The sequence below is a fragment of the Pseudoalteromonas piscicida genome (assembly GCF_000238315.3).
Taxonomy (GTDB): domain Bacteria; phylum Pseudomonadota; class Gammaproteobacteria; order Enterobacterales; family Alteromonadaceae; genus Pseudoalteromonas; species Pseudoalteromonas piscicida.
In genome coordinates this window covers 2,662,843-2,778,185 of sequence record NZ_CP011924.1, presented here as the reverse complement: position 1 = coordinate 2,778,185, position 115,343 = coordinate 2,662,843, and the positions used below count along the sequence as shown (strand labels likewise).

Below are 115,343 nucleotides of genomic sequence, written 5' to 3'. Positions count from 1 at the left end.
TATGAGCTTTTTTATAACGAAATTATACGGATGAAAGTTGAAACAAAACATTTCTAGATAAAAGTAAAACAAAGGAATGAGTAATTTGTTGCCAAAAAAAGGACACCGCGATGGTGTCCTTGATGATGAATACCTGTGGAGTTGATTACTCTTCAGTGATAAATGCTTCACCGGATTGAATCCACTCTGCTGGTGGCAATCCTTTCAGATGATAATCAAAGTATTCTTTCATACGAATTGAATAATCTAGCTGATTTGGCAGCTTTTTCAGATGGTGCGGTTCACCTTCGTATTGCAAGAAAATAGCATCTTTATCATGTCTTCTTAAGGCTAAGTAATATTGAATACCTTCTTGCCAAGGTACAGCTCCGTCGTTATCGCCAAACATGATCAAAATCGGCGTTTTTACTTTATCTGCGTAAAACACTGGAGAGTTTTCTATATATAATTCAGGCGCTTCTGTTAGCGGTTTACCGATACGGCTTTGGCCTGTTTCGTACTGGAACTGTCTTGCAAGACCTGATTCTAAACGGATCCCACTGAACGCTGAGGTCATATTAGATACTGGCGCGCCAGACACAACCGCTTTAAACATATCTGTCTGTGTGATCATAAATGCACTTTGGTAACCAGCCCAAGAGTGGCCTTGTAAGCCAATTTTATCCGGATCCGCAACACCTGTATCAATCAGCGCCTGTGCTGCATTGATCATGGTTTGTGTTGAAGAGCGCCCAGGGTGACCGATTTCAAAACGAATATCAGGCAAGAATATCGCATAACCGTTTGAGGTATACATTGGCAGGTTTGGTCTGTGATTTAGCTCCATTTTCGGGAAGTCATACATGCGCTGGCTCATATAGCGGTAGAAGTAAATCACCACTGGCACTTTATCACCAGCGTTATAATCAGCAGGTTTGATTAACACGCCTTGAAGATCTTCGCCATCGTAGCCTTTGTACTTCACAAGTTCAGGTTTTTGGCCCCAAGCAAATGTCTGCTGCTGTGGGTTTAAATCTGTGAGTTTTGTCGGGTTATTAAAGCTGCCATCTGAGACCCAATAATCAGGAAACTCTTGATAAGACTGTCTTGTGAAAATATAAGTGTCCACCTCTTTGGCTTTTTTCACTACGCCATATTTAGCTTCGCCAGACAAAACAGTTTGCAACTTGTTATCTTGTAGAGAAAGCGTAGCAATATGCGTTTGTTTATTTTCGAGGTTGTGCGCACTTAACAGTAAGGTATCGTCCGGGTTAAAACCTAGTTTGTCCTTATCTTTATACTCAATACGATATTGCGTTTGGGTCTTATAGCCATCAGTTAGGCGAGTTGCTTTTGCCGTTTTGGTATCAAATGCCCAAATATCATATTTACTGTAGGCGTAGAGCGTCGAACCATCGAGCTGCCAACCAGCAAATCCAAACCCTTCGTTTGGTTCTGGTTTATCATGTTTATCATCAGCAAATAGTGCGTTTTTAACCGCTTTGCTTACTGGGGTAAGCTGTTGAGTGGATAACGATTTCAACCAGACTTGTTCACCGTCGAAATAGGCCGCATGTTTACCATCAGGCGCGACAGTAGGGCGATTTGAGCTTTCTTTAACAATGAGTTGTTTATCACCGCTGCTGATATCAACGCTGTAGTAGTCGCGATAAAAGCCCTTGTACATAATCTGCTTTAGGTAGGGTGTATCGTCGCTGCCCAGCACAAAATTTGCGTTTGTGTGCAGTGAAATAGAAGGCACTTGAAGGTTTTCAAGCTGTACTACATGCTCGCCATTAATATGATAAACCGCTTGATAATGTTGATCTCGACGGCTTTCATTCCATGTTTTTATTTCTCGAGTTTTGATTTCAGGATCGGCATTGTGCCAAACTTTTAAGCCTTTTTGCTGGCGAATGGTATCGTAATCATAAAGTGAGCTTTCATCTGTGTATTTAAGCACTTTGGCTTTTGCTTCAAGCTGTGGACGATTTTCAAAAAACAGTCGTGAGCCATCTTCAGACCATTTGATTGATGCTGTCTTGCCTGAAAACCAACCGCTTGGGTTGTGGATGTCGGTTATTTTATTGCTTGTTGGAGACCATAATTTGAGTTGGTAGTCGCGGCGGCGCTTGTCATCGTTGACATAATTACCTAAATAAAAAGCGACATGTTGAGAATTGGGTTGCCAAGCAATGTCTCCTAAAGTCACACCGGGCTCATCAATAAGACTTGTGATTTGATTGCTTGCTAAGTCAATAACGGCAACACGGTTTTTACTGCCGTCTTCGCTTTGCTGATTGACCAAGATAGCGTTACTACTTGGCGCCACTTTGTATGCTGCGATGTCGTCATAGCGAGTGCTTTCATTGTTGGAAAGATTCAGCACCACAAGTGTTAAGGTGTCATCGCCTTTATCTGCACTGATTTTGAGTTCATCAGTTTGCTTGTCAGTATTCGCTTTTGCGTCTGATTTGTTGTCGCCTTTTTTTGCATCCTCACGGTACACCAGCCATTGGCCATCGTCTGAAAGTTGATAATCTTTAACCGAGTTAAAGGTTTGCTGGGCCTTGGTTGTGGTGTTCACCAACACTAAGTTGTTTTTTAGTGTTTTCTTCTTCTTTTTATCTGCCGTTTCTTTTTCAAGTAGGGTAGGGCGTTGGGTAAAGCCAACCCATTGACCACTTTTATTGATAACTGGGTTCGTGCCACGGGGAACCGATGCAATCAGTGCTTTATTATTGAGAGAATACACTTGGCCTTCGCTGTCACCACGATAAGGCTTTGCACTTAGGCCGAGGAATGTGCCTTGTTCGGAGATCACCGTACCCTGAGGGTAACGAAAATCAAAAACATCTTTAAATTCAAGGCTGGGTTTAGCTGCTAAGCTGCTTACACTAAAAAGTGCTGCGCTTAAGAGAGTGAGTTTTAGAGTCATGTTTAGAGCATTTTAGTATGTATTTATGACGTTTTTATCACTTTTAACAGTGAAACTAAAATGCTCTGCGGTGTGCGGATGTATTTAAGCGGCTAGCCGCAGGTGCTTAAAGCCAGATTTTCTCAAGCTCAACCCACTGTTTATCGAATTGCGCGGTTGGTTTTGCTTTAAAGTCACTTCTGACAAACTGGTTCATCTTACCCTCAACAAAAGCTAAGAATAGGTTAGCCAGAACACTTTCTTCACTCGTGAACGCCTTACCTTCTCTCAATTTACGCTCTCTTAATACTTGTTTGAATTGTGTCTCAAGCTTTTCAAATAAGCTTTGCACTCGTTCACGTAAACGTTCTTGCTCACCTTGTAGTGCATCACCCGTTAAAATACGCGTGATCCCAGGATTTTTCTCTGCAAACGCTAGGAGTAGAGTAAGAATGTTGTAGATCCGGTTACGAGTTTCTTTTTCGTTTTCTAGGATTAAATTAATGCGTGACAGCAACGTATCTTCGATGAACTCAATAAGCCCCTCAAACATTCTCGCTTTACTTGGAAAGTGGCGGTAAAGCGCAGCTTCTGAAACCCCGACTTCAGCAGCGAGTTTAGCTGTGGTGATACGCTGTCCCGGGCTGGTTTCCAGCATTTGTGCGAGTGATTGAAGAATTTGCTCTTTGCGATTACTACGTTTTGTCGCTGGCATGAAATTTCCCTTATTTTTCTAATTGTTATATTGTTTTTGCCGGGTTTATTAAGCACAGAGAGTGATGCGCAGAAGTGCAAACCCCGACTCGTTTACACGTTATCGGGGTATCATGTTAATGTTTTATTCAGTTTCTTTCCAGTCTTTTACATGAAGGTTATTTTATCTTTTCGGCAATAGCTTGCATGACAGTGAGTGCTAACTCTTTTTTGCTAGAGTGAGGGAGTTCAAGTCGGTCTTTTTTCCAATATAGGGTCAATGTATTGTTATCAGAGTTAAAACCACCTGTACTATCCGACACATCATTCGCACAGATCATATCCAGCCCTTTATTTACTAATTTTCCTTGCGCATATTCGGCGACATTCTGCGTCTCAGCGGCAAAGCCAACGGTATAAGGACGAGACTGTTTTAGTGCAGCGACAGTGGCGATAATATCGGGGTTTTTGACCAGTGTAAGTGTGATTTCATCGCCTTGCTTTTTAATCTTTTGCTCGGCAACGGTGGCTGCACGGTAATCAGCGACCGCAGCACAGCCGATAAAAATATCCGATTGTACGGCATATTCGAGTGCAGCTTGTTGCATCTGCTCAGCACTTTCTACATCAACTCGAGTAATTCCAGTGGGGGTATTTAGTGAAACCGGACCTGCGATCAGATTTACGGTTGCACCTAAGGCTTTTGCCGCTTCAGCAAGGCTAAAGCCCATTTTTCCTGAACTGTGATTAGTAATAAAACGCACTGGATCTAATGCTTCGCGTGTCGGTCCTGCGGTGATAGTTACCGTTTTTCCTGCTAATACTTGCTCAGTAGGGCGAAGTGCAGCTAAACACAGTTGTACCAACTCGTGAGGTTCAAGCATGCGTCCTGCGCCTACATCTCCGCAGGCTTGCTCACCTTTACCAGGTCCCCAGATTTGGACATGGCGTGAAGCTAGGGTGTTAAGGTTTGCTTGAGTCGATAGATGTGCATACATCTGTTGATTCATTGCCGGCGCTACGGCAACAGGCGCGGGTGTTGCGAGTAGTAATGTGGTCAGTAAATCATCCGCAATACCCGCCGCCATTTTGGCGAGGATATTCGAGGTCGCAGGAGCAACCAGCACTAGATCTGCCCATTTTGCAAATTCGATATGGCCCATTGATGCTTCTGCTTGTGGGTCAAGCAAAGAGTCAGAAACGATTTCACCAGAGACCGCCTGCATTGTCAGTGGCGTGATAAAGTGCTTGGCAGACTCAGTCATCACCACTTTGACATCTATTTGCTGTTCTTTTAGGCGGCGAACAAGTTCTGCGCATTTGTAAGCAGCGATACCACCGCTGATCCCAAGTAAGAGGCGTTTATTTCTTTGCATGTTTGTTTTATACGATCACAGTATCAATAAACTAAAGATATCACAGTCTGTGTTTGCTTTTGAATAATCGTGATCACCCGCTAAGCTTAATTTAGTCAAGGAGACATACAAATATAAGGAATAGTAGGATGCAAATATCAGCCTTACCCAAATCCGCACGGCCAAGAGAAAGGTTAATAGAGCACGGCCCTGAGGCGTTATCTAATGCCGAGTTATTGGCTATCTTTTTACGCACAGGGATCAAAGGATTAAATGCCATAGAGCTTGCCGAATCCTTGTTGCAAGAACAGCAAACGTTACAGCGTTTATTCAATGCCTCGTTAGAAGAGTTTTCAGCGTTAAAAGGCTTAGGCGTTGCCAAATACACTCAGTTACAGGCCGTTTTGGAGCTAAGCCGGCGTTATCTAAAAGAAGAGTGCTTAAGAGAAACGGTATTTCAAAACCCGACAGCGGTACGTGACTATTTGAGTGCTCAACTACGGGGGCTTGGGCATGAAGTGTTTATGGTGCTGTATCTAGACAACCAAAATCGCTTGATAAAAGATGAAGTGTTGTTTCACGGCACAATTAACGCAGCTTCGGTTTATCCAAGAGAAGTAGTAAAGGCGGCACTCAAATACCATAGTGCAGCTGTGATTTTTGCCCATAACCATCCATCGGGCGTGGCAGAGCCCAGCGAAGCGGATAAACTCATTACGAAAAAATTGCAGCAAGGCTTGGCACTAGTTGATATTAATGTACTTGACCATTTAATCGTTGCCGGAAGTCATTGTATTTCGTTTGCCGAACGAGGACTGATTTAAGCTGAGTTGCTGTTTTATCAGGTGGGTTTTGCTTTCTCAAGCTGTCCTTTCGAACTGAGCAAAATGGAATGGAGCTTGATCACTCAACTTTTACTCGAAGTGTGAGGTAGCTGGTGGAGTATTGCTGCCCAAATATACGCATAAGCACGAAAATTAAACAGTGAAAATTACGATGTAGAAAGGGCCAAAAAAGAAATTTGCTCGTTAAATCAGCATATTTGTATAAATTTTATAAATTAGTTCAATTTAAATGCAGTTTTTACTTTCCTAGTGGGCTTCGGATCATTATAATTGGCCGCTATCAAATTTACCCATGAGCTGATTTCAGTAGGATCAGATCCTTGATCTCTGCCTGTAGATACTGTATAAAGAGCGCCCTTTGATTTTACCTAGGGCACGCAGTTAAAAGGCCTTTAAGGGAAAATTAAGCTCGAGCGAAGTTATTGGAGATACATAGACATGTCTAAAGTCTGTCAAGTTACAGGTAAGCGCCCAGTGGTTGGTAACCACCGTTCGCACGCGCGCAACGCTACTAAGCGTCGCTTCCTACCTAACCTACAAACACACCGTTTTTGGGTTGAAAGCGAAAAGCGTTTCGTTTCTCTACGCACTACTACTAAAGGTATGCGTATTATCGATAAAAAAGGCATCGACGCGGTATTAGTAGATATCCGTGCTCGCGGCGAAAAAGTTTAAGGAGCTGAATCATGCGTGATAAGATCCGTTTAGTTTCAACTGCTGGTACTGGTTATTTCTACACTACCGACAAGAACAAGCGTAACATGCCTGAAAAAATGGAGATCAAAAAGTTCGACCCTAAGGTTCGTAAACACGTGATCTTCAAAGAAGCGAAAATCAAGTAATTCGTTTCAAGAATCAATAAAAACCCAGCCTCGGCTGGGTTTTTTGTTTTTGTACTTTAATTTTTTACGGTTAATTGCCAAAGCTCACCACTTGGTTGCTTCAGCTCACTGAAAATCACATCGCCATTTTGCAATATATCAAACTGTCCAATAAATCGTTGTGGCGGGGTGAAATACAACTTTTCTTGTTTAGTCTTCAGGTCAAATCGCCAAATACTTTTGTCTTTTTCATAGTAAAGCGCATTATCTCTGAGTCGCCAATTCAACCAATTTCTCACTGGTACATCCGTCACAACTACAGACTCTAGCCCGTCTTCCAGTTGCCAAATTCCGGGTTGTGTAAACTTGGTAAAATACAACACATTATTAAGCTTGTAGCCGCTGTAGCCACCTTGTGTTGTAAGTTGCTGATGTTGGTTTGTTATTAGATTTAGAGACCATAACTGCCAACTACCAGAGCGTTCACTGCTGTAAATGATTTCGTTGTTATCTTGGCTGTAATTGGCAACGTAAGGCTTAAGCTCAGGACTTATAAGTTGTGTTGTTTTTTGGCTGTTGATAGCAAACTGGTAAATAGCGTCTTGATATTCATACAGTATTGTTGAGGCATCGTGGTTAAGTTGAAAGCGCTGAAAATTAAATATGTGAGGCAAGTCAACTTGAGTGTGTTGTTGTGTTTCAGTGTCGATAGACCATAAAGCGGAATGCGCGCCGTGATCCGAAATATACCAAACTCGCGGCATTTGATTTGCGCGAGGTAAGCGATTCAATGCCTGATTATCAACAAGTGGTGAAAAGGTTTGATCCGATGCGTCGAAAAGGTGAATTAGGCTAGTTAACTTATATTGGTTAAAGAGCAGGGTCTCATTGCTATCTTGTAATACTAGGCTTTCGATTGGTGCTGTGAGCTTGTGAAGCAGTTCTGCTTTACTCGATTTTATATCAGCGCGATAAACGCTACTGCCTGCGCTAAAGTAAATAGATTGTCCGCTGGCAGACCAAGTTAGTGCCGTGAGATTATAAGGTAACTTAACGGTGCTCTTTACTGACATGCTTGGGTAATCGTACACCGTCAGTTCGTGCTTATCTTCTCCAAGATAGCGTGCGGCGGCGAGTTGGTCTTTAGTTGTGGATAAACTAAATAGATGATCGCCTCTAAGGTTTCCTGAGATTGGAGGAAGCGTTAGCTGAATATGTTGCTTTGTATTCGAATCGAAACGGTAAAGGCCGTATCCACTATGTATATTTGTGCGTTTTCGATAAATGATTTCGTGCGGATTTGCGCCCCATATTAGTTTAATGTTTTCGATAGGCTGGCAATAAAATAGCGTAGTGTGCTGTGCCTGCGTGATATCAAACTGTTTCACGGTACAGCCATTATCATCGTCAATATAGGCGATGTGTTTGGCGTCTGAGCTTAAGGCTTGTGCGCTGATGTTGCCTGAAAACAGCTTTCTATGTTGCTCGTTGTGATTGAGCCACAGCTCCGACTGCTGAGTGTCGGTAGGATGCAGGTAACTAAAGCTTTTATATTTTGGCACGCTACTTAACTGCAGCTCAATACCGCTCTGGCCCGTTAATTTTTGTGGTAGGAGTGGTTCGTTATTGTGCGCTGGCTGCATGAGCTGATAGGCAATAAATGCACATACGCTGGTAATAAGTAGAGAAACACCTAAAAGTGGCGCGATCTGGGAGCTGGTCTTATTTATTGTTGCCGGAGTATGACTTGTGACCGCGGGAATCAGTCGGTATCCAAGGGTAGGGATAGTCTCTATATACTCAGTTTTACCATCTAATTTATTCATATACTGGCGCAACGTCGACACGGCTTTATTGATTGCGCTTTCTGTGACTACGCGACCTCGCCACACTTCTGCAATGAGTTTATCGCGCGAAACAACATTACCATTTGCAGCAATTAAGGTTTGTAGCAATAAGTATGGCTTAGGCTCAAGTCTGATGGAGTCTGTGCTACTTGTCAGCGTTCGATTAACCGTATCAAACCGAATGGCTGCAATCTCATAGCGCATTTATTATCCCTTTGATTATATTGTTTATATTTATTGGTAAGGAATTCCTCACAACGATTTCATGTGAATTCGTCGCGGCCTTTTTCAAAGTATTTAGAGTACATGAAAACAATAAAATAGGAATGGCCAACATGACAAGTCGAATGTATTTAAAACAGGCGTTAGGTTTAACACTCGCAGCTTTAGTCGCGGGCTGTGGCAGCAGTAGCGACAGCAAAAAGGCGTCAAGCAATGACGATGGAGTGTTAAAGCCCGTAAATGGTTTTGAGGTTCATCAACTCAATGAGCGTTACTATTATATGAAGCCGATTGAAAAGCCACATAAAGCGTACAAGCTGATGTTGGCCTTTCATGGTTCTGGAGGCACTGCTTACGGTATGGCTGGTTTAACCAAGTTACATGAGCAAAGCGATGATTATATCGTCGTTTATCCTAAATCAAAAAATGAAGAGTGGAATGAAGGTTGTGGTTGTAACAAGGCACATCGTTTAGGTGTAGATGACTTAGGCTTTGTTGATCAGATGATTGCGGAAATAAAAGCCAAATATGATGTCATTGACGGTGAAATTTATGCGACTGGCTTTTCTCAAGGCGGGTTATTTGTACAAAACCTATTATGTAACCGCTCGGGGACGTTTAATGCGATAGTAACGGTTGCAGCACCTATGTCCTACCAATTAGGTGATAGCTGTAATTTTTCGACACCTACAAACTACCGAATTATGCACGGTAAAGCAGACTCAGTATTGCCTTATAATGGCAAAAGTCACGCAAATTTTGGGCTACTCTCGTCACCTCAAGCGATTAAAATTATTGCTAACTTAAATTATGAGGCTGCTTTATCTGTTGATGAAGAAATAGCGGAAGGCGTGACGTTAACTCACTATCCTAATCGCAATATTCAAACGCAGCTAATTAGTGTAGACGGGGCTCATCATAGTTGGAATTTACCACCTGTCCATACCACCGAATCGATAATGACATTTTTTGAATCGACAAGTCGTTATGCGCTGCCCCAAGGTTCTGATCTTATCGCAGTAAACAACGATTATTACCATGTTCGACAATTAAAACAGCACACTGATAAACCAATTGTGGTCATGCTCTCGGGTGCGAATATGCATTTTCATAGTGACAGTGCTTGGTTCGCGTTACTACAGCCTTACTTAGCAGACAGTTTTAATGTTTACGTCATTGATAGGCTAGGGCTGGGGTTAAGTAGTGTCGATGACACGCCTTCCATGAATAAATTTGCACACGACCTTCCAGTACTATTTGAAAAGCTCAATCTCAGTGATGTGCATTTGTTGAGTTACGCAAATAGTAACTCGGTGCCGTTAATTGCGATGCAAAAATCACAGGAATTTAAGCAAAAGATAGCAAGCATGTTGTGGTTAGATCCAGATATTTTGCTGCCACATTCTATTGCTCAGTATCAAGGTTACCCAGTTGACGTTTATCGTCAATACGGACAAGACTTGATTGATCATGTTGCTGCCGGTAATTGGCAAGAAAAAATGGATGGAAAAATAGCTGAAGAACAGGCGCACATTGAAGCTCTGCTTGAAGGGAGTGAGTTTGCAGACTACATGGATTGGCAATATTTCAATCACATCATGCAAACCCGCCATAGTGTTGCAGCTCAACTTACTCGAGTACACGAAATGATGAACTACCATGATGACTTGGAGTTAGTAAGAAACTGGCAGCCAGACAGCAGCATTCCGATTTCAGTGATAGACAGTGAGTTTGAAAAACTAGATATTGCCAATGCAGACTCTGAAGAAGCGAAAGCCAATCTAATAAAATGGGAGGCTGAGGGGAGAAAATGGTCGCAAGAAGTTGCTGAAACCAGCGGTGGGCAATACTTACCAATATCATCAACTGAGCACCTGATCCCATTTACCCATCCTGCGCTTATCAAGCAGGCATTGACTGAGCTTGCGAACCAATGACACCAATCCAGTTTGCTAGATGAGCGCTTGAAGCGTTGAGTTAACATATAAAAAACGCGAGCTTGTCTGCGGCTCGCGTTTTATTTTTAAAAGATAATTTGATAATTAAATCAGTCTGTTACCTCATGGTCTGATCTTACTATGTACATCCAAATCTGAAAATACTCTGGAAATCTACGCACCATCTAGTCTAGAAGACTTTTCCAGAAAAAGTGAAAAAACGCAAAGAAATTTGGACTTTTTTGAGGTCTGGAAAATAGTTTTCCAGATCTCAAAACAGAATAACATGATTTATAAATTACTAATTATTAAACTGAAGCTTCATTAACCTAGCAAAATAGGCCTACCGATTGATAGGAAGTCTACCAAGTGTCTATTCAAGGCTAACGGTGAGCTTTTTACTATGTGCTTTAGTGAAGTTAGTTGTTCGCTAGTAACGCTCCTTTGTTCGCCTAGTCGATTAACTAAAAACTCGATACTGTTGCTTTGGGCGTAAAGACTAAGAGCTCCCCTCCAAAAATTACTCGATAATTTTTCCACCCAGTCAAATTCAGGTTTAGATTTTATAGCTACTGCTGCTAGGTGTTCTTGAAATCTAATGTGGCCGAAGTGATACTTCTGTTCACTAGTATCAAAGAATAAGATGTTGCAGTCATATTGCAGAGAGTGGAGTAGATTTTCTATAAGTTTCTTTTCGTACCCTGTATTTTTAAGTAAATATTTTACAGCTGAAACTTTATCGTAACCCCGGAATTCATTTACATGCATATAATAGGCAAGCTCAATTGCGCAGTTTTGTAGATGTTCAGTATGAAGGTTTGTTCTTGGTTTTATTTTTTTATAAGAGTCATATTCACCAGTTAATAGTCTTAGCCTTGCATTGTAAATTTCATTCTCATTTGAAAATGACTTTATTCCCTGGTTATAAAGCTCACAAGCAACAGTTGCTAGTAACGGGGTGTTTATGATCTCATAAAGCTTGTTTTTTTGAATCTCTCTTTTTATCTCTTTAAAGTTATTTTCTCCATTGTAAGTTTTTATAAACTTAAAAAGTTGCTCTTTGGTGAATGGCTCTAAAGTTACGCCTAAAAATTCAATTTCTTTTAAGTAGGATACGCAATCTCGAGTTGAAATTATAATTTGTAAATTATTGTGTTTTCTTACTAAATCTTCGATTTCTTGCAGTATGCTTGGGGTTGAATTATATATTTCATCTAAACCGTCAAGTATTAATGTTACCTTTTTGTCTAAAAATTCAACAATGAAATCTATAGATTTCTTACTTTCTTCCATTTTTGAATTGATACAAATAAAGCTGTAAATTATATTTTTGCTGTAATCATCAAAGTGGTTCTTTCTTTCAATATAGTCTTGTTGAATTTTGTTGAGCCTTAAGTGAATTACGCTGCTAGGATCTTTCTCTATTTTGTACTTTGCATACTGGCTAAGAGTTGTTGTTTTTCCTGCACCAGCTTTACCATAAACAGCAAGGTTTTTATGAGTGTCAAAAATAAAAAATGGTGATACGGTCAAAGGCTTCATTGGTATTGATTCTTTAAAGTCTATAGTTTTACCAATATATCTAGATTTTTCTTCCAACATATCTAAAAGTTTTAAAGACTTGCCTGTGCTATTTAGAAGTTTTATTATTTCATTTGGTTTTGGTTCTTTATTTATTGATTGTATGTAACTTCTCTGTTGGTTGAGTAATTCATTGAGGTGGTTTGCTAAACTTTTTTTATTTAATTTTATAAAAGTGTTTTTTTCTATCTCTATATTTCCTTTGTTTTTAGATGAGAACTCGATTTTTTGCCTTTCTATACTCTTTTCAGCTTTTACTAATTCACTTTCTTCAATTAGCTTTACTTCAAATGTGTCTTCTATTTCCATTAAGGACTCTTTTACCGTATTCCATGTTAAATAATTAACACTTGGCTCTCTATTATCTGGGATGGCTACTGAACTAAGAGCCTCTTTACTTTCTATATTTCCAAGAAAAAATGAAAGGTCGTTATATATCGTTTTTATGTCAATATAAGATTCAGCTTTTATAGCATTTAATAGCTCATGATTTGTTTTTTCTATCTCTTTATTTTCAAAAATCTTAAAGTTGTCAGGTTTTAGTTTTTCATAAAGTTTAGGGGCCTTTTCCTTAATGATTTTTACTAGTGTGGCTCCGTCTAAGATTTCAGGTTCTTCACCTTTTTTAAACCCGTTGAAAATTTTATCTTTCATTCTATCATCGACAACTTCTGGGCATGCTAAATAGACTTTATTAGCAGGGACTCTCACCCCCTTTTCATTAAATGAACCATGATTAATGCATTCATTAAGCTGTCTGAAAAGTGCATTTATATCAGCTTTTCTTGTACAATTATTAAGCTTTTTACTTTATATATGGATTCTGTATTCATCTATACCTAGATCTTTTGTAAAAATTAGATCCTTACCATATTCAAAAGGGCCACCATTAAAAATTGTTCTTTCAAACCCAAGCTCCTTGTATAATTCAGCGACCACTTTTTGAGAGAAGTCGTCTTCTCCCATGTTATTTATCACATTGAAAATTTCACAGTTCATTATCGCTCCTGTTTTTCTAATTCAGTCAACCAATATGAGCAATAGTCTTCGCCATCGTAGATGGATGAACTGAGCTTTCCTTTATCAGTTGCACCAACTTTAGCAATACAGCATAAGCCTACTTTTTTGATGCAAGGTAATAGAAAATGCTTTTCATCCGCGCTCAACTCCCCACTTTTATTTAACTTTTCTAATTCCTTTGCACGGTTAGTCACTTGTTGTTTTAAAGCCGAATATTGGGCTGATATAAATGCTTTGTTCGATTCGAACTCTTCAAACATATGCATTAGCTCAGCAAACTTTGTTTTTAGCTCAGTGAGCTCTTTCTCAATTTCAATTTTTGACATCAGTTGCTCCTTCAATAGTTAGTCATTTAGGTTCGATTTGTACGTGAACGGCTCTTCATAAAGAGAGTGATACTCAATCTGCAACTGATACCGTTTCGTAAGTCGTTCGAGAATATGGGAGAGTTCTAATTCCGGCAAAAAATGAAGCTCAAGTACGCGTATTCTTTCATCTTTGGCTATATAACTATCTGAAGATAAGCCAGAAGTGTGTTGATGAGTATCATTTAGCTCTTTTTCAAAGTAATTGCGGATGTCTTTATCGAACTCTGACCAACACATTTCTTGTCCATCGACTATAAATATGAACTTGCCCACTTTTGCAGTACCTAGTCCTTTGTTTATGATATCGTAGTGCACGGAATTATCTTCAGTATGAAGCCAGTCACATAAACGTGGCGCAACCGAAATTCGGTTGTGCTGGCGTTGAATTTTAAGAGTCCAGCATGTTAGAACAATTGCCCCCAGAGCTGTGAGTATAGTAATTGTTTGGGCTATAGCTTCCATTTTAGTCCGTTTCTTGTCTGTCTTGCTCGTTAGGTTCTTCTGCAATTTCTTCAAGAACGTTAAGAACCATTGTTAAGTCATCGCTGTAAATAGCTATGTAATTAGGTGTGTATACTTTTCTATTTTGGTTGGTACTTTGCTTAGCAACCTCGATGATTTTACCTTTGTGTTTTTTCCAAAAAGGTTTGAACTGTTCGGGGTTTAATGGACCCAACAGCTCTTCCTTTTTAGCTACAGGGCCATTTGAACTGTCATTGTGGAAAAAACTGTCAGTCAGGTGCGCTAAGCAATAGTCTATAAAGTGTAGTGCATTACTCTCTTTTGATTCTGGGTTAAAGCAAACTTCGAACAGATACTCATTCATCTTGATAGCAATACCATGCTTATCTTCAGTACCAGTTTCATCATAAAAACCACATCCAACACCACTTCCGGTTGGAGGGAAACTATTTGCCAGTTGATGCAACACCGCTCTAAGGATGTAAGTGCGTGTTATAGCTATTCTTTGTGAAAACTCAAGAGAGCCAGTATAATTATCTTCTTCCTTTAGAACGCCTTTACCGCTAAATTCAATCTCTGGCACTTTGGCTATTTCGTCGAAGAAATTGACACTTTCGTCTATATAATTTCTCTTAAATAAAGAAAATACTTCTTGGGATATTTTTCTCATTTCGACGGTTGCGATTAAGTTGACTGAGCCAGTAGTCTCTCCATCGTTATTTTGATCCTTAATCAAAGCTGCACTTAAGTTAAAATACTGGCCACCTCGATCCGCCGAGCAGTATAGTCTAAAAAGCATTAGGTCCTTCCACCCTAAGATGCTTTGCGAATTGGTAATGAACTTCTGTAGTATTCCTTTATTTTTGTATTGGTTGCTACCAAATATCCGCCATGCTATTTCCTTGCAATCTAACGCGCTATATCTGACTCTGCTTTTTTCATCCTCTCCCCACCCACATTGATTTAAAACGTGGATCAGAGACAGAACTAGTCGCTGTCTTAATTTATTTGGAGTATCGAAAAGTATTGAGGAATTTTGTATGTGAGAGATTAATGTCGGTATAAGGTCATCGACTACTGTTCTATCAAGTTTTCCAGAATGAGAAACTAGCAAAGTCCAAAACTTATCGTATGCGTCAATGCTATTAATCCGATCTTCACTTTCTAATACTTCAGAAACCATAAGACCTGAAATTACCTCATCTACGGCTGCTTTATAGAGGATAAAAGTTTCTTTTGGTTCTGGTTTAACACAACGAATAATCAGCTTTAGAAATTTCTCTAAGTTTCTAAATTGACCTGAGTTAAAACAAGCTCTCGAGTATCTAAATTCATCATTTAAACGGTAATCATTGCTATCTTTAATCTTTAGAGTGTCGACAGCAAACAGGTGTCGAAGAAGAAACTGTGCATTGTGTTCTTGCTCCTCAATAATTTTGTTGAATTGCCCTGAGTTTTGCCAGCTTTTTCCATTATCACCTTTTCTTACTGAAAAATTACCTTGCGTGTCACATGTTTCTTCAAGATAAATGCGCCTAAACAAACCAGGGTAGTTTAAATGTAGTAAAATTAGGTTTATCAAATCTCGTTTATTAAAATCAGTCTCGGCTAAACTACTCGATTCCAGTTGCATCAATATCATGGTGTTTACAAGCCGTTTAAGCTTTCTAAAGCTCCCAACAAGAGGAAGGTATTCAGCTGCATGTTCGCTTTCAAGTATATCAGCGAGTTCAGTTAGCACAGAGCTGAGCTTCTCTTTTGTATCAGGTGGGACAAGCTCTAGGCTCTCACCACTTTGCCAGCTATATCGTAGATACTTGATGAGGTCTTTAGTGTCTACAAGCAAGTTTAGTTTTACAGTTATAAACTTTTCTAAAAACTCTCGAGCTTTGGACTTATCATCTTGGTCACCGATAAGAACCTCAGTGTCATAGCAAAGTACATAAGTCGCTTGTGAAAGTTTAAATGATTGTTTAGTCGCGAAGAGTACATTATTTACTGACTTAGGATCTAATATATCTAAATCATCGATAACTATAATTATGTGTAAGCCCAGTCGCTTTAATGCACTATCGATATCCTCTAGTAAATCATCAATACTTTCAGGTGTGTGCGATAAAGAAAGTTTTACACCGAATAGAGAGATGTTTGCTGTGCCTTTTACTAAGCGGGAATACCTGGATGCCGCGCTTGTTAATTCTGGAGCAAAAACTTTTTTTTGTATTGATGTGGTTATTTCGGTTATGAGTCTTTGTGTTATGTTATTTTCCGATGCATGTCGCAGAGGTTCAAATCGGCATATGACGAGCTTGCCTTCGTTGTTGCTCTCTTTCCAGTGACGCTCAGCCATATTGATTAAACTGCTTTTACCAACTCCCCATGGACCATCGACACCAAACACTAGACTGGTTGAAGAGCTACAAGATATTACTTGGTCAGCAAAATTTTTGACCTGCTCATTCATATCTAGAAAATCATAGTCTTCATCTTCAATCGGTTCATCATTTACAAAAGTATTTGCTGTTTGCTGCTCTGCATCATTCTGCGTATTAACATTTCGAGTTGAAGAATAAAAAATGATTAAGAAGAAAAGTAAAACAGTAATAGCAACGAAGTAAGGAAGGCTGTTGATATGTACGTGCACTATTTCGAGTTGTGGAAGTAATTTGTATTGGATGAGACCACCTAAGAGTAGCGTGAATAGCAGGTCCAACCGCTTACTCTTTACTAATAACATTAAGTCCTTTTTTGTCCCCCTTGTTTTTAAATATGGGATCAGGACAAATAAAGTGATCAAGACCGGAATTAAGATAAGGAGCGCAAGCGAAACATATGTCGAATACGCGATGAGGTTAAAGCTTTCAATATGTGAACTTAACCAACGAAAGCCAGTTTCAACACCATTTTTTAATAACCTTCTGAACTCTGCCGAGGCAGGCTCTCCCAAAAAGTAGCCAAAGTAAAAAGCTTCACCTATCAAAAAACCTATAATGAGAGTTTTTATATAAATAAAGAAATTCGGCATCTGAATAGAGCCATTTGAAGTCATGATAAGCGTTCCTTTTTATTGACTTTATAGGGTTGGGTGATTACTTTTTTATCAAATGTAGCTCACATTCTAAATCATTTATTTTTTTAAGAAACTGATGGTTCGATAATGCAAGAGCGTTGTGAGTAGCTGCCATTAGCGACATCTGTTCTTTAAGGCTAGTTACTTCATCGCGGTACTTTTCTTTTAATCGCTTTTCATTGGCAAGCTTTTCTCGTAGCTTAGTGACATCAGAGTTTTGCTGTACTTGTTTTTTTGTGATCGCTTTTGACTTGAGTTGCTTTATTTTTTCGATTACGTCTTTGTAGTAATAAGCTGAGCCATTACCGAGATTAGCTTCCTCTTCGACCGCAATCGCGCTTAACCCACGTTTTGCATCAATACGTATGGTATTGCCAGAAAGTATCCTGTCAATGGCGTTTAGAAGCTCTAATCTTGTATTTTCTGACTTACTCAAATCTGTCTGATCTCAATTTCGAGTTTGTAGGGAGTGTAACTGATCTCAAAGTAATCCATAACTTTTTCAGCTGGACGCAGCTGAGTGATAAAGTGGCTTAGCTGTGATTGCGATAGTTTAGTAGCTCCTCCATTTCTGTTATGGTTTCAACAATCCATAGATGCTTTTTTGCCAAATAGTTTGTCATCTGAGTTATACCACTGAAATAGCAATTGTGTAGTGACTTCTCTATCCACCTCTCTTTGTAAATTATTGAGTTCTTAGTCCACCCTTACATGCTTTATTTTTGCGGCCACGCCGCCTTCTGAATACCACTGCGCCATTGGTAAATACAGGTGCTAATATTGCGCGAAGCTTTTACCTGTTTTGGGTGACGCTGCTTCACACTTTTTCAAACTTACGGATAAGTGCTTGCGTTGAGGTGTTGGGTATAAATAAAAAACGCGAGCTTGGGTGCGACTCGCGTTTTATTTTTAAAAGATTATTTAATAATTAAATCAGTCTGTTACCTCATAGTAACAAATTCCTCGGAGCCGGTTGGGTGTATCGCGACTACAGAGTCAAAGTCTGCTTTGGTTGCGCCCATCTTCATAGCGACGGCGAAACCTTGGATCATCTCATCTACTGCAAAGCCGATGCCGTGTAGGCCCACTACGGTTTCTTCTGGGCCTGCGCATACAAGTTTCATGCGACACGGTTGGCGGTGCTGAGTGACTGCGGTGTACATTGCAGCAAAGGTAGAGGTATAGACCTTGATGTTGTCTTTACCGTACTTTTCTTCTGCTTCCGGCTCTGTTAGACCAATGGTGCCAATCGGTGGGTGGCTAAAGACGACAGTAGGGACTAAGTCGTAATCCATTTTTGCGTTTGGCAATTCCGGATTGAATAAGCGTTCGGCTAGCATTCGACCTGCTTTCACGGCAACAGGAGTCAGCTCTATGCCACCATCCATAATATCACCGAGCGCGTAGATACCTTTGGCTGTGGTGTTTTGCCATTCGTCGACTTTAATATGGCCGCTAGGTGTGGTTTCTACATCTGTCGCAGCGAGGTTGATAAGATCTGTCATTGGTTCACGGCCAATTGCCCAGATCAGTTTGTCTACGGTGTAAGACTCACCATTCTCAAGATGTAAGGTGACTGAGCCATCCTCTTCTTTGGTCACCGACTGTGGTACTGCGTGAGTGTGCAGCGTTGGACCTTCTTTTTCCATTACCTCAGTTAAGGTTTCAACCAAGATAGGATCAAAATTACGAAGTGGAGCATGCTTACGAACAAATAGATGGGTTTCTGTGCCCAAGCTGTGCAATACACCCGCAAGCTCTACCGCGATATAACCCGCGCCTACAACCGCTACGCGGCGAGGTTGCTCTTTAAGCTCAAAGAAACCGTTTGAATCGATACCATGCTCAGCGCCTGGAATATTAGGGATCGTTGGGCGGCCACCGACGGTAATATTGATATGATCGGCAGTGTAGTGCTCACCATTGACTTCAATGGTGTTGTTATCAACAAACTTAGCAAAGCCATTGATCACGGTGACGCCATTTTTGGCTAGGTAGCCGTTGTAACCTTGGTGAATACGGCCAATGTAGGCTTCGCGGCTTTCTACCAGCTTACCCCAATCGAAGTTCTTTAGTTCAACATCAAAACCATAATCTGGTGCGTATAGTTTAATGGCTTCAGCAACTTGAGCGCCGTGCCACATGGCTTTTTTTGGCACGCAGCCCACGTTTACACAAGTACCGCCTAAGTGCTTTGCTTCTATTAATGCCACTTTGGCACCTCGCATCGCCGCTCGGTTTGCAGATGCGATCCCGCCACTACCGCCACCGATTGCGATATAGTCAAAATGTTGAGCCATAAAAATTCCTCGCCAATTATTTGTTTTGCTTAAACCCTACTGCTTTAAACTCTACTACTTTATATTAAGTAAATAGCAAAAGTGCACAACCGAAGACCGATATTAAGCAAAAATCTGTTCAGATACTTGTAAATGCGGTCATTCACCCTTATTTCAACCTCAATATTAGATTAGAAAATAAAGAGCGTGCCCATGAGTAACCCATTAATCGGGCTAGAAGGATTGCCTCCTTTTTCGAAAATTAAGCCTGAACATATTGTTGAAGCATTAAAATCTGCCATTGCGCACTGTCGTGAAACTATCGACACTGTTTTAGCGCAGTCGAATTATACTTGGGACAACTTTGTACTGCCGCTAGAAGAAGCGGACGATAAACTTAGCCGCATGTGGTCGCCAGTGTCGCATATGCACTCAGTGGTCAATTCAGACGCGCTGCGCAAAGCGTATGATGAGTGTTTGCCATTAATCTCCGAATATTCGACTTATTGTGGCCAACATCAAGGGCTATATGAAGCCTATAAAGCAGTAAAAGAGTCAGCTGCGTTTGGTAACTTAACGATTGCTCAGCAAACGTCGGTGGATAATGCACTGCGTGATTTTCAACTTTCTGGCATTGCGCTTGAAGCTGCGAAGCAAAAGCGCTATGGCGAAATTGTGGCACGACTGTCGGAGCTGGCATCAAAGTTTGGCAACAACGTAATGGATGCCACTCAGGCATGGCAAAAGCATATTACTGATGAGTCTGATTTAACTGGGCTACCTGAATCAGCCTTAGCACTCGCCGCCCATACTGCCGAATCCAAAGGATTAGAGGGCTGGGTATTTACGCTAGATATTCCTTCTTACCTTCCTGTGATGACTTACGCAGATAGCCAAACGCTCCGTGAAGAAGCTTATCGTGCGTTTGTAACACGCGCCTCGGATCAAGGGCCTAATGCTGGCGAGTTTGATAACTCAGCGATTATGCATGAAGCGCTTACGCTTAGACACGAACTGGCTCAGTTGCTTGGCTTTTCTAGTTTTGCAGAAAAATCACTGGCAACCAAAATGGCTGAGACACCAGAGCAAGTATTTAAGTTTTTGAATGACCTTGCCGCTAAGTCAAAGCCACAAGCCGAGCAAGAAGTGGCTGAACTACGTGACTTTGCGAATAAAGAACACGGTGTAAGTGAGCTAAAACCTTGGGATTATGCATATTATGGCGAAAAGTTAAAACAAGCTAAGTATGCGATTTCTGACGAGGCACTGCGCCCTTACTTCCCTGAGCATAAGGTACTTGCCGGTTTATTTGAAACCGTAAATCGCCTGTTCGGGATCCGTGTGAGTGAAGTCAAAGACGTTGATACTTATCATCCAGACGTACGCTTTTTTGCTATTCACGATGATAAAGGTGAGTTGCGTGGTCATTTCTATCTCGACCTATATGCCCGTGAACATAAGCGTGGTGGTGCTTGGATGGATGACTGCATGGGCCGAAAAGTACGCGCAAATGGTGAGTTGCAGACTCCTGTCGCTTATTTAGTGTGTAACTTCAATAAAGCCGTTGGCAATAAACCTGCGCTATTTACCCATAATGAAGTAACCACCTTATTCCATGAGTTTGGTCACGGTATTCATCACATGCTAACGCAAGTGGATGCAGCGCCAGTTGCTGGTATTAATGGTGTGGCATGGGATGCGGTTGAGCTGCCAAGTCAGTTTTTAGAGAACTGGTGCTATGAAGAAGAAGCGTTGAACTTCATTTCAGGGCACTATGAAACGGGTGAGCCGCTACCAAAAGAAATGTTAGACAAATTACTCGCGGCAAAGAACTTCCAATCAGCCATGCAAATGCTACGTCAGTTGGAGTTTTCGTTGTTTGATTTTCATATTCACGCAGACTTTGAGCCAAATACGGATTGCCAAATTCAAGCAACGCTCAATGCGGTGCGTGAGCGTACTGCGGTTGTTAAAGCGCCTGAGTTTAATCGCTTCCAGCATAGCTTTAGCCATATTTTTGCTGGTGGCTATAGCGCGGGCTACTACTCTTATAAGTGGGCAGAAGTGCTGTCTGCGGATGCGTTTTCTAAGTTTGAAGAAGAAGGGATATTTAACCCGCAAACTGGGCGTGAATTTATGCATCACATTCTTGAAAAGGGGGGATCAGAAGCGCCGATGGTACTGTTTACTCGCTTCCGTGGTCGAGAGCCAAAAGTAGATGCGTTGCTGCGCCACAGCGGGATCGCCGCCTAGTTATATTTCCACTCCAAGCGCCTTCTTCTGAAGGCGTTTTTTTGTCTTAGAAAGTGTGACTTTTTGTTAGCAAATTCAATATCTCTGACTATTCTATAAAGATATGAATTAATAGGGAAAGCCACATGACGAAACTGGTTCTTGCCATTGATGATGACAAACTCGTCCATCACATTGTTGATGAGGCGCTATCGCGTACGTGCAAAATATTACATGCGAAAAATGGCGAGGAAGGCTTACGGTTGGCTAAAAAATACCGTCCGGATATTATTTTGCTTGATGTCGAGATGCCTGGACTGTCGGGCTTTGAGGTATGTGAGCAACTCAAAAAACTAGAGGACACCACTGAGATCCCAGTTATGTTTTTGTCTTCTCGTGCCGATATTTCAGAGCGAATGCGGGGCTACAACGCCGGCGCTGCCGACTACATAGTCAAACCCTTTAACGCCGAAGAATTGCTAGCGCGTATTAATGTCCTTGATGACTATAGAAAAACCTCGTCGCAGCTCAAACAAGACGTACAGCGCGCCCAAACCACAGCCGAAATAGCCATGACCGACTCTGGTGATATGGGCCGTATAATGCGCTACGTTGGGCAATCGTATCACGCGCATGACCTCAATACTTTGAGCACTCATTTTTTAGAATTTTTTATGCCGATGGAGCTCGATGTTGCGGTGGCTTTTTGGTACCACCAAGACGCGATGTTTTATTCCAGTGAAGGTGCTATTCAACCGATAGAACAAGAGCTATTTGAGAAACACAAAGATGGCAGTCGCTTTGTTGATTTTGGTCGCAGAACTATCATTAACTATCCTAAAGTCTCTTTACTGATTAAAAACATGCCAGTGGACGATGTTGCGGTTTATGGTCGCTATAAAGATTTGTTTCCGCACATACTGGAAGCCACTGATGCCAAAATCAGAGACATGGAAGTCAGTGAAGATGCGCTCAATAAAGTGGAACATATCGGGCAGGTATTTGCTGAGCTGAGCGATCATTTAAGCGGCGTTGGCGATCATTACAGTGGCAAAGTTGCTGAGTTTCAGACAGTGCTGGAAAGCGACAAGCTTGCAGTCTTAGAGCCAAGTGAAAGAGAACGGTTGCAAGAACTCTATGAGCACTTCACTTATTTAAGCGATGAGCTAACCATAATTAAATATAAGTTAGGAGAAGTGACTGAGGTACGCCAGCAGCTTATAGAGAGTTTAAACAAAATAGCGAAACCTTGGGGTGAGGATGAAGTGGCGTCGCAGGCTGATATTGAACTGTTTTAAGCCACTGGATAATCAAAGACACTAGAAAGGGAAAGGGGTATACTGCCACGGTTGGTAACCCTTGGGAGCTTAGCTTGTACATTCACACCCCTTTTGAAGAAAACAGATCCTACCTAGATACGCTAACTAAGCTGTTTAATTTATCCGCCCTCACTATTAACGAGGCGGAGTTTCAATTGGTCTATGATGAACTAGGCTTACAATTATTCAAAAAAGATGAACCAAAGCTCGGCGCTATTCGTGTTGATTTTGTGACTGGCGCAGTTGCTCATCGACGCAAATTTGGTGGTGGCAAAGGACAAGCAATTGCAAAAGCGGTGGGCTTAAATAAAGGTGCTGTGCCTACAGTATTGGATGCAACTGCGGGACTTGGACGCGATGCCTTTGTGCTTGCGTCTATGGGTTGCAAAGTCGTGTTACACGAGCGTAATCCGGTAGTCGCAGCGCTGCTATATGACGGCTTGCAACGCGCCTATCAAGATGCTGAAATTGGCGAATGGGTGCAGTCAACTATGCGACTGGAGTTTGGCTCCAGCCATGACTTGCTAGAGCAAGCGGGTTGGCGTCCAGATGTAGTATATCTTGATCCTATGTTTCCGCATCGTGAAAAATCGGCGCAAGTGAAAAAAGAAATGCGTGTATTCCAAGACTTAGTTGGCAATGATTTGGATGCGGACGCACTGTTACCTTTTGCTTTGCAGTTAGCCACTAAAAGGGTGGTGGTAAAACGTCCAGACTACGCCGGCTTCTTAAATGATAAAACGCCAAGTATGCAAATAAAAACCAAGAAAAACCGCTTTGACGTTTATGTTAATGCCGCGATGAAATAGTACACCACTACCTGATTTAATTTTGTGCAGTAGATATCTAGATGGATATACGTAAAAAGTATGATTTTGTACTATTGCACAGAAAAGGTAACCAGATTTAATTAAGTTGTCATAAATCCTTAATACTCTTGCGGAGCATTTTGATAAAGGGGTTGTGATTCTATGCGCGTGTCTACATTTACTCGGCTATTGGCAATATTATTGACCACTGCGAGTATTCTACTTGGGGCGAGTCTGTTTTGGGCGAGCCAAGTATTAACCGAGCTTGATGTGCAAGACGCCGCTTACAATCAAGTTAAAAATGCGGTGATCATCGAGCTTGAGGGTACAGTAGAAGATTACTTGAGTGCGGGCGATAGCCAGTATTTAAGTAAGGCTGATGAACAAATTAAAGCATTACAGCAAAGTGTGGAGCGGTTACCACCAGCGCTTGCTGAGCAACTTAAAACTAAACTCACACAACTACAACAGGATATTGCAGGTAAATATCGAGCACTCGGCAAGCTCTCAGGTAATGAACTTGCGCTGTTGGATAATGCGCTTAGGCAAATGTCAGGTTCAGCATCGAGTCTCGTTAAGTACGCAATTAAAGCACAAGATAGTGCTGCCAAAGAATCCTACTTTAATCTCGCTTCAGACTACTTTAGCGAAGTCTCGAATTTGAGCTTATATACCTACCAATTAGTTATGGCTTACGAACAGCAGACCGAGCAGAGTTTGATGTCGAGCTTAAGCCGTTTGCAGGATATTGCCGCGCGAATAGACCGACTCGAAAACTTAGGGGTAATGAGTGAGGTAGACGAAGACGAGCTATTTTTAGGTGCCGAAGCCGAAGACTTAGCGCTAGAAATAAAAGCAGAGCTTGTGAGCTGGCCTAAACGTTATGCCCGCGACTTAGAAAATACCTTGCAGCAGTCCAAACAACGCCAAGCTGGCATGCTGGCACTGCGAGGTGACATTAAAGCAATCTCAGAGAATATCCTACAAGCAGAGACCAACTTAAAAACAGAGCAGGCTGACGTAAAAACCAATGTGTTTATGCTGTTTGGTGTGGCCATTGGGTTACTCGTACTGCTCGCAGGTGGTGTCTATTTTGTGCAGTTCAATCAAGTATTAACTCCGCTAAGACAACTACGCGATGGCTTCGCTCAGCTTATCGAAAGCAATGAATTACGTAATATTGAAAGTAAAAACCAAGACACTGAAATTGGCGAAATTGCGAGTTACTTTAATCAGTTAATTGATAGGCAGCGAGCAGAAGCGGACGAACGCTCAGAAATGCTGAGTGTGATAAATACCTTTATGGAAGAGATGAACACTAACTTGGCGCAGATCTCTGCACAAGCTGGAAACACGTTTGAGCAGGTGGAGCAAAACCAAGCACAGCTTGACTCGCTTAAAGCGCTTGGGGCAGATGCCAATCAAATCAACGCACAAGTTGCCGACAATGCCAATAACACCTTTGAAGCAATGACACAAAGTGTGTCCTATGCGGATGCTATGTTGAGCGCTTCATCTACCACGCAAAAGCGGGTAGAGCAGGGATTAGAGAGCTTAAATGAATTACTTAATGGTGTTTCAGATGTGAGTAAAGTGATTGACATGATCAGCTCCATCGCAGAACAAACAAATCTACTCGCGCTCAACGCAGCGATTGAGTCGGCGCGCGCAGGAGAGCATGGCCGCGGGTTTGCGGTCGTTGCGGATGAAGTACGAAAGCTTGCACAGCAAACACAAGCCTCACTGACTGATATTCACCAGCAATTAAATGTTTTGAGTGATAACTCAAACAAAGTATCGACACAAATCTCGGCTTTGGCAGATGAGGCACAGCAGCAAACAGGTCATGCACAAGAGTTGAAACGCAACTCAGAAGGTGTGGCAGAGAGCGCACAGAGCGCCAACCAAGTTGCCGCCCATGCAATGGATCTTGCCAATCAGCAATCAGATCTCTTAGATACCTTTGGCCACGCCATGGATAGCATGAAAGGTCAGGTTAATAGCTCACATGAGCAAGTGCAACAAATCCAGCAAAGCCTTAAAGAAAAAATGCGGGAGATCAGGGGGACTTTAGGTTTGCAGTAATCAGGATTATGCCGTAGGTCGAGATTTATCTCGACAGCATAAGCTGAAACGTCGGAGCCACTTCACGCGGCGAGCAGTTAAAAGCTCGCGAGGTGAACTCGCTCCCACAAACTAAACTCGAAATAATTAAAAAAGGCCGCAAATGCAGCCTCTCGTTGGGGAAAGAAGACTCAATCTGAGCCTACTAAATTTTGCTTATGGCTTGTACTGCGCGTCTAACGTTAGGCCAGAGAACGTACGGTAAGCATTAACGCTTAGGTGCCATGTACCCGCTTGCGGATTAGTGATTACACAAGTCTCGGTATTACCATTTTCATATGGACGACAGTCATAGCTGCTTGTTGTAGGTTGTGAGCCAAACTTAACGAATAAGTCAGCGTCACCTGAGCCACCAAATGTTTTCACGGTGAAGTCGCTCATACCCTCTGGTACTTCGATAGTGTAATGAACCCACTGGCCGCTTGAAGCTGAAATATCTTCAATTGTACCGCCACCTGCTTGTGGACCACCTGTGCTAGAGCCCGAAGTTGCCGCAACTAAACTTACGCCTGAATAAGCTTTATAGCCGTTAATCATTACATGGTATGTACCAGCTTGAGGTGCGTCAAAGCTACAAACTTCGGCATTACCGCCTTCATATGGGCGACAGTCATAGCTGCCTGAAGTTGGTTGACTGCCAAGTTTTACATAAAGATCAGCATCACCTGTTCCACCGCTCATGGTGAAGGTCACATTGGTTTTACCAGCGGGTACGTCAAAAGTGAAAAATTGATTGCTGCCAGCCGCGCCGCTTAGACCCGTTTTTGCAACGCCATCTTCAAGCGTATTACCTGTAGGTGGTGTGACAACATCGCCTAAAGCTTCATTTACCGCAGCGGCTGCATCAACAACACCAGTACCACAGTTTGAACAGCTACCAGCGAAGCTACGTGTAGTGTTTTTCAAGATAGTTTCTACTTCGTCAGGCGTAGCAGATGGTTTAGCTTGCTTGATTAGCGCAGCAACACCCGCAACGTGAGGTGCCGCCATAGACGTACCTTGTGAGTAATGGTAGCTATCATTTGAAGGTGCACCAGAGCCTGAGTTATGCGTAGACAAGATACCTTCTGGATCATCAGCAAAACTTTGCGCGCCACCCGGAGCGGCAACGTCGATGTTTGCACCATAGTTTGAGTAGTAAGCACGGCTACCATCACGACCTACAGATGCTACGTTTACTACGCCATTACAGTTACCTGGGTTGTAGTTTGCTGAGTTATCGTTATCGTTACCTGCCGCAATAACAACGACTGTACCCTTGTTACGTGCTTGGTTGATTGCATTTTGTGTGGTTGCGCTACATGCACCGCCACCACCTAAACTCATGTTGATAACATCAGCAGGGTTAGCATTTGCAGGCACACCAGATACAGAGCCGCCAGATGCCCAAATGATGCCGTCAGCGATATCAGACGTTAAACCACCACATTTACCAAGAACACGTACAGGCACTACTTTAGCGTCGTATGCAACACCAGCTACACCTTCACCATTATTTGTAACCGCAGCAACTGTACCCGCTACGTGTGTACCATGCCAGCTTGAGTCTTGATCCGCGCGTGGAACAGGTTGACCTGAAGAGTCTGTTCCACATTCACCACGAGTGACTGCATCACCAGGGTCACGAGCATCGTTGTCACGTGCGCCACCATCGTTAGCAACAAAGGTATTAGAGATCATGTCATAGCCAGGCAGAATGTTGGCATCTAAGTCTAAATGTGGGCGATAACCTGTATCTAGTACCGCAACTACCACACCTTGACCTGTTGCTTTATCCCACGCTGCAGGGGCATTAATACCAGCAGCAGCTTCGTAGTAATGCCATTGATCGTTATAACGAGGATCGTTAGGCGTTGCGAATGGCTTTAGCATTTGGTCAATTTCGATGTATTCAACATTACCAGAAGCCATCACTTCGTTCATGAATGCTTGTGCTTCTTTTGCTGATAGCTTTTTGTCAGCACGCATAACGTGGTGATTGCTAAGAGCCATTGGGCGTACGTACTGAGCGCGAGCACTCGCTTTACTGCTCTTAAAGCCTTGTACAAAGCTTTCTGCACGTTGTTGCATTTTAGCAGGAGCAAGATCCGTAGCTGAAAGGCCCATCATTTGCGAACTAGCATCTTTGTACTTGATGATGAACTGTGTACCAAGCGTGCTTTGTGATGATAGTTTTTGTGCTGTTGCTGCAAGCGCTGCATCTTGGCCGATTGATTGTGCTGGTGCGGCTGTAACTGCTGTTGCAGTGAATAATGCGCTCACTGCGACGCTTAGTGCAGCGCGCTTAAAGTTTTTATTGATTGTCATAATGTTTCCCTAGTTTCTAACTTGTTGTTCAGCTGTTAATAAAAAGCTGATGGTCAGTGAAAGTAAACTCCTAGTTAAAAAAAAGAAAGCGCTGTTTTGTTATTTGCACTAATTTTTTAGTTATATGTGGATGGATAAATGGCTATAAAAAATTCTTACTGTATTGTTTTTAATCGATATTTTTCATTTTTGTGAGAGGTCGAATAAATTTCAGTTACATTGTAAATGACTGTAAACAAAATAGTGTTTTTAACTTTGTGAAGCATTTGTAGCCAATAGAGTGGAGACTTGCTTAGTATTAAAGTTTTGTTTTTTTGGTTGTTCTAGTTGTATTTTCTTATTTTTGAAGGTTTAAGAAATGATAGCGCTGACATAATGTTTACAAGTGTTTAAAAGGTATGCGAGTGGCTATTGATATTCGCAGCTGTGATTAGATAAAGAATCTAGGTATAATTTTCGCTTGGTCGCGATTTTGCCGCTTAAAGCTAAACTGTTGGCAAAACGGTAAGTGTAGAAATCTTAGATAAAAAGTTGAGTGAGTTTATGCAACAAATAGAGGTAGTCGTTATCGGCGCAGGTGCTGCAGGTTTGATGTGTGCTGCACAGGCTGGATACCGAGGGCGACAAGTTGCAGTGGTTGATATGGGAAAAAAGCCAGGTCGTAAAATTTTGATCAGTGGCGGTGGCCGCTGTAATTTTACCAACGAAAATGCTTCACCTGCTAACTATCTATGCAAAAACCCACACTTTGTAAAGTCGTGCTTGAGCCGCTATACCCAACATGATTTTATTGAACTGGTAGACCGCCATGGTCTTGCATACCACCACAAAACACTTGGGCAGTTGTTTTGTGACAATAGCGCACAAGACATTGTAGATATTCTTCTTACCGAATGTGACTGGGCGGGCGTGTCACTCCATTTACGTCAAGAAGTCCTTGCGGTTGAACATCAAGCTGATGGTCGCTACTTAGTCAAAACCACAACTCAAACGTTTAACTGCGAGTCAGTGGTGATCGCCGCAGGTGGCTTAACCATGCCAAAACTTGGCGCAACACCAATCGGCTACAAAATAGCGGAGCAATTTGGCTTAACTGTATTACCAACCACGGCAGCGCTTGTACCATTTACACTCCATGATCACGACAAAGCACGCTTTGATGGTTTGTCTGGTATTAGCGTAGATAGCCTAGTGACCAGCGCAAGCGGTATCCAATTTAGAGAAAATATTCTCTTTACTCACAGAGGCTTATCTGGCCCTGCAATTTTGCAGATCAGCTCATTTTGGAAAGCGGGCGAGTTTGTTAGCATCAATTTACTACCTGACCTAGATGTGCAAGCACAGCTGCATGACTGGCGCAGTGAGCAAGGGCAAAAGAGCTTGAGGAACTTGCTTTCGACCATTTTACCAAAGCGCTTTGTTGAAGCCTTAATCAGCGACGGTAGTATTCCAGATAAAAACGCCAACCAACTCAGCCACACTGAGATTGAAAAGCTCACCGAAACTCTCACTAGCTGGAAAATAAAACCAAATGGCACAGAGGGTTATCGCACCGCAGAGGTTACGTTAGGTGGTGTAGATACCGATGAATTAAGCTCAAAAACCTTCGAAGCTAAAAAACAAAAAGGCCTGTACTTTATCGGCGAAGTCACCGATGTCACCGGATGGCTCGGAGGCTATAATTTTCAATATGCTTGGAGCTCCGGCTGGGCATGCGGACAGGCTTGTTAGCTTGTTTTCGCATAATAAAGTTTGTACATTAATCTATACTGGTTAAACAACGGTACAGTGGAACCAGCAACTTGCCCCGCTTCAGAGAAATAAAAACGTTCAACGATTTTCAAAGAGCACTAAAGAACAAATATGGTGTTGGCGAAGGTGAAAACTATAAGCCTTGGCTAAGAGTTCAGGATGTTCCCTCGCATGGTAGCAGCGCGAAAATTCAAGGTATAAAGATTGACAGAGAGCACCACACCTTGTCGGAAGGTGAGAGTTCGTTTTTATATCTGGCTGAATTTGGGATAGTGTTATTGATATACGAGAGCAATTTCCTCTTCTTCCCATTGATCTCTCAATCAAGATTGCAAACACATTAGAATTGCATCATCCGACCATTCCTGATTCTAAAGTTCTAAATGTTCTGACTTGTAGTGGCATAGTTAATTTGGCCACCCATTAAGAAAGAAATGTTATGCTATTTGCATACAAATTTGGGTGAAAAAATGACGAAATTAAAACGCGCAACGTATTCTGCTGCAATCAAATTAGAAACAGCTCAGCTTGTAGTTGATCAAGGCTACACGCAAGAAGATGCAGCCAAAGCTATGGGGGTTGGTAAATCAACTGTAAGTAAATGGGTAACTCAATTAAAGCAAGAACGGAATGGCCAGTCCCCATTAGCTTCACCAATGACACCCGAACAAATTGAAATCCGCGAACTTAAAAAGCAAATCCAACGTATTGAATTAGAAAAGGATATATTAAAAAAGGCTACCGCTCTCTTGATGTCCGACTCCCTGAACAATTCTCGTTAATTGAGAAATTAAATCAACGAGAGCGTTACCCAATTAGCGTGTTGTGTAGCGTATTCAATGTGCATCGCAGCAGCTATAAATATTGGGCCATACGGGATACAACGCCTACACCAGAGCAAATAAGGCTAGAAGCTGAAGTTAAAGCCATACATGCAATGAGCGGCGGTTCAGCTGGGGCACGGACAATCGCAGCAATCGCAACGAATAACGATTTTGAATTAAGCCGTTATCGCGCCGCTAAGCTAATGGTTAAACTAAAACTAGAGAGCTGCCAAGTACCACAACATCAATATAAAAGGGGTGGTAATGAGCATCTTGAAATCCCAAATTTGCTAGACAGGCAGTTTGATGTTGTTGAGCCGAATACGGTGTGGTGCGGTGATGTGACGTATATTTGGACAGGCAATCGCTGGGCCTATTTAGCGGTCGTTGTTGATTTATTTGCACGTAAAGTCGTTGGTTGGGCAATGTCGTTGTCGCCAGATACTAGCTTAACGCTAAAAGCGCTTGAACTCGCGTATGAAAGCAGAGGTAAACCAAGTGGATTGATGTTTCACTCAGACCAAGGAAGCCATTATACAAGCTTGAAGTACCGCCAACGTTTATGGCGCTATAAAATTACACAAAGTATGAGCAGGCGCGGAAATTGTTGGGATAATGCGCCAATGGAGCGATTTTTTAGAAGCTTTAAAACGGAGTGGATGCCAAAGGTTGGATACGAAAACTTTAAAGATGCTAAATATGGTGTGAGTGATTATATCAACGGATATTATAACAACGTTAGGCCTCATCATTATAATGCTGGTTTAGCGCCAAATGAATCTGAGGTTAGATACCAAGATTCTAAAACTGTGGCCAAAATTAGTTGACCACTACACTTGTGAGCAGTGCGGGGTTGAGCTTAGTCAATATAAACGACTTTTACATACCCATCACATCAATGGTGTAAAAACAGATAACTCTATAAGTAACTTACGCGCACTTTGCTTGGACTGCCATAAAAAGCAACCTAAGCATGAGCATATGCATGTCACTCACAACGACCAACTGATTATCAATCAACTAAGACGTGAACAACATAAATTTGACTGCAGCGAATACTCTGACGTACTTCAATACGCAGATTCTGCGCTTGAAGGGTTACTGTTAAAATGTAAAAAGTACAATTTGCCAACCCCCGAGCTGGGGATCGGTGTCAGAAACGGTGATGATTTCGTTTCTATCGATTTAGCTTGGCCAAGAAGAAAGTTTGCAATAGTCATCGAAAAGGAACAACTCTCCCCTTTAAGAGCTCAAGGTTGGAATGTTTTCTTAGCGAGCGAATGCCTTGACAACTTCACGAAAATGCAACGTATGGTACGTTAAAACAGATAACAACTACTATAGTTTTAGTCGTTGCAAGTCAAAGTTTTTATTAGAAGTTAGCTCAACTCGTTAGAAAATATAGAATGAATCAGATCTAATTGAGGCTAGTGCCTTCGGAGTAATCGTGAAAGATATAATTATTAGGGCACTGAAGTATGCAATGGTAAGAATTGACAACTCCTACCCTATTGAACGTGAGGTTGACCTCCAATCAGTGTTGTTTGGTGAGCTTTATAAAGCAATGCCAAAAGCTATCGTTCGCTTTGAACACACATTAAAAAGCGACTTTCAATCGTATCGCATGCGGGGTCGTTCAGCTAAAAATAGAAAAAGTAGAGTAGATTTACACATTCAGACAAGGTTAAAAAAGGCAGTAATTGAGCTGAAATACTTTAAGGGTGCGGGCCGGGAAAGTTGTATAGATATGCTTGCTGACTTGGCAAAAGTTGAACGTATTGTTGAGTCTCGCGAGGCTGATGAAGGGTTTTGTATTCAATTAGTCAAACAAGGTGTAATTAGTCGTTTACCTTCAGTAATTAGTACTGGGGTTTATAACGAAATAGTTGGTCGCTGGCACTACAACTTTGAAATTAAGGGACAATATGAAATAAAACCGATGCGCCAAAACAACGGCTTTACTTTAATTGTTCACCATGTGCAGTTTCCAATAAAATGAATCTGAGGTTAGATACCAAGATTCTAAAACTGTGGCCAAAATTAGTTGACCACTACACTATATGCCATGTGTAATTAAGCCTATGTTGTACTGGATAACTGATCATCTTGAAAAATTTCAAAAAAATAGCCGCCTTAAAAAAAGATATTGGATGAATAACTTAAGTTATTCAAAATTTATAATGCCTCATGATCTAGAAAAAATTTGTGTGGAGTTGGCCGACGAGGAGCCTGAGCTATTCAAAGATTTCGTGAGGGAAGAATTATCGAAGAAAGCTATTGGTTTTGGAGTATGGGATGAGACCAAATTTTCTGCTGATATTTACAAACTAAAGACAAAAGCATGTTCAAACTGTGTAGAGTGGGTAGGACTAGGAATATGTCCTATAGGTCCAGAGGCAGTTAATTCAGCTGGTAAGAGGCAGCGTACTCAGTTCGTTAATGAAATAATATCTGCAGCTGATTTGATTTATACACATTTTGTTGAAGTGGGAAAATGTAGAACTTATATCGCCGATAAAGAATTTTCGTGACTGACAGTCACGTTTGTATCTGGTATGCTCCAATCGTGCCTATTGGGCAACTCCATGCTTTGCTTTCATTACATTAAAAGTATAAATGCTATTATGATCAGGTTTCGACTTAAAGAACTTATTGCTGATAAAGAGTTTCGGGAAGAACGTCGAGTTACTTTGGAAGAGATTTCCAAGATAACCGATATACATCGAACAACGCTTTCCAAGTTATCAAACCAGAAAGGCTACAACACGACCACCGAAGTCCTTGACAAGCTTTGTGATTACTTTCAAGTAGATGTTGGACAGTTGGCAGAACATATTAAAGATAATCCTGGGAGAGGCGCCTAATGTACAGTCAGCACCAAGCTCAATACTTTGCCTGGCAGCTCACTCGTAGACTTGATAGTGCGGATGAAGATAAATTAACCGGCGCTATCATGGACGCCCAGATTGATTTGAATCCGCACCAGGTGGATGCAGCCCTATTTGCATTCCGAAATCCTCTATCTAATGGTGTGATATTAGCTGATGAAGTTGGTCTTGGTAAAACCATTGAGGCTGGTCTCGTTATTGCACAAAAATGGGCTGAACGAAAACGCCGTATTCTTATCGTTGTCCCTGCTAACCTTCGTAAACAATGGCATCAAGAATTACAAGAGAAGTTCGGCGTAGAAGGGCTAATTTTAGAAGGTGATAGCTATAAAAGAGCAAAAAAAGAAGGCCTTTCAAATCCATTTGATGTAGGCGAAAGAATCGTCATTTGCTCTTATCAGTTTGCGAAGGCAAAGGCTTCTGACATTCAGATGATTCCTTGGGATCTAGCGGTCTTAGATGAAGCGCATCGGCTAAGAAATGTATATAAGAAAGGCAATAAAATAGCTGCTGCAATCCGAGATGCGTTAGGAAATACGTTTAAAGTCCTGCTAACTGCAACTCCTCTCCAAAATTCACTTTTGGAGCTTTTCGGTATGGTCAGCATTATCGATAAGAGAGTGTTTGGCGACCTAGACAGTTTCCGTATTAAATATGGCCGTCTTAATGACAAACTTTCATTTGAAGAGCTTAGACAGAGAATCCAACCTGTATGCAAGCGCACATTAAGAAAAGATGTTGAAGCTTATGTGCCTTACACCAAGCGGATAGCAATGGTGGAGAAATTTACTCCATCCAGTGATGAGCAAGAGCTTTATAAAAAGGTGTCAGCTTATCTTCAACGGCCCAATCTCAATGCTCTGCCGAGTGGACAACGTCAATTAATTTCAATGGTGATGTGGAAACTATTAGCGTCTTCATCATTCGCGATTGCAGGTGCTTTAAATTCAATAATTACTCGCTTGGAAGATGACCTGAAATTAAGTGAAGCTGAAGAAGGTGTATTCGGTGATCTAAATAGTGATTACGAGTCTCTAAATGAAACTGTTGAAGAGTGGTCTAGCGATGAAGATAGTCCAGACGCAACAGAGTCAACTAATCGGCAGTCAATTGTAGACGAGATTAATGAACTGAAATCTTTCAAACTGCTCGCTGAAAACATCAGAGACAATTCAAAAGGTGACGCTCTACTGAAAGCTTTAGAAATTGCTTTCAGAAAGCTCAACGAGCTTGGTGCTGATGAAAAAGCAATAATTTTCACTGAGTCCAGAAGGACACAGAATTACTTGCAAGAGCTTCTGAACAATAGCGATTACAAAGACGGTATAGTGCTGTTTAATGGCACCAATAGCGATCACCAAGCAAGAGATATTTATAAAGATTGGCTGGTTAAACATAATGGCAGTGACAAGATAACAGGCTCTAAAACAGCAGATACACGCGCTGCACTTGTGGAATATTTTAAAGAAAAAGGGAAAATCATGATTGCAACTGAAGCTGCGGCTGAAGGCGCCAATCTTCAGTTTTGCTCTTTAGTAATTAATTATGATTTGCCTTGGAACCCACAACGAATTGAACAGCGTATTGGTCGTTGCCATCGGTATGGTCAGAAGCATGATGTCGTCGTACTAAATTTCATTGACTCTACCAACCCCGCAGATCAGCGCGTTCACGAATTATTGAGAATGAAATTCAAGATATTCGATGGTGTATTTGGTGCTTCTGATGAGGTCCTTGGTGCTATAGAAAACGGTGTGGATTTCGAGAGACGAATCAAAAAAATATATGATACCTGCAGAGAAGCTGACGACATTAAAATTGCTTTTGACGCACTTCAGCAAGACCTGGCTCATGAAATTAATGCACAAATGGTTAATACAAGAGAACAGTTGTTTGAAAACTTCGATGAAGACGTGTTGCAACGCCTCAAAATAGATACCGAAGCATCTCTTGATAAATATGAGCAGATGCTACTAGCTTTGACTCAAACGGAGTTGTCTCAGCATTTAGAGATTATTGATGGTGGCTTTGTCATTAGCTCTTTACCAGATAGTGCACCGTCAAATATTCCTAAAGGCGAATACGAGTTACCTCGGCGTGATGGAGATTGTCATCTGTATCGCCTGAAGCACCCTTTAGCGCAATGGGCTATAGATAATGCCAAAAATAAGAGCCTAGAGCAGGCACATATTGTATTTGATACTAAGACAAGAGAGACCAAGGTATCTGTTGTTGAAGAGTTAAAAGGCCAAACTGGTCAACTTCAGGTATGTAAAATTACCGTCGAGTCGATGGAAAGAGCAGAGGACCACATAGCTGTCGTTGGAGTTGACTCAAACCTTAATGTCATTCACTCGGAAGTGTTAGAGAAACTACTTACATACCAAATTGTAAGTGAAACCCAAGCGTCGTTCCTCGTTGAGCCAATAATCGATAAGGAGTTGTCCAAAACCAAACATGAGTTACTTGGTGAGATTAGTCAACGAAACCTTAAGTATTTCGAAGATGAAGTTGAAAAGTTGGACGCGTGGGCAGACGACCTAAAGGTAGTCTTAGAGCAGAGTATAAAAGAGACTGATAGGGAGATTCGAGAGGTTCGCAGAACTGCGAAGCTTGCTCCAGATCTCCATGAAAAGCTGCATTGGCAGAAAAAACAAAAAGAGCTCGAGAAATTGCGAAATAAAAAGCGGCGAGAGCTATTTGATCGCCAGGATGAGGTTGATGATCGTCGAGAGCAATTGATCACCGAATTAGAAAATAAAATGAATCAAACTGTCGAAGAACAGGTGCTATTCAGCATTACGTGGGAGGTTGTTTAATGGCTGAAGGAGTTAAGCCGCACGAGTTGATCCAATTGTGTAAATTATTGGACTCTAGGTTTAAGGGAAAGATTGTAGGTACGGGTCATAAGGAAATTGATAAAGAACGAAATTTCTATACAAAAGCGCTTGCTGCTTACTATTTGACGCAAGAAGCGGGTGCATCTGATGAAGAAGCGATAAAGGCGTCAATAGACGGTGGTTTGGATCATGGTATTGACTCAGTTTATGTTGATACCACTCAAACAGTGTGGCTTATTCAATCAAAATACAAAGATTCTGGTACAGGCGAAATCGAACTCGCAGAGGTTGGTAAGTTTGTTGACGGTGTCAAAGACTTAACGAAGCAAAAGTATGAACGCTTTAACAAACATCTCCATGCGAAAATCCCGTTATTAAATGCTGCATTTGATTCAGGAGTGGCCAACGTTAAAGCCGTACTCACTTATACAGGCAGCGCCCTTGGTGATGACAAAAGAAGAGTAATGTCCGATTTGGAGACGGCACTTAATCAACCAGCTGATCCGATGTTTTTAAGGTTTCTGATTCGCGGCCTTGCGTCTTTTCATCGTATGCAGCTCGATGAGCAATTGCCAGCCCCTATAACAGCTGAAATTACTTTGGAAAACTATGGCCATATAGATGCTCCCTATATGTGCTACTTCGGCAGTATCTCCGGTGCTCAATTGAAGGCACTGAAAATTAGCCATGGTGAAAAGCTCTTTGATGCAAACATCCGTCACTTCCAAGGCGATACCGTTGCAAATCAAGATATTTCCAGCACTATTAGAGAAAACCCTGAACATTTTTTCTACTTCAACAATGGTGTGACATTTATTTGCGATGCCATTCGCCCTATTGGTCCACGGGACGATACTCGTTCTTCAGGCAAATTTAGGGTTGAGAATCTCTCTGTTATTAATGGTGCTCAAACAGTTAGTAGTTTGGCTGTTGATTTAACCGGTGGGGATGAAGACTGTGAAGTTAAGGTTTTGGCTACTTTTATCGCACTAGAAGCGGATCTTGATGAGTTTGGTGGCAAGGTAACTCGTTACCGAAATAATCAGAACGCCGTTTCAGACATTGATTTTGCAGCATTAGACGAAAACCAAGTTCAGTGGTCGCAAACATTACAACAGTCTGGTGTAGCTTATCGTTATAAATCTGGGGAATTGGATCAAGAAGATTTTGATGTTGAAACGGCTGCCAAAGCATTAGCTTGCTGGGTGACAGATAGTGAATGTAACTTGATCGCTCAGGCGAAAAAAGACTCAAAGAAATTGTTTTCTCGAGTATCTGGTAAGGGGGTACACGGCTCTGCCTATCATTATTTGTTCAAAGATAGCCTGCAGGCTCGCCAATTATGGCGAATCGTTCAAATTCACCAATTAATTCGTGATTCACTTAAATCAGACGCAAGGCAAGCTACCGGCATAGAGAAAGAAATCACTTCTAATGCCCTTATGTTGTTATGTCATATCGTTTATATCAAGGCTAAACAGCATATTGACCATAACGACTTGCAGCTATCGTTGGCTCACAGCAACGTTATTCGCTCAACTGCACAGTCAGTCACGCAAATTATTATTGCTGAGTATCAAAAGATTAATTGGGGGAAAAACCCTGCGTCAGTGTTTAAAAATGCAACAGACTTGAAAACACTGAAAGGTGCTGTGATGGCCGCTCAAGCTAAAGCATAGGAATTCAGGAAGTATGAGTAAAAAATCTAAAACCAAACTTGAGTTGACGTGGATTGGAAAAAATAAGCGCCCTAAGATTGAGCCACGTATTTTATTGGAAGACACCAGCAAGTCTTATCATGCAAGTCACAAAGTTAGCGAAAATGACATTTTCGTTAATAAGCTTATACGGGGAGATAACCTTCTTGCTCTAAAAGCGTTACAGCAAGAATACGGAGGCTGCATAAAATGTGTTTATATCGATCCTCCGTTTAATACTGGCGAGGCATTTGAACATTACGATGATGGACTGGAACATTCTATTTGGCTTAGTTTAATGTATGGGAGACTTCTAGAAATCCATAAGCTAATCTCCAATGACGGTTCGATATTTGTTCATATAGATGATAACGAAATTGCATATTTAACGGTTATGCTAGACGAGATCTTTGGGCGCTCTAACCGTGTTTCGATAGTTACCTTTAAGCAAGGAGCAGTCACAGGACACAAGTCAATAAACCCTGGTTTGGTTACGACTACCAACTATTTATTAATATATGCCAAAGATAAATCGCTTTGGAAGCCGAATAGAATATTTACCTCTCGAGAACGAGACTCAAGATACTCGCAGTTTATTGTGAACTATGAGGATAGCTACGATAAATGGGAATATATTCCGTTAAGCCAGGCCTTTGGAGAAAAATTGGGCATTCCCGCGCGCCAATTAAAGAAAACGCTAGGCAAAGAGTATGAAGAAAAAATTACTGATTTTGTAATAGAAAATGCTGAACGAGTTATTCGTACGGCAAGACCGGACTATAACTCTGTCGGTCAAGCGGTGAGAGACACAATTGATTTATCAAAGGAAAGTCCCGACAAAGTATTCTTACTCGAGCGAGAAAAGCATTCTGATATGTACTTTAAAAATGGTGAAAGGCTACTTTTTTACAAGGACAAATTGAAGGTAGTTGATGGGCAAGTTGTATCTGGAGAGCCGTTAAGTAATTTATGGGACGATTTACTTTCTAACAATCTGCATAAAGAAGGTGGAATTAAATTTCCGAAAGGTAAAAAGCCTGAAGCATTAATTAAGAGAGTCTTAGACTTAGCAACTAACCCAGGCGAAATAGTACTAGATTCTTTTGCTGGTTCTGGGACTACGGCAGCGGTAGCACACAAGATGCATCGTCGATGGATCACAATAGAACTTGGTGATCATTGTGATACGCATGTTGTTCCGCGACTGGAGAGAGTGATTGACGGTGACGATCAAGACGGTATATCCAAAGCTGTTAATTGGTTAGGAGGGGGCGGGTTCCGCTACTACAAACTAGCTTCTTCTTTGCTCGAGCAAGATCGTTGGGGACGATGGGTGATTAGCAAAGAATACGATGCCGCTATGTTGGCTGAAGCAATATGCAAACTCGAAGGATTTTCATATTTACCTTCGGATACTGAATGGTGGAATCACGGTTTTTCATCCGAGCAGGATCGAATTTATGTGACCACTCAAACCTTATCTATTGAGCAATTGCAAGGGCTCAGTGAGGAAGTCGGTGAAGACCGAAGCTTATTGGTGTGCTGCAGTGCATTTCGCTGCGCAGAAGATCGTTTTCCTAACTTAACTCTCAAGAAGATCCCCAAAATGGTTTTATCTCGCTGTGAATGGGGCCATGATGACTATAGCTTAAATGTAGAAAACTTGCCGATAAAGGAAGTGCACACTGATGAAGCTGTGCCAGCGTATCGGCAGGTCAGCCTATTTGAAAATGATGGCACTCAGCAGTAAAGGAAGTACAAGATGAATGCAAAAAATATAAATAATACTAATAAGTCTCGCATCCTGAATGCTATCACTGGGCGACTGAGCTTACGCAAGCCCCAAGAGCAATCGCTTCGAGCTCTAGCTGACGCTATTGAAGCTGCCCCTGACGTCTTGTCTCCGACTCAAGATGTTCCAGCACTTCTTAATACCTTGAGTGCTGAGTTCCCAAGCCTTGCGGATTTCGAGCGAGAGTTTCCTTCTTTGTGCTTTGCTTTAGCAACAGGTGTAGGTAAAACGCGATTAATGGGGGCATTTATTACTTACCTTCATCTTGCTTTTGGTATTAAAAACTTCTTTGTTCTTGCACCAAATTTGACTATCTACAATAAGCTGATTAATGATTTCACGCCAAATACGCCTAAGTATGTATTTACGGGAATTGCTGAGTTTTCTGCATATCCACCAGAAATTATTACTGGCGATAACTATGAGGAAAGGGGAAGAAACTTAGGGCTTCTGAGTCCAGTGACAATAAATATTTTTAATATCTCGAAAATTGTTTCTGAAGTCCGAGGCGGAAAAGCGCCTCGTATCAAGCGTTTGTCTGAGTATTTAGGCGATAGCTATTTTAGTTATCTTGCAGAATTAGATGATTTAATACTATTGATGGACGAATCTCACCGCTACAGAGCGAGCGCAGGAATGAGGGCGATCAATGAATTGAAACCTCGCCTAGGAATTGAACTAACTGCAACCCCATTCACTGAGTCTAATAAAGGTCCAATTTCATTTAAAAATGTTATCGTTGATTACCCACTGGCATGTGCAATGGATGACGGTTTTGTAAAAGAACCAGCTGTTGTGACGCAGCGTAATTTTGATCCTAAGCAGTATAGTCAGGAACAACTAGAACGAGTAAAGCTGGAAGATGGAGTGAGGCTTCATGAGGCTACCAAGTTAGAACTTTTCACATATGCCAAACAACAAAGTTTGAAGCAAGTTAAGCCGTTTATACTAGTTATTGCACGAGATACTTCCCATGCTGCTCAGTTACTAGAGTTCATTGAGTCTGACGCTTTTTACAATGGGCGTTATCGTGGTAAAGCCATACAGGTCGACAGCTCTAAAAGTGGCGCAGCCGAAGAGGAAATGATTTTGCGCTTATTGGCCGTTGAGAGTGTTGATGAGCCTACCGAGATAGTTATTCACGTAAATATGCTAAAAGAAGGCTGGGATGTCACCAACCTATACACTATTGTCCCTCTTCGAGCGGCTAATGCGCGCACCCTCATCGAGCAGTCAATTGGTCGAGGTCTTCGGTTACCCTACGGAAAGCGCACAGGTGTAGATGCGGTCGATCGGCTAAATATTGTGGCTCATGACCGCTTTCAGGAGATTGTTGATGAAGCTAATAACCCCGAAAATCCATTACGAATGCGTCAAGTTATTCTGGAAAAGGATAATAGCGAACAACCAAAAGATAGTGTTGCCGTAATTTCTAAATTAGAAGCATTGGTTTCTGGTGTGTCGGTACAAAGTGCCACGGGCCATCATTATGACATCAAGAGGAGTAATAATGTCCCGCAAGGTTCTGATGGCGAAAAAGAACAAGCTAACACAGTTTTTAAAGGTGTAGCAGAAAAGGAAGCTGCTATGGCAGCGCTTCGCGTGCTTCAAAGTTATCAGAACAAGCCAAATGTAGCACCTACAAGCAAATCATTACTAAGTGAGGAAATTCAACAGCAAGCTTTTAATGCTGTGTCAGAACATCTAAGCGGCAAACAACAGTCACTTTTGATTGAAGATGAAAAGATTGATCTGCATGATTTGATCAATAAGACCACACAGCTTGTGATAGAGCAAACTATTGATATCCCGAGAATTATGGTGGTACCGTCAGGAGACGTTACTTACGGCTACACACCTTTTATGTTAGATATGGGAGGGTTAAATCTTCAACCATCTAACAGGGACTTGATTATCCGTAGTTTACAGACGGATGAACAAATCAGTCTTTCTAGCCAGATGACTCATAAATATCAGCGGTTGGAAGACTACGTCGTAGAACATCTGATTGATTACGATGACGTGTCTTACGACGAGCATGCCGAGTTAGTATACGATTTGGCAACTCAAGCAGTAAGTTACTTCCGTGATGTTCGTGAGTATTCAGAAGATGAACTTCATAATATTTTCTTTGGGTTTGGAAAGCGAATCGCTGACACTATTCACGTACAAATGGCTGAACACTATTGGGAAAAGGCCAGTACCTACGAAGTTACCGTGACAGCTGGATTTGTCCCCCTCAAGGATGCCGCTTATACAACGAGCGATACAGAAATCCACAACGTGCGTGCCACCGTTCAAGACAAAGGACGAATTAAGAAAATGCTCTTCGGTGGCTTCAAGCGGTGTTTATACGATGTGCAAAAGTTTGATTCTGATACTGAGCGCACCTTCGCTTTGATTCTGGACCGTGAATCAGATAAATGGTTTAAGCCAGTCAGCGGCCAATTTCAGATTTTTTATAAAGATGGGGTCAATCAACGCGAGTATCAGCCTGATTTTGTAGCAGAGTTACAAGATAAAGTAATTATGGTTGAAACCAAAGCACGTAAAGATATTTCAGACCACATTGTGAATGCCAAGGCAGAAGCAGCTAAGAATTGGTGTAGCAATGCATCTAAATACTTTGCTAAGCACGGTGGCAAGACATGGGAATATTGGTTGATTCCACACGATGAGGTTTTGGAAAATAGAGATTTGCCAGGATTTATTTCAACAATATAAAAGGACTTGATTGAATGAGTAATTCTGAAGTTTTATTAGGGCTAATTATGAAAGCCGTCGAGACTGAGGAGTTACTCAGTACTGCTGAGGTAAAATCTGTAAAGAAGCTAGTCTTATCTGGAAAGGTTAAAGAGGAAGACTGGCTTACAGCCTTGGAAAATACACATTTCAAGGAGGGAGAAGATCATGACCTCGAAGCTTAATCTCAAAAAGTTAACTATTTCGGGTTTGCGGGGTGTTTCCAATCCTCTAACGCTCAATTTCGAAAAAACTTTTACTCTGATTTTTGGACATAATGGTACCGGTAAAACGTCCATATGCGACGCTATTGATTTTTTAGCTAATGGTGATTGCAGCTCCTTAGGTGATAACAGCTTAGGTAGTGCCCGACACAAGTTCTGGCCGTTTGTCGGTAAAAAGAGCTCTGATGTCGCTGTAGATCTATCTCTTTCAGATGGGTCTAGTTGGCGAGCGACTATTTTAGGGACCAAAACTTCAGTTAGTGTGTCGTCGAAAAGAGAACTACCCGTAGTTAAAGTTTGGCGCAGAAAGCAGATGATGGATCTCATCCTTGCGAAGCCACTTTGTAACTCCACCCAATTTAGTACAGCTATTTCGTAGAATTTTATGCAGCCTCAAGATAGCCAATTGGTGTCATATCGCCAAGTGAATCATGTGGTCGCTCATAATTATAAATATCTAACCACTCATCAGTGATTTCACGTACTTCTTGCAGTGACTCAAACAAGTATAAATCGAGCACTTCTTCACGATAACTTCGGTTAAACCTTTCCACAAAACCATTCTGGTAAGGACTGCCTGGCTCTATAAATTCCAACTTGATGTCATTTTTTATTGCCCAATCTTCGAGTGCCGTTGAAGTAAATTCTGGACCATTATCCACTCTAATCTGCTTTGGTTTTCCTCGCCAAGCAATAATTTGTTGTAGTGTTCTAATAACTCGTTCAGAAGTTAAGCTTGTATCGACCTCAATCGCCAGTGCTTGTCGGTTGAAATCATCCAGCACATTCAGTGTTCTAAAACGATGTCCATAGATTAATGCGTCACTCATAAAGTCCATTGACCACGATTCATTATGTTGTGTCGGTGCACTTAATGGTTCAGGTGTTCTTGTTGGAACACGGCGCTTTCCCTTACGTCTCAAGTTTAGTTTTAGCATGTTGTAAACGCGTTCAACACGCTTTTTATTCCACGGCTTACCTTTATTGCGAAGCCTTTTGAATAGCTTAGGCAGCCCCCACCTAGGATGGCGCTCTACCAGCGCAAGTAATGCGTCGATAACTTCATCATCTAACGGCCGTTTATGTTTGTAATAAAAAACTGAGCGGCTTAGCCCTGCCACTTCACAAGCAAATGCGACGCTGACGTTAAATTGAGCTCTTAAATGCTCTACCCAAGCTCTGCGCCTACTTGTTTTTACAGCTTTTTTGCGATGATATCCTCAAGCATCGAGTGCTTTAGGCTAAGCGTTGCAAACATATCTTTTAGCTTACGGTTTTCTTCTTCAAGCTCTTTGAGGCGTTTAATATCAGACGCTTCCATACCGCCATATTTTGAACGCCATTTGTAAAATGTACTTTGGCCGATGCCATGTTTGCGGCAGATTTCTGGTACAGGAATACCTGACTCAGCTTCTTTGATCATGCTGACAATTTGGGTTTCGGTGAACTTGCTTTTTCTCATCGTAAATTTTCCTATTTTAGTTAATGGAAAATTCTACTTATAAACTGTTTCATTTTTTGGGGGAGTTACAGGTGGCCAAATTAACTATGCCACTACAGGTTTACAAAGGAACAAAGAGACGGATAGACATATCCGATCTGACATACTCTGTTGGCAGTTTAGACTCGACCTGACAGGCAGATATGAGCGAAAAAGTGACAATCATGAAGTAGAAATTTGGACTGCCGACCAAAATATCTCACATACGATGAGATCTCTCCAAGCCTTATCACAATGATCTGCTAAAATAAACGAATAGACGCGACCAAGTTAAAGGAATGAGTATGAAACTGGTAAATATTGTGGCTTTGTCATGCATTGTTGCACTGAGCGGATGCGAATCAACTCCCCAAGAAAATAACAGTTTACCCACTGGAAGTAAGTATGCCTCAACAAAGTTTTCACCCAAAGCAGTAACAGCTAGGGTAGAATTTTCAGCCCAATGCAAATTCAAAACCGATAAGCAAGGCATTAGCGAATTCCTCGGCTTGTTTGTTCCTGCCGCTATCGAGCAGGCTGTAGATAGTTTAGTCGGTGCAGTACAAAAAGCCGGGGAAGACAAGACCAAGTCTTTATCAGCTTACACCGACAAACACTTTTACCGGGTTAAAACTGGTTTAGACGGCTATGATTCCAACCCAGCCACCTCATGTATGGCATTATTCATTCCCAACAACGATCCCAACGCAACGACTTTTTCCAACCAATATGCTTTATATAGTGCAGAGTTTGGTGCCTATAGTCTGACCGCAGAACCTGCATTTTTCATGGAAATGTTTGTGGAAAAATCAGCAGACGGCAAGATGTTTAGATTGCGCCCTATATTTTTACTCAAGACCAAACATCTGCACGGTTCAAACAGCGGGAATGTTAAGGATATGGTCATCGCCCTAGATTTTAGAAAACCGAGTGGCACCGGGGATAGTGATACCTTTGCGACGTCGTTAATTGAACTTAGTGATCTGCAACTGGGCACCATTTACGACAGTGATACATTAAAAGGTACTGTGACGCCCTGGATGAAACTACCAGGTGTCGAAACCGAAAGAAGTCAATTGATTGAAGACTTAAAATCCTCCATCTCGGAAGTCAATGCTTTGCAGCGTGAACTGTGTCTCGACGCTTATCACTATAATCTGTATCCGGATGTCCGAAAAAACCATCAGGTTACCGATCCGTATTTGAAGAATCTTGCCACCAATATCAAGTGTCAGGATATCCCCTGGAAGGATGAATCTCATGTCGCGATAGTAACCTATGACACCGCCTATAAAAAGGCTAAATTTTCAACCGAAGAAACCCTTAAACACTCGCTGGTAGTCAATCAGGCTGGCAAAGAAAGCGAAGCGGAGAAAAAACTACTCAAGCTTACTGATACTTCGACACGCAATGCCGAATCTTTTGCAGCCTTAAAGGCAATTGGTCCCAAAATGGATTCTCTTGAAAAGCATGAAAACAAAGTAACTCGTGTCAAAAAGAAAGTAAGCGAAGTCGCTAAATACGGCGGCCATTTTGAGCTTTTTGCTGAAATCGTAGAAGTCAAAGAAGGCAATAAGTTTTTCAAAGCACTTGGCACTATTTTAGGCGCATCAAAAGACCCACTGAAAGATTATCTCAAAGGTAAATATGACCCTGCCACCAAGGCTGCGGCTGCTGCGACCGCAGCGACAGAGAAAGAGACTAATACACAAGCCAAGTTCGATCTGAAGGTAAAATTGTTTGAAGCGGAAAAGCAAGTTGAGCTGGCAACCATTGCAATTGGCAATGCCAAAGATGCCACTGAACTGGCCACGGCAAACGCAAACTTGCGTAAAGCCCAACTTGAAGTTGAGGAGTATCAGCGACGCCTGGCGCTATTGCCTTAGGATAAAGCTGCTTGGATATTAATATTTACAACCTTTATCAAAGCTCTCAATACAGCGATGCGGTATTGAGGCGCAAAAAAGGCTGGCCGAAGGCACAAGCAGCCGAAGTCAACTTTGCTTACGAGAGCCTTGAATACGGTGAGGCATTTTTCGAATCCGAATTGAATGTCGATACAACGGACGTTGATGTCAAATGTTTAGTTAACTATGACATTTTCAGCAATGTTGCCATGTGGGATAAGCCTTACCTGGTGCTTGGCTCAGGTGACACCAGCTTAAATAACATGGCATTTGCTATTGATGTCATTGTGCATGAACTTACCCATATAGTGCTTGAGAAAGACAGTATGCTCAGACAAGGTCTGGAGCATCAGGGTATTAATGAACACATTTGTGATGTTATTGGGCTGACTTGCCGGTACTACGCCTATCAGACACCGCCAGAAGATTTTACTTGGTTGATAGGTGACCTGATTGCCAAGGATAATCAACGAAGAGCAATACGGGATCTTGCCAATCCCGGTAGTGCCCACCCAAATGATCGGCAGACATCAGATCTTGCGAGCCTCATGAGGCGGCCCAACTGGCAACTCGATACTTCGTCGTATGATCTTCTTGGGCCGCTTAACTACCTTTTCTTTGTTGTCGCCAGTAGTGGTATCCGCCCCTTGGAAGGCTACGGAAAAATTTGGTGGGAAAGTGTCAAAAACGTTCCGGCTCACAATGCCTTGTTTCATTTCCTGAGTAACCTAAAAAGTACACTCGAAGAGGAAAGAGCGCAATTTTTCAGTGCCTGTGAACAAATAGGATTGGCACATATTCCTATTCTTGAACAACTACTTAGAGCGTAAATTGAGACAATGCTATGACTTCGATAACTATTAACTGGGACCTCATTTTCAGTTGTTTAATGATAGTGATCATTCTATCTATGTTGGTGGAGAGAGTGCTCGCATTACTATTTGAGTCCCCGCTTTTTATCGGCATGGTGGAAGATAAACCAGACAACCTGCTTACCATCAAACCACTCATTGCCTCAGTGCTGTCAATCGTCACCACTTACTATTGTGATATCGACCTGTTACAGGCCATCCGAAATGCCCCTAGTACTCATCCATTTGGTTTTGTTATGACCGGGCTATTGATTGCTGGAGGTAGTAAAGGCTCAACAAAACTGTTTCGCGACTTAATGGGATTACAAAGCAATACGTTCAGAGACTATCAGCAACGCAAGCGAGACAAAAGAATGGCCTCTGATATACCGCAGGCCGTTCTGCAAGCATCCCGTCAGTCTAAAAGTTGTGTGAAATAGTACACCGAAGGGTAGTGTTCAACTATTTGTGTAAATGGCTTTCTTTACTCGTTGAAAGGGAATGTTGAATGCTAATATGAGACAAATTCATCGTTCAGCTCCTTGGCGGTTTACCCGAAAACCCCAGTACAACTGTGTATAGTGCACCAAATTGGCCATTCATTGTGTTACGTGAACTGGAAAAAACAATGTGTAATTTGCAACTATGATTCTATGGTTTGCTCACACAGAATAATAGTTGCTATACGGGGATGTATAAAAACGTAAGGACAAACTCTATTGTTTTAAAAGCCGCTAACGGGCAAACTTTATTGTCTGTTCACAGCCCAAATCACGCTCAAAAGCGGCTATAGATTGGAATAAATTCCGGCTTATCAAAAGAAAGGTTTTACCAATCAAAAAGGACACTAAGTATGGCACTTAGTGTCCTTTTGGTTGTTGGTCAGTTATCACATCATACTTACTTTGCCTACCAACTGCGCTTCAGGGTAGGTTTCAATGGTTTCGGCTTCGCCACGGTGATCGCTGGCTAGCTTTTCATAAAGCAGCGGTAAGACAACCAAAGTGAAGAAAGTACCAATGAGCATGCCTGCGACTAAGATAATACCTATGCTATTGCGCGCTTCTGCGCCTGCGCCGGTTACCAATACCAACGGGAAGTGACCAAGCACGGTTGCGCCTGTAGTCATCAGTATAGGTCTTAGACGTGTGGCCGCTGCCCCTTTTACCGCCTCAAATTTCGATTTACCTTCAAGCTGTAAATGGTTCGCAAATTCAACAATCAAGATGCCATTTTTGGCTATTAAACCAATAAGCGTGATTAGGCCGATTTGGCTGTAAATGTTGACTGTCGTGAGTGATAAAAATGGCAGCATCAATGCGCCTGCGAGTGCCAGTGGTGCGCAGCCGAGTAGTACCACGAGCGGATCTCTAAAGCTGTTGAACTGGATCGTCAGTAAGAAAAACACCACTATCATGGCAAATAAAAGTACGCCAACCATGGTGTTGCCTTCTTTTCTTAACTGTCTTGATTCACCTGCGTAGTCAATGGAGTAATGACTAGGTAAGATATCTGCCGCAATTTCTTCAACCTGTGTGAGCGCTTGTTCTTTGGTAATGTGCGGTAGTGTGCCTGCCAATATTCTAAACGAGTTTTGCTGATTGAATGAGCCAAGCACTCTAGGGCTTGTAAAGGTGCGCAAAGTAGCAAATGCTGAAATCGGAATAAGATCGCCAGCATCCGTTCTTACTTGCATATTAAGAATGTTCTCAGGATTGTACCTTTCGCCATCGCCTACAATGGGAATGACGCGGTAGGCTTTGCCTTCTTTGTTGAAGTAGTTGGCAAAATTATTCGACATATAAATACTAAGTTGCTCGTTTACCGACGATAAGCTGAGACCTAAGTCAGCAACCAGCTCTCGGTCGATTTCAAGCTCGGCTTGCGGCAAGTCGATTTTTAGGTCGGTATTGACGAACATAAAGCTGCCACTGGCGGTTGCCCGTTGAATAATCTCATCAGCGTACTGCTTCATCGCGGTTGGGTCGTCACTGGCACGGAATACTACCTCAACGTCAAACTGTCCTGCGGTAGGAAGCGATGCTGGCAGAATAGGGAATAAACTTAGCCCGGTCACGCTGCCTAACCGACCGTATAGGTCGTATAGTAAGTCGTGTACTGAGTTTTCTCGCTCATCAAATGGTGCAAGCTCTACACCACCAAAACCCGCTGCCGCCGTAATAATCTGCCAAGTAAACTCAGCGCCTTCAGTGGCGTTCATGACCTCGGCAGTGTCATTCATTTTCGCTGAAGTATAAGCTTGAGAAGATTCAGGTGGTGCTTCCACTACGACTTGAATACTGCTTTGATCTTCGATGGGGGCTAACTCTTTTTGTGATAACAGGTAAAACGGCACCGACAATAAAGAGAACACGATAGCGACAAAAAAGACCTGTGGACGCCACTTAAACAAGGTATCGAGCGCACGAAAGTAGAACGCTTGTAATCGATCAAAATAGCCATTGACCTTTTGCGTTAATTTACCTTCTTTACCGCCTTCAGGGTTAACGTAAGCACTCATGATGGGCGACAAGGTAATAGCAACCAGTCCAGAGATTAATACCGCAATGGCTAAGGTGAACGCGAACTCTCTGAATAAGAATCCCGTTAAACCTGTTAAAAATCCGATTGGCGCGTAGACCGCAGCAAGGGTCAGCGTCATGGCAATTATTGGTACGAGTAATTGACGTGAACTGATAAGCGCTGCTTGTAATCTGGGTTTGCCTTCGCGCATATGACGCGCAACGTTTTCAACCACCACGATTGCATCGTCTACTACCAAACCAACAGAAAGCACAATAGCCAAAATAGTCAGTAAGTTGAGTGAAAAGCCCATTGCTGAGATCACCGCGATTGCGCCTAAAATCGAGATAGGAATGGTCACCAGCGGCACCATAGCGGTTCTAAACGAGCCCATCATGGCGAGTACAACAATTCCCACGAGTAGGACGGTTTCCCCAAGTGTGGTGAAGATTTCTTTTATGGAATCACGCATATAAAGCGTGCCATCGTAGCCAATTCTTAAATGCATGCCGTCGGGTAAGATGGTATTAATCTCATCAATCTTTTTATACAGGGCATCACCAATATCGATTTCATTGGCACCCGGTAATGCCCACACCGCTAAGAATACCGTATCGTGGTCATCAAGGCGTGCGGTTACCATGCCTTCGGCCTCACCGAGTTCTACCGTGGCGATGTTACCAAGCTTGAGTTGCGTGCCATCGATTTCTTTTACCACTAGGTTGTTAAAATCAGCTACCGTTTTTAACGAGGTATTGGCCATCAAGTCGATGCGTTGTCTGTTATTTTCACTGTAACCTAAGGTGGCAATGGTGTTGTTTGCTTGTAGCGCGGCAAATACATCGCTAGCACTTACGCCATAGATAGCGAGTTTTTCGGTATCAAGCCAAATTCGCATTGCTGGATCGCGGCCACCTTCCAGTGTCACTTTTTGTACACCGGGAATATCAGACATAGAAGGGACAACATTACGGATCAAATAATCGCTCACGTTATTACGTGGCAGACCTTGAGATTCTACATCGAGATAGAATACTGCATACGGGCTATCGGCACGTACGATTTGAATGGCTGGATCTTCTGCTCCGCTGGGTAACTCAAACTTAATCTGGTTTAAACGGGTAGTCAGCTCAGCCAAGGCGTCGGTGGTACTGTGATTAAGTTCAAGCCAAGCGGTGACTTTGCTAAGTCCCGAGGTAGTTATTGAGTCTACATAGTCGACACCCGGAACAGTAGAAGCGACTCGCTCGATAGGTTCGGTAACATAGCCTTTAACGACGTCTGCGGCTGCGCCCGTATAGACGGTGTTGATCACCAGTGAGGCACTTTCTATCTTTGGATATTGCTGCACCGATATATCTCGGGCGGCATTAAAGCCCGCTAGCACAATAAGCAATGACACCACGATCGCCAGTACCGGCCGGTTAACAAAAATATCCATGATAGACGGCTTATTTTCGTGTAATGCGCTCATTACTGGCCTCCGTTATTGCCATCAACAGCAGCAACCTGATCGGTATAAACCAGTAAGTTTTCTTGTAGCTTGAATGCCCCTTCAGCAGCAATAAATTCACCACCACGCAGGCCAGATAGTACAAGTTGCTGATCGTTGACCTTATCGCCTAATGTGATTTTTACCGGTTTTGCCCGCCAATTTTGGCTGTCGTCCTTTTCAAGTACATAAACAAACTCGCCAAAGTGATTGCGCGTAATTGCATTGGTTGGCACTACTGCGGCGCTCACGACCTCGGTTGGTACATTGACTAGCACCATTTGATTATGGCTGAGTGTGCCATTGCTGTTTTGTAGCTCAGCACGATAACTTTGTTGACGCGATGCGACATCGACCATTGGCATTTTGGCTGATACGCGAGCAGGCACTTGGCCGCTGGCATTAGAAATTGCTACGCTAACGTCTTCGCCTATGTTAGGTTGTGGTAAGGTTTGTGGCATTTTGAAATCCACCCAAATGCTCTCATCTAACCCAACTAAAAACGTGATTTCGCTATTGGCATCAAGTAATTGACCAACCTGATATTGATCTAACCCCGCTTGACCCGGGTAAGGGGCACGAATGGTTTTTTTCTCGATTAATGTGGTTAGTCGTTTTACGTCTGCCTGATTTATTGCCACCTCGGCTTCGGCTTTGTCCACCTCATCTGGGCTGATCCGCTTTTGTTCTAGTAATTTGGCAACCCGTTGATAGGTTGATTTAGCAAGCTTTACTCGCGCTTTAGCCGCTAATAGATTTGCCTCATCAATGCTGCTATCTAAGCGCAACAATATTTGGTTCGCTTCCACTTGTTCACCGGGTTTAAAACCGACGTAAGTGATAAGACCTGGATACTCGTTACTAATGGTGACGGTGCGCTTGGCATGGAGCTGACCTACAACCTTAACCGATTTAATATGCTCAGTGGTTGATACATACGTGCTTTTTACCGAAGCGGAGGGATCTGGGAAAGATTCCCCAAAGGCGATCGCCGCTTGGATTTGTGTAAACTTCACAAAACCAAGGCTGGTAATAACGATGAGAATGATGACAACGGCCATAAGCCAACGTTTGATATTCATTGTGATTTCCTTAAGTTAACGAAGCTCGAGCGCTTGCAATTCTTTCTCTATGCGTACCAGTGAATCTTGAGTGATAGGCTGTTGCCATGGATAGCTGTTAAGTAATCGCACGGTACTGCGAATAACAGGGTCATTAAGCTCAAGTGGTGCGAGCAATGAAGCCGTGCCCTCAACAATTTGCTTAGTTTGTTGCAAGCGCAGTACTTGCTCATATCCTACGGTAAGCGCCCATCCGGTGATGATAATTTCTTCTATCATGTCGTGTAGATCTGGTGTAGCTTGCAACTCACCTGCTTCAATGCCATCAATCAGCGCTTGTTTAAAGACGTTTTCACAGCCACCACAGGATTCGATAATTTTATTGGTCCAAAACTCAGAAGCCCTTTTTATCACCGCCTCATTGGTAGAGTAGGACTGTAATTCATAATCAAAAGAGAAACGTTTTAGCTTTTGTGGCGAGATAAGACACACCGCGAGCATGCGTTCTGGCGTGCTAAGTGGTAACGACAATACTTGCCTAAAAACACTGGATGTATGGGTAAAAGACTCATAGGCCAGCGCCATTACTAGGTCTTCTTTAGTCTGCACAAACTTATAGATTGAGCCCATAGACAATCCTGCAAGCAAAGAGACTTTTGCCATCGTAAAGTCAGTGACTGAAGACTCATTAATGCATTGTTCCGCAGCGTTTAAAATCATGCGTTGCTGGGTTTCTTTATCATATTTAGGTGCCGGTGCCATCGTTTCTCCTTAGAGCTTGAACCTTATTCGAATGTCATTCGAATAAGGTTCAATTATAGAGAGCATTTTTAAAAGTGCAATAAGTAAACAGAGTTTTGTTTGCTTGAAAGTGCGATTTAAAGATATCGAAGGGAGTGGAATGAAGGCGCTGTACGGCGTTTCTTTGACAGAACGCCACGCTAATTGTTTAGTGATTTAAAATCCAGCTTTTAACGGGCTTTAACCACTCGTCTCTCGGGAGATAGAAAGCGCCGTGTTCTTTTCCAGTTGAAATAGAAAGCTCTGTAAAGCTTTTGAGGTTTGTTGAGCGGGCTTTCACAAAATCGCAAGAACCTACTTGATCTGAGGTTTCGTAAACAGACAACACCTTGCCGTAGAGCTGAATTTCGGTTTTACTTTTGATAAGCCCAGCGCATCCAGCTAGTACCACGTAGTGAATAGCATCATTTTTTAATGTATCACTTGCCATTATCGTTAATGCACCACCTCGAGAAAACCCCACGAGCGTAATGTTGCTGGCGCTGACGCCCGCATCCAGTAAATTGCGGACCTTACTAACCAAGGTTTTTGTATACGTTTCTGGTGCGACGCCTTTAGGGCGGTGCTCAGCAATTAGCGTATAGGCATCATCACTTAAAGCTTGTTTGATGGCTGGAAAGTCATATTTCCCCCAGCGCTTATGAATAGGCGTTTCATTATCACCTTCAACGATATAGCCATGAGAGTAAAAAACATATTTGGCAGATGGATTAATCTGCTCAGGTATATCTGGGAAAACTGCTTTTGCAGAGGCGATTGATGCCACGCAAGCGGCAAAGGAGGCGCATACAGCACGTAGTAAAGGATTCATTTTTGAGTCTTTTTAGTTGATGTAGCGAGATGGTAGCCAAGCTTTGATAAAAGAAGCAAGCGTAGCGCGATGGGTTATTTTGTATGAGAGAGTTGTGAGAACGAGTTTATTTTGTGAGATCCGACTCATTTTGTGGGGGCTGGCTCATTGTGTGGAAGCGAGTTCACCTCGCGATCTTTTTACTGCTCGCCGCGTAAAGCGGCTCCGACGTTTCAGCTTATGCTGTCGAGATAAATCTCGACCTACAAAACGCGCTAGTGGGAGCGAGTTTATCTCGCGATCTTTATATCATTTGCCGCTTCAGGCTTACGCCATTGCCAGCTCGCTCTTATCACCCATCCAGCGCCAGATAATCGGGTCAACAATATCGCTGTGGTTTTTTAGCACGGTAAAAGCGAGGCTTCTCACTTGCGGTAATAAATGTTTATCACGGCTAAGATCGGCAATTTTTAGCTCTGCCAATCCAGTTTGTTTTGTACCAAGCACTTCACCCGGGCCGCGGATCTCAAGGTCGCGCTCGGCGATGACAAATCCGTCGTTACTTTCTCTAAGCACCCCCAAACGCTTTTGCGCAGTGACCGACAGTGGCGCATGGTAAAGCAGTAAACAATGTGATGCGATTTGTCCGCGACCAACACGGCCGCGTAATTGGTGAAGCTGCGCCAGACCCAAACGCTCAGGGTTTTCAATGATGATAAGGCTAGCATTGGGTACATCCACGCCAACTTCAATCACGGTTGTGGCAACCAGCACATGGGTATGACCTTGTTTAAACTCGCCCATGATGGCCTGTTTTTCTTGGGCTTTCATACGGCCATGTACCAGCGCAATATTAAGTTCAGGCAAGGCTTCGGCAAGTGCTTTGGCGGTGTCTTCTGCGGCTTGGCATTGTAGCGCCTCCGACTCATCTATAAGCGTACATACCCAGTAAACTTGACGCTTATCTTCAACACAGGCCTTTTGTACTTTTTTGATCACTTCATTGCGTCTGGTGTCTGGCACGGCGACGGTTGTGATTGGTGTTCTGCCCGGTGGTAGCTCGTCGATAATTGAGGTTTCAAGATCTGCATAGGCCGTCATTGCCAAGGTTCTCGGGATTGGGGTTGCAGTCATCACCAGCTGATGCGGATAGCAATCGCCAAACTTTCCCTTTTCTCTTAGCGCTAGGCGCTGATGCACACCAAAACGATGTTGTTCGTCGATGATGATAAGCGCAAGGTTAGAAAACTGTACTTGCTCTTGGAATAACGCATGGGTGCCGACCACCATCTGTGCTTGCCCTGAAGCAATACGCTCAAGCGCATGAGTGCGTTCCTTACCTTTGGTTTTACCACCCAGCCATACGGTTTCTATACCCATAGGTTCAAACCAATTAAGGAAGTTGATGCCGTGTTGTTCGGATAGGATCTCAGTGGGTGCCATCAGTGCTACTTGGTAACCCTGTGCGATAGCCGTTAACGCGCTAAGCGCTGCCACAAGCGTTTTTCCTGAGCCAACATCCCCTTGCACCAATCGCATCATGGGGTAGGGATGTTGTAAATCACCTTTGATCTCTGCCACTACTCGACTTTGGGCATTGGTGGGGGCAAATGGCAAGGCCGACAAAAACTGGGCTTCAAGTGGATTGGTGGGCACTAGTGCAACCGCTTTTACCGCTTGGCCTTTTTGCCTAAGCTTAAGCAAGCTGAGGTTTTGCGCCAATAACTCTTCAAACGCCAAACGTGCTTGCGCGGGATGTTGCCCTAGCTCTAATTGCGCTAAATCCACTTCCTGTGGTGGACGGTGGAGTAATAACAGCGCCTCTTTTACGCTTTGCTGCGATGGCCGATATTGCGCTGGTAAATAGTCTGGTACATCATATTTGCGCAGTAACTCAACGGCTTGATCGGCAATTGCCCGAATGCTCAGTTGCTTTAATCCTTCGGTGGTAGGATACACTGGGGTAAGCGTCGCAAGACTCGGATCGCTCGGTGCAGAGCGCGTCTCTTTGATGCTGTATTCTGGATGCGCCATTTCAAAGCCATAGTGACCACGGCGAACCTCACCAAAACAGCGGATCACTTTGCCCGCTTGCATGGCATTTTTTTGTGCCGCATTAAAGTTGAAAAAGCGCAGCGCGATCCGCCCCGTTCCATCATTAACATAACACACCAACATGCGGCGTTTGCCTTGCGTGATTTCGCTGCGTTCAATCTCGGCTTCAATGCTGACATGGCTATGCGCTTGCAGCTCGCAGATAGGATAGGTACGCGCACGGTCTTCGTAGCGTAGCGGAAGGTGAAATAACATGTCTTGCACCGATTGAATGCCAAGTTTGGCCAAACGCTCGGCCGCTTTTGGGCCTACGCCCTTTAATTCGGTGATTGGATAAGTGGCCAAATTTGGTGTCGACATGCTAATCCTCTAGCGCGATCCGCGTTATTTATTTCTTCTGCGTAAACTTAAGAATGTCCCAAAAAGCGTCGTCTGCAACGATTTCACCGTGCTCATCAAGTGCCGGGTAAGGTAGCTCTTTTTCGCGACAGCGGGTTGCAATGATTGGGTGACATCCTTCAAATAGTAACTTATGTTTTACCACAGGATCCATCATATCTGTACGTTTGTACAGTCCTGCTGCATCTCTTTGGCGCTGCGCTTCGTATAAAATAAGCGCTGCAGCAACAGACACATTGAGTGATTGCACCATACCTTGCATTGGGATCACGATGTGTTGATCAGCATGCTCAAGTGCGCGCTCTGAGATCCCTAAACGCTCTTGCCCGACAATAATAGCGGTAGGTTTGGTGTAATCAATTTCACGAAAATCAACGGCGCTATCGCTCAGGTTGGTTGCTAATAATTGTACACCTGGGTTTTGTTCACGGATTGTCGCAACAGCTTGGTCGATATGCTCATGCATATGGGTTTCAACCCAATTTTTGCTGCCGCCAGAGGTATTGTTTGTTAACCGTCTTTGATCTTGTGGCCATACTGCGTGTACGTGGTGACAGCCAACCGCGTCTGCGGTACGCACAATCGCTGACAGGTTATGGTGCTTATGTACTTCATCTAGGCACACTGTGAGGTCGGTTTGGCGTCTATCTAATACGCTTTTTACACGATGGAATCTATTCTCGGCCATCTACTTACTACTCTAATCAAAAAATTCCCGCGATTATAACAAAAAAGAAGCTAGGGCATAACGGTGCGCTGAATTGGGTTTTGCAGCGAGATTAGTGTTTCGGTTGACTGGATAGACTCAATAGTTTGCACTTTATTGATTAGCACATCTTGAAGGTGGTCGATGGAGCGCGCCATCACTTTGATAAAGATGCTGTAATTGCCCGTGGTGTAGTAGGCCTCAACAACTTCTTCAAATTCTTTTAAACGTGCAATGGCTCCCGGGTAGTCGCCGGCGTGTTTTAGGTTTATTCCGATAAAACAGCAGACATCATAACCAAGTCGTTTGGCATTAATGCTAACTTGAGTCCCCTCAATGATCCCTGCTTGCTTCATTTTTTCGACCCGAACATGGATGGTACCGGCGCTAACAGCAAATCTTTTTGCTAATTCCGCGTAGGGTGTTCGTGCATTTTCTTTTAAAGCGTGAAGGATGGATCTATCCAGATTGTCGATCTCATAATTTTCCATGTAAATATCCATTAACAATTGTCGTTTATATAAAATTTATAGCATATTTTTGATGAAAATAATTATGTAAAGGTGTTTTTGTTGCGGGTTATTGATGTTTGTGTCGATTTCTTTAAATATAGACTCAACAAAACGACAAATTCGGGAATGAGGACCTAACCATGTTGAGCAAGTATCAAGAGACACAAAAACAGATAGCACGAGTAAAACAAGTATTTTCAGCACAGCTAACCGAGCAATTGGGTTTAGTTGAAGTACAAGCGCCTATTTTGGCGCGTTTGGGCGATGGTATTCAAGACAACCTAAGTGGCCACGAGCAGGCGGTGCAGGTAAAAGTGAAAACGCTACCGGATGCGCAGTTTGAGGTAGTGCATTCACTTGCTAAGTGGAAACGTAAAACACTAGGCGATTATGGTTTTGCTAAAGGCGAAGGCCTCTATACGCATATGAAAGCACTACGCCCTGACGAAGATAAGCTATCGCCAATCCATTCTGTCTATGTGGATCAGTGGGACTGGGAAAAGGTGATTTGCGAAAACAGTGAGCGTTCGCTGGCAAAATTAAAAGAAACGGTAGAAACTCTTTATCGCTCAATTAAAGCAACGGAAAAAGTGGTTGAGGATGAGTTTGGCATTGCGGCATTCCTCCCTGAGAAAATTACCTTTGTGCACAGTGAAGAATTACGCACTATGTATCCAGATTTCACAGCCAAGCAACGTGAAAAAGCGATTGCTCAAGAATATGGCGCGGTATTTTTAATTGGTATTGGTGGTGAGCTTGGTGACGGTAAGATTCATGACGTTCGCGCGCCGGATTATGACGATTGGTCTACGCCAACGTGCGACAAATACCAAGGGCTTAATGGTGATATTTTGGTGTGGAACCCAGTGCTAGAAGACGCATTTGAAATCTCGTCAATGGGCATTCGTGTTTGTCCTGATTCGCTTGCAAGACAGCTTAAATTAACCGATGACGAAGCACGCTTGAGCTTAGATTGGCACCAACAGTTAGTTGCGGGTGAATTACCACAAACCATTGGGGGTGGTATTGGCCAATCGCGTTTAGTGATGTTGTTGTTGCAAAAGCAGCACATTGGCCAAGTGCAAGTGGGTGTATGGCCTGAAGAAGTACGTAGCAGCGTAGCTGATTTGCTTTAAACAGATCGCGAGGTGAACTCGCTCCTACGGGGTGAATGCATTGGTAGGAGATGCTTTACGCGGCGAGCTGTTAAAAGATCGCGAGGTGAACTCGCTCCTACAGCGTGAATGCATTGGTAGGAGATGCTTTAAGCGGCGAGTGGTTAAAAGATCGCGAGGTGAACTCGCTCCTACGGGGTGAATGCCTTGGTAGGAGATGCTTTACGCGGCGAGCAGTTAAAAGATTGCGCGGTGAACTCGCTCCTACTGGGCGAATACCTTGGTAGGAGCTGCTGCTTTTCGCGGCAAAATAACACTCTGTTTTAGAGGAATAAATTTAGCACAGTGATAGGTTTCTGGGTTACTCACAACGCTGAATTTATTCCTCGACTTTTCCTTATTCTCATCCCTAGTGTATTCTTATACGTTACTCGGTATAATGCCCGCTTTTAGCTCTGCGGCAGACTTGAGTAAACCAATACCACTCGGCCGGTACTTATTGTTGAGAATGACTATGACATCACCTACACGCGGTAATCTGTTTATCCTTTCTGCGCCTTCTGGTGCGGGTAAATCAAGTTTAATCAAAGCGTTACTGGAAAAGCACGACGATATTAAAGTGTCGGTGTCTCACACTACGCGCGCTCCTCGTCCAGGCGAAGAAAACGGCGTACATTACCATTTTGTCTCGGTTGATGAATTTAAGCAGCTGATCGATAAAGGCGATTTATTTGAGTGGGCGCAAGTATTCGAAAATTACTACGGCACTTCAAAACAAGCGATAGAAGATCAGCTTGCCGCCGGTATTGATGTGTTTTTAGATATCGATTGGCAGGGTGCGCGTCAGGTGCGTGAGTTGATGCCTGAAGTAAAGACTATCTTTATTTTACCTCCTTCAACTGCGGAGCTAGAAAAGCGCTTAAATGGTCGTGGTCAAGACTCTCAAGAAGTAATTGCAGGTCGCATGGCTGAAGCGAAATCAGAAAGCTCACACTATAACGAGTTTGACTATATTCTTGTCAATGATGACTTTGAGCAAACACGCGGTGAACTTGAACATATTGTTATTGCCGCAAGACTTGAGCAACAAGCACAGTCTATCCGTCATCAAGCGCTTATCGCTGACTTGCTAAAATAATTACTTTTTAACCATCAATACTTGGCGAAAGGCTAGACATACAGTAAACTAGCCTTTTGCATAATGAACTGAATTTGGAGTGCTTCGATGGCTCGCGTAACTGTAGAAGATGCAGTAGATAAAATTGGTAACCGCTTTGACTTGATTTTAGTAGCAGCGCGTCGCGCTCGCCAAATTTCTGTAGGCGGTAAAGATCCTATGGTTGATGCTGAAAACGACAAGCCAACCGTAATCGCGCTACGTGAAATTGAGCAAGGTTTTGTAACCACTGACTCGCTTGATATTATCGACCGTGAAGAGCAGCAACACCAAGAAGCTGCAGAGCTTGCTGCAGTAGCTGCAATCGTTGGTGGCAATCGCTAATCCAACCACTGTCTAGATTCAATAATGCCAGCTTTTTTGCTGGCATTATTGTTTTATAGCAATTGAAATTAAGCAAATTGGTATAAATCGCCAGCACATTAAACAACGCGTAACGCCTTTAATTTCCTAACAAGTAGCATAAATTGTTCATTGGCATTGCTGGTGTTTCATCGTATATTCTTAAGTAACTAGCTTGTAACCCGTTTTATACTCGCCGAGTATAGCTTCTCTGAAACATTGGAGTGTGAATGTATCTGTTTGAAGGCCTCAAAAAGAAAATCTCAGAATATTTGTCACCAGAAGACGTCGATTTGGTGCAAAAAGCCTATGTCGTGGCCCGTGAGGCACACGAGGGACAGACGCGCTCTAGCGGTGAGCCCTATATCACTCACCCAGTAGAAGTAACCCAGATCCTTGCGAGCATGAGGCTTGATCATGAAACACTCATGGCTGCGCTTATGCACGATGTTATTGAAGACACTGACTTTAGCCAAGACGACTTAGCGGAGATCTTTGGTGATACGGTCGCTGAGTTGGTGGAAGGGGTGTCAAAGCTCGATAAACTGAGCTTCAAAGATAAAAAAGAGTTCCAAGCCGAAAACTATCGTAAGATGATCATGGCGATGACGCAGGATATTCGTGTCATCCTTATTAAGCTTGCAGACAGAACGCACAATATGCGAACGCTAGGCGCTTTGCGTCCAGACAAGCGCCGTCGAATTGCCCGCGAAACATTAGAGATTTATGCGCCAATTGCAAACCGTCTTGGTATTCATGATATTAAAAATGAGTTAGAAGATCTCGGGTTTCAGGCGTTATATCCAATGCGCTATCGTGCGTTACGTTCAGAAGTCGCCAAAGCACGTGGTAATCGTAAAGAAGTGATCAGCAATATTCAGTCTGAAATTGAATCTAGACTGGAAGAAGCGGGTATTCAAGGCTCAGTAAAAGGCCGTGAAAAGCACTTATACAGTATTTACCGCAAGATGCTGAATAAAGAGTTAATGTTTAACGAGGTGATGGACATTTACGCCTTTAGGATCAATGTCGACAATCTGGATACTTGCTATCGTGTGCTAGGCGTTGCGCATAATTTATATAAGCCAATCGAAACTCGCTTTAAAGACTATATTGCTGTGCCGAAAACTAACGGTTACCAGTCGCTGCATACGTCACTGGTTGGCCCGCATGGCATTCCGGTAGAAATCCAAATTCGCACTCATGATATGGATCATATGGCGGATAAAGGGGTAGCAGCGCACTGGATGTATAAAAAGTCAGGTGATAATGCCGGTCACACCGCGCAGCAGCGTGCTCGTCAGTGGATGCAGAGCTTGCTTGAACTACAGCAAAGTGCAGGCTCGTCTTTTGAATTTGTTGAAAACGTTAAAACCGAATTATTCCCAGAAGAGATTTACGTCTTTACGCCAGATGGCCGCATTGTAGAGTTACCGATGGGCGCAACGGCGGTAGACTTTGCCTATGCCGTGCATACCGATGTGGGTAATACTTGTGTAGGTGCTCGTGTAAACCGTAAGCCTTATCCTTTGAGTAAAGCGCTCGATACCGGTCAAACGATCGAAGTTATTACCAGCTCAGGTGCACACCCTAATGCGACTTGGCTGAACTTTGTGGTAACAGGTAAAGCACGTCTTGGGATCCGTAATTACCTTAAGAGCCAACAAGAAGAAGAAGCGATCCAACTAGGCCGTCGTCTGCTCGACTCGGCACTGGGTGAGTATAAGCTAGACGATATTGCCCAAGAGCAAATCGACAACGTACTTGAAGAGCATAATCTCAATACCTTGTTGGAGCTGCTGGTTGAGATTGGCTGTGGCAATATCATGAGCGTATTGATAGCGAAGAGTTTACTGCAAGATGATAATGCGGTAGAAGATATTGCTAAACGTGCAAAAGCCGCGATAATCGGAACAGAAGGCATGTTGGTAACCTATGCTAAATGTTGTCGTCCTGTGCCGGGTGACGCTATCACAGCATATATGAGCCAAGGCAAAGGCCTAATGGTTCACCGCCAAGAGTGTAAAAATATTAAGGGGTGGCGCAACGAGCGTTCGAAGTACTTCGTCGTGAAGTGGGAAGACAACCCAGAGAAAGAATATATAGCGGCGCTGCGTGTGGAAATTATTAACCACCAAGGTGCGTTGGCTAAATTAACCAATGTGGTTGCGACGACCCAAGCTAATATTGTCGAAATCGCAACGGACGAAAAAGAAAGTAATTTATACGTGATTGATTTAGGTATTACCGTGAAAAACCGAATTCATGTCGCTGATATTATGCGCCGAATTCGAGTGATGCCAGATGTACAACGCGTGTATCGTAAAAAATAAAGGAACATTAATGAACAAAGCTATTATTTCAACAGATAAAGCGCCAGCAGCAATCGGCACGTATAACCAAGCGGTAAAAGTTGGTACTGCGGTCTATTTATCTGGCCAAATTCCATTGGTACCAGAGACAATGGAATTTATTTCTGAAGATTTTGCAGAGCAAACGCACCAAGTGTTCAAAAACCTTATCGCAGTATGTGAAGAGGCTGGTGGCGAGTTACAAGATATGGTTAAGGTTAATATCTTCCTAACTGATTTGAGTAACTTTGCGACGGTCAACGAGATCATGGCTCAGTATTTTAGAAAGCCATATCCAGCTCGTGCTGCAATTGGTGTAAAAGAACTACCAAAAGGCGCACAAGTTGAGATTGATGGCATTATGGAGTTACCTTCAACTAACTAACCTCAGGTTAACTAATAGTTAGATATATTTCTTCGCTCCAGTGTCAATCGCTGGAGCGGCTTTTCAAAAAGCCAACACAGTCCACTCATTTTCCCCTCGCTTTACATTACAGGAAGTCCCATGACCGCAGCCAGCGCACTTACTAGCCGTGCATTGAAATTAAAAGCAAGTACTGCTGATCTTCACGACCGCATAGATAACAGCATTATGGCAAAAGACCCGTTTGCCAGCATTGAGCGTTATCTCCAGTTTTTAACCCTTCAATACCTGTTTCTTAAAGATGTCGCTGCATTATATGAGCACCGTGAACTCTCTATGCATATTGACGATCTCAAATCGCGCCGACGGCTTGGGTTGTTGGAGCAGGACTTTGCTGACTTACAGCACACATTACCTGTGCCGTCTTTGTCGCCGTTTATCACAACTTCAACTGAGTTTGCCACTGCTTTGGGAGCGCTTTATGTCGTTGAAGGCTCTAAGGTCGGGGCCGCGATGCTTGGACGTCAAGTGCAGGCGCGTTTGCCCGTCACAGGTGAGTATGGCGCGCGTTACTTAGCAGGCCCAGGTTCCGGGCGTGGCAGTGCGTGGCGTCACTTAATTCAATTTATCGATACGGTTGAGTTAACCAGTGCACAAGAAGATGCATTGATCACCGGCGCTCGTCAGGCCTTTATGCGTTTTCAGCAGTATCAAGCAGAGGTCTATGCTAAATACTATTGGTATAAGTTGAACGTAGAATAGCACGGTTGTTGTTGCGACATTACATTGCGACAGGTTAGTGACTAACATATATTGGTTGGGCAATCACAATGTAATGTATTTGGCTCAGGAACACACGCTAACGCCTTACGTGGGCAGGCGATCGGTGTCACAGTTTAAGTCGCGACTACAATAGTAGGAACAACCACCACCAATCTCACGGGTCTTATTGTTATCTAAAATTAGCTTACCACCTGCTAATGACTTCAATTGCTTTTTTTCAGTTTTAAATCCATCGTTTATTCCTTCAATTGATTTAGGGTAAAAGCAGCATAGGTCACTATGACCTATGCTGTGGCTCGGATTTTTTAAGCGTTAAGTCTTCTTCACTTTCTTTAATTGGCGCAGGACGAAAACGTTCAATATAGATAGTAGCCAATAGAGTGGTTATGACGAGTGAAAGCAATACAGATTTTAGATATGGATAACTATTGAATACTAAACCCCAATGCCAGAATTGTTTTGCAAAGCTTTCTTCAATACCCAAATATTCTAAGTTACGTATTATGTTCTCTGAAAAAGCAGCTATATCTACTAGTATAAATAGGAAGAAAACACCCACCAATAAGATATCCGCATGTGTCATGTAGATATATTCACGCTGAGCAGGGTTGCGTCGTTCAACATAATATAAGGATAAGCGAACTCTATTTTTGAAATAAAAGAATAGAAATAGGTCGCATATTAGCTGTAGTAAATAAATTGTTAGATTTTGATAAAAAGGTTTTTCATCAACTAGTAGTTTCGCTAATATCAGCTCAAAGCCTGCCAGCTCTATGAGCATAACCAGTAGAATACAGGTACTAATATGTTGAATATTTAACTGCTCTCTGGCTAGGAACGTAAACGATAAAATTAAAAGTAAAATAGGTATGTCAACGAAGCGCCCGAAAGAATGATGTGCGAATGCTAAAAAGCACCAAAGTAGAGCAAAAAAAATTTCAAAATAATACGTTTTATTCACTATTTATTCCCTTTAATTAGCATCATCATCGGAGTTCGGTTGGTTCAGCTTAGGATCATCCACCTGTTTTCCTGTGCTGCCACCTCTAACCTGACTCGCGCTTTTAGTGCCAATAAGTTGTATTCTGTTTATTTTATTTTTTGTAGAAATAAGGCTTTTATGGGTCTTAAAGTGGTTCAAAAGTATCATGGCAGTATTCCTTTTAGTTTTTGCAGTGGTTAAAATCGTTAATACTGTACTCTGAAACTCACCTATTGAGAATCACTTGTAAAACCAAAGAAGTTAAGTAATTGATCTTGGATCTATTACAGTTCCACCATGAGAAGTTATAGAGAAAGTTCGAGGGTCATGTTTAACCTCTTCTAGGCTGCCACCTTTAATGGACTCTACACTGTACATTGGTAACTTCTTGATTTTTATTGCCTTACTAAGTTTTTTTTGCATTCCAAATTTCATTCTTTTAATCCTTTTACTACTTAAACCAGCTGATAACATGATTACTTACTCTTCCATTTTCTTTGCATCAGGAGAGGTCGGGCTTTTGCGTCTTAATTGGGTATCACTAATTAAGCTCCGTAGCGCTTGAAACTGCTTAATAATGGGAGAAAGGTCAATATCACAGTACCTACACCAAACCTGAAAGTGATCCCAAGGGATACGGCTTACACCATTTTCATAGTTTTCGTAGGTTTGGCGGCTAATACCCACAAGGTCAGCCATTTGCTGCGTGGTTTTTTGGGCAGCAAGGCGCATTCTTCTAAGGTCGTCACCGTTATATTTAAAATAGGGATTGCCCACCAATTTAGTCCTTTCTTGCATGGGGAGTCTGCTCAGTGCCACCCAAGTTATTTTTATGTGTAATCTTTGTTAATTTGTAATTGTAATCAATAAAAATGTTTCTGCAAGAGGAAATTTAATTAGTAAGATCTGAAAGTGGCGCTCAGAAATACACTTATACTTTTCACTTTATTTTCATCATTTTAATAGAAAAGTTGGTTCGACAAGATTTTTTAGCGACGCTTTTGTTACTGTAGTGTGAAATGAAACAAGGGTAACAACTGACTGAGGGTGATATGGATTATCTACGTCAATATAACGACTTAAATATTCTCTATGAAGCACTTAAAAAATCGAGTCGCGGAGAGGTTGAGATAGCTGAGACGACCACTAAGTGGTTTTCTCTTGTAGAGAGTACTTTATTTGAGCTTCAGGAGCTGGCGTATATGGAAAAGGCGTATATGCAAAAGTCGCGAACCATGAATAATCTCATCGAACTGGTGTATGCCAGTGTTCCTGCCACTGAGTAGGGTAAATAAAAGAAATAAAATTGTATGTTTTGCAGTGATAAGAGTGCCAATCAAGCTCAATTAAGTATTGGCACTCTTTTTTAGTGATTTATATGACTTTTAGAGCTCAAATGGCGCGACGCCTTTGGCTTCCATCATATAACCTGTTTGCGCGATGTCGCCCTTCCAAGTAGAAACCTTAATCGTGCCACTGACTGTGATTGCATCATATAGGCTTTCAATCGGAACACCGCCTTTGATTTTGACATGAACGATTTGGTTCGGTGGCGGCGGCGGCACGTGAATACAAGCGCCAAAGTAGGGAACCAACAAAAATTCGGTGATCACTTCACTGTCACCTTCAAGTGGTACAACAAAGCCGGGTAAGCTGACTAGTTGACCGTCTAACTCTTTGACGACTGGGGCGTCTAAGTCAGGTTGCACCCAATTTTGCTCGGCGCCATCATGGCTTGCTGCGTCTTGATTACTGATCTGGACATGTCCTTTTGGAATTAAATCTTCCCAGAATATCTCTTTAGGTGGTGCCGCATTTGCAATACCACTGAATACCATCGCAGTGATGAATGCAATGAAGTAAAAAACGTGAGTTCGTGCGCTTAACTGCATCTTGATCCTCTTAGGTTTTAATTTGCATGCCATCGGCAAGCGAGTAAAAATAAGCACGGGCGGCAGGAATGGCGCCGATCAAAGTACCTGCACCTATAATAACGCTTAGTAGCATGAGTTCATAGGTTGAGAGCGCTGAGATACTTAGGACTACGCCAAATTGACTCTGTAGGCCGGATTGGGCAGCAATGAGCAGAGCATAGAAAAGCGCTACACCGAAAGCACATCCCAACACGGTGATAAAAATCGCTTCACTGATGAGAAGCGTAAAGATATGCCAAGGCCGCGCACCAACGGAGCGCAGGATAGCAAGTTCTCGACGCCTTTGGTTCAACGTGGCGAGCAATGAGGTTAACATGCCGAGCAAGCTTATCAACACCACTGCAAGGGTAATGAGAAGCAAGATTTTTTCGACAATATCTAGCATTTCCCATAATTCTCTTAATGTCACCCCTGGCATAATTGCCAGCAAAGGCTCGCCTTTATACTGATTAATATTTCTGCGCACTTGGAGGGTATAGAGCGGTGAATCAAAGCCAAGTAAAAATGCAGTGATTTGCTTTGTCGAGCCAATTAAATCACCGGGTTTGGAGTCGAGGTTGTGAACTAGAGCATTATTGTTTTTACTGTCATGCTCATGCTCATGCTCATGCTCATGCTCATGCTCATGCTCATGCTCATGCTCATGCTCGTGGTGCGTTGCATCTTGTTTTCGTGCAACTATTCGAGATGGCTTGCTGTGGCCTGAGCTATGCATGCTCTCGATGGCACTTAACGGCACATGTAGCGTTTTATCTACAGGCGTTCCTGTGGCTGCCAAAATGCCAGAAATAACCAGCGGATTGTCATCATGATGATGGAAACTGGTATTGCCCATACCGTGAGAAATGACGATTTTTTGCCCTAGCTGATAACCCAACTTTTTTGCGACCATAGCCCCAAGCACCACTTCTTTGCCATTGTGAAATGGTCGGCCAGCGGCAAAGGTGAGGTGTTGTTTTTTAGCGTATTGATAATGGCTGAAGTAACTTGCATCTGTGCCCAGCACAGCAAAGCCTTTGTGGCTATCACCTAAGCTAATGGGAATACTCCACGCAACGCCGCGCTGTGCCTTAATGTACTCATAACTTTGCCATTGTACGGCATTATTGGCGTGACCAATTCTAAATACGCTTGAAAGCAAAAGCTGAATATCACCAGTACGTGCGCCGACAATCAGGTCTGTGCCAGAAATCGTGTTCGCAAAGCTGGATTTTGCGTCTTGGCGTACACGCTCAACCGACAGCAGTAACATGACACTAATCGCAATGGTCACTAGCGTTAGAGCGACGCTGGCTTTTCGGTTTAGCGTACTTTTCCACGCAAGTTTGATTAGCATAGCGGTGCTCCTTGTTGTAAATCAGGCAAGCTTATTTGCCTATCAAATAACGGCGCTAAGCTTTTATCGTGACTGACAAAGAGAATAGATGCACTGTAAACCGCGGCTTGGCTAAAGAGTAATTTAATAAATCCATCACGACTGTCGGCATCGAGGGCTGAGGTTGGCTCGTCGGCAATAATGATTTCGGGCCTGCCTATAAATGCGCGAGCGGCGGCTACGCGCTGCTGTTGACCAATACTTAACTCCGCGACACTGCGCTGCTGAGTGTGCTCGTCTATACCAAGATCACAGAGCAGAATCTTGGCTTCCTGCTCAAGCGATTTATTCTGTGAGAAAATGTTTTGCCTGCGCTTTTTGGAAAATTCGCAGCCAAGGGTAACGTTTTCAATGGGCGACAAATAGGGCAACAAATTAAAGTTCTGAAAAATAGTACCTATATGGTCGGCTCTAAACTTATCTCGTTGGCCACGGCTTAGTGCGCTCGCGTTTGTACCTGCAATTTCAATTTCTCCCTGCTGGCAATCTAAGGTGCCGGCAATCAATCCAAGCAAAGTCGATTTACCGCTGCCGCTTGGACCATGTAAAAACACGTGTTCACCTCGGGCGATATGTAGCTTAGGTATGGTTAGCACCGGGGTGCTCGACTTAGGCCATGTAAACTGTAATTGAGATATCGTAAGCATAACGCCTCACCGCTGGCAAATAATGTTGTGATGGTATAACAAGAATGACTAAAGCAAAACTAAGTTAAGCTCAACAACAAGCGTGTAAGTTAAATTGTGATTTTTGTTCAGCTCGACTATTATAGCGACCCTAACCCCCTCATTATTTTGTGCCCTTTAGCAAGGCGCATCCTGTCATTGGAGTAACAATGAGTAGCTACAAAGTTTTAGACGTTAATGACGATCTTCCAATTCGCACTAAAGGTGCGGTTCACAGTGGTAAAGTACGTTCAGTTTATTGGTTAACCGACGCCGACAGTGCACGTTTAATTGAAGAAAAAGGCTATCAAGTCCCGGTTGGTACAGAGCTGGCAATTATGGTGATTTCAGACCGTATTTCAGCGTTTGATTGTATTTGGCAAGGTGAAAATGGTCTTAACGGTGTACCGGGTAAGGGCATTGCGCTTAACAGCGTTGCTTCACATTGGTTTTCACTTTTTGATAAAGCTGGCCTTGCAGGTAATCACATTGTTGATATTCCACATCCTTATGTTTGGATTGTGCGTAAAGCCAGTACGGTAAGAGTTGAAGCGATTGCGCGTCAATATATTACCGGCAGTATGTGGCGCGATTACGCAAAGGGCGTAAGGGAGTTTTGTGGCTTGCAATTACCAGAAGGTTTAGAGGCCAATCAAAAACTAGATAATGTCTTAATCACACCATCAACCAAAGGGATCATCAAAGGTTTAGCAGACGTACCAGAAGTGGATGACGTAAACATCTCTCGTAAAAACATCGAAGATAACCTTGCAGCGTTCAACTTTAAATCTGCGGCAGATGTGGATAAGTACGAGCAGTTGCTAACCGAGGGCTTTGCCCTGATCAGTAAAGAGCTTGAGAAGCTTGATCAGATCTTTGTTGATACTAAATTTGAGTTTGGTTACGTTGAAGATAAAGACGGCCAAGAGCGCCTAATTTACATTGATGAAGTGGGTACGCCTGACTCGTCACGTATTTGGGATGGCCCTGCTTATCGCGATAGTAAGATCGTTGAAAACTCAAAAGAAGGTTTCCGCCAGCTATTGATAAACAATGTACCAGATAGCGATGTGCTGCTTAATAAAGATCGCATGCCTGAGCGAGAAGCGCTTGCTCGCGATTATCTTTTGCCAGAAGCTGTGATGATGTCGGTAAGCGAAACTTACGTTGGGATCGCAAGTAAAATCGTTGGTCGTGAACTAACGATCCCTGCTGATCCTCGCCAAGAAGTTATTGATATTCTTGATAAGCAGTACGGTTTAATAGATTAATTATTTTTCAATTGCCCTGATAGACAAGTTTATTAGGGCAATTTCCTCAATTCACTTGCTTTTCATTGCAAGGTCTCTTTTACTTAACCTAATTGTTGCAAAAAAATAGAGTCAGATATGCGAACGTCTGTTCTACTCCTACTAAGTTTTTGTTTTTTATTCCTTTTAGATTCAAACTGCGCAAATGCCGGGCAATTAACAGTGCTAGATGGCAGCGGCAAGCCCTTGCAGCATGCCGTTGTTGAATTGACGGACGAGCCTGTCGAGTCAGCAGCAAAAGCAGTGGCGGTTATGGATCAAATCAATAAACAGTTTGTTCCTTTCATTCTGACCATCCAAAAAGGACAATTGGTTAATTTTCCCAATAGCGATGATATCCGTCATCACGTTTATTCGTTTTCTGCGGTAAAACCTTTTGAGCTAAAGCTATACGCTGGCACGCCAAATCAACCGCTTAAGTTTGAAAACGCTGGTGTAGTGGTGTTAGGTTGTAACATTCACGACTCTATGGTGGGCTATATTTACATTGCAGATGACAAGCAAGTATTGGTATCTGATGCGAATGGATTAGTAACTTTGCCGAATTCTACGAAACAAGTAACGGTATGGCATCCTTATCAAGATAATGACATAGATAGTCGGCAAACCGTGCAAATAGTGAACACAACGGCGCCAATGTCCGTAACAATAAAAACAACTTATCCAGCGCCGCGTAATACCTTTGGCGAGCGCTTTGGACAACATGAATGAATAACAGCTTTAAAAATAAAATAATTAGTCTCTGTATTTTGCTTATCCTTGTCACGGCGGGGATGAGCTTGGCAAGTTTTTGGTGGTCCACAAGTAAATTCAATGAAGCGCAAGTGCAAAGAAAAATTCAAGTGGCACAAAATGTTTATCAACAATATTTAAAAGCGCGAGAGCAGCTATTGGTTACCGCGGCGACTGTACTGACCGCTGACTTTGGCTTTAAACAGGCGGTCGCGACAAGAGACGCACAAACCATCAGTAGTGTGTTGCTTAATCACTCTCGCCGTATTGATGCCGACTTAATGCTGCTGCTGGATGTGAAAGGCGACCTGATCTCCGCAAACAGAGAAGGACTCGACTTCCCGAGCGATACCAGAACTTGGATGCAAGCGTTGCAAAGCCATACCGACCACTCAGCTTTTGTGGTGCTTAGTGAGCAGTTGTATCAAGTGATTATTTTGCCTGTGCGAGCACCTAGAACGATTGCATACTCAATTATTGGCTTTGAGGTTGGATCTGCTGTGGCGCTAGAGCTCAAAGAGCTGACAGGAATGGAAACGAGCTTTGTTGGTGCCGCTGATAACCTAAAAGCAAGTTCGCTGACTACTCTTGCACTTGGTGGTGATTTATTTACTTTCTTAGCGGCGCAAAAAACGACACGGTGGCTTAACCAATATCCGGTATATGAAAGTGCAGAGGTGAGTTTACCTTCTCTTGCAAGTAACCCGGTGAGTTTGGTACTCAGTGCGGATTTAACTACTCAGTATCAAGAATTCGATAAAATGGTGTTGACCATTATTTTACTCTCCCTAGGTACTATCCTTATTGGTTTTATCACCAGTGGTATTGTTGCCAAGAATCTTACGACACCGCTTAGTAAGCTTACTGAGTTGGCAAAACGCTTTGCTAAAGGGGATTACTCAGCCAAGCTAGAAGAGGCTCGACCTACCCAAGAAATTTGCCAGCTCGTTGACGCTTTTAATGATATGGGCGAAGACATTCAACAGCGTGAAGAGCAGATCCGCTTTCAAGCCAGTCATGACCATTTAACTGGATTTTTTAATCGTAATGCGGCTTTGGATAAACTACATAGTATGCTCAGCAGTGGTGCAGAGTATTACTTTATTGCCATAGACATAAAGGGATTACGCCATATCAATGACAAGCTCGGCCCTCGGGTAGGAGATGATTGCATTAAAGCCGTGGCGAAACGGATAGCGGAGATCAATACAGCAGAAGGCGGATTGAATGTTAGGCTTGGTGGTGATGAGTTTTTAGTTGCACATCCAGCGAGTGCGTGTGCCGATCCGCAAAGTGCTGTGCTTGGTATTGTTGAATGTGCTGAGATGCTAAATCAAGGCCTGAGTAAGCCTTACACTGTGCAGGGATTAGATATTTCGCTTCACTTTAGTATCGGCGTAGTGCATTACCCCAAACAGGCACATACTCCCGAGGATGTCGTTCGCCGGGCTTTGATCGCAGTTGATACTGCAGCGCACGATGGTCATGATGTTTACTACTACCAATCAGGTGAAGATGAAGCCCATCTAGAGCGTCTGCAAATTATTGATGAACTAAAACACGCTATTGCCAACGATGATGGTCAGCTTTTTATGACCTATCAACCAAAGCTAAATATGAAAACCAATCGTATTGATAAGGTTGAGTCTCTTATTCGTTGGCAACGTAAAAATGGTGAATGGGTGTCGCCCGAACTATTTATCGATCTTGCCGAGCAATCAGGTTTGATTGTTGAGTTAACTCAGTGGGTAGTAAAGACTGTGGTGTCACAAGTTGCTAATTGGGTACGCCAAGGTGAACGTATCAAGGCTGCCATTAATGTATCGGCACAAGACATCGCAGATAAAAACTTCTTGTCTCATCTTAAGACGCTACTAGATACACATAACGTCAAACCTGAGTTGATCACCATAGAGCTTACTGAGCGAGACATGATTGAGAATGAGGAAAAAGGCATTGCGGTTCTTCAAGCGCTCAAACAGCTTGGCGTGCAGGTCTCGCTTGATGATTATGGTGTGGGTCAAACTTCCCTTGGTCGATTAAAAATGTTGCCTATTGATGAGCTGAAGCTCGACAAGGTATTTATTTTAAAGCTCGCTCAATCGGAAAAAGACCAGTTTATTGTGCGCTCCACCATCACGCTTGGTCACCAACTTGGTTTTAGCGTGGTCGCGGAAGGCGTTGAAGACAAAGCATCGCTTGTGCTACTTGAGTCAATGCAGTGTGATTATGCACAAGGTTACTATCTAAGTAAGCCACTCAAAGCCGCAGACTTTGACCTGTGGTTGGGGAGGTATAATGAAGTGGGCTAATGTTTTTACCGTGTGTTTAATAGTGTGCGGACCAACTTACGCCGCAACAGGAAAGTTACTAGCGACTCCCGGGGTGTCACAGGTTGAGGGTAGTGCTGGTGGTGGCATTGTGCCGTGGGCGCAGCTTGCAGGATATGCTTCGGAAGATGAATGGGCGGCGAGCGGGTTTTGTAGCCGAGCTAGCCTGAAAGACTACCAGCTCGATGTGTGTGGCGTTCAAGCCAACTTATTCAACCGCGTAGAGTTAAGTTTCGCTCGACAAAACTTCGATGTGGATGCGCTTAATCTTGATATTGAGCAAGATATTGTCGGTGCCAAGGTGCGGCTATATGGCGATATCGTCTACAGTAAATATCCACAATTGAGCTTTGGTATTCAACATAAGTCTCTGGATGATGCTACGGTTGCCAATTTGCTCGGCGCTGAAGACGACTCAGGAACGGATTATTACTTTGCTGCAAGCAAACTGCATTTGGGCGCTGTAGGCGGTTATAACTGGTTCTGGAATATTACGATGAGACATTCTCGGGCTAATCAACTTGGCATACTAGGTTATGGTGGAGCTAACGACAGTGCGCCTTGGCAACTAGAAGCTAGCAGTGCAGTGTTTTTATCTAGGCATTGGGCTGTCGGTGCAGAATATCGCCAAAAATCCAACAACCTTGGACTTGGTGAATCAGATTGGAAAGATGTTTTTGTCGCTTGGATCCCGAATAAGTCAGTGAGTGTGACGGCGGCATGGCTAGACCTTGGCAAAATCGCAGGGCAGCCTTCTCAAACGGGTTGGTATCTATCTGTTACGGGGTACTTTTAAATGAAATGGCTATCACTAACGGCAATCTTGCTTTTCCTCGTGGCGTGTAGTGCTTCAACTCCACAAGCCTCCCTATATGAGCAAATAGGGGGCAACGCCGGCGCAGAAAAGCTAGTAGATGCGTTTATTAAACAGATTGGCAATGATGACGTTATTTTACCGTATTTTAGAGAGTCCAATGTTAGGCATTTTCGTGAAGGGTTTATCACTCATCTGTGCGATACCTTAGATGGCCCTTGTGATTATGAAGGTGATAGCATGGTGCAGATCCACACCGGCATGGCTATTAGTGAGTCTGACTTTAATCGAGTGGTTGATCTCTTGATCAACGCAATGAATGAGGTTGGGATTGCTCACTCTGTACAAAATCAAGTTCTGGCCCGCCTAGCACCGATGCGAAGTGAAGTGATCAAGCTGTAGGCTCGATAGCAAAAAGCTTGCAGAGAGGTTTGTTTGTATTTTGTTAGTAAACTTGTCCTTGCAGATAAATTGTGTTGTTTATTGGAATTACTGTTCTTAATCCAAAAGAGTAAAGTATAAGCTGAATTTTGATGCTTAATTCTGTAATCTAATAGCCAAATTGTCGTAAAGTTCGTCACGGTTTTAGCAACAAATAAATGCCATAGTGGGTTACAGCTCAAACCGTGCTGATTAGAAAGAGAGCCAAGTTGAAAAAAGTTATCACATTTGGAACCTTTGATGTATTCCACGTTGGTCATGTCAATATTTTAGAGCGTGCGAAAGCTCTGGGTGATTATCTCATTGTGGGGATCTCATCGGATGAACTTAACTTTTCGAAAAAAGGTAGAAATCCAATATACTCAATAGCAGATCGCCTAAAAATCATTAGCTCATTGCGATTTGTAGATGAGGTGTTTGTGGAAGAATCTCTGGAGCTAAAAGCGCAATATATCAAAGACTTTGATGCCGATATTCTGGTGATGGGTGATGATTGGAAAGACAAGTTCGATATATATAAAGATATCTGTGATGTGGTTTACTTGGAGCGCACCCCATCAATTTCAACAACGGAAATAATAGAGGTCGTACGCAGACCCGAAGGAAAGTAATAGCATGAAGCATGTGGTCGATAGGGAATGGCTCTTTGCAAATCTTGGCAAAGTGAAAGTATTGGATGCTGGCATTGTGAAACCGGGGCTGTCAGGCCCTTATAACGCCCCTGCAATCATTCAAGGCGCGCTGCGTTTTGATATTAGCGGTGCGCTAGCTAATCCCCATGCTACATCACCCAATATGTGCTGCAGTCCAGCTCAATTTCAAGCAGAAATGCGACAGCTTGGTATCAACCAACATGATGTGTTAGTCGCTTACGATGATAAGGGCATGTTTAGCGCTGCCAGAGCTTGGTATATGCTCAAAATGATGGGTCATAAACAAGTGTATGTACTGGACGGCGGATTACCTGCTTGGTGTGAAAAACAATACCCTTTGAGTCAAGCGTACGCGCAAGTCCAACAAGCAGGAAACTTTGTCGCTGCATATGATGAAACAGCATTTGTTGATAAAGCGGCTGTGCTTAGTAATATTGACGCTGAACTGAGTTGCCTATTCGATGCTAGAGGTGCAAAGCGCTTTACTGGTGAAGAGCAAGAACCTCGTGCAGATATGCGCAGCGGTCATGTGCCTAAAAGTAAAAACCTGCCATACACGAGTTTGTTAAATGCCGATGGTTGCTTTAAACCACTCACTCAGCTTGAAGTGCTGTATAGCGACTTATCAAAGGACAAAACTAAGCCTCTGATATTCTCTTGTGGCTCAGGTGTTACAGCTTGTATTTTAGTGCTGGTGGCTGACGAGCTAGGTTATAAAGATTTGACGGTATATGACGGCTCGTGGAGTGAATGGGGCGCTGATCCCGATGTGCCCGTTGAAACAAATTAATCCACTATTTAATATGAAAAAGGTGCCAACGGCACCTTTTTCATTTGCGAAGCGAGCTATTTCCTCGCTTCAAAATAGATCACTTATGATAAGCAAGGCACGCTTCAACTTCGTGCTTTGAACCTAAGATAACACCGACTCGTTGGTGTATTTCTTCAGGTTGAATATCCAAAATTCGTTCACGACCTGTGTGGGCAATACCGCCAGCTTGCTCGATAAGCATCGCCATTGGATTGGCTTCGTAAAGTAGGCGAAGTTTAAATGGCTTGTTTGGATCTTTACGATCTTCTGGATAAGTGAATAGTCCGCCACGGCATAATACGCGGTGAACATCGCCAACCATTGCCGCTATCCAGCGCATATTGAAGTTTTTACCACGCGGTCCGGTTTCACCTTCAAGTAGATCGGCAATGTAGTTTTGCATTGCTGGGGTCCAGTGGCGTTGGTTTGAAGCGTTAATGGCAAACTCTTTGGTGTCTTCAGGAATGGCAGCAAAGTCTTGTGTGAGTAGGAAGCTACCGTGAGTTTTGTCCAGAGTAAACAAGCGAGTTCCTTTGCCTGTTGATAGCGCTAACATGGTTGATGGGCCATATAACACATAGCCCGCTGCAACTTGTTTATGACCTGGCTGCATAAAGATCGCAGGATCGCTAGGGTCTGAACCTTCAGGCGCTTCCATAATAGAGAAAATAGTACCGACTAGTGAATTAATGTCGGTATTGGATGAACCATCCAACGGATCGAAAGCGACAATATAGTTCGCTTTTGGATTGCCGGCGACGGTGTAATCTTCTTCTTCAGAAGCGATGGCTTTGACATAGCCAGATTCAAGCAAAATATCTTTCAATAGTTGATTTGAAAGTACATCGAGCTTCTTTTGCGTTTCACCTTGAATGTTCTCATCTAAGGTTGAGCCTAATACACCTGAAAGTGCACCTTGGCCAACACGGAACGATATTTCTTTACATGCCGCGAGAATGGTTCTGATTAAAGAAACCAACTCACGAGAACAACCATCTTCAATTAACACCGGAGGGAGTCTACGCATTTTTTAAATCCTGATCACCTTGTGTTTATGGCAATAAATAGTGTGAGAGGTGCCATAAACAGCGCTGTAATTCGTCTTGAAAGACTGTAAATTGTATACGATTTCATATACAACTGGGGTTAAGCCTCAAAACCATAAATAACAAAGAGCAGCCATGAGAAAAATAACGTGCTTCACTCAAACTGTATCCGCTTTGCTACTGTGTATGATAACCCAAGCACACGCAGCAATTAAGTCTATTGACGAATTTACTGCCAGTTTTAATCATCATCCCGGTTTTTACGCCTTCTATAGCGATGATTCGAGCGGCAAATTGTACTTAGACATCGACAAACTAGACGCCCCTTTCTTGTTACAGCATAGTTTACCTTATGGTGTAGGTTCGAATGATATCGGTTTAGACCGCGGTCAGCTAGGCGGTACGCACTTAGTTCAGTTTGAACGTTTTGGTGATAAGGTCATGCTGCGTGCTATCAACACTTATTATCGCGCAAGTGCGAATAATAAGGCCGAAAAGCAAAGTGTTAAAGAGGCTTTTGCTTCAAGCATTCTACACGGGTTCAACGTGGTCGCAGAAGATAAAGACAGTGTGTTGATTGATTACACGCCTTATCTACTCAGCGATGTGCATGGTGTTTCTCATACGTTGGCAAATCGTAATCAAGGTAGTTTTAGCTTAGACTCAAGCCGCAGCGCTGTGTTTATGTCGCGTTCAAAGGCATTTGTTAAAAACACAGAACTTGAAGCTGTGTTGACATTCAAAGGGACAAAGCCAGGTGAATATGTACGCCAGGTGAGTGCAGATCCTTATGCGCTTACGGTACATCAGCACCATTCTTTAATTGAGTTGCCTGACGATAACTACCAGCCACGTGCATTTCATCCGCAATCGGGTTATTGGAGTATCGAGCATAAGGACTACTCAGCGCCGCTTGGACAGTCAATGTTTGTGCGTTATATCCCACGCCACCGTTTACAGAAAAAAGACCCAACTGCACAAGTCTCGGAGGCCGTAGAGCCAATTATTTACTATCTTGATCCTGGTGTACCTGAGCCTGTCAAAACTGCATTACTTGATGGTGCTAAATGGTGGGACCAAGCATTTGAAGCTGCAGGCTACAAAAATGCGTTTCAAGTCAAAGTACTTCCTGAAAATGCCGATCCTATGGATATTCGCTATAACGTGATCCAATGGGTGCATCGTGCTACTCGAGGGTGGTCATACGGCGCGTCGGTAATAGACCCACGTAGCGGTGAAATTTTAAAAGGTCACGTGACGCTAGGTTCGTTGCGTGTCCGTCAAGATATTCTTATTGCCGAAGCACTTTCTGCGCCATTTGTTGAGGGTAATGAGGTGACTGAGCGACTTCATGCTATGGCGCTAGACCGTATTCGTCAGTTGAGTGCACATGAAATTGGCCACACGTTGGGCATTGCACACAACTTCTCAGCGTCGGTAAAGGATCGCGCGTCAGTCATGGACTATCCTCATCCGCTGGTAGGATTTGAAAATGGCCAACTGGATATCACTAAGGGCTACGCAAAAGGTATGGGCGCGTGGGATACGCAAGTGATTAAATATGGTTACAGTGATTTCGGTGGTGCTGATGAAGCCACTGAGCTTGCAGCTATTCTTGCTGAGAATAAGGCGCAGGGGCTTGAATTTATCTCTGACTCTGATGCAAGAGCGCAGGGCGGAGCACACCCAACGGCGCACCTTTGGGATAACGGTGCGGATCCTGCTGCCGAATTACTGCGTGTGTTGGATGTGCGCAAGCAGGCGTTGAATAACTTTGGTATTCACAGCATTCAAAAAGGAGTTGCTCTGTCGCAGCTAGAGGAGAAACTGGTACCACTGTATCTTTTCCATCGTTATCAGGTTGAAGCCGCAGTAAAATTGATTGGCGGCGTGGATTACGACTATGAAGTTCGCGGTGACGAGGTAATAAAAGGGGCGAAAGTTGTGGCTAAAGAGGTGCAGCAAAATGCGGCCAATGCGCTTTTGAGTACGCTGTCACCTGCGGCGTTGACTATCCCTGACTCTATTTTGGCGTTAATACCTCCTAAGGCTTACGGTGAGTACAAAACTCGCGAAAGTATTAAAGGTCGAACTGGACTAACCCTAGATGCGATGGCATTACCAGAAGTCGCCGCACAGCATAGCCTTGACTTGCTGCTTAATCCACAGCGATTAAACCGCCTTGCACAGCAGCATGCACGTGATACTCAATATTTTGGTACACAGGCACTTTTAGAGGCTTTATATCAGCAGGTATTTGCCCAGTCAGGCAGCAAAGGTATGGCTCAAAAGCTACAGCAACGAGTGCAATACCTAAGTGCAACTCAGCTTGTAAAACTGAGTAACAACGATAAAGTCGCACCTGAAGTGCAGGCGCAGTTAAAGTTTTATTTAGCAAAAGTTGCGAAAGACTTTAATCAGTCGTCGGTATTTAGCGATGTTGCTTTTGAGCAAGCGTTTAAACATATGCTTGCACAGCAAATCAATCACTACTTAGATTCAGGAGAGTGGCCTGAAAGTTTTAAGGCGCTTGAAATGCCGCCAGGCTCACCAATTTAATCAAACGTGCACTTCGGAAATAGGGGCTCAGCAGCGCCCCTATTTTTATGCCTTCTTGACCATAGTATTGGTCGTAATGTGAGGAAAAGTTACGAGTTGACCAGCGATCGGAATTTCCATTGTGATATTTTGCGAATACTGCAGCTGCGTGAAGTTATCACTACCGTCAAGTGACTCAAGCCAATAGCTAATCGCGTAGCGGCTAACTTTTGCATGTTGTTGTTCAAAGCCAATATTCGTGACTGGGATCCCTGAATGCGCGGTATCGACCTCAAGTAGAATAAACTTCTTGGGAGGAGAAACTTCTAAGGCATTATTTAAAGGCTGATTTGGATTGAGTGTAAAGTCAGGATTTAAGTTACCAACACTTTTGGTGGTGTATTGAGCCGTACTGATCCCATGGGGTAATCCCATAGGTAAAATATCACTTTGGCTTAGCATTGGGATCGTCGGGACACCAGTACCTGATTGAAAATGCCCACTGGCTAAAATGGAATTACCATGGGGAACTGACATTTGTTTTATAAAGTCATAAGTTTGAGTTGGCGCCACACTGTTTGGTACGGTTTCATTGCCAAGCCCTGGATTTTCACCATTGCCATACGGGCCAAGTAATTGCTTTGCATCTGATAAATACAACAACGAACCATTTTCCGCATGCACTAGCTGATCTTTCGCTGGACCTTCTGCAAAATAAACTCTTTGTTCGTAAAATAAGGTATTAGCGACCTGGGTACCAAATCCTCCTCGATTTGGTGCGGTGCCATGGATGGCTGAGAAAGTAAGCTCTTCATAATAGGAGAAATTTTTAAGAATATAGCTGGCTTCTTGAGGTAGTGGCATTAAGCAGTAAGAAAATGGTTTGTCGGGGCCACCCAATCCTGAGTTGGCTAAGGGTTGGTTAGTCCAAGTGCCGACCAAATGTTGCAGTGGACCTAAGCTGGTGGTTGGAGCTGCTGGGCTGCTCTGGACTGGATCAATAAGTAACGGTTGCGATAGGTCTGGTGGTGTTGTTTCAGTCACGGTTATATCCTCGCTAAATTGCTTGCGAGCACCTCGACTAATTCTAGCTACTTTTGATTTGGCGCCCGCACTATGATCCCTGTCATGACCGCTCAGCGATGACGGGATCTTCAACCATCACTGCAATGCAGTTAGGTATAGTGCAGACTGTGAATATGGCAATTACATATCATTACAGCGATTTCATTGCCTGAGCGTGAAGTGATGAACTCGCCAATCCGCTAAGCAAAGCAACTTTCTCTTATTAGCTGCTTAATAATATCCTGACTTGGCTGGATTTTTTCCATTGCTAAAAACTCGTTGGGTTGGTGTGCTTGATTAATCGAACCCGGTCCCATAACGATAGTTTCGCAACCTAGCTGCTGTAGAAATGGTGCTTCGGTACAATAGTTTACAGCAATTGCTTGTTGTCCTGACAGGCGCTCAGCCATTTTCACCAAAGCAGAATCCGTTGAGCCGGTAAAAGCCGGAATGGGTTCGTGCATATCTATAACCGAGACACTATTCGGATAATGTGTATTGATGGGTGCTACAGCTGCCGTGAGCATGGCTTGTAATTCTTTGATGCTCAGACCAGGCAAAGGGCGCATATCAATATGTAGTTCACAACAGCCACAAATACGGTTGGCATTGTCGCCACCATGAATGTGCCCAAGGTTTAAAGTTGGGTAAGGGATAGCAAAATGTGGCGTTGAATATTTATTCTTTAATTCTTCTCTTAACTTTAATAAATTTGCAATCACCTGATGCATGATTTCAATGGCATTTAAGCCGCGCTCTGGATCTGAGCTATGACCTGAGCGACCAACGATGCGGATGGCGGTCGTCATATGGCCTTTGTGGGTAAATACTGGCACCATATCGGTGGGTTCACCAATAATACAGCGCGCCGGCTTCAAGCTTGGATGTTTTGCGATTTCCTGAGCTCCAGCCATAGTGGTTTCTTCATCGGCGGTGGCTAAAATCATGATAGGAGCATTTTGCTGTAATTCATCAAGCTCTGAGATTGCATTCAATACGAAAGCAAAAAAGCCTTTCATATCAATACTTCCAAGACCATATAATTTATTATCTTGCTCGCTTAATTTAAAAGGATCAAATTGCCAGCGGCTATCGTCGAATGGCACGGTATCCGTGTGGCCGGCCAACATTAATCCACCATCGCCACTGCCTCGTCTTGCAATTAGGTTATATTTTCCTTTTGCATGTTCAAGCTCTGTTACTTCAACGATAAACCCTAACGTTTCGCACCACTGCGCGAGTAGATGGATCACATTCTGATTGCTCATGTTGAGACTTTCTTCTAATGCACTGATAGATGGCGCGGCGATCAGTTGCTGATACATTTCCATAAAAGCGGGCAATTTCATAAAAATTCCTAAAATACTTATTCAAAGTTCTTGCATAAAAATATAAAGATGTTTAGAGTGAATATCAATTCACTTTTTTAGCATAAATATATTTTGGAACAGCAATGCGACGATTTGACTTCAACAATTAGCAGAACCAATCCTAATCAAACTTTTTTAATCTTGAGAACACTATGTTGAAAGTATCTATAATCGGAGCGAGCGGCTACAGTGGCGCTGAGCTTGCTAAGCTGGTTGCCAAGCATCCTGCCTTCACACTTGCGCATTGCTTTGTATCTGAGCAAAGCTTAGACAAACACAAATTCATCAGCGATTTATATCCAGAATATTCGGGCTTGCTAGATATTGAGCTGCAACCCTTAAATGAGCAAGCTTTTTCGTTGATAGAGCAATCATCGGACTATGTGTGTTTATGCACGGATCACAAGGTTAGCGTAGAACTTGCACCGGTATTTTTACAGATGGGCAAACGGGTTTTTGACCTATCTGGAGGTTACCGTTTATCTTGCAATGAAGACTACGAAACTTACTACGGTTTTTCTCACCCACATCAAGACTGGTTAGCGCAAGCGCAATACGGACTAGCTGAATGGTATGGTGATGCCATTAAAAAGGCAAAGTTAGTGGCGGTCGCGGGCTGCTATCCGACTGCGGCACTCAATGCACTTAAGCCATTACAACAAGCTGATCTGATAACAGAGCAGCCAGTTATCATTAATGCTGTTTCTGGTGTTACCGGCGCAGGTAGAAAAGCGAATGTCGCCACACACTTTTGCGAAGTATCTCTTGCACCATACGGTTTGTTTACGCACAGACATAGTCCAGAAATAGAAAAATACCTTGAACACCCAGTGTTGTTTACGCCGCATTTAGGGAATTTTAAGCGTGGTATCTTGGAAACGATCTACGTCACTCTGAAAGAAAATGTCACACCAAATCAAGTCGATGCCGCTTACCAGGTGCTTGCCGATGAGCCGCTGATCAGGTTAAAGGGGAGTCAACTTCCATCAATCAAAGCCGTTGAAAATCAACCTTTTGTGGATATTGGTTGGCAGCAAAAGGGCAATCAACTGATCGTGGTTGTCGCGATTGATAACTTGCTTAAAGGGGCTGCAGGCCAAGCATTACAGTGTATGAACTTGGCGGCGGGACTTGATCATTATCAAGGTTTGGGAGTATTAGCATGAGCAAACAAACTTGGGTGATAAAACTAGGTGGCGCGGTGTTGAATCAAGAGGGGGCAGCGCAAGCATTGTTTTCAGCTATCAAGCAAATTCAACAGGATGCACCACACAAGCAGTTTGTGATTGTTCATGGTGGCGGGGCGCTGGTTGATAAGTGGCTGACCGATGCCGGTTTTGCTACTGCAAAACATCAAGGACTGCGGATCAGTCCGCAAGAGCAAATGCCCTATATTGTTGGTGCACTTGCAGGCTGTGCTAACAAGCAACTGATGGCGGACGCCATTACCGCCACGCTCAAGCCCGTTGGGCTGTGCTTATATGATGCAGGGTTTACCACAACTCAAAAGCTAAAAGCGCTTGGCCGTGTGGGTAGCTGTGAAGCGAGTGAAGGTGGCATGCTTGAAGCAGTGTTGGAGTTTGATAGGTTGCCTGTTGTTAGTTCAGTAGGTATTGGCGCTGACGGCCATTTATACAACGTGAATGCGGATGAAGCAGCAGCTGCTATCGCCAGTAAACTTGGTGCAGAACTTATTTTTATGACTGACGTTGAGGCGGTACTTGATGGCGATAAACAGCCATTAAATCAACTTAACGCGGAACAGATTTCAACGTTAATCGCGCAAAAGGTCATTCTGGGCGGGATGGAGGTCAAAGTTAAGACCAGTCTTCACGCTGCCCAACACTTACGACGAGGGGTGTACATCTCTAGCTGGCAAAAGCCAGAAAATTTAATTGCGTTGCTCAATGGTGAGCACGTAGGTACACAAATTCTGCCGTAGGAAAACATCATGACTAAACATTTTTTAACTGGTTTGGAATTAGACCAAACTAACGTTTTAAACTTATTAAAGCTTGCAAAAAATATTAAAAATCAACCGCAAGAATATAACCAAGCCTTAGCTGGCAAGTCGATTGTCACGTTATTCGAAAAGCCGAGCTTAAGAACGCGGCTATCGTTTGATATCGGTATCCACAAATTAGGCGGCCATGCTGTGTATTTAGATCAGCAAAATGGCGCAATGGGGGCGCGTGAATCCGTAAAAGATTTTGCGCTTAATATTTCGACTTGGGCCGATGGCCTTGTGGCTCGTGTAAATCATCATAGTACGCTTGAGACGCTCGCTGAGTTTTCGTCTGTGCCAGTTGTGAATAGCCTATGTGATTTATATCACCCTTGCCAAGCGTTGGCTGATTTTCTCACCTTATTTGAAACTTACGACGATGTCAGTCAGATCAAAATCGCTTATCTCGGTGAAGGCAACAACGTAACACATTCATTGATGTTGCTTGCGGCAACATTAGGCACTGATTTTGTGGCGGTTTGTCCTAAAGGCCATTCTCCAGATGCACAAATTGTAAAGCAGGCTGAACAAATTGCAGCGGTAAATGGTGCCTCAGTTCTGGTCAGTGATCGGGTAGAAGCGGCGGCTGGCGCCAATGTGCTCTACGCTGATACTTGGGTTTCGATGGGGAATAAAACGCCAATTGAACAGGTGAAAGACACCTTTATGCCATATCAAATCAACCAACAATTGGTTGAAGCGTGTGGCGCACAAACCATTTTGCACTGCCAGCCAGCACACCGTGAGTTTGAAATTACTTCCGAAGTGATGGACGGGCCAAAGTCAAAAATTATTCAACAAGCTGAAAACCGCATGCATGCCCAAAACGCATTGCTGGTATCGCTGTTAAACAAAGATTACGTTTGAGGTTAAAGAACATGAGCAAGATTAAAAAAGTGGTACTGGCTTACTCTGGTGGATTAGACACATCAGCGATTGTGCCATGGTTAAAAGAGAACTACGGTTGTGAAGTTGTCGCCTTTGTTGCCGATGTAGGTCAGGGTGAAGAAGAACTGGTTGGGGTTGAAGAAAAGGCAATCGCATCGGGTGCCTCTGAGTGCTATATCGTCGACTTAAAAGAAGAAATGGTTAGCGACTATATTTATCCAACCCTAAAAACTGGTGCTATCTATGAAGGGACATATTTACTGGGTACTTCAATGGCGCGTCCTATTATCGCCAAAGCACAAGTAGAAATCGCCCGTAAAGTTGGCGCGGATGCACTTTCTCATGGTTGTACAGGCAAGGGGAACGATCAGGTGCGTTTTGAATCTTGCTTCTCAGCGCTTGCGCCTGATCTTAAAGTGATTGCACCATGGCGTGAATGGTCATTGTCAAGTCGTGAATCGCTGCTTGACTATTTGGCCGAGCGTAATATCCCTTGTGCAGCCTCTGCTACTAAAATCTACAGTCGTGATGCCAATGCTTGGCATATTTCTCACGAAGGTGGTGAATTGGAAGACCCATGGAATGAGCCAAGCGATCAGGTTTGGACCATGACTAATTCTCCAGAAGCCGCACCGGATCAGCCTGAATATGTGTCGGTATTAATCGAAAAGGGTGAAATCACCGGTGTTAACGGTGAGCGTTACAGTCCTTATCAGTGTCTAGTTAAGTTAAACGAGATTGCAGCGCCGCACGGTGTTGGTCGTGTGGATATCGTTGAAAACCGTCTCGTCGGCATGAAATCTCGTGGCTGTTATGAAACACCGGGAGGCACTGTGATGATGGCTGCGTTACAAGCGATTGATGAGCTGATCTTAGACAAATCTTGTCGCAAATGGAAAACCGCGCTTAGCGAAGAGTTTGCACACTTAGTTTATGATGGTCGCTGGTTTACCCCACTGAAAGATTCAATTCTAGCTGCTGCAGAGTCATTCGCACAGCAGGCAACTGGCGAGGTGGTACTTAAGCTTTATAAAGGCCACGTACATGCAGTGCAAAAGCAATCAATCAATAGCTTATACAGCGAAGATTTTGCCACATTTGGTGAAGATGACGTATATGACCAATCTCATGCGGAGGGATTCATTCGTCTATTCTCACTATCTAGCCGGATAGCGGCGTTAAACAAGCAAAAGCAGTCTTAAGGTAGGAGAGCGAGATGGCATTATGGGGCGGCCGTTTTTCATCAGGTCCTGATGAGGCATTTAAGCAATTTAATGATTCTCTGCCATTTGATTATCAATTGGCAGAGCAAGATATTGTTGGCTCTATCGCTTGGGCGGGTGCGCTAAAGCAAGTAGAAGTATTAACTGAAAGCGAACATCAGCAGATCATCGCTGCGCTGAAACAGCTTTTGGATGAAGTGATTGCTGATCCGCGTAGTGTAGCAACTGCGGGACATGAGGATATTCATTCTTATGTTGAAGCTAAACTTATCGACAAAGTGGGTGATTTAGGTAAAAAGCTGCACACAGGTCGAAGCCGTAACGACCAAGTAGCCACTGATTTTAGACTGTGGAGTCGTAAAACTGCGCAGCAACTGCTTGTGGCACTGAGTTCACTCAAGCAAGCTTTGGTTACACTTGCAGAGCAGGAGCTTGGTACTATTTTACCAGGCTACACCCATTTACAGCGTGCTCAGCCAGTACTCTTTAGTCATTGGTGTATGGCTTACGTTGAGATGATTGAGCGTGATGAGTCGCGCTTAAATGATGCGCTTGAAAGGTTAAATGTGTGCCCACTTGGCTCAGGTGCACTAGCGGGGACTGCTTATCCTATCGACCGTGAAGTGTTGGCCGTTAACCTTGGCTTTAGAGAGGCCTCTCGTAATAGTTTAGATGCGGTCTCTGATCGTGACTTTGTGGTTGAGCTACTCAGTTGTGCGTCTATTTCAATGATGCATTTATCTCGTTTTGCTGAAGATTTGATCTTTTACAATTCTGGTGAATCTGGATTTATTGATCTGGCCGACAGCGTGACGTCTGGCTCATCCTTGATGCCACAGAAAAAGAACCCTGACGCCTTAGAGCTGATCCGCGGCAAAACGGGCCGAGTTTTTGGTGCCTTTAGCGGCATGATGATGACGCTTAAAGCTTTGCCTTTGGCCTATAACAAAGACATGCAGGAAGACAAAGAAGGCCTATTTGATGCCATGCCAACTTGGCTTGCGTGTATTCATATGGCAGAAGCATGTGTTAAAGGCATTAAGGTTAATGGTGATAAAACGTTAGCGGCGGCAAAAGGTGGTCACGCCAATGCAACTGAGCTTGCGGATTATCTCGTTGCTAAGGGAATTCCGTTTCGGGAAGGCCACCACATCGTCGGTGAATTAGTGCAGTTGGCTATTAGTAAGGGGCAAAACCTCGAAGATCTGAGCTTAGAAGAATTCCAGCAAGTCAGCGCAGTAATTGCAGAGGATGTCTACCCTGTACTCGAAATTGACGCTTGTATTGCCGCTCGTAAAGCATTAGACGGCACCTCATTGCCACAAGTAACTAGTGCTATTAAAACGGCAAAAAAAAAGCAAAAAATCTTAGTACGTGATGCTAATTTAGATGATGTTGAAGCCATTGCTGGGCTGATCCAATACTGGGCTAAAGTAGGTGAGAACCTACCGCGAGCGAAAAGTGACATGATCCATAGTATCAATGAGTTTGCGGTGACTGAGGTCGATGGCAAAGTGACCGGGTGTGCATCTTTGTATATTTACGACACTGGGCTTGCTGAAATTCGCTCTTTGGGTGTAAATCCCGAAAGCGAAATAAAGGGACAAGGGCAACTTTTAGTCGAGCATTTACTGGTGAAAGCCAAAAAATTGGCACTCAATCGTATTATTGTGCTAACTAGAGTGCCTGGCTTCTTTATGAAACAAGGTTTTAACAACTGTACCAAAGATAGCTTGCCTGAAAAAGTGATGAAAGACTGTGAGCTGTGCTTGCGTAAAGATAACTGTGATGAAATTGCGATGGATTTCATTATAAAACAAACATCTAGCTTAAGTATTCCATGTAAATTTGTGGCTTAACACTAAGCTTTTATAAAATCAAAAAGAGCGCTAGTAAGCGCTCTTTCTGTATGTAAATCAACCGATTGAGTTTGTCTCAATGAATATTGGCATACCCTGTGCTTAATTAATCCCGATAATTTTTAGATGACTCACTTTTAGAGTTAAGACTAATTTGTAAATATTGAGGGAAATTTCATGATAAGAACAATCCTAGCGAGAAAAAATCAAGCTAAAACAACTGGTCAAGTAAAGTCGCTTTCTGATAAGGTAATTCAATCTGGAAGTAAACTTGAGATGGTATCTGGCGCACGTGGAAGTGTAATTACTCCACCTGGGTCTAAAGATCCGCACTAATGATTAATGTTAATTTATGATTTTTTTGGTATGAGTATAGGAGCCCTTGTAATATGGGGCTTCTTGATGGCTTCATTACTACATTTATTTTTTTATATACTAAAAGTCCAGAAAAATTTACAGCTACTCTTCGCTTCTATCCTGTTATTTACCTCCTACTTTGTAAGTGATTTTATCATTGTTTCTGATAGCTACAACACAGCTATTCACGGAATATTTGCTTTGTTTGATCTCTTTACTTTGTTAGCTCTTTTTCTTGTCACTTATACTTTTTTTAAAGATGAAAAGCTTGAGGTCGGCGTTTTATATACCATGATAGGTTTGACTGTTAATACTGTTATGTTCTTCTTTATGTATATTGATACATATATTTATGAAAATGTAACGCGCTGGTTATTATGGTATTTGTACTCATATATAGTGATTTCTGTGGACTTTATTATGGTTACTTCTCTATTAGTCAATAAAGATTGGTTAGGTATTAAATGGGCTATAAGTAAGGTGAAAGCTAGGGTAGCTTGAAGTTGTGGTCGATTTTCACTATTTGTTTTACTTGTTTCTTAGTAGTTTGCACTCATGGATTCTACTTTTTGTGGCACTCTTTAACTTTGTTCGAGCGACTAAAAACCCTAAATTTAAGCAGCTCAGTGGCATTTCATTTCTCCTCGCAGGTTCATATTTTCTCACAATACCTACATTTTATTTTTGTGAGTCAAAAGGCTGGTTAACTGGTACAGCGGGGTTCTATGATCTTTCAATTTACTTTATATTTTTATTCTTAGATATTTCTACAATACTTTTGTTAGTAAAGCTATTTAAGTTCCCAGAGTATCGACTGACAAAAGTAGTGAAGTTCTATACGATAGGTTTTTTAACTGTAAACTCACTTCTTTTTGCTTTAATTATACATGAGGATATTATTACTAATCACCGAGTGGATAAAGAGTATCGTGATTGGGTTTACTGGTTATACACTATCGGAATGTATATAACCGATTGGCTTTTAATTGTCGTTTTGCTTATTCCTAAGGACTTTCTTGGATTATACGCCATAATAAAAGAGCGGCGATGGCCGCTCGTTAAAACTGATATTCCACGCTCAACGTAAGTGCTGCGTGGCTTTCGTCTTCTTCCTGGGACTTATCTTGCCATGCTTTTACGCCTATTTTAGCAAGCGCGCCAAACACACCTTGTTGGTAACCGAGTTCCAGCTGGTTTCGTTCAACATCTAGTGTGTCAAATTCAACTCGTTTCAGTTTGGCATAAGCACCAATACCATTTGTGCTGAAGTAATCTAACGCGAAAGTGAGGTTTTTAGCGTCCAATCCCGAGCTTGCTCCAAGCCAGAGGTCGCGCTCACTGTAATTCGCTGAATCCACGGTATTATCTCTTGGGCAAAGCGCGAGCTTTAGCTCGTCTTTACAATCAATGCTTGTATCTGAGTATTCAATAAAGCTTTTAAGACGATAGTCTTTACCACCCCAATAACTTTCAATACCTAGGGTGTACATTGGATTGCTTGGTAATGCACCACTGTCGTTATTGCCTGCAAACTCGCCGTATAAAGCGAGTGGTTGACTAGCTATCCGAGTGGAGTATTTGAAGTCAACGCTGGTGAGGCGCTGCGTTTGCTTTTCGCTTTCAAGGTTTTGTTGTTGATAAACAAAGTCGCTAGATGTTGTACTGAAGCCAAGTTCTAGCCCTTGAATTGGAAAAGCGGCCGCTCTAAACCCCCAAAAATCGCCATCCTTTTTACTGGCTATATTCGGGCGTTGTTTTGCCATAATGGCCGTCACTTGCCAAGGACCAACGAAAGAGAGAAAGCTCGGTCCAATGTAGTTGTTATTGGCACGACTCAAACGAACCGCCTTCATGGGGGCTGCGTTGTTTGAAAGCATCAGCGCATTTTCGTTGCTCGGTCCCCACCAGTAGCTTAGCCGCTCAGCGCTGAGAGACCAATTACCAAACAGCACTGCGAGGTGGCTGCCGTGGTGATTAACATATTTTCCATCTTGGCCTTCATCTGCGTAGTTAATCGCAACTTTAGCGCTAACAGCACCACCTGTAATAACGCCATAAGTACGCAAGCCAGAACGTTCATTTTGACGTTCACCAAAGCCTGTTGAGCGCTCTTCGGCACCGTTAAAATGTGCTTTTACACTGCTGTATCTTTCTCTTTTTGCTTGTTTTAGCGCATGGCGTAAATGTGCCAATGCAAAGCTTGCGGTTTCAGAGAGATTTCCGTCATCAATAGCAGCAAGGTCATTAACAATGCCGCTCCATAGCAGAGGATATTGGTTAACTGGGCGATTTATCACGCCTTCTGCAACCAGTAAATCTATGCTGTGTTTAAGCTCACTTTGCGATACCTCTATCCAAGGTGAAGCGTGCGCATAAGTACCAACCAATACGGCTAGGGATAATAGGCACTTTTTCATCCGTGTAGTTTTTCCTCTAAAGCTTTGGCAACCAGCGGGTGAACAAATTCACTGACATTGCCTTTATGAAGCGCAACTTCTTTTACTAAAGTTGACGAGATAAATGAATTCTTTTCAGATGGCGTTAAAAATACGCTTTCCAAATCAGGATGTAAACGACGATTCATATTGGCCAGCTGGAACTCATAGTCAAAGTCAGACACCGCGCGAATGCCGCGGATCAGCACGTTGGCTTTTTGCTCTTTCGCTAAATCAACGAGTAATCCTGAAAACCCAATCACTTTTACATTTTTATGTGACTTTAAAATTTCTTCAGCCAAAGCAACACGTTGCTCTAGTGAGAAGCAAGGCTGTTTATTTGGGTTATGGGCAATTGCCAAGATCACGGTATCAAACATTTTTGCTGCACGTTTGATTAAGTCTTCATGTCCATTAGTGAGGGGATCAAATGTGCCAGGGTAGAGGGCGATGACTTTCATAAGCGTAACTATGTTGAATTTTTTTGTATGGTAACAAGGTTTTTTTGAAAAAACACTGGTCAGCTTTGTCGGATCTAAGCTTATCTAGAGGTAAAATTAGTGCTATTTTTTCACATGGAGCGCGAAATAGCCTAGTAACACTAGTAATAACGCGACCACGTTATCAACAAAGATAGAGAATCGTAATGAATACCAAGGAAAAAATAATACGTACCAGCATCGCGTTATTTAATTTGCATGGAGAGCGCGCGATTACGACAAACCATATAGCGTCCAGTTTGGGGATTAGCCCTGGCAATTTGTACTATCATTTTAAAAATAAAGAAGACATCATTCGGCAAATATTCGCCCTTTATAGCGAGCATTTAAATACGCATTTTAAGCCTCTGGAGCAGCACAACGAACCGCTTGAGCAGCTAACTCAATATTTAGATTCCTTGTTCGACCTGATGTGGCGTTATCACTTTTTCTACGACAACCTGACAGACATCTTAGCTCGTGATGATGAATTGAAAAAAAACTACATTGCTTTTCAGTCACGCTTACTCGAGCAAGTAAAGGCTGTAGTAATTGGCCTAAGAGATACGGGAGTGATCACCATAGATGATGACGATGCTAAAGAGCTTGCGCATATGTTGAAAATGACCGTTAGCTTCTGGACTCCCTATGTTAAAGCCAGAAGAATGACAGGCGTTCTCGAGCAACAAGATATATACAATGGTATTGTTAAAGTACTGATGATTTTTAAACCTTACGCGACGCCAATGAGCGCACCGAAAGTGGCACAACTTCAGCAGCATTATCAAGCACTAGCAGAGGCGAGCTTACCGAGTATTGCTTAGCCTTAAATAATTAAGCGGGCCTTTTGCCTAGGGGAGCACGTGCAAAAGGCTTTGTAGAGCACAGAGGGAAAAGGTTTGTTTATTTCCTAATCGGCTCTGAGTTTGATATACTCGCGCGCCCGAACTGTCCTCGGTCAGTGTGCGCCACGATAAAGTCCGCTTAGGTCAAATCAGTGCGTCATCGCAACCGATAATCGATCTGTAGTAGAGTGACTTTTATGCTTAAATTTATCGTCAAATTACATCCCGAAATTGCTATTAAGAGCAAATCCGTCCGTAAGCGTTTTACCAAAGTATTAGAGAAAAACATCAAAATGCTGTTGGTTCGCGTTGACGAAAACGTAAAAGTTAAAAATAACTGGGACAATATCTCAGTGACGAGCGAGCTAAGTGACGAGAAAACCCGCCTTGGTCTAATCGACCACCTTAAACGCACGCCAGGTATTGTGCAGTTTATTGAGGTGCAAGAGACACAGTTCGATACGCTTGATGATATCTACCAACAAACGATTGCTTTGGTTGAGCCATTGATCAAGGGCAAAACGTTTTGTGTACGCGTAAAGCGCCAAGGTAAGCATGAGTTTACTTCAAGCGACGTGGAGCGTTATGTTGGTGGTGGTTTAAACCAAAATGTAGAGGGTGCCAGCGTAAGACTGAAAAAACCTGATGTGACGGTTAAAATCGAAGTCAAAGACAATAAAGCCTACATCGTTCGTCACCAGCACTTTGGTCTAGGTGGCTTCCCACTACCAACGCAAGAAGACGTGTTGTCTTTGGTTTCTGGCGGATTCGACTCCGGTGTTGCGACTTATCAAATGATGCGAAAAGGCGCGCGTACGCACTTTTTGTTCTTTAACTTAGGTGGCGCAGCCCACGAAATTGGTGTTAAGCAAGTGAGCCACTACTTGTGGAAACAATTTAGCTCTACCCACAAAGTTAAATTTATTACGATTGACTTTGAGCCAGTTGTCGCTGAAATTCTTGAGAATATCGAAAGCGGACAAATGGGCGTGGTGCTAAAACGCATGATGATGCGTGCAGGTGCTGTGGTCGCAGAGCGTTTGGGGATCCCTGCATTGGTAACTGGTGAGAGTATTGGCCAGGTATCGAGCCAAACCTTGGCTAACCTTAACGTGATTGACCGTGTTACAGAGATGCTGATATTACGACCGCTTATTCAACACGATAAAGAAGAGATCATTCGTATTGCCAGAGCGATTGGCACCAATGAAATGGCAGAAGCAATGCCTGAATATTGTGGTGTGATCTCTCAAAAACCAACGGTAAAAGCACAGCTTCACAAGATATTAGCTGAAGAAGAAAAGTTTGACTTTGATGTATTGAATACAGTTGTAGCGAACGCGACGGTAAAAGATATTCGTGATATTGAAGCTGAAGCAAAAGAAGAAGTGAAAGAAGCGGAATCGGTAAGTGAATTACCAGACAACGCAGTAGTATTAGATATTCGTTCTCCAGAAGAGGAAGATGCCAACCCTCTAGAGCTAGATGGTGCACAAGTGATCCACTTACCTTTCTTTAGACTAGCCACTAAGTTTGGCGACTTACCACAGGACAAAGAATACTACTTGTACTGTTCAAAAGGCGTAATGAGCCAGTTACAAGCACTTATTCTGCATGAAAATGGCTATGCTAACGTCAAGGTGTACCGCCCTTAGAATAAAGCATGTTAACAAGCGTTGGGTGAGACTTTAGGGTTTACCCAACGTACGCTTTTGTGGGTAGGTAGAGGTCGTTTGCTATTGCTCACGCGTCCCAATTTATTTGTTTGCTAGTATTTTGTAGTTACCCTCCATGCGCTCTTCGTTCATTCTTTTGAAATGACGCTCCGACATCATACTTAATCCCTAATTCGCTGTGTAAATAGTTTTGTGGGAGGCGGTTTACCCGCCGAGAAGTTAAGCTTATTGTCGCGCTAGCTGCCAGCGCTTATTCACTTCCTCGAGTAACTGTTGATTAAACGGCACATCGATATTTTGCTTCGCTGCTAGCTCGCAAATATACCCGCACATGGCGTCAATTTCTGTGCGTCGATTATTCGCGAGATCTTGATTCATTGAAGAGCGATTGTTTGCGGTTTGCGCCATTACAGTGTAAGCAAGCGTGACGAGCTCGCCAAGTGCTAAGGTTACGCCTGCACTTGCAGCCACAAGCTGTACTTCATTCATTAAATTAAGGATTTGGGCTGCGTATTTGGGCTGTCTTAACTGACCATTTGCGACTTGCTCCAATGCACTTAATGGGTTGATGGCAATATTAACAGCCAGCTTTTTCCACAGTGTTGGCATGATGTCAAACGTGGTTTTGGCATTTTCAAATGTGCTAAACAGTTGCGAGAATACGCGCAGGTAGTGGTGTTCGGCTGGTGAATTTAACGGCCCAAACCACGTTGCGCCTTGTCCTGTATGGTGCACAGAGTCTGCGACTTTATAGCCTGCGATGGATGTGCTTAAGAAGTAGGCGGATTGTGTTTTTTCAAGCGCAGCTAACTCACCAGACCAATCTACCATGCCATTATGACTAAGGATTAGCGTGCCATTTTTTGAAAGAGCAGGACGAAGCGCTCGGAGTGCTTCGATGACCTGATATGCTTTAACGGGAATGATTAGCGTATCTATACTGCTGGCTGGAAGTTCTGCAAGCGTTTTTGTGCTGCATGGGATGGTTTGTTGAATACTTGCTGTTTGATAGAGATAAGTCGCTGCGCGTTTATTTCGAGTGATCAGCGTAATTTGATGAGATTGACTAAGGTGCTGGGCGAGCAGTAATCCTATCGCCCCTTCACCTAAAATATGTATGTTAGCCATGTTTTCTGTTGCGCCAACTTGCCCAAATATAAAATAGAACAAAATAACTGACCGCACCGGCTAAGTCAGCTAAAAAATCAGCGGTAGATGCTTGGCGGTACGGCAGTGTATGTTGCATCCACTCAATTCCTGCACCATATAAGGACAGTAGCACTATGTGTGTCCATACCTTTACTTTAAAAGCATGGTGAGAGATAAACGCAAGCACAAAAAATACACCAAAATGCGCCACTTTATCGATATTTGGGAACAGCTTTGGAGACAAGCTAATTTCCTTTGCGAATAGCACCGTACATATAATTAATGAGATAATCAAAAGAGCTTTATAAACGCGCCGTGTCACAATACATCCTACTTCTGTATGACTAAGCGAGCAGTATACCATCGAAAACTGTCCATTGGGTGAACATCCTAATACGCTGTTTAAAAACTTAAAGTAACTCAAATTAGGCATAAACTGCTATAATCGAGCCAAAATGACTTTAGGAGAGAAGCATGCCTTCATTTGATATTGTATCTGAAATTGATATGACAGAAGCAAAAAATACCGTAGACAACGCGGTTCGCGAGCTTGATACGCGTTTTGATTTTCGTGGCGTTGATGCGTCAATCGAGCTAAGCGGTGAAATGATTAACCTCAAAGCGGAAGCAGAACAACAAGTTATGCAATTGTTCGATATGCTAGTGGGTAAAGCGGCTAAGCGTGGCCTTGATGTGGCAAGCTTCGAGTTAAAAGACATTGAGCGCTCTGGCAAATACGTATCGCGTAAGGTGGCGTTAAAGCAAGGCATCGACAAAGAGATGGCGAAAAAACTGGTTAAGCTTATTAAAGACTCAAAAGTTAAAGTTCAAGCGTCAATTCAAGGTGATACGGTGCGTGTAACGGGTAAAAAGCGTGATGATTTGCAAGAAACGATGCAACTGGTTCGTACCGGTGAGCTTGGCCAACCATTTCAATTCAAAAACTTCCGCGACTAGGGCCTGTTGACCTTTCAAGTTTGTTTTTGCAGCAGTTTGATTGGTATTTATGCAAGGCAGAGCCTGCGTAGCATAGTTATTCTATGTAAATTAGGCGATAACACAGTAGAAATGCCAATCAAGCGCTGCCCTTTGGGTTCCCCTGAGTGCGCTTTGTTCATTGTTGCTCAACTTTTGCCTAGATTACTAGGCGACAAGTCGAGCGTCGCGATCAAAACACACTCAGGAGAACAAAAATCAAACAGCAAAGGTCAACAGGCCCTAGTTACGCTTTCCTTCATTCCAAAAGTGCATAGATTGCACTTTTGGATTTCTAGACGTCCATTGACAATCATTCCGAAACCCAAGACAATAGCCTCGCATTTTCAAGGTGCTGTACACAACCTAGTGTGGTTGCTAAGTGTATAGATAATCGGGAAACTGGTGCGAACACAAGGGAACATCTAATTGCGTTAATCAATAATAAATTGAGTAAGACAGTTTATTACACGTGATTAGCTTGGATCGGTTCTATGCCAGCGCTGCCCCCGCAACGGTAGAGTGAACTGCCAATCTGCAGATTTACTGAGCCCGGAGACCGGCCTTGAAACAGTCACTTTGTGTTCTTGTACGGTGGGTACAAGTTAGGGGAAACCATGTTAAATAAAACTGCTCTAAGCGCGGCGATAGCGACGGCGCTCTCTTTTTCAGCATTTGCGGATCAAAATGTTGAACATATCACTGTTACTGCCAATAAATTTGAACAATCTCTAGAAAGCGCATTGTCTGCCATTACGGTTATAGGTCGTGCTGATATTGAAAAAAGCAAGGTTCAAGATGTCGTATCGTTACTCGATAATATCGCTGGTATTCAAGCGGTTAGAAACGGTGGCTTTGGCCAAAGCGTGAGTTTATTTCTACGCGGTAATGATGCTAAGCATACGCTAGTGTTAATCGATGGGGTTCGAGTGACGGATGCAAACTCCGGTGACAATTCGCTCACTAATTTACCACTTAATAGCATCGAAAGGATTGAGATCATTCGTGGTGCCAAAGCTGCGATTTATGGTTCAGATGCCATTGCTGGCGTGATTAATATTATTAGTCGCGAAGGGAATAACAATACAATCGCGCTTACGACTGGGAGTAACAATTACTCCAAGACCGAAGCAACGGTAAATTACAAAAAAGACAAGTTTAGTATTGCAGCTAATGCGGGTTACACTCATACCGATGGCTATGATGTGATTGAGAAAGACCCTGAAGCTGCAATCACAAAAAACCATGACCGTGATGGATATTATAACGGTAATGCCGGTTTAAATGTGCAGTATGGTGATGAAGAAAGTGGCATTTTTAGCTTACGTTCACGCGTCGCGATCAAAACACACTCAGGAGAACAAAAATCAAACAGCAAAGGTCAACAGGCCCTAGTTACGCTTTCCTTCATTCCAAAAGTGCATAGATTGCACTTTTGGATTTCTAGACGTCCATTGACAATCATTCCGAAACCCAAGACAATAGCCTCGCATTTTCAAGGTGCTGTACACAACCTAGTGTGGTTGCTAAGTGTATAGATAATCGGGAAACTGGTGCGAACACAAGGGAACATCTAATTGCGTTAATCAATAATAAATTGAGTAAGACAGTTTATTACACGTGATTAGCTTGGATCGGTTCTATGCCAGCGCTGCCCCCGCAACGGTAGAGTGAACTGCCAATCTGCAGATTTACTGAGCCCGGAGACCGGCCTTGAAACAGTCACTTTGTGTTCTTGTACGGTGGGTACAAGTTAGGGGAAACCATGTTAAATAAAACTGCTCTAAGCGCGGCGATAGCGACGGCGCTCTCTTTTTCAGCATTTGCGGATCAAAATGTTGAACATATCACTGTTACTGCCAATAAATTTGAACAATCTCTAGAAAGCGCATTGTCTGCCATTACGGTTATAGGTCGTGCTGATATTGAAAAAAGCAAGGTTCAAGATGTCGTATCGTTACTCGATAATATCGCTGGTATTCAAGCGGTTAGAAACGGTGGCTTTGGCCAAAGCGTGAGTTTATTTCTACGCGGTAATGATGCTAAGCATACGCTAGTGTTAATCGATGGGGTTCGAGTGACGGATGCAAACTCCGGTGACAATTCGCTCACTAATTTACCACTTAATAGCATCGAAAGGATTGAGATCATTCGTGGTGCCAAAGCTGCGATTTATGGTTCAGATGCCATTGCTGGCGTGATTAATATTATTAGTCGCGAAGGGAATAACAATACAATCGCGCTTACGACTGGGAGTAACAATTACTCCAAGACCGAAGCAACGGTAAATTACAAAAAAGACAAGTTTAGTATTGCAGCTAATGCGGGTTACACTCATACCGATGGCTATGATGTGATTGAGAAAGACCCTGAAGCTGCAATCACAAAAAACCATGACCGTGATGGATATTATAACGGTAATGCCGGTTTAAATGTGCAGTATGGTGATGAAGAAAGTGGCATTTTTAGCTTACGTTCACAGTACAGTGAAGGTGAGGGGGAGTATGACTCTTTTGGTAGTGATGCTTACCGTTTCCATAACTACACCAATAAGTTGGCGTGGAAAAGACGTACTGACAAGTTTAGTCAAAGTGCGTCATACAGCTTAGGTAAGGAACAAAACGTTCAAATCGGTAATAGTGCTGACGATAACGCTTATGTCACCAAACGCAGCCAATTTGAATATCAGTCGCAATATAGTTTAACCGAAGCTTTGATCTTCACGGGTAACTTTACCTTTCTAAATGAAGATGTTGGTGATTCTACCGCCTCTTTTTCAGAGCCTGAGCGTGATAACTTATCTTTAGCACTAGGTGGGTTTTACAACGATGAAAATTGGCTGGCAGAGGTTGTACTGAGAACGGATGATTATGATTTTCATGGTCATGCAAACACCTACACGGTTGCTGTAGGCAAGCAACTCATGGATGGCCTGAGTGTTAAGTTGAATCATGGTACTGCCTTTAGAGCACCTTCTTTATCACAGGCGTTTGTGATTGATAGTCCTTACTATCTGCCTAACCCAAATATTAAGCCGGAAGAAGCCACTAATAACGAAATTATTGTCACATGGAGCGGCAAGAACTTCCGTGTGGAAGCTGCGGTATACGATAACCGTATTACCGATAAAATCGTTTATCAGCAAAATGATAAATGGAAATACATCCCTTACAATGTTCAGCGCGCTGACTTTGAAGGTGCTGATCTTTCTGTTGAAATTGAAGACAACTTTGGTATCGAGCATACGGTAAATGCGAGCTATGTGAGTGCTAAAGACGCTGATACTGACAAGCAATTACAGCGCAGAGCGAGACGCACCTTAACTTATTCAGTCAGTAAAGAGTGGGAAAATGTCGACGCAACACTGACCTTAGTCCATAGAGGTAATCGCGACGATAAAGTATGGGGAGCTGAAGGTGCATATACAGTGACTTTACCGTCATATACGCTGTTTAATTTAGCTGCTAACTATACGTTTTTCAATGGATTCAAGTTAAATGGCCGAATTGAAAACCTAACCGATAAGCGTTATTTCAATGCCACAGCGGGCGAAGCAAAAGATGGCTCTTTACTGGGCTATAAGCCACTAGGTAGACAAGCCTACGTTGGTGTGAGCTACAGCTTCTAATGCGTTAACTGTTTTTCAATACCCAGAGTGATCCATCATGAGTAATGGATCACTTTTCTTATTTATCATTTAGGGCCTGTTGACCTTTGCTGTTTGATTTTTGTTCTTCTGAGTGTGTTTTGATCGCGACGCTCGACTTGCCGCCTAGTAATCTAGGCAAAAGTTGAGCAACAATGAACAAAGCGCACTCAGGTGAACCCAAAGGGCAGCGCCTGACTGGCATTTCTACTGTGTTATCACCTGACTTACATAGAATAACTATGCTACTCAGGCTCTGCCTTGTATAAATACCAGTCAAACTGCTGCAAAAACAAACTTGAAAGATCAACAGGCCCTAGTTGCATTACATTTGTAACTGGTGTTCTACCTTACGTGTGGTTGATAATAGATTTGATTTGTATTATTACTACCTTAAGGAAAAGAACATGAAGTCACTATTATTTGGGTTACTCACGCTTGGGATTGTCACATCAGCGCAAGCCTCACTACCTGAAAATCAGCTTGAACCTCAATTTTCAACACAATCAATGACGGGCGATTTCGCTTGGTTTAACGCGCCATCGCAAACCTGTAGTCGGATCCGCAGCATGATGTACTATCGCCACCCCGGCAACGATCATCTAACGCCTATATCAGTGCCTGTGATTTATACTGGTGGAGAGTGTTGGTCTACTGGCAGGACAACATCTAGCCAAGGTCCAAAGGAAATGTATACGCAGGTGTCAGATATCATTCATCAGCAATTTTCGAATGTGGAACATAACTACAAAGAGTTGACGACCGATATCGTCAACAATATTGCCGCGCAATCTAGTTCAAATAAAGTGAGCCACACGACTAGTCTCTACGGCACTATGCATATGAAAATTGCAGGTAGAGTCGATGCGCAAAATAAAGTACCGGTGCTGATCGATGGTTTCGATTTGAAGTCTTACGCTAAGTTTCGTAAGAAACAGCTTGGGATGAATATTTATATCCATGTCTATATTAACAACGAAAATGTCACCATCAAAGGTAAGTATGATGTACGTACCCAGCAGCTTGAGTTAGATCCGTTAATTTCCAGCTTTAAGCCTGTGGTGACGACAAAGGTAGAGTTGCCGTGGATCCTCGATTTGATAGATACCTTGACTCCGGGGATTTTTGACAAGCTTTATACTGAATTTAGCCGTATTGTGATTGATGTGTTTGAATTCTTGGGTGTGGATATGAGCGAAGATATTCCGCAGGTCATTAAACACAACGCCCAGTTAATCAATTCAGGTGTTGTTCCGCTTAAAGGCTTAGATACCTTAAGACCTGGTGATACGGCGAATTTAGAAATGGAAGTAATGCGTGGGCATTTGCGGATTAAAGATGGCCGCACCAGCTTTTATGTATTTGCTATACCTATGTTGCCGTAAGGCGTAAGCCGAACGCAATCTATTGCGTTCGGCACACAAGTTTAGTGCTTTAAATTCGCCGCAAAATGGCTTTCAAATTTTGCAATTTTAGGGGCAATCATCACACTGCAATAGCCTTGGTTTGGGTTTTCAGTGTAATAATCTTGGTGATAGTGCTCAGCAGGATAAAATTCAGGCGCAGGGCTAACCTCAGTCACTATTTTTTCACTTAACTGGTTTTGAAGTTGCGCAATACAATCTTGAGTTTGTTGCTGTTGCTGCTGGTCATGATAAAACACCACACTACGGTACTGAGTACCAATGTCGTTGCCTTGGCGATTCAACTGCGTTGGGTCATGCAGGGTAAAAAACATATTAAGCAAAGTATCAAAGCTGACAATATCGGCATCAAATTGCAGTTGGACTACCTCAGCATGACCACTGTCTCCCCGACATATCATTTGATAGGTGGGATTATCTGTGTGGCCACCTGCGTAACCTGACTGCACTGACTCAACACCATTGACGCGGCGAAATGCCGCATCAATACACCAAAAACAACCACCACCAAAAGTTGCGGTTCGTAAAGTTGCCATTATACCTCCTGCTCAGGATGTTGTTTCGACTGCTCCTCAAGACGTTTTGTCGTCTCTTCTGGAGATTGCGTCTTCTTAGCTAGTAAAGTATAGGCGGTTGGGATAACAAACAAGGTTAAAATGGTGGCAACACTGACACCGGCAAAAATCACGACACCGATCACCATGCGGCTTTCGAACCCTGGACCTGTTGCAAACACAAGCGGGATAGAGCTCATCACGGTTGTTAGCGAGGTCATAATAATAGGTCTTAATCGCTGCGCAGCAGCATCAACAATGGCTTGTTCGAAGGCAATGCCTTTGTCACGCAATTGGTTAGCAAATTCCACGATTAAGATACCGTTTTTGGCACTAAGGCCAATCAACATGACAATACCAATTTGGCTATAAATGTTTAGCGTGCTGTCGGTAATAAATAACCCATACATTGCACCAACTAAACCCAGCGGTACGGTGAGCATGATAACCAGTGGATGGACAAAGCTTTCAAACTGTGCGGCTAATACCAAGAACGTAACCGTGAGCGCCAGAATAAACACATAGGTCATCGCTGATGCACCTTCATAAAACAGCTGTGACTCGCCTTTGTAGTCGATGGCACCGTCGATATCATTCTCTTCGGCGGCAACTTTATTTAAAAAGTCGAGCGCTTGCTCCAGTGTATAGTCGCCTGCGAGGTTTGCCGTGATAGTTATCGCGCGCATACGGTTGTAGCGGTTTAATCGAGAAGCCGTGGCTTCTTCTTTTATAGTGATCAAACTGTCTAATGGCACGAGCTCATCGCTACGAGATTTCACATAAATATCAGAAATATTATCTGGAGCAGAGAAGTCGGCTTTAGTGCCTTTTAAAATCACATCGTATTCTTCACCGCGGTCAATAAAGGTGGTAACACGACGTTGTCCCAGCATGGTTTCTAGCGTTTGGCCTATAGCACTTACCGACACGCCTAAGTCTGCAGCTTTGGTTTTATCAATGCTTATCAAAAACTGTGGGAAGGTTTCTTTGTAATCGTGATCGAGACGAACCAGTCCTTTATTTTCTCGTGCGCGTTCTAGAATGCGATCGCGCCATGCGGCCAATTCGTCATAGTCGTTGCCTTGCAGTACAAACTCAATGGGACGTGAGTTACCGCCGCCGCCAATACCACGGCGCATAATAGCAAAGGCGCGAATATCTGTAACATCTTGCATTTTACCGCTGATCTCATCCATGACTTCCCAAGTAGAGCGTTTTCGCTCATCCCAGTCTGGCATGCCGATAATAGCAACACCGCCTTGACCACCCCAACCAGGCACGCGAATAAGCACGCGGCTAAGTTCCTCTGAGTCTACATAAGGAAGTAGGCGCTCTTCAATTTTTGCCATATTTTGCGAGTTGTTTTCGTAGCTTGCCCCTTCTGGGCCATTCATCATAACGAAGAAAGTACCGCGGTCTTCTTTTGGTGTCAGTTCAGACGGGATCTGTTTAAACAGGCTGTAGCTGGTAAAGCCCGCCAGTGCCAACATCACAATCAGGCTGTATTTACGCGATAAGTTGTCTTGTAAAACTCGACGATACCCTTGTTCAAGTCGTCCAAATTGACGGTCCATCCACTGACTAAAGCGGTTTTCTTTATTGCTAGGCTTTAACACTTTGGAGCAAAGGGCTGGAGACAAGGTCAACGCGGTAATGCTGGAGAACAGTACCGCAGCACTTACTGCAAAGGCAAACTCGGTAAATAGGACACCAATACGACCATCCATAAAGACCAAGGGAATAAATACGGCAACCAAAACCAGCGTTGTTGCAATGATGGCAAAGCCTACTTCACGCGCGCCACGGTACGCTGCCAGTAACTTAGGTTCGCCAAGCTCGATGCGGCGGTAGATATTTTCTAGCATTACAATGGCGTCATCGACCACAAGGCCGATGGCAAGCACAAGTGCAAGCAGCGTCAGCAAGTTGATAGAATACCCCATGGCCAGTAAGAACATAAAGGTTGCAACTAAGGCTACCGGCACGGTAACAGCAGGGATCAGCGTAGCGCGGATATTGCCAAGGAAGATGTAGATAACGAGTACTACCAACGCCATGGCAATCGCAAGTGTGCTGTATACTTCAGCAATGGACTCACGGATAAAAATAGAAGAATCGTAGCTGTCTTCTATGGTGGTGCCTTGAGGCAGGTTGCGTTTTATTTTTTCAAGCTCTTTACGGGCGTTGTCGACCACTTCTAGCGTATTGGCTTTAGCTTGCTTGACAACGCCAAGGCCAATCATATTTTTACCATTACCACGGAAGGTACTTTCGTCGTCAGCGGCTTCAAGTACCACCTGCGCGACTTCACCAAGTCGCACCAAATAGCCTTGTTCACCGCGCTTAATTACTAGGTTGTCAAAGTCTTCTTGAGTCTTATAGCTTCTGGCAATACGAACAGAAAAATCACGGTCAACGGATTCTATTTCGCCAGCGGGTAATTCTACGTTTTCTCTGCGTAGCACTTGTTCAATATCACTGCTTGTGACTCCACGAGCAGCCATCGCCTTTCGGTCTAGCCAAATCTTCATGGCGTATTGACGTTCACCGCCAATACGTACATTTGATACGCCATCAACAACCGCCAGACGGTCAACGATAAAGCGCTGGGCGTAGTCTGAAAGCTGTAAGGTATCCATGGTTTCGCTATTGAGTACAAACCAAGCGATAGGGCTTTCATCGCTGTTTGATTTCGATACTTCAGGCGGCCTAACTTGTTCTGGTAGTCTATCTAGCGCACGAGAAACCCGCTCACGGACATCATTTGCAGCAGCGTCGATATCGCGATCGATATTAAATTCGATAGTGATATTGGAGCTACCGTTGCGGCTACTGGAATTTATGCTTTTGATCCCTTCGATCCCCGAAATCCGGTTTTCTAATACTTGGGTGATCTTGGTTTCTACAACTTCCGCCGATGCGCCTGTGCAGTTAGTACTTACACTGACTATTGGAGTTTCAATATCAGGGTATTCGCGCAGCGGTAGCATAGTAAATGCCACTAAGCCAAAGGTCAGCAGCAGTAAGTTAATGACGATCGCGAAGATCGGGCGCTTTACCGCCGTATCAGTGATTCTCACGTCGCCTTACCCCTTTACTTCAACTTTTGAGCCTGAGCGGATCTTCAGGGTGCCTTCCGTGATCACTTGTTGTCCCTCTGTAAGCCCTTCATCGATAGCTACCCAGCCGCTAAAGCGAGTTTGCAGGTGTACTTCGCGTTGTTGCGCTTTACCTTGGTCGTCAATGACAAATACAAAATGCTTATCTTGTCTTGGAATGATGCTTTTTTCTGGCACCACAAGGGCTTGTAATCGAGCCAGTTCGAGTCCCATATGTAGTAGCATACCAGGGCGAAGTTTATGGTCTAGATTGGTGAAGCTCGCTGTCACTCGTACCGAGCGCGTTTGTTCATTAATGCGCGGGTCAATATGGGAGACTTTACCGGTAAATAGTTGCTCTGGGTAAGCTTCGCTTTGTGCATTCACTTGCATACCAAGTTGTAGTTGCGCTAGGTATTTTTCTGGTACCTGAAAATCCACTTTAATGATGCTAATGTCATCGAGTGTGGTGATCACTGTATTGTTGTTTACGAAGCTACCGATAGAGACATTTCGAGTACCCAATAATCCATCAAATGGCGCATAAATGGTCATCTCGGCGAGTTTTGTTTTGGTGGCTTCTAATTGTGCAGTTAAGGTGTCTACCTTTGCTGATTGCGCTTCTAGTTGAGAGCGAGCCGCCGATTGAGTTTTTGCGAGGTCTTTAAGGCGGTTTAGTTGTCTAATTTCTTCCTTTAGCGTCACTTTCAGCGCTTCGATATCGAGTTTCTCTTCGGCATCACGCAACTGGACTAGCTGATCGCCTTTTTTTACTACGTCTCCGTCATCGAAATATAGGGCTGCCACATAGTCGCTTTGGGCGCTACTCACGTTGATAGCTTGATTTGCTCTGGCGGAACCAATAGAGTGAACAGCAATAATACGTTCCTCTTTGGTTACGGTATGAGCTTGAACGGAGGTTACGGGTGCCGAGTTGCCACTCATTTTGCCTTCCGAGGCTGGTAAATATAAATAGCCGCTGATGACGACTAGCACTACAATGATAAAAGGAAACAGTGCTTTTCCTGATTGATGACGCATAAAAGTGACCCAGATTATAATTTGTCTCTAGTTTACAAAATTAAAGGCTAACAAAGTCGACGGCATATCCTGTAAATTTGTGCATTAAACGAAAATGTAATTCAATTTAAGTGTTTGTACCTAAATTAAATATTATGAAACACAGTCATTCATGTAAACGATGCATCACAATACGTAAATTAGTCGCATGGGCGATCATCATGTACATCTTTTATGTCTGGTATACACATGCTTGAAGCAAAACTACGTGCAACCGCTGACCGCAATGGCGTTGAATTTATGCTGGTTGGTGCAATTGGATTGGTTGTTATCATGCTTTTTGTCAACTTGCGTGGTACAGCTATTACTATTGTAGAAATATTTCTTGCCAGCGCCATGTTAGTGGCTATTTTTGTTGGCTTTCTCAAAAGTCAGCAACCATATTTTAGTTTATATTTTACAGAACAAGAGTTTAGGTATGTGCATAAATATGGAGCTTGGCTGCTATCCATTGTAAACTTCCATTCCAGCGGCATTCCCAAAGTTCAACAAGGTGTTGAAACACTTGAGTTAAATGCAGTTGGTATTAAACTTAATGATATTGATGCGTTTTTATTAAATTTAACACCTAGACTTGCGGGTAAATTATTGATCGAGCAGCGGCATATTTTTTTACAAGCTGTTAAAATGCATTGTGAAAATGGCAACTGCCCATCTGAATGGTTGATAGAAGAAACCGTTTTTCGCTCCAAGGCGGGAAAAGAATATACTGGTTTAATGGCAATGTTTGCAAACCGGATGGATAATTTAAAGACAGTGACGGGATATGATTTATTGATCCCCGCGACTGCCTTAGACAGGGATATTTGGCAATTTTCAGTCATGTTAAACCGCTGGAAACTTAACCCTAAAGAGGTGGTAAAAGCATTGTTAGAAGAACAAACCACCTACTGAAGATGTAACAGGATACACCAATATGAGCTTAGAAACGGCCTATATTAAAAGTGGGCGTAATACCATTATTCACAAAGAGAAGAAGTTAGATCTTGTGATTGTAAATGGTGAAGCACACCCAAAAATCAAGGTGACTGCAAATGGTTTGGTGCCTTTTAAGGAAGACTTACCTAGAAATCGAAGAGAAGCTAAAGAGCGTTATTTAGAGGTCGTCCACGTTTCGAGTATTGATGTATTTGGTGAAGTAAAACGGTTGCTGTTTATTCAGGCTTTAGACGGTCGAGAATACAAAATAGATTACAGTAAAATTGGCACTAAGTTGTTCGTGCGAATACATCAAGAGAGTTATCTATAATTCATAAGGAATAATATGAATGCATTCAAGGGAAGTTGGGTTGTACTTGCGTTAATATTAACGGGTTGTGGCGGAGGCTCTGGGAGTGATGAACCGAGCCAAGTCAGCGCATCGGTTAACGCGGGTGCTGATGTCCAAGTAACTGAAAAAACAGAAGTTACCTTGAATGCACAAGCATCACCCGCAGGTGGTACTTTTAACTGGCAAGTTATCTCTGGTGCAAACGTCAGTGAATTTCCAATTACGGAGCAACAAGCCGCTTTTGTTGCTCCGGATATTAAAGCCGATGTCAATTTACTTATTCAGGTTGATTATGTTGCGCCTGATGGCAGTCTTGCAAGCGACCAAGTGACGGTTGCTATCAAATCTAACAATCAATTACCTATACCAAGTATCAGCCAAAGTGCACCGGAAACACTACCAGCCAAATATAAAGACACTATCGTCCTAAGTGGCGCAGGCTCTTCCGATCCAGATGAAAATGGACAAGTGGTTGCTTATCAGTGGCAGCAAGTAAGTGGTCCCACAACAATACAGCCAACGGGGTTGAATACGGCTACTTTATCTTTTGTTCATCCATTATTGGCTACCTCTCAGGCGTCAATCTGGCAGTTGACGGTTACCGATGATGAAGGCGGACAAGCCAGTACCCAGTTTACCCTCGGGCTACTTGCGAATTCGGATGTGGTAGTGGCAGATGCTGGGAGCGACCAGCAAGTGCAAGAGTTTGATGAGGTCACGCTTGACGGTTCAAACAGTGATACTGTATCTGGTCAGAAACAGTGTGTATGGCGGCAGGTGACGTCTGGCACTCAGATAGCGTTAAGTTCTGTTACCGGGTGTTCAACAACGTTTAATGCACCAGATCAAAATATTTTGTCGCAAGTGGAATTTGAGCTGACTGTTACTGACTCGCAAAACCGCTCTGCTACTGACAACGTGCGCATTGATATCGAGAAAAAGCCATTAGGTAAACTAAACGATAGTGGCCAAACTGCATGTTTTAACAATACGGATGTGATCACCTGCAGTATGACGCAGTTTTCGGCTCAAGATGCGCAGCGTGGGCGTGATAATTTTGCCACTCAGGTGGCGAAAGAAGGCAGTGGGCGAGCAGGTTTTGACTTCACCAAACTAAATCGCTTTGCGGATGAATTGCCTGATGACGCTACGGACTTTGCTTGTGTTCGTGATAACGTCACAGGACTTATTTGGGAAGTAAAGGAAGCAAGTTCGGGTACATTACCAAATACTTCTTCTCGCAACGCACAAAATAGTTATACCTGGTATGTTGAGGTAGACGGGGCGATTGCTGAGGGGAGTGTGCAGGCTGCAGCAAATACAACCTGCCCGCAGGATAGCCACTGTGGTATTCAAGCTTTGATTGATGAAGTGAATAACCCTGCCGTTGGAGAGCAAAGTTACTGCGGTGGTAACAATTGGCGCTTACCAACTTATATGGAACTACTTGGGCTACTTGATTACGGCAATGCAAGTACTGCGGTGATAGATGAAGCGCTTTTCCCTAACTTACCTAGCACAACCACGCTTGGTCATCGCTATTACTGGACCTTGCAGTCGAGTTTAGATGGTACTGGAGGCACGCTGAGAAGAGCTTATGTTATCGACATGGATACGGGCAATGATTTTGCAGTAGAAAAGTCTAGCAGCGCATTTGTTAGGTTGGTAAGGAATCCTTAGGGAGCGTGGTATGAAAATTATTGCAACTATACTATTTACTTTGTCATTCACGGCTGTTTGCCAAGCGCAAACTTGCGTTGGTACCAGCTCTAATACCAGCCGCTATACGATAAACAGCAACGGTACTGTGCTGGATAGCCAAACGGGATTAATGTGGCAGCGCTGCAACTTTGGGCAAAGTTATAACGCGACTTCTCAAAGCTGTGAAGACAATGCTCAGCAACTTACTTGGCAACAGGCATTGATGGTTGCCAACGAAGACCAATTTGCAGGGTTTACAGATTGGCAAGTGCCCAACGTTAAAGAACTAGCCAGTATTGTGTATCATGAGTGTGTGACTCCAGCAATAAACATAACGGTATTTCCAACGACCAAAAGTAATAATTATTGGTCGGCTACGACCCAAACTAGCCAACCTCAGTTTGCTTGGGTGTATCAGTTTGCTGATGGTAAAAATAATCCAACTATTAAAACAGCGGATGCCTTTGTCAGGTTAGTGAGATACTATCAATAGCCCTTATTAGTGTTATTGCTACTGCCTTTGACTCTAACGGGTATGGATTTCTAATATTGTCAGTCAGACATAGCTTGTTACTTTCATCCGTCTAAAATGGCTTTGGGATTGTTTGATCTTTTGGTACTCTCCGAAGCACCCCTTTCCCGTCTTACATTCTGCACACAGGAGGCCATATGAATCGATTACTCAGCGCGATAGCCTTGTCTTGTGCCGTATTTACGTCTTCTGCTTATGCTAACAATAAGTGCGATGTTGAACTTGGGCATGGTCTTATCATCACTGACAACGAAATTCGTATCGTTGATGATGGTCAGACCCGAATTCAAATCAACAATGATAGTCAGCTTTTTATTTTAGGCCGCTGGATTGAGTTAGATCAGGAAGGGGAGAAAGTGGTGCGCGAGTATTCTTTAGGAATACGGGATACCGTTCCTGAGCTGGTTAATCTGGCGACCGATGGCGTCAACCTTGGGTTGAGTGCAATTGAGCAAGTAGTTGAGGGGATGTCCGACAAAGAACCTGAAGTGCTCAAAACGCAGTTGCAATACGTTGAACGTGCGCTGATGGATAAGTTTAAGCGTGGAGATGATTTCTTTTTTATCGCACCACAGTCACTTTCTAAAATTGATGATTTCTTTACTAAAGAGATCAGCCAAAAAATTCACTCTGCTGTTCATGGTTCGTTGGGCTCTATTTTAGTCTCTTTGGGGGATGCATTTAAATCTCGCGAAGGGAATATCGAAGATCGCATTAACGATATGGGGCAACGCATGGAGATTATTTCGAAAGAGATAGATAAATCGCTGCAGAAAAAGGCCCATCAATTAGAAGAAAAAGCGGCAGAATATTGCGAGTGCTTAAACACCTTAGATCAAACGGAAGAAAAACTACAGCGTATAGTACCTGAGCTAGTTGCTTACGATCTCGTCCAGATCCGCTCATAATCCATAGCAACTTTTAGCATTGTCTCGGCTGAGTTTATGCCAAGTTGACGATATGCCTATTACGTCAAGATAGTCCTGCCATATTTGCCAATAGCTTTTTTGCATAAGAGAAACCGGATAATTCGAACCTAGCATTAGGCTCTCTTCTCCCGCATGTGTGATTAAGTGAGTAAGCCACTTAGAGAGTGTGAGTGGATTTCCTAACATTTCGTGGCCAGAGCACTTAATCATGACATTATTAAGCGCTTCAATGCGCCTTAATATATCTGTACAAGGGCTGGTAGCGTCAATAAACCCTGCATGGTTAAATACGATTTTTAAATCAGCTTCTTGTTCTGCAAGTTGTAATAAAAGGTCGACTTTTTCGCTTTGTTTAAATTCTAATTGCGCCTCAAAATGTAGTCCGTGCTCGGCAAGACAAGTGAGATTTTCGAGCACGAAAGGCGCGGATAAACGTTGGCTGTCACTGCCTTCGGTGATGTCTCTTATCGCCACTAGGTGAGGATGTGCTAAATGCGCTATGGCTGCGCTAAATTGCTCAGGAGTCGCGTTGATGGGGGCATAACCGACGGCTTTAAAAGGAAAGCTGCCCAGTTCCTGATTTAACCAATGTAATTCGTTGATGGGATTTTGATTATCAAAACCGGCTTCCACATGCACTAAGGCTTCGAGTGTAAACTGTGAATGTTGGGGAAGACTTGTAAGGGTATGGTTCTGTCTTATTTTTTCCAGATTAGGCCAAGCGGGCGGGTTGTGCTTGAGCCAAGAATATTGTCCTAACGCTAAATCGAAAAAGTGTAGGTGGCTATCAATAACTCTCAGACTCATCACGCATTCCTTTTTTACTGTGCGGTATAACCGCCATCAATGCTTTGCAGGCTACCTGTAATAAAACTCGCATCTTCACTTAGCAAGAAAGCGACCAGCGCTGCAACCTCTTGCGGCTGCCCTAATCTACCCAACGGCTGTAACTGGGCTTCTTCTGCAACGATTTCCGCTTTATCAGCGCCGCTACGTGCGCAGTAACTATCAATGGCATGATGGAATAATGGAGTTTCAATTGTGCCAGGGCACACTGCATTCGCGCGAATGTTAAATTTGGCGTAATCCAATGCTGTGGTTTTCGCCATCGAAGCAAGCGCACATTTAGACAGGTTGTAAGCGAAGGAGTTAGGTTTACCAATAACGGCCTGATCCGAAGACATCAATACGATGCTACCGCTACCTTGTGATTTCATGCTTGGTAATACGGCTTGAATGGCAGCATAAGCGCCTTTCACATTCAATGCAAAAAGGGCATCAAATGTGGCTTCGTCGGTATCTTCGATTGTAGCACTCAGATGCTTCCCCGCGTTTGAAACGAGCGCATCTATTTTCCCTGTTTCTGCGACTATATCTGCAATTGTTGCTTTTACATCGGCGACTTTACTGACGTCACAATGGCGAAAAATCCCTTGTTCACTGGGCTGAATATCGAGGTTATAAACGGTGTATTGTTGCGATAGCAGCTTGTTGACAATGGCGGCGCCAATGCCAAAGCTGCCACCGGTAACGATGGCAACTTGGTTCATAATTAGTGTCCGCAGCCGCCAGCAGCGTGTACGTGACCATGTGAAATTTCTTCTGCAGTTGCTTCGCGTACAGAAAGGATCTCAACATCAAACGTTAGTGTTTTGCCTGCAAATGGGTGGTTTAAGTCGCAGTCCGCATTAAAGCGTCCTACTTTTACTACCTTAACCTGATGACGACCTTGGTTTGAATCGACAATAGCAGTCATGCCTGGCTTCCAAACTTTGCTGTCACCAATACCTTGAAGGTGCTTAATAGGAATGCGCTGTACTAGACCTTCTTGATATTCGCCATAAGCTTGCTCAGGCGTTAAGGTTACCGTAAAGCTATCGCCACCGGTTTTACCTTCAAGTTCACTTTCAAGACCTGGTAGCATGCCTTCAGTACCGTGCAGGTAGTTTAGTGGCTCGCCTTCTTTGCTTGATTCGATTTGGCTGTCACCTTCGTGAAGTGTGTAGTGAAACTCTACCACTGTGTTCTTTGCAATTTGCATAAGTAAACCTTAAATAAATAGTATTCGGTGACGCCATTTAGCATCCACCTGTAAAGCGTGTAGTTTACGTGAGTGCGCTTCTCGGACGCAAGTCTATCCCTTTAATTTGGGCTCTCACCTTGCTTTGGTTTGCCATGGCGCAGTATTGATTGGAGCGCTTCAATGCTAGAGATTGAGGAGCTAGCTGGTTGAGTCTTATTGCTTTTTGGCGCAGCAGGAGCCGGTAAAAATACCATTAACACTTTGCCCGGTTTTAATAGACTCTGTGCCGTGAGTGAATTCCAATTTAATAAATCTTTTACCGCGACCTTGTAGTGACGGCTGATTGTCCACAATGACTCACCTTGTTTTATGGTGTGGTGATGTTCCACTTGAGGTATGGGTTTGGCTTTTATTTCTTTAATATAAGGGCTTACATCATAGTCGACGAGTAAATCTAACTGCTCATTACTCTCGGAAACTAATAGCTTTTCGCCAACTCGGATCAAATCAGAGCGCTTATTGTTTAGCGCTTTCAGTGCACTAACACTCATCCCCGCATTTAATGCGATGCGGTAGAGTGTGTCGTTGGCTTTGACTGTGTAGCCTTGGCTGAAGTTTTCCCTGAAAAATGCACTTTTCAATAATGCTTGCTCGGATAACGGTAATAACACTTTGTGCGGACCGTTTGGAGAGCTTCTATGTTTTAAGATCCCTTGATTGAGTGCGTATAGTTGACGCTTTTTGATGCCACTGAGTTTAGCCAGTTGATTGACGTCAAATTGCTGTCCAATATCAAGTATCGACGTAGTGGCTTTATTGGGCAAACTTGGTATCTTAAAACCCTTGGGTGAGGTTTTTAGTAAGTGGCTGAGCGCTAAGAGTTTGGGCACGTAGTCTGCAGTTTCTTTTGGTAATGTTAAATGCCAAAAGTGGGTCGACTTTCCTGTTTTTTTATTTTTTGCGATGGCCTTTTTGACGCGCCCTTCACCACTATTGTAGGCTGCAAGCGCGTGTAGCCAGTCGCCATCAAAGCGTTCATGCAAGTACAGCAAATAATCAAGCGCGGCGTCGGTCGATGCTAACACATCCTGTCGACCGTCATACCATTCATCTTTCTTGATGCCGAAATGGTAGGCAGTGGCATCCACTAGCTGCCAAACTCCAACAGCATTTTGTTGCGATTTTGCTTTTGGTCTAAAGTCACTTTCGACAAAAGGAAGTAATGCGATTTCAATAGGAAGGCTTTTGCGTTCTACCTTTTTTACTACGTGATAAAAGTAGGGAGCGGCGCGCCTATTTACCACATTGAGATAATTAGGCTATGATAAATACCATTTTATGCGCTTATCAAGTCTTGGGTGAGGTGCAGTATTAAAACTGAGCTTTTGGCGTATGTGTTGCCATAAATCATCGTCTCTGAGAGGGGCTTTAACAGTAGTGGCTTTGGGTGGTTTTACCTCAACTATAGCAGGAGGCGTGACTGGCTTTTCTACGGGCACTTGAGTGAGAGCCGACAAAATGGCTTGCCTGCTCACCTGTGGACTGCTACTGCTTTTACACCCAGAGAGCATGGTTAATAATATTAACCCGCTCAGCTGTATTAATACTCTGTTCATCCTTTAACTATACCGAGAGGTTAAGTTTTATTCAAAATTTCTTTGCTGTTGAAAGTGCTGCCACTGCAATAACGCGCGTTGCTGCATGTGCTTATCTGGATATAAAATACTTATTTTTTCAATTGCTTGCTGAGTGTCTTGTAACTCTAATAAAGCCAAAAATTGTGCTGGAGTGGTCAGCATTTCTGGACGATAGGGTTTTCCTGTTGCTGGTAATATCCAATCGAGTGCATAGCGATTAAAGTGAGTAATCGCTTGTTGCCACTGTGTAGTATGTGGTAAATGCGCAAGTGGGATCTGATCCACGCTATAACCTGCTATCAAGCCTTGATATTTTGGCAGATAAACACTGATGTCATGACCGCTAAAGCCCGTGACTTGAGTAAGCTCAACCACCAAATCTCCGAGCTCCACGGTTTTAGGCGCGTTATCAATGGCTTTACTCGATGGCGCTTGTGTGGCGAGCTTGGACCACGTTGCAATCCTATTTTTTGCTAGTGCAAGTTTGGCTTGCCACTTTGGCCGTTCACTTGGCTCAAGAAGCGCGATACGATTTTCACTAAGCATGACGCTTTGGTTAAAAAGCTCAAGCTGTGAGTGAAAGGCTGTCGTCAATGCGTTGGCTGATGTTGCCGTTGGACTTAGCCATTGTAAATTTGGATAAGCATGCTTGAGTAGCACTATGCTGGTGTCTTGTTTGATATCGGCATGCAAAGAGATTACGTAACAAAGCGGAACGGTGAGGCGCTTTTCTAATTCGTGGATAAAGGCTTCTGTGGCGACAAGATCGCCATGTATGGATGCTAACAGTGCACACTGTTTGCCAATAACTAAAGCTTGATTGGGCTGTAAAGCGCTATCTTTTCCTTGGATAAAATAAACCGCGTCATTGACTTTATGGAACTGGTTAGCATTGGCGGCGGTGCTTTTAAAACTTGCCGCCAATAGAGTGATAGCCCAAATAAGAGAGATGCTGCGTAAGATAGGTTTGCTCCAGTATGTCGGCATTATTCGCCTGCTGGCAGCACTAACTTGTCGATGAGCGTGGAAACGAATTCTGTGTCTTGCTGTTGCTTTGCTTCCAATGCTTGTAAATCATGACAAAGATGTAGGGCTGCGAGTAATAACGCATTGTGATCATTGCGAACGGTTGAGCGTTTACGCATTTCTTCTACACGTCGGTCTAAAAGCGCTACGGCGTTATGCAGCGCTTCTTCTTGATCTGGCGCACATGCAAATTGATGTGACTTGCCAAGTAACGTCACTGTTACTTGGTTATTCTGCTCAGACATTAGCTAGCCTGTTGTGTTTGCAACTTATCAAGTAGGCCAGATAAAGATGAACTAAATTCTTTTTGCTTTTCTTCGCTTTCTAGCATTTCAAGCTGTAGGGTTTCATTTTCATCGATGAGTTTTTGATTTTGTTCTTTTAGTGCCGAAACTTCCGATTTTAACTGGTTATTTTGGCTCAAAAGTTGGTCAATCAACTGGTCGAGTTTTTGGAGATCTTGGTTATTCATTAATGCGCTCATATGACTGTGATTTGTCATGCAAATGTAAAACAAAGCGGCTAAGGATGCTAGTGTTTACGCGACTTTCTGCTGATTTTTCTCAACTTTTAAGAGATAATGCCGATATTGGAATATTTTGTTCAGAAGTGATTCAGTCTAAAGTTAAAAATTGATGAATCATTGCTCAAATTTAGCTCAGGTTTATTTCACCTGTGTTGTTATTATTTTTATCAAGGCGGGGTTATGCTCAGTTACCGACATTCTTTTCATGCAGGAAACCCTGCCGATGTGATCAAACATTTAGTATTGGCAGAATCTCTGTCATACATGGCTAAAAAAGATAAGCCG

The 115,343-nt window shown here is 43.1% G+C and carries 99 protein-coding genes, 2 pseudogenes and 2 riboswitches (1 of these 103 running past the window's edge); of the genes and pseudogenes, 58 read left to right on the top strand and 43 right to left on the bottom strand.

Annotated features, from left to right (window positions below; all coding sequences use genetic code 11):
* Positions 1-145: 145 nt before the first annotated feature.
* The 3 genes from PPIS_RS12905 to coaBC all read right to left on the bottom strand — a co-directional run bounded on the left by PPIS_RS12905 (position 146) and on the right by coaBC (position 4,965).
* Positions 146-2,917, bottom strand: a complete 2,772-nt coding sequence (locus PPIS_RS12905; RefSeq protein ID WP_010376739.1) for a S9 family peptidase — start codon at positions 2,915-2,917, stop codon at positions 146-148.
* 106 nt (positions 2,918-3,023) lie between these two features.
* On the bottom strand, positions 3,024-3,611 hold the full coding sequence (gene slmA, locus PPIS_RS12900) for a nucleoid occlusion factor SlmA (protein ID WP_010376740.1): 588 nt from the start codon (positions 3,609-3,611) through the stop codon (positions 3,024-3,026).
* A gap of 157 nt (positions 3,612-3,768) precedes the next feature.
* Entirely contained in the window at positions 3,769-4,965 is a 1,197-nt protein-coding gene (gene coaBC, locus PPIS_RS12895; protein WP_010376742.1) for a bifunctional phosphopantothenoylcysteine decarboxylase/phosphopantothenate--cysteine ligase CoaBC, read from the bottom strand.
* Between the two features lie 128 nt (positions 4,966-5,093).
* Between coaBC and radC the strand changes: the two genes are divergently transcribed.
* From radC to rpmG, 3 genes are all read left to right on the top strand, one after another.
* Positions 5,094-5,768, top strand: a complete 675-nt coding sequence (gene radC, locus PPIS_RS12890; RefSeq protein ID WP_010376744.1) for a RadC family protein — start codon at positions 5,094-5,096, stop codon at positions 5,766-5,768.
* 459 nt (positions 5,769-6,227) lie between these two features.
* A complete protein-coding gene (gene rpmB, locus PPIS_RS12885) occupies positions 6,228-6,464 on the top strand; it encodes a 50S ribosomal protein L28 (RefSeq protein ID WP_010376746.1) in 237 nt (78 codons plus the stop codon).
* An 11-nt stretch (positions 6,465-6,475) separates the two neighbouring features.
* On the top strand, positions 6,476-6,631 hold the full coding sequence (gene rpmG, locus PPIS_RS12880) for a 50S ribosomal protein L33 (RefSeq protein ID WP_010364212.1): 156 nt from the start codon (positions 6,476-6,478) through the stop codon (positions 6,629-6,631).
* 56 nt (positions 6,632-6,687) lie between these two features.
* On the opposite strand, the gene PPIS_RS12875 is transcribed toward rpmG, so the two are convergent.
* On the bottom strand, positions 6,688-8,661 hold the full coding sequence (locus PPIS_RS12875) for a winged helix-turn-helix domain-containing protein (RefSeq protein WP_010376748.1): 1,974 nt from the start codon (positions 8,659-8,661) through the stop codon (positions 6,688-6,690).
* A 131-nt stretch (positions 8,662-8,792) separates the two neighbouring features.
* Here PPIS_RS12875 and PPIS_RS12870 point away from each other — a divergent pair, with 131 nt between their 5' ends.
* Positions 8,793-10,616 (top strand): alpha/beta hydrolase, encoded by a 1,824-nt coding sequence (locus PPIS_RS12870; RefSeq protein WP_010376750.1) that lies wholly within the window; start codon positions 8,793-8,795, stop codon positions 10,614-10,616.
* 324 nt (positions 10,617-10,940) lie between these two features.
* Here PPIS_RS12870 and PPIS_RS12865 read toward each other — a convergent pair whose 3' ends face one another.
* From PPIS_RS12865 to gorA, 7 genes are all read right to left on the bottom strand, one after another.
* Positions 10,941-12,851, bottom strand: coding sequence for an NACHT domain-containing protein (locus tag PPIS_RS12865; protein ID WP_249031217.1), 1,911 nt, complete (start codon positions 12,849-12,851; stop codon positions 10,941-10,943).
* 156 nt (positions 12,852-13,007) lie between these two features.
* Positions 13,008-13,196 carry a hypothetical protein gene (locus PPIS_RS12860; RefSeq protein WP_010376754.1) on the bottom strand — a complete coding sequence of 63 codons (189 nt, stop codon included), beginning with the start codon at positions 13,194-13,196 and terminating at the stop codon, positions 13,008-13,010.
* Positions 13,196-13,543 carry a hypothetical protein gene (locus PPIS_RS12855; RefSeq protein WP_010376756.1) on the bottom strand — a complete coding sequence of 116 codons (348 nt, stop codon included), beginning with the start codon at positions 13,541-13,543 and terminating at the stop codon, positions 13,196-13,198. The genes PPIS_RS12860 and PPIS_RS12855 overlap by 1 nt, the downstream gene beginning before the upstream one ends.
* An 18-nt stretch (positions 13,544-13,561) precedes the next feature.
* On the bottom strand, positions 13,562-14,047 hold the full coding sequence (locus PPIS_RS12850) for a hypothetical protein (RefSeq protein ID WP_010376758.1): 486 nt from the start codon (positions 14,045-14,047) through the stop codon (positions 13,562-13,564).
* Position 14,048: 1 nt separating this feature from the next.
* The gene (locus tag PPIS_RS12845; protein ID WP_010376760.1) at positions 14,049-17,096 is read right to left on the bottom strand and encodes a P-loop NTPase fold protein; all 3,048 of its coding nucleotides are present in this window, start codon (positions 17,094-17,096) and stop codon (positions 14,049-14,051) included.
* Positions 17,097-17,136: 40 nt separating this feature from the next.
* Positions 17,137-17,553: a hypothetical protein gene (locus PPIS_RS12840; RefSeq protein ID WP_010376763.1), complete on the bottom strand. Its 417-nt coding sequence runs from the start codon at positions 17,551-17,553 to the stop codon at positions 17,137-17,139.
* A gap of 505 nt (positions 17,554-18,058) precedes the next feature.
* On the bottom strand, positions 18,059-19,417 hold the full coding sequence (gorA, locus tag PPIS_RS12835; protein ID WP_010376766.1) for a glutathione-disulfide reductase: 1,359 nt from the start codon (positions 19,415-19,417) through the stop codon (positions 18,059-18,061).
* 192 nt (positions 19,418-19,609) lie between these two features.
* Between gorA and prlC the strand changes: the two genes are divergently transcribed.
* From prlC to PPIS_RS12815, 4 genes are all read left to right on the top strand, one after another.
* A complete protein-coding gene (prlC, locus tag PPIS_RS12830; RefSeq protein ID WP_010376768.1) occupies positions 19,610-21,649 on the top strand; it encodes an oligopeptidase A in 2,040 nt (679 codons plus the stop codon).
* A gap of 125 nt (positions 21,650-21,774) precedes the next feature.
* Positions 21,775-22,926 (top strand): response regulator, encoded by a 1,152-nt coding sequence (locus PPIS_RS12825; RefSeq protein ID WP_010376770.1) that lies wholly within the window; start codon positions 21,775-21,777, stop codon positions 22,924-22,926.
* Between the two features lie 74 nt (positions 22,927-23,000).
* A complete protein-coding gene (locus tag PPIS_RS12820) occupies positions 23,001-23,756 on the top strand; it encodes a class I SAM-dependent methyltransferase (protein ID WP_010376772.1) in 756 nt (251 codons plus the stop codon).
* Between the two features lie 162 nt (positions 23,757-23,918).
* Positions 23,919-25,841 (top strand): methyl-accepting chemotaxis protein, encoded by a 1,923-nt coding sequence (locus tag PPIS_RS12815; RefSeq protein WP_010376773.1) that lies wholly within the window; start codon positions 23,919-23,921, stop codon positions 25,839-25,841.
* A gap of 195 nt (positions 25,842-26,036) precedes the next feature.
* Here the strand turns inward: PPIS_RS12815 and PPIS_RS12810 are convergent, their stop codons facing one another.
* Positions 26,037-28,187, bottom strand: a complete 2,151-nt coding sequence (locus PPIS_RS12810; protein WP_010376775.1) for a S8 family peptidase — start codon at positions 28,185-28,187, stop codon at positions 26,037-26,039.
* Between the two features lie 543 nt (positions 28,188-28,730).
* Here PPIS_RS12810 and PPIS_RS12805 point away from each other — a divergent pair.
* The 12 genes from PPIS_RS12805 to PPIS_RS12745 all read left to right on the top strand — a co-directional run bounded on the left by PPIS_RS12805 (position 28,731) and on the right by PPIS_RS12745 (position 43,325).
* Complete coding sequence (locus tag PPIS_RS12805; RefSeq protein ID WP_010376777.1) at positions 28,731-29,918, top strand: BaiN/RdsA family NAD(P)/FAD-dependent oxidoreductase; 1,188 nt, start codon at positions 28,731-28,733, stop codon at positions 29,916-29,918.
* Between the two features lie 491 nt (positions 29,919-30,409).
* Positions 30,410-31,590 (top strand): IS3 family transposase gene (locus PPIS_RS12795; RefSeq protein WP_096040900.1). Its coding sequence is split into 2 segments (ribosomal slippage): positions 30,410-30,668 and positions 30,668-31,590, totalling 1,182 coding nucleotides; the frame shifts between segments, so codons are not numbered across the junction.
* On the top strand, positions 31,538-32,086 hold the full coding sequence (locus tag PPIS_RS12790) for an HNH endonuclease (RefSeq protein ID WP_081629155.1): 549 nt from the start codon (positions 31,538-31,540) through the stop codon (positions 32,084-32,086). Before PPIS_RS12795 ends, PPIS_RS12790 begins: the two co-directional genes overlap by 53 nt.
* A gap of 124 nt (positions 32,087-32,210) precedes the next feature.
* A complete protein-coding gene (locus tag PPIS_RS12785; RefSeq protein WP_249031216.1) occupies positions 32,211-32,762 on the top strand; it encodes a hypothetical protein in 552 nt (183 codons plus the stop codon).
* Between the two features lie 82 nt (positions 32,763-32,844).
* On the top strand, positions 32,845-33,294 hold the full coding sequence (locus tag PPIS_RS12780) for a hypothetical protein (protein WP_010374343.1): 450 nt from the start codon (positions 32,845-32,847) through the stop codon (positions 33,292-33,294).
* A 93-nt stretch (positions 33,295-33,387) separates the two neighbouring features.
* Positions 33,388-33,627, top strand: a complete 240-nt coding sequence (locus PPIS_RS12775; protein WP_026345652.1) for a helix-turn-helix domain-containing protein — start codon at positions 33,388-33,390, stop codon at positions 33,625-33,627.
* On the top strand, positions 33,627-36,470 hold the full coding sequence (locus PPIS_RS12770) for an SNF2-related protein (RefSeq protein WP_010374339.1): 2,844 nt from the start codon (positions 33,627-33,629) through the stop codon (positions 36,468-36,470). Before PPIS_RS12775 ends, PPIS_RS12770 begins: the two co-directional genes overlap by 1 nt.
* Entirely contained in the window at positions 36,470-38,170 is a 1,701-nt protein-coding gene (locus PPIS_RS12765) for an AIPR family protein (RefSeq protein ID WP_010374336.1), read from the top strand. The genes PPIS_RS12770 and PPIS_RS12765 overlap by 1 nt, the downstream gene beginning before the upstream one ends.
* A 13-nt stretch (positions 38,171-38,183) precedes the next feature.
* Positions 38,184-39,938 (top strand): site-specific DNA-methyltransferase, encoded by a 1,755-nt coding sequence (locus PPIS_RS12760; protein ID WP_010374334.1) that lies wholly within the window; start codon positions 38,184-38,186, stop codon positions 39,936-39,938.
* A gap of 12 nt (positions 39,939-39,950) precedes the next feature.
* Entirely contained in the window at positions 39,951-42,704 is a 2,754-nt protein-coding gene (locus PPIS_RS12755; RefSeq protein ID WP_010374331.1) for a DEAD/DEAH box helicase family protein, read from the top strand.
* A 14-nt stretch (positions 42,705-42,718) separates the two neighbouring features.
* Positions 42,719-42,907 (top strand): hypothetical protein, encoded by a 189-nt coding sequence (locus tag PPIS_RS12750; RefSeq protein WP_010374329.1) that lies wholly within the window; start codon positions 42,719-42,721, stop codon positions 42,905-42,907.
* A complete protein-coding gene (locus PPIS_RS12745; RefSeq protein WP_010374326.1) occupies positions 42,891-43,325 on the top strand; it encodes an AAA family ATPase in 435 nt (144 codons plus the stop codon). The genes PPIS_RS12750 and PPIS_RS12745 overlap by 17 nt, the downstream gene beginning before the upstream one ends.
* Positions 43,326-43,329: 4 nt before the next feature.
* On the opposite strand, the gene PPIS_RS12740 is transcribed toward PPIS_RS12745, so the two are convergent.
* Positions 43,330-44,408 (bottom strand): IS3 family transposase gene (locus PPIS_RS12740; RefSeq protein ID WP_407873800.1). Its coding sequence is split into 2 segments (ribosomal slippage): positions 43,330-44,156 and positions 44,156-44,408, totalling 1,080 coding nucleotides; the frame shifts between segments, so codons are not numbered across the junction.
* A 323-nt stretch (positions 44,409-44,731) separates the two neighbouring features.
* Between PPIS_RS12740 and PPIS_RS12735 the strand changes: the two genes are divergently transcribed.
* Genes PPIS_RS12735 through PPIS_RS12725 form a run of 3 tightly spaced genes read left to right on the top strand, consistent with a single transcriptional unit; the run spans position 44,732 to position 47,624 of the window.
* Positions 44,732-46,312 (top strand): hypothetical protein, encoded by a 1,581-nt coding sequence (locus PPIS_RS12735; RefSeq protein WP_010374319.1) that lies wholly within the window; start codon positions 44,732-44,734, stop codon positions 46,310-46,312.
* A gap of 11 nt (positions 46,313-46,323) precedes the next feature.
* A complete protein-coding gene (locus PPIS_RS12730) occupies positions 46,324-47,163 on the top strand; it encodes a M4 family metallopeptidase (RefSeq protein WP_010374316.1) in 840 nt (279 codons plus the stop codon).
* A 14-nt stretch (positions 47,164-47,177) separates the two neighbouring features.
* Positions 47,178-47,624 carry a hypothetical protein gene (locus PPIS_RS12725; protein WP_232288079.1) on the top strand — a complete coding sequence of 149 codons (447 nt, stop codon included), beginning with the start codon at positions 47,178-47,180 and terminating at the stop codon, positions 47,622-47,624.
* A gap of 449 nt (positions 47,625-48,073) precedes the next feature.
* Here PPIS_RS12725 and PPIS_RS12720 read toward each other — a convergent pair whose 3' ends face one another.
* The 7 genes from PPIS_RS12720 to asnC all read right to left on the bottom strand — a co-directional run bounded on the left by PPIS_RS12720 (position 48,074) and on the right by asnC (position 57,502).
* Positions 48,074-51,181, bottom strand: coding sequence for an efflux RND transporter permease subunit (locus PPIS_RS12720; RefSeq protein ID WP_010374310.1), 3,108 nt, complete (start codon positions 51,179-51,181; stop codon positions 48,074-48,076).
* Entirely contained in the window at positions 51,181-52,281 is a 1,101-nt protein-coding gene (locus PPIS_RS12715) for an efflux RND transporter periplasmic adaptor subunit (RefSeq protein WP_010374307.1), read from the bottom strand. The genes PPIS_RS12720 and PPIS_RS12715 overlap by 1 nt, the downstream gene beginning before the upstream one ends.
* A 15-nt stretch (positions 52,282-52,296) precedes the next feature.
* Positions 52,297-53,022 carry a TetR/AcrR family transcriptional regulator gene (locus tag PPIS_RS12710; RefSeq protein WP_010374305.1) on the bottom strand — a complete coding sequence of 242 codons (726 nt, stop codon included), beginning with the start codon at positions 53,020-53,022 and terminating at the stop codon, positions 52,297-52,299.
* A 187-nt stretch (positions 53,023-53,209) separates the two neighbouring features.
* Positions 53,210-53,872, bottom strand: a complete 663-nt coding sequence (locus PPIS_RS12705; RefSeq protein WP_010374303.1) for an esterase — start codon at positions 53,870-53,872, stop codon at positions 53,210-53,212.
* Positions 53,873-54,178: 306 nt separating this feature from the next.
* Positions 54,179-56,266, bottom strand: coding sequence for an ATP-dependent DNA helicase RecG (gene recG / locus PPIS_RS12700; protein ID WP_010374301.1), 2,088 nt, complete (start codon positions 56,264-56,266; stop codon positions 54,179-54,181).
* Positions 56,267-56,294: 28 nt separating this feature from the next.
* Positions 56,295-56,993, bottom strand: coding sequence for a tRNA (guanosine(18)-2'-O)-methyltransferase TrmH (gene trmH, locus PPIS_RS12695; RefSeq protein ID WP_010374299.1), 699 nt, complete (start codon positions 56,991-56,993; stop codon positions 56,295-56,297).
* Positions 56,994-57,043: 50 nt separating this feature from the next.
* Positions 57,044-57,502 (bottom strand): transcriptional regulator AsnC, encoded by a 459-nt coding sequence (gene asnC, locus PPIS_RS12690; protein ID WP_010374296.1) that lies wholly within the window; start codon positions 57,500-57,502, stop codon positions 57,044-57,046.
* A 161-nt stretch (positions 57,503-57,663) separates the two neighbouring features.
* Here asnC and asnA point away from each other — a divergent pair, with 161 nt between their 5' ends.
* The 6 genes from asnA to PPIS_RS12660 all read left to right on the top strand — a co-directional run bounded on the left by asnA (position 57,664) and on the right by PPIS_RS12660 (position 63,634).
* Positions 57,664-58,659 (top strand): aspartate--ammonia ligase, encoded by a 996-nt coding sequence (gene asnA, locus PPIS_RS12685; RefSeq protein ID WP_010374293.1) that lies wholly within the window; start codon positions 57,664-57,666, stop codon positions 58,657-58,659.
* A gap of 493 nt (positions 58,660-59,152) precedes the next feature.
* Positions 59,153-59,776, top strand: a complete 624-nt coding sequence (gene gmk, locus PPIS_RS12680; protein ID WP_010374291.1) for a guanylate kinase — start codon at positions 59,153-59,155, stop codon at positions 59,774-59,776.
* A gap of 87 nt (positions 59,777-59,863) precedes the next feature.
* The gene (gene rpoZ, locus PPIS_RS12675) at positions 59,864-60,139 is read left to right on the top strand and encodes a DNA-directed RNA polymerase subunit omega (protein ID WP_010374289.1); all 276 of its coding nucleotides are present in this window, start codon (positions 59,864-59,866) and stop codon (positions 60,137-60,139) included.
* 248 nt (positions 60,140-60,387) lie between these two features.
* Complete coding sequence (gene spoT / locus PPIS_RS12670; protein WP_010374287.1) at positions 60,388-62,490, top strand: bifunctional GTP diphosphokinase/guanosine-3',5'-bis pyrophosphate 3'-pyrophosphohydrolase; 2,103 nt, start codon at positions 60,388-60,390, stop codon at positions 62,488-62,490.
* 10 nt (positions 62,491-62,500) lie between these two features.
* Positions 62,501-62,893, top strand: a complete 393-nt coding sequence (locus tag PPIS_RS12665) for a RidA family protein (protein WP_010374286.1) — start codon at positions 62,501-62,503, stop codon at positions 62,891-62,893.
* Positions 62,894-63,013: 120 nt separating this feature from the next.
* Positions 63,014-63,634, top strand: coding sequence for a biliverdin-producing heme oxygenase (locus PPIS_RS12660; protein ID WP_010374285.1), 621 nt, complete (start codon positions 63,014-63,016; stop codon positions 63,632-63,634).
* 298 nt (positions 63,635-63,932) lie between these two features.
* Here PPIS_RS12660 and PPIS_RS12650 read toward each other — a convergent pair whose 3' ends face one another.
* The 3 genes from PPIS_RS12650 to PPIS_RS12645 form a co-directional block, all read right to left on the bottom strand.
* Positions 63,933-64,616 (bottom strand): hypothetical protein, encoded by a 684-nt coding sequence (locus PPIS_RS12650; RefSeq protein WP_010374284.1) that lies wholly within the window; start codon positions 64,614-64,616, stop codon positions 63,933-63,935.
* A gap of 282 nt (positions 64,617-64,898) precedes the next feature.
* A complete protein-coding gene (locus tag PPIS_RS25140; protein WP_019647433.1) occupies positions 64,899-65,072 on the bottom strand; it encodes a hypothetical protein in 174 nt (57 codons plus the stop codon).
* Positions 65,073-65,117: 45 nt separating this feature from the next.
* Positions 65,118-65,435, bottom strand: a complete 318-nt coding sequence (locus tag PPIS_RS12645; protein WP_010374283.1) for a helix-turn-helix domain-containing protein — start codon at positions 65,433-65,435, stop codon at positions 65,118-65,120.
* Positions 65,436-65,689: 254 nt separating this feature from the next.
* Here PPIS_RS12645 and PPIS_RS12640 point away from each other — a divergent pair, with 254 nt between their 5' ends.
* Entirely contained in the window at positions 65,690-65,923 is a 234-nt protein-coding gene (locus PPIS_RS12640) for a hypothetical protein (RefSeq protein WP_010374281.1), read from the top strand.
* 99 nt (positions 65,924-66,022) lie between these two features.
* On the opposite strand, the gene PPIS_RS12635 is transcribed toward PPIS_RS12640, so the two are convergent.
* The 3 genes from PPIS_RS12635 to PPIS_RS12625 form a co-directional block, all read right to left on the bottom strand.
* Positions 66,023-66,475: a DUF3299 domain-containing protein gene (locus tag PPIS_RS12635; RefSeq protein ID WP_370599249.1), complete on the bottom strand. Its 453-nt coding sequence runs from the start codon at positions 66,473-66,475 to the stop codon at positions 66,023-66,025.
* A 64-nt stretch (positions 66,476-66,539) separates the two neighbouring features.
* Positions 66,540-67,907 carry an ABC transporter permease gene (locus PPIS_RS12630; RefSeq protein ID WP_010374277.1) on the bottom strand — a complete coding sequence of 456 codons (1,368 nt, stop codon included), beginning with the start codon at positions 67,905-67,907 and terminating at the stop codon, positions 66,540-66,542.
* A complete protein-coding gene (locus tag PPIS_RS12625; protein ID WP_010374275.1) occupies positions 67,901-68,593 on the bottom strand; it encodes an ABC transporter ATP-binding protein in 693 nt (230 codons plus the stop codon). The genes PPIS_RS12630 and PPIS_RS12625 overlap by 7 nt, the downstream gene beginning before the upstream one ends.
* 188 nt (positions 68,594-68,781) lie before the next feature.
* Between PPIS_RS12625 and PPIS_RS12620 the strand changes: the two genes are divergently transcribed.
* The 7 genes from PPIS_RS12620 (at position 68,782) to PPIS_RS12590 (ending at position 75,681) form a co-directional block, all read left to right on the top strand.
* Entirely contained in the window at positions 68,782-69,882 is a 1,101-nt protein-coding gene (locus PPIS_RS12620) for a phosphoribosylaminoimidazolesuccinocarboxamide synthase (RefSeq protein WP_010374273.1), read from the top strand.
* 117 nt (positions 69,883-69,999) lie between these two features.
* Positions 70,000-70,632 (top strand): methylamine utilization protein, encoded by a 633-nt coding sequence (locus tag PPIS_RS12615; protein ID WP_010374271.1) that lies wholly within the window; start codon positions 70,000-70,002, stop codon positions 70,630-70,632.
* A complete protein-coding gene (locus PPIS_RS12610; protein WP_010374269.1) occupies positions 70,629-72,965 on the top strand; it encodes a putative bifunctional diguanylate cyclase/phosphodiesterase in 2,337 nt (778 codons plus the stop codon). Before PPIS_RS12615 ends, PPIS_RS12610 begins: the two co-directional genes overlap by 4 nt.
* Positions 72,952-73,779, top strand: coding sequence for a DUF3034 family protein (locus PPIS_RS12605; protein WP_010374267.1), 828 nt, complete (start codon positions 72,952-72,954; stop codon positions 73,777-73,779). Before PPIS_RS12610 ends, PPIS_RS12605 begins: the two co-directional genes overlap by 14 nt.
* A complete protein-coding gene (locus tag PPIS_RS12600) occupies positions 73,780-74,199 on the top strand; it encodes a group I truncated hemoglobin (protein ID WP_010374265.1) in 420 nt (139 codons plus the stop codon).
* 248 nt (positions 74,200-74,447) lie between these two features.
* A complete protein-coding gene (locus PPIS_RS12595) occupies positions 74,448-74,849 on the top strand; it encodes an FAD synthase family protein (protein WP_010374264.1) in 402 nt (133 codons plus the stop codon).
* A 4-nt stretch (positions 74,850-74,853) separates the two neighbouring features.
* Positions 74,854-75,681 (top strand): sulfurtransferase, encoded by an 828-nt coding sequence (locus tag PPIS_RS12590; RefSeq protein ID WP_010374262.1) that lies wholly within the window; start codon positions 74,854-74,856, stop codon positions 75,679-75,681.
* A 79-nt stretch (positions 75,682-75,760) separates the two neighbouring features.
* On the opposite strand, the gene PPIS_RS12585 is transcribed toward PPIS_RS12590, so the two are convergent.
* Entirely contained in the window at positions 75,761-76,729 is a 969-nt protein-coding gene (locus PPIS_RS12585; RefSeq protein WP_010374260.1) for a class 1 fructose-bisphosphatase, read from the bottom strand.
* Positions 76,730-76,883: 154 nt separating this feature from the next.
* Here PPIS_RS12585 and PPIS_RS12580 point away from each other — a divergent pair, with 154 nt between their 5' ends.
* Entirely contained in the window at positions 76,884-79,307 is a 2,424-nt protein-coding gene (locus PPIS_RS12580) for a zinc-dependent metalloprotease (protein ID WP_010374258.1), read from the top strand.
* A 45-nt stretch (positions 79,308-79,352) separates the two neighbouring features.
* Here PPIS_RS12580 and PPIS_RS12575 read toward each other — a convergent pair whose 3' ends face one another.
* Positions 79,353-80,330: a heme-binding protein gene (locus PPIS_RS12575; protein ID WP_010374257.1), complete on the bottom strand. Its 978-nt coding sequence runs from the start codon at positions 80,328-80,330 to the stop codon at positions 79,353-79,355.
* Between the two features lie 221 nt (positions 80,331-80,551).
* On the bottom strand, positions 80,552-81,700 hold the full coding sequence (argE, locus tag PPIS_RS12570) for an acetylornithine deacetylase (RefSeq protein ID WP_010374255.1): 1,149 nt from the start codon (positions 81,698-81,700) through the stop codon (positions 80,552-80,554).
* 176 nt (positions 81,701-81,876) lie between these two features.
* Between argE and argC the strand changes: the two genes are divergently transcribed.
* The 8 genes from argC (at position 81,877) to PPIS_RS12535 (ending at position 89,140) form a co-directional block, all read left to right on the top strand.
* Positions 81,877-82,887: an N-acetyl-gamma-glutamyl-phosphate reductase gene (gene argC, locus PPIS_RS12565; RefSeq protein ID WP_026345590.1), complete on the top strand. Its 1,011-nt coding sequence runs from the start codon at positions 81,877-81,879 to the stop codon at positions 82,885-82,887.
* Positions 82,884-83,663, top strand: a complete 780-nt coding sequence (gene argB / locus PPIS_RS12560) for an acetylglutamate kinase (protein ID WP_010374250.1) — start codon at positions 82,884-82,886, stop codon at positions 83,661-83,663. Before argC ends, argB begins: the two co-directional genes overlap by 4 nt.
* A gap of 9 nt (positions 83,664-83,672) precedes the next feature.
* The gene (locus tag PPIS_RS12555) at positions 83,673-84,593 is read left to right on the top strand and encodes an ornithine carbamoyltransferase (RefSeq protein ID WP_010374249.1); all 921 of its coding nucleotides are present in this window, start codon (positions 83,673-83,675) and stop codon (positions 84,591-84,593) included.
* An 11-nt stretch (positions 84,594-84,604) separates the two neighbouring features.
* On the top strand, positions 84,605-85,816 hold the full coding sequence (locus tag PPIS_RS12550) for an argininosuccinate synthase (protein WP_010374248.1): 1,212 nt from the start codon (positions 84,605-84,607) through the stop codon (positions 85,814-85,816).
* A gap of 14 nt (positions 85,817-85,830) precedes the next feature.
* Positions 85,831-87,696, top strand: a complete 1,866-nt coding sequence (argH, locus tag PPIS_RS12545; protein WP_010374247.1) for an argininosuccinate lyase — start codon at positions 85,831-85,833, stop codon at positions 87,694-87,696.
* A gap of 177 nt (positions 87,697-87,873) precedes the next feature.
* Positions 87,874-88,032 (top strand): hypothetical protein, encoded by a 159-nt coding sequence (locus PPIS_RS25135; RefSeq protein WP_017218423.1) that lies wholly within the window; start codon positions 87,874-87,876, stop codon positions 88,030-88,032.
* 6 nt (positions 88,033-88,038) lie between these two features.
* Complete coding sequence (locus tag PPIS_RS12540; RefSeq protein WP_010374246.1) at positions 88,039-88,554, top strand: hypothetical protein; 516 nt, start codon at positions 88,039-88,041, stop codon at positions 88,552-88,554.
* A 70-nt stretch (positions 88,555-88,624) separates the two neighbouring features.
* Positions 88,625-89,140: a hypothetical protein gene (locus PPIS_RS12535; protein ID WP_010374245.1), complete on the top strand. Its 516-nt coding sequence runs from the start codon at positions 88,625-88,627 to the stop codon at positions 89,138-89,140.
* Here the strand turns inward: PPIS_RS12535 and PPIS_RS12530 are convergent.
* Together PPIS_RS12530 and coaD are read right to left on the bottom strand one after the other, a co-directional pair.
* Positions 89,112-90,470, bottom strand: coding sequence for a capsule assembly Wzi family protein (locus PPIS_RS12530; RefSeq protein WP_010374243.1), 1,359 nt, complete (start codon positions 90,468-90,470; stop codon positions 89,112-89,114). The two genes, PPIS_RS12535 and PPIS_RS12530, sit on opposite strands and share 29 nt — an antisense overlap.
* The gene (gene coaD / locus PPIS_RS12525; protein WP_010374242.1) at positions 90,467-90,949 is read right to left on the bottom strand and encodes a pantetheine-phosphate adenylyltransferase; all 483 of its coding nucleotides are present in this window, start codon (positions 90,947-90,949) and stop codon (positions 90,467-90,469) included. The genes PPIS_RS12530 and coaD overlap by 4 nt, the downstream gene beginning before the upstream one ends.
* A gap of 185 nt (positions 90,950-91,134) precedes the next feature.
* On the opposite strand from coaD, the gene PPIS_RS12520 reads away from it, so the two are divergent.
* Positions 91,135-91,791, top strand: coding sequence for a TetR/AcrR family transcriptional regulator (locus PPIS_RS12520; protein WP_010374241.1), 657 nt, complete (start codon positions 91,135-91,137; stop codon positions 91,789-91,791).
* Positions 91,792-92,009: 218 nt separating this feature from the next.
* A complete protein-coding gene (gene thiI / locus PPIS_RS12515) occupies positions 92,010-93,467 on the top strand; it encodes a tRNA uracil 4-sulfurtransferase ThiI (protein ID WP_010374240.1) in 1,458 nt (485 codons plus the stop codon).
* Positions 93,468-93,713: 246 nt separating this feature from the next.
* Here the strand turns inward: thiI and PPIS_RS12510 are convergent, their stop codons facing one another.
* The gene (locus PPIS_RS12510) at positions 93,714-94,616 is read right to left on the bottom strand and encodes a ketopantoate reductase family protein (protein ID WP_010374239.1); all 903 of its coding nucleotides are present in this window, start codon (positions 94,614-94,616) and stop codon (positions 93,714-93,716) included.
* On the bottom strand, positions 94,609-94,881 hold the full coding sequence (locus PPIS_RS12505) for a VanZ family protein (protein WP_010374238.1): 273 nt from the start codon (positions 94,879-94,881) through the stop codon (positions 94,609-94,611). The genes PPIS_RS12510 and PPIS_RS12505 overlap by 8 nt, the downstream gene beginning before the upstream one ends.
* A gap of 230 nt (positions 94,882-95,111) precedes the next feature.
* On the opposite strand from PPIS_RS12505, the gene PPIS_RS12500 reads away from it, so the two are divergent.
* The 4 genes and pseudogenes from PPIS_RS12500 to PPIS_RS12485 all read left to right on the top strand — a co-directional run bounded on the left by PPIS_RS12500 (position 95,112) and on the right by PPIS_RS12485 (position 100,643).
* Positions 95,112-95,594, top strand: coding sequence for a YajQ family cyclic di-GMP-binding protein (locus tag PPIS_RS12500; protein ID WP_010374237.1), 483 nt, complete (start codon positions 95,112-95,114; stop codon positions 95,592-95,594).
* A 351-nt stretch (positions 95,595-95,945) separates the two neighbouring features.
* Positions 95,946-96,194: riboswitch (cobalamin riboswitch) on the top strand.
* Positions 96,195-96,229: 35 nt separating this feature from the next.
* Positions 96,230-96,652, top strand: a pseudogene (locus PPIS_RS25380) (TonB-dependent receptor plug domain-containing protein); the annotation flags it as partial.
* Positions 96,653-97,093: 441 nt separating this feature from the next.
* Positions 97,094-97,342, top strand: a riboswitch (cobalamin riboswitch).
* 35 nt (positions 97,343-97,377) lie between these two features.
* Positions 97,378-99,240 (top strand): TonB-dependent receptor domain-containing protein, encoded by a 1,863-nt coding sequence (locus PPIS_RS12490; RefSeq protein WP_010374235.1) that lies wholly within the window; start codon positions 97,378-97,380, stop codon positions 99,238-99,240.
* A 425-nt stretch (positions 99,241-99,665) separates the two neighbouring features.
* A complete protein-coding gene (locus PPIS_RS12485; RefSeq protein ID WP_010374234.1) occupies positions 99,666-100,643 on the top strand; it encodes a hypothetical protein in 978 nt (325 codons plus the stop codon).
* A gap of 41 nt (positions 100,644-100,684) precedes the next feature.
* On the opposite strand, the gene msrA is transcribed toward PPIS_RS12485, so the two are convergent.
* The 3 genes from msrA to PPIS_RS12470 are packed head-to-tail and all read right to left on the bottom strand — an operon-like array spanning position 100,685 to position 105,375.
* Entirely contained in the window at positions 100,685-101,218 is a 534-nt protein-coding gene (gene msrA, locus PPIS_RS12480; protein ID WP_010374233.1) for a peptide-methionine (S)-S-oxide reductase MsrA, read from the bottom strand.
* Complete coding sequence (locus PPIS_RS12475; RefSeq protein WP_010374232.1) at positions 101,218-104,316, bottom strand: efflux RND transporter permease subunit; 3,099 nt, start codon at positions 104,314-104,316, stop codon at positions 101,218-101,220. Before PPIS_RS12475 ends, msrA begins: the two co-directional genes overlap by 1 nt.
* Positions 104,317-104,322: 6 nt before the next feature.
* Positions 104,323-105,375, bottom strand: a complete 1,053-nt coding sequence (locus PPIS_RS12470) for an efflux RND transporter periplasmic adaptor subunit (protein WP_010374231.1) — start codon at positions 105,373-105,375, stop codon at positions 104,323-104,325.
* Positions 105,376-105,588: 213 nt separating this feature from the next.
* Here PPIS_RS12470 and PPIS_RS12465 point away from each other — a divergent pair, with 213 nt between their 5' ends.
* The 5 genes from PPIS_RS12465 to PPIS_RS12445 all read left to right on the top strand — a co-directional run bounded on the left by PPIS_RS12465 (position 105,589) and on the right by PPIS_RS12445 (position 109,825).
* Positions 105,589-106,308: a DUF2982 domain-containing protein gene (locus PPIS_RS12465; RefSeq protein WP_010374230.1), complete on the top strand. Its 720-nt coding sequence runs from the start codon at positions 105,589-105,591 to the stop codon at positions 106,306-106,308.
* Between the two features lie 22 nt (positions 106,309-106,330).
* A complete protein-coding gene (locus tag PPIS_RS12460) occupies positions 106,331-106,663 on the top strand; it encodes a hypothetical protein (protein ID WP_010374229.1) in 333 nt (110 codons plus the stop codon).
* A 15-nt stretch (positions 106,664-106,678) separates the two neighbouring features.
* A complete protein-coding gene (locus tag PPIS_RS12455) occupies positions 106,679-108,364 on the top strand; it encodes an Lcl C-terminal domain-containing protein (RefSeq protein WP_010374228.1) in 1,686 nt (561 codons plus the stop codon).
* A gap of 10 nt (positions 108,365-108,374) precedes the next feature.
* Positions 108,375-108,878, top strand: coding sequence for an Lcl C-terminal domain-containing protein (locus PPIS_RS12450; protein ID WP_010374227.1), 504 nt, complete (start codon positions 108,375-108,377; stop codon positions 108,876-108,878).
* A 176-nt stretch (positions 108,879-109,054) separates the two neighbouring features.
* Positions 109,055-109,825 carry a YggN family protein gene (locus PPIS_RS12445; protein WP_010374226.1) on the top strand — a complete coding sequence of 257 codons (771 nt, stop codon included), beginning with the start codon at positions 109,055-109,057 and terminating at the stop codon, positions 109,823-109,825.
* On the opposite strand, the gene PPIS_RS12440 is transcribed toward PPIS_RS12445, so the two are convergent.
* From PPIS_RS12440 to PPIS_RS12410, 7 genes and pseudogenes are all read right to left on the bottom strand, one after another.
* Positions 109,820-110,653, bottom strand: a complete 834-nt coding sequence (locus PPIS_RS12440; protein ID WP_010374225.1) for an amidohydrolase family protein — start codon at positions 110,651-110,653, stop codon at positions 109,820-109,822. The genes PPIS_RS12445 and PPIS_RS12440 overlap by 6 nt on opposite strands.
* Positions 110,654-110,667: 14 nt before the next feature.
* Positions 110,668-111,396 (bottom strand): SDR family NAD(P)-dependent oxidoreductase, encoded by a 729-nt coding sequence (locus tag PPIS_RS12435; RefSeq protein WP_010374223.1) that lies wholly within the window; start codon positions 111,394-111,396, stop codon positions 110,668-110,670.
* 2 nt (positions 111,397-111,398) lie between these two features.
* The gene (locus tag PPIS_RS12430; protein ID WP_010374221.1) at positions 111,399-111,887 is read right to left on the bottom strand and encodes an FKBP-type peptidyl-prolyl cis-trans isomerase; all 489 of its coding nucleotides are present in this window, start codon (positions 111,885-111,887) and stop codon (positions 111,399-111,401) included.
* 101 nt (positions 111,888-111,988) lie between these two features.
* A pseudogene (locus tag PPIS_RS12425) lies at positions 111,989-113,440 on the bottom strand (LysM peptidoglycan-binding domain-containing protein).
* Positions 113,441-113,512: 72 nt separating this feature from the next.
* Positions 113,513-114,493 (bottom strand): hypothetical protein, encoded by a 981-nt coding sequence (locus PPIS_RS12420; RefSeq protein WP_010374215.1) that lies wholly within the window; start codon positions 114,491-114,493, stop codon positions 113,513-113,515.
* Positions 114,493-114,777, bottom strand: a complete 285-nt coding sequence (locus PPIS_RS12415) for a cell division protein ZapA (RefSeq protein ID WP_010374213.1) — start codon at positions 114,775-114,777, stop codon at positions 114,493-114,495. The genes PPIS_RS12420 and PPIS_RS12415 overlap by 1 nt, the downstream gene beginning before the upstream one ends.
* Entirely contained in the window at positions 114,777-115,004 is a 228-nt protein-coding gene (locus PPIS_RS12410) for a hypothetical protein (protein ID WP_010374211.1), read from the bottom strand. The genes PPIS_RS12415 and PPIS_RS12410 overlap by 1 nt, the downstream gene beginning before the upstream one ends.
* Before the next feature lie 234 nt (positions 115,005-115,238).
* Between PPIS_RS12410 and PPIS_RS12405 the strand changes: the two genes are divergently transcribed.
* Positions 115,239-115,343 carry the beginning of a 23S rRNA (adenine(2030)-N(6))-methyltransferase RlmJ gene (locus tag PPIS_RS12405; protein WP_010374209.1) on the top strand. 738 nt of this gene lie beyond the right edge of the window, so only the first 105 of its 843 coding nucleotides appear in the window; it begins with the start codon at positions 115,239-115,241; its stop codon lies off the right edge, out of view.

What these genes read in the sequence shown, in the direction of transcription:
- PPIS_RS12905 (WP_010376739.1), bottom strand. Translation starts at nt 2,917, where the DNA reads ATGACTCTAAAACTCACTCTCTTAAGCGCAGCACTTTTTAGTGTAAGC.
- slmA (WP_010376740.1), bottom strand. Translation starts at nt 3,611, where the DNA reads ATGCCAGCGACAAAACGTAGTAATCGCAAAGAGCAAATTCTTCAATCA.
- coaBC (WP_010376742.1), bottom strand. Translation starts at nt 4,965, where the DNA reads ATGCAAAGAAATAAACGCCTCTTACTTGGGATCAGCGGTGGTATCGCT.
- radC (WP_010376744.1), top strand. Translation starts at nt 5,094, where the DNA reads ATGCAAATATCAGCCTTACCCAAATCCGCACGGCCAAGAGAAAGGTTA.
- rpmB (WP_010376746.1), top strand. Translation starts at nt 6,228, where the DNA reads ATGTCTAAAGTCTGTCAAGTTACAGGTAAGCGCCCAGTGGTTGGTAAC.
- rpmG (WP_010364212.1), top strand. Translation starts at nt 6,476, where the DNA reads ATGCGTGATAAGATCCGTTTAGTTTCAACTGCTGGTACTGGTTATTTC.
- PPIS_RS12875 (WP_010376748.1), bottom strand. Translation starts at nt 8,661, where the DNA reads ATGCGCTATGAGATTGCAGCCATTCGGTTTGATACGGTTAATCGAACG.
- PPIS_RS12870 (WP_010376750.1), top strand. Translation starts at nt 8,793, where the DNA reads ATGACAAGTCGAATGTATTTAAAACAGGCGTTAGGTTTAACACTCGCA.
- PPIS_RS12865 (WP_249031217.1), bottom strand. Translation starts at nt 12,851, where the DNA reads ATGAAAGATAAAATTTTCAACGGGTTTAAAAAAGGTGAAGAACCTGAA.
- PPIS_RS12860 (WP_010376754.1), bottom strand. Translation starts at nt 13,196, where the DNA reads ATGAACTGTGAAATTTTCAATGTGATAAATAACATGGGAGAAGACGAC.
- PPIS_RS12855 (WP_010376756.1), bottom strand. Translation starts at nt 13,543, where the DNA reads ATGTCAAAAATTGAAATTGAGAAAGAGCTCACTGAGCTAAAAACAAAG.
- PPIS_RS12850 (WP_010376758.1), bottom strand. Translation starts at nt 14,047, where the DNA reads ATGGAAGCTATAGCCCAAACAATTACTATACTCACAGCTCTGGGGGCA.
- PPIS_RS12845 (WP_010376760.1), bottom strand. Translation starts at nt 17,096, where the DNA reads ATGACTTCAAATGGCTCTATTCAGATGCCGAATTTCTTTATTTATATA.
- gorA (WP_010376766.1), bottom strand. Translation starts at nt 19,417, where the DNA reads ATGGCTCAACATTTTGACTATATCGCAATCGGTGGCGGTAGTGGCGGG.
- prlC (WP_010376768.1), top strand. Translation starts at nt 19,610, where the DNA reads ATGAGTAACCCATTAATCGGGCTAGAAGGATTGCCTCCTTTTTCGAAA.
- PPIS_RS12825 (WP_010376770.1), top strand. Translation starts at nt 21,775, where the DNA reads ATGACGAAACTGGTTCTTGCCATTGATGATGACAAACTCGTCCATCAC.
- PPIS_RS12815 (WP_010376773.1), top strand. Translation starts at nt 23,919, where the DNA reads ATGCGCGTGTCTACATTTACTCGGCTATTGGCAATATTATTGACCACT.
- PPIS_RS12810 (WP_010376775.1), bottom strand. Translation starts at nt 28,187, where the DNA reads ATGACAATCAATAAAAACTTTAAGCGCGCTGCACTAAGCGTCGCAGTG.
- PPIS_RS12805 (WP_010376777.1), top strand. Translation starts at nt 28,731, where the DNA reads ATGCAACAAATAGAGGTAGTCGTTATCGGCGCAGGTGCTGCAGGTTTG.
- PPIS_RS12790 (WP_081629155.1), top strand. Translation starts at nt 31,538, where the DNA reads ATGAATCTGAGGTTAGATACCAAGATTCTAAAACTGTGGCCAAAATTA.
- PPIS_RS12780 (WP_010374343.1), top strand. Translation starts at nt 32,845, where the DNA reads ATGTTGTACTGGATAACTGATCATCTTGAAAAATTTCAAAAAAATAGC.
- PPIS_RS12775 (WP_026345652.1), top strand. Translation starts at nt 33,388, where the DNA reads ATGATCAGGTTTCGACTTAAAGAACTTATTGCTGATAAAGAGTTTCGG.
- PPIS_RS12770 (WP_010374339.1), top strand. Translation starts at nt 33,627, where the DNA reads ATGTACAGTCAGCACCAAGCTCAATACTTTGCCTGGCAGCTCACTCGT.
- PPIS_RS12765 (WP_010374336.1), top strand. Translation starts at nt 36,470, where the DNA reads ATGGCTGAAGGAGTTAAGCCGCACGAGTTGATCCAATTGTGTAAATTA.
- PPIS_RS12760 (WP_010374334.1), top strand. Translation starts at nt 38,184, where the DNA reads ATGAGTAAAAAATCTAAAACCAAACTTGAGTTGACGTGGATTGGAAAA.
- PPIS_RS12755 (WP_010374331.1), top strand. Translation starts at nt 39,951, where the DNA reads ATGAATGCAAAAAATATAAATAATACTAATAAGTCTCGCATCCTGAAT.
- PPIS_RS12750 (WP_010374329.1), top strand. Translation starts at nt 42,719, where the DNA reads ATGAGTAATTCTGAAGTTTTATTAGGGCTAATTATGAAAGCCGTCGAG.
- PPIS_RS12745 (WP_010374326.1), top strand. Translation starts at nt 42,891, where the DNA reads ATGACCTCGAAGCTTAATCTCAAAAAGTTAACTATTTCGGGTTTGCGG.
- PPIS_RS12735 (WP_010374319.1), top strand. Translation starts at nt 44,732, where the DNA reads ATGAAACTGGTAAATATTGTGGCTTTGTCATGCATTGTTGCACTGAGC.
- PPIS_RS12725 (WP_232288079.1), top strand. Translation starts at nt 47,178, where the DNA reads ATGACTTCGATAACTATTAACTGGGACCTCATTTTCAGTTGTTTAATG.
- PPIS_RS12720 (WP_010374310.1), bottom strand. Translation starts at nt 51,181, where the DNA reads ATGAGCGCATTACACGAAAATAAGCCGTCTATCATGGATATTTTTGTT.
- PPIS_RS12715 (WP_010374307.1), bottom strand. Translation starts at nt 52,281, where the DNA reads ATGAATATCAAACGTTGGCTTATGGCCGTTGTCATCATTCTCATCGTT.
- PPIS_RS12710 (WP_010374305.1), bottom strand. Translation starts at nt 53,022, where the DNA reads ATGGCACCGGCACCTAAATATGATAAAGAAACCCAGCAACGCATGATT.
- PPIS_RS12705 (WP_010374303.1), bottom strand. Translation starts at nt 53,872, where the DNA reads ATGAATCCTTTACTACGTGCTGTATGCGCCTCCTTTGCCGCTTGCGTG.
- recG (WP_010374301.1), bottom strand. Translation starts at nt 56,266, where the DNA reads ATGTCGACACCAAATTTGGCCACTTATCCAATCACCGAATTAAAGGGC.
- trmH (WP_010374299.1), bottom strand. Translation starts at nt 56,993, where the DNA reads ATGGCCGAGAATAGATTCCATCGTGTAAAAAGCGTATTAGATAGACGC.
- asnC (WP_010374296.1), bottom strand. Translation starts at nt 57,502, where the DNA reads ATGGAAAATTATGAGATCGACAATCTGGATAGATCCATCCTTCACGCT.
- asnA (WP_010374293.1), top strand. Translation starts at nt 57,664, where the DNA reads ATGTTGAGCAAGTATCAAGAGACACAAAAACAGATAGCACGAGTAAAA.
- gmk (WP_010374291.1), top strand. Translation starts at nt 59,153, where the DNA reads ATGACATCACCTACACGCGGTAATCTGTTTATCCTTTCTGCGCCTTCT.
- rpoZ (WP_010374289.1), top strand. Translation starts at nt 59,864, where the DNA reads ATGGCTCGCGTAACTGTAGAAGATGCAGTAGATAAAATTGGTAACCGC.
- spoT (WP_010374287.1), top strand. Translation starts at nt 60,388, where the DNA reads ATGTATCTGTTTGAAGGCCTCAAAAAGAAAATCTCAGAATATTTGTCA.
- PPIS_RS12665 (WP_010374286.1), top strand. Translation starts at nt 62,501, where the DNA reads ATGAACAAAGCTATTATTTCAACAGATAAAGCGCCAGCAGCAATCGGC.
- PPIS_RS12660 (WP_010374285.1), top strand. Translation starts at nt 63,014, where the DNA reads ATGACCGCAGCCAGCGCACTTACTAGCCGTGCATTGAAATTAAAAGCA.
- PPIS_RS25140 (WP_019647433.1), bottom strand. Translation starts at nt 65,072, where the DNA reads ATGAAATTTGGAATGCAAAAAAAACTTAGTAAGGCAATAAAAATCAAG.
- PPIS_RS12645 (WP_010374283.1), bottom strand. Translation starts at nt 65,435, where the DNA reads ATGCAAGAAAGGACTAAATTGGTGGGCAATCCCTATTTTAAATATAAC.
- PPIS_RS12640 (WP_010374281.1), top strand. Translation starts at nt 65,690, where the DNA reads ATGGATTATCTACGTCAATATAACGACTTAAATATTCTCTATGAAGCA.
- PPIS_RS12635 (WP_370599249.1), bottom strand. Translation starts at nt 66,475, where the DNA reads ATGGTATTCAGTGGTATTGCAAATGCGGCACCACCTAAAGAGATATTC.
- PPIS_RS12630 (WP_010374277.1), bottom strand. Translation starts at nt 67,907, where the DNA reads ATGCTAATCAAACTTGCGTGGAAAAGTACGCTAAACCGAAAAGCCAGC.
- PPIS_RS12625 (WP_010374275.1), bottom strand. Translation starts at nt 68,593, where the DNA reads ATGCTTACGATATCTCAATTACAGTTTACATGGCCTAAGTCGAGCACC.
- PPIS_RS12620 (WP_010374273.1), top strand. Translation starts at nt 68,782, where the DNA reads ATGAGTAGCTACAAAGTTTTAGACGTTAATGACGATCTTCCAATTCGC.
- PPIS_RS12615 (WP_010374271.1), top strand. Translation starts at nt 70,000, where the DNA reads ATGCGAACGTCTGTTCTACTCCTACTAAGTTTTTGTTTTTTATTCCTT.
- PPIS_RS12610 (WP_010374269.1), top strand. Translation starts at nt 70,629, where the DNA reads ATGAATAACAGCTTTAAAAATAAAATAATTAGTCTCTGTATTTTGCTT.
- PPIS_RS12605 (WP_010374267.1), top strand. Translation starts at nt 72,952, where the DNA reads ATGAAGTGGGCTAATGTTTTTACCGTGTGTTTAATAGTGTGCGGACCA.
- PPIS_RS12600 (WP_010374265.1), top strand. Translation starts at nt 73,780, where the DNA reads ATGAAATGGCTATCACTAACGGCAATCTTGCTTTTCCTCGTGGCGTGT.
- PPIS_RS12590 (WP_010374262.1), top strand. Translation starts at nt 74,854, where the DNA reads ATGAAGCATGTGGTCGATAGGGAATGGCTCTTTGCAAATCTTGGCAAA.
- PPIS_RS12585 (WP_010374260.1), bottom strand. Translation starts at nt 76,729, where the DNA reads ATGCGTAGACTCCCTCCGGTGTTAATTGAAGATGGTTGTTCTCGTGAG.
- PPIS_RS12580 (WP_010374258.1), top strand. Translation starts at nt 76,884, where the DNA reads ATGAGAAAAATAACGTGCTTCACTCAAACTGTATCCGCTTTGCTACTG.
- argE (WP_010374255.1), bottom strand. Translation starts at nt 81,700, where the DNA reads ATGAAATTGCCCGCTTTTATGGAAATGTATCAGCAACTGATCGCCGCG.
- argB (WP_010374250.1), top strand. Translation starts at nt 82,884, where the DNA reads ATGAGCAAACAAACTTGGGTGATAAAACTAGGTGGCGCGGTGTTGAAT.
- PPIS_RS12555 (WP_010374249.1), top strand. Translation starts at nt 83,673, where the DNA reads ATGACTAAACATTTTTTAACTGGTTTGGAATTAGACCAAACTAACGTT.
- PPIS_RS12550 (WP_010374248.1), top strand. Translation starts at nt 84,605, where the DNA reads ATGAGCAAGATTAAAAAAGTGGTACTGGCTTACTCTGGTGGATTAGAC.
- argH (WP_010374247.1), top strand. Translation starts at nt 85,831, where the DNA reads ATGGCATTATGGGGCGGCCGTTTTTCATCAGGTCCTGATGAGGCATTT.
- PPIS_RS25135 (WP_017218423.1), top strand. Translation starts at nt 87,874, where the DNA reads ATGATAAGAACAATCCTAGCGAGAAAAAATCAAGCTAAAACAACTGGT.
- PPIS_RS12540 (WP_010374246.1), top strand. Translation starts at nt 88,039, where the DNA reads ATGTTAATTTATGATTTTTTTGGTATGAGTATAGGAGCCCTTGTAATA.
- PPIS_RS12530 (WP_010374243.1), bottom strand. Translation starts at nt 90,470, where the DNA reads ATGAAAAAGTGCCTATTATCCCTAGCCGTATTGGTTGGTACTTATGCG.
- coaD (WP_010374242.1), bottom strand. Translation starts at nt 90,949, where the DNA reads ATGAAAGTCATCGCCCTCTACCCTGGCACATTTGATCCCCTCACTAAT.
- PPIS_RS12520 (WP_010374241.1), top strand. Translation starts at nt 91,135, where the DNA reads ATGAATACCAAGGAAAAAATAATACGTACCAGCATCGCGTTATTTAAT.
- thiI (WP_010374240.1), top strand. Translation starts at nt 92,010, where the DNA reads ATGCTTAAATTTATCGTCAAATTACATCCCGAAATTGCTATTAAGAGC.
- PPIS_RS12510 (WP_010374239.1), bottom strand. Translation starts at nt 94,616, where the DNA reads ATGGCTAACATACATATTTTAGGTGAAGGGGCGATAGGATTACTGCTC.
- PPIS_RS12500 (WP_010374237.1), top strand. Translation starts at nt 95,112, where the DNA reads ATGCCTTCATTTGATATTGTATCTGAAATTGATATGACAGAAGCAAAA.
- PPIS_RS12490 (WP_010374235.1), top strand. Translation starts at nt 97,378, where the DNA reads ATGTTAAATAAAACTGCTCTAAGCGCGGCGATAGCGACGGCGCTCTCT.
- PPIS_RS12485 (WP_010374234.1), top strand. Translation starts at nt 99,666, where the DNA reads ATGAAGTCACTATTATTTGGGTTACTCACGCTTGGGATTGTCACATCA.
- msrA (WP_010374233.1), bottom strand. Translation starts at nt 101,218, where the DNA reads ATGGCAACTTTACGAACCGCAACTTTTGGTGGTGGTTGTTTTTGGTGT.
- PPIS_RS12470 (WP_010374231.1), bottom strand. Translation starts at nt 105,375, where the DNA reads ATGCGTCATCAATCAGGAAAAGCACTGTTTCCTTTTATCATTGTAGTG.
- PPIS_RS12465 (WP_010374230.1), top strand. Translation starts at nt 105,589, where the DNA reads ATGTCTGGTATACACATGCTTGAAGCAAAACTACGTGCAACCGCTGAC.
- PPIS_RS12460 (WP_010374229.1), top strand. Translation starts at nt 106,331, where the DNA reads ATGAGCTTAGAAACGGCCTATATTAAAAGTGGGCGTAATACCATTATT.
- PPIS_RS12455 (WP_010374228.1), top strand. Translation starts at nt 106,679, where the DNA reads ATGAATGCATTCAAGGGAAGTTGGGTTGTACTTGCGTTAATATTAACG.
- PPIS_RS12450 (WP_010374227.1), top strand. Translation starts at nt 108,375, where the DNA reads ATGAAAATTATTGCAACTATACTATTTACTTTGTCATTCACGGCTGTT.
- PPIS_RS12445 (WP_010374226.1), top strand. Translation starts at nt 109,055, where the DNA reads ATGAATCGATTACTCAGCGCGATAGCCTTGTCTTGTGCCGTATTTACG.
- PPIS_RS12440 (WP_010374225.1), bottom strand. Translation starts at nt 110,653, where the DNA reads ATGAGTCTGAGAGTTATTGATAGCCACCTACACTTTTTCGATTTAGCG.
- PPIS_RS12435 (WP_010374223.1), bottom strand. Translation starts at nt 111,396, where the DNA reads ATGAACCAAGTTGCCATCGTTACCGGTGGCAGCTTTGGCATTGGCGCC.
- PPIS_RS12430 (WP_010374221.1), bottom strand. Translation starts at nt 111,887, where the DNA reads ATGCAAATTGCAAAGAACACAGTGGTAGAGTTTCACTACACACTTCAC.
- PPIS_RS12420 (WP_010374215.1), bottom strand. Translation starts at nt 114,493, where the DNA reads ATGCCGACATACTGGAGCAAACCTATCTTACGCAGCATCTCTCTTATT.
- PPIS_RS12415 (WP_010374213.1), bottom strand. Translation starts at nt 114,777, where the DNA reads ATGTCTGAGCAGAATAACCAAGTAACAGTGACGTTACTTGGCAAGTCA.
- PPIS_RS12410 (WP_010374211.1), bottom strand. Translation starts at nt 115,004, where the DNA reads ATGAATAACCAAGATCTCCAAAAACTCGACCAGTTGATTGACCAACTT.